This is a genomic window from Romboutsia sp. Marseille-P6047 (genome assembly GCF_900604535.1).
Taxonomy (GTDB): Bacteria; Bacillota; Clostridia; order Peptostreptococcales; family Peptostreptococcaceae; genus Romboutsia_E.
The window spans coordinates 1-115,343 of record NZ_UWOT01000009.1 but is presented as its reverse complement, the minus strand read 5'-3'; the positions used below and the strand labels follow the sequence as shown (position 1 = coordinate 115,343).

The 115,343-nt window shown below is 27.3% G+C and carries 111 protein-coding genes, 1 tRNA gene, 1 other RNA gene, 2 pseudogenes and 1 riboswitch (1 of these 116 running past the window's edge); of the genes and pseudogenes, 15 read left to right on the top strand and 100 right to left on the bottom strand.

All coding sequences use genetic code 11. From position 1 onward, the window contains the following. Window positions 1–59: the beginning of a pyridoxal-phosphate-dependent aminotransferase family protein gene (locus tag EIH23_RS10745; protein ID WP_122640291.1), read on the bottom strand. It extends 1,105 nt beyond the left edge of the window; 59 of the gene's 1,164 nt are visible here — the first part of the coding sequence; its start codon is at window positions 57–59; the stop codon falls past the left edge of the window. Between the two features lie 283 nt (window positions 60–342). After that, window positions 343–582, bottom strand: a complete 240-nt coding sequence (locus EIH23_RS10740; protein WP_122640290.1) for a DUF5658 family protein — start codon at window positions 580–582, stop codon at window positions 343–345. A gap of 251 nt (window positions 583–833) precedes the next feature. Between EIH23_RS10740 and EIH23_RS10735 the strand changes: the two genes are divergently transcribed. After that, window positions 834–1,757, top strand: a complete 924-nt coding sequence (locus tag EIH23_RS10735; protein WP_122640289.1) for a ribonuclease Z — start codon at window positions 834–836, stop codon at window positions 1,755–1,757. A gap of 46 nt (window positions 1,758–1,803) precedes the next feature. Here EIH23_RS10735 and EIH23_RS10730 read toward each other — a convergent pair whose 3' ends face one another. From EIH23_RS10730 to EIH23_RS10680, 11 genes are all read right to left on the bottom strand, one after another. Further along, a complete protein-coding gene (locus tag EIH23_RS10730) occupies window positions 1,804–2,070 on the bottom strand; it encodes a hypothetical protein (RefSeq protein ID WP_122640288.1) in 267 nt (88 codons plus the stop codon). 481 nt (window positions 2,071–2,551) lie between these two features. Further along, the gene (locus EIH23_RS10725) at window positions 2,552–3,838 is read right to left on the bottom strand and encodes an NCS2 family permease (RefSeq protein ID WP_122640287.1); all 1,287 of its coding nucleotides are present in this window, start codon (window positions 3,836–3,838) and stop codon (window positions 2,552–2,554) included. A gap of 221 nt (window positions 3,839–4,059) precedes the next feature. After that, complete coding sequence (locus EIH23_RS10720) at window positions 4,060–5,394, bottom strand: CoA-disulfide reductase (RefSeq protein WP_122640286.1); 1,335 nt, start codon at window positions 5,392–5,394, stop codon at window positions 4,060–4,062. Between the two features lie 239 nt (window positions 5,395–5,633). Beyond that, complete coding sequence (locus tag EIH23_RS10715; RefSeq protein WP_122640285.1) at window positions 5,634–6,005, bottom strand: YhbY family RNA-binding protein; 372 nt, start codon at window positions 6,003–6,005, stop codon at window positions 5,634–5,636. Between the two features lie 21 nt (window positions 6,006–6,026). Beyond that, window positions 6,027–7,307 carry a GTPase ObgE gene (gene obgE / locus EIH23_RS10710; protein ID WP_122640284.1) on the bottom strand — a complete coding sequence of 427 codons (1,281 nt, stop codon included), beginning with the start codon at window positions 7,305–7,307 and terminating at the stop codon, window positions 6,027–6,029. 129 nt (window positions 7,308–7,436) lie between these two features. Further along, a complete protein-coding gene (rpmA, locus tag EIH23_RS10705; protein ID WP_122640283.1) occupies window positions 7,437–7,727 on the bottom strand; it encodes a 50S ribosomal protein L27 in 291 nt (96 codons plus the stop codon). A 14-nt stretch (window positions 7,728–7,741) separates the two neighbouring features. Then, a complete protein-coding gene (locus tag EIH23_RS10700; protein WP_122640282.1) occupies window positions 7,742–8,059 on the bottom strand; it encodes a ribosomal-processing cysteine protease Prp in 318 nt (105 codons plus the stop codon). Window positions 8,060–8,074: 15 nt separating this feature from the next. Continuing rightward, on the bottom strand, window positions 8,075–8,386 hold the full coding sequence (gene rplU / locus EIH23_RS10695) for a 50S ribosomal protein L21 (RefSeq protein ID WP_122640281.1): 312 nt from the start codon (window positions 8,384–8,386) through the stop codon (window positions 8,075–8,077). A gap of 118 nt (window positions 8,387–8,504) precedes the next feature. Then, on the bottom strand, window positions 8,505–9,908 hold the full coding sequence (locus EIH23_RS10690; RefSeq protein WP_122640280.1) for an Rne/Rng family ribonuclease: 1,404 nt from the start codon (window positions 9,906–9,908) through the stop codon (window positions 8,505–8,507). Between the two features lie 170 nt (window positions 9,909–10,078). After that, window positions 10,079–10,777, bottom strand: coding sequence for a TIGR03936 family radical SAM-associated protein (locus tag EIH23_RS10685; protein WP_122640279.1), 699 nt, complete (start codon window positions 10,775–10,777; stop codon window positions 10,079–10,081). A 2-nt stretch (window positions 10,778–10,779) separates the two neighbouring features. Continuing rightward, complete coding sequence (locus EIH23_RS10680) at window positions 10,780–12,624, bottom strand: TIGR03960 family B12-binding radical SAM protein (protein ID WP_122640278.1); 1,845 nt, start codon at window positions 12,622–12,624, stop codon at window positions 10,780–10,782. A gap of 329 nt (window positions 12,625–12,953) precedes the next feature. Between EIH23_RS10680 and EIH23_RS10675 the strand changes: the two genes are divergently transcribed. Next, complete coding sequence (locus EIH23_RS10675; protein ID WP_122640277.1) at window positions 12,954–14,147, top strand: FprA family A-type flavoprotein; 1,194 nt, start codon at window positions 12,954–12,956, stop codon at window positions 14,145–14,147. A 53-nt stretch (window positions 14,148–14,200) separates the two neighbouring features. Here EIH23_RS10675 and mgsA read toward each other — a convergent pair whose 3' ends face one another. From mgsA to EIH23_RS10570, 21 genes are all read right to left on the bottom strand, one after another. Next, complete coding sequence (mgsA, locus tag EIH23_RS10670) at window positions 14,201–14,614, bottom strand: methylglyoxal synthase (RefSeq protein ID WP_122640276.1); 414 nt, start codon at window positions 14,612–14,614, stop codon at window positions 14,201–14,203. 22 nt (window positions 14,615–14,636) lie between these two features. Continuing rightward, window positions 14,637–15,755: a rod shape-determining protein RodA gene (rodA, locus tag EIH23_RS10665; protein WP_122640275.1), complete on the bottom strand. Its 1,119-nt coding sequence runs from the start codon at window positions 15,753–15,755 to the stop codon at window positions 14,637–14,639. 88 nt (window positions 15,756–15,843) lie between these two features. After that, complete coding sequence (gene minE / locus EIH23_RS10660; protein ID WP_122640274.1) at window positions 15,844–16,128, bottom strand: cell division topological specificity factor MinE; 285 nt, start codon at window positions 16,126–16,128, stop codon at window positions 15,844–15,846. 17 nt (window positions 16,129–16,145) lie between these two features. Then, window positions 16,146–16,943, bottom strand: coding sequence for a septum site-determining protein MinD (minD, locus tag EIH23_RS10655; protein ID WP_122640273.1), 798 nt, complete (start codon window positions 16,941–16,943; stop codon window positions 16,146–16,148). A 26-nt stretch (window positions 16,944–16,969) separates the two neighbouring features. Continuing rightward, complete coding sequence (locus EIH23_RS10650; RefSeq protein WP_122640272.1) at window positions 16,970–17,650, bottom strand: septum site-determining protein MinC; 681 nt, start codon at window positions 17,648–17,650, stop codon at window positions 16,970–16,972. A gap of 60 nt (window positions 17,651–17,710) precedes the next feature. Then, window positions 17,711–20,716 (bottom strand): penicillin-binding transpeptidase domain-containing protein, encoded by a 3,006-nt coding sequence (locus EIH23_RS10645; protein ID WP_122640271.1) that lies wholly within the window; start codon window positions 20,714–20,716, stop codon window positions 17,711–17,713. An 11-nt stretch (window positions 20,717–20,727) separates the two neighbouring features. Next, complete coding sequence (mreD, locus tag EIH23_RS10640; RefSeq protein WP_122640270.1) at window positions 20,728–21,216, bottom strand: rod shape-determining protein MreD; 489 nt, start codon at window positions 21,214–21,216, stop codon at window positions 20,728–20,730. A 15-nt stretch (window positions 21,217–21,231) separates the two neighbouring features. Further along, window positions 21,232–22,137 (bottom strand): rod shape-determining protein MreC, encoded by a 906-nt coding sequence (gene mreC / locus EIH23_RS10635; RefSeq protein WP_243113393.1) that lies wholly within the window; start codon window positions 22,135–22,137, stop codon window positions 21,232–21,234. Between the two features lie 8 nt (window positions 22,138–22,145). Next, the gene (locus tag EIH23_RS10630; protein ID WP_122640268.1) at window positions 22,146–23,222 is read right to left on the bottom strand and encodes a rod shape-determining protein; all 1,077 of its coding nucleotides are present in this window, start codon (window positions 23,220–23,222) and stop codon (window positions 22,146–22,148) included. Between the two features lie 27 nt (window positions 23,223–23,249). After that, window positions 23,250–23,957 carry a RadC family protein gene (radC, locus tag EIH23_RS10625; protein ID WP_122640267.1) on the bottom strand — a complete coding sequence of 236 codons (708 nt, stop codon included), beginning with the start codon at window positions 23,955–23,957 and terminating at the stop codon, window positions 23,250–23,252. Window positions 23,958–23,975: 18 nt separating this feature from the next. Continuing rightward, window positions 23,976–24,554 (bottom strand): Maf family protein, encoded by a 579-nt coding sequence (locus tag EIH23_RS10620; protein WP_122640266.1) that lies wholly within the window; start codon window positions 24,552–24,554, stop codon window positions 23,976–23,978. A 246-nt stretch (window positions 24,555–24,800) separates the two neighbouring features. Continuing rightward, window positions 24,801–25,772, bottom strand: a complete 972-nt coding sequence (locus EIH23_RS10615; protein ID WP_122640265.1) for an RnfABCDGE type electron transport complex subunit B — start codon at window positions 25,770–25,772, stop codon at window positions 24,801–24,803. 15 nt (window positions 25,773–25,787) lie between these two features. Continuing rightward, window positions 25,788–26,363, bottom strand: coding sequence for an electron transport complex subunit RsxA (gene rsxA / locus EIH23_RS10610; RefSeq protein ID WP_122640264.1), 576 nt, complete (start codon window positions 26,361–26,363; stop codon window positions 25,788–25,790). Between the two features lie 17 nt (window positions 26,364–26,380). Beyond that, window positions 26,381–26,974 carry an electron transport complex subunit RsxE gene (gene rsxE / locus EIH23_RS10605; protein WP_122640263.1) on the bottom strand — a complete coding sequence of 198 codons (594 nt, stop codon included), beginning with the start codon at window positions 26,972–26,974 and terminating at the stop codon, window positions 26,381–26,383. A gap of 17 nt (window positions 26,975–26,991) precedes the next feature. Beyond that, entirely contained in the window at window positions 26,992–27,558 is a 567-nt protein-coding gene (locus tag EIH23_RS10600; protein WP_122640262.1) for an RnfABCDGE type electron transport complex subunit G, read from the bottom strand. Continuing rightward, window positions 27,558–28,553, bottom strand: a complete 996-nt coding sequence (locus EIH23_RS10595) for an RnfABCDGE type electron transport complex subunit D (protein ID WP_122640261.1) — start codon at window positions 28,551–28,553, stop codon at window positions 27,558–27,560. Before EIH23_RS10595 ends, EIH23_RS10600 begins: the two co-directional genes overlap by 1 nt. Before the next feature lie 15 nt (window positions 28,554–28,568). Further along, a complete protein-coding gene (rsxC, locus tag EIH23_RS10590) occupies window positions 28,569–29,906 on the bottom strand; it encodes an electron transport complex subunit RsxC (protein ID WP_122640260.1) in 1,338 nt (445 codons plus the stop codon). A gap of 143 nt (window positions 29,907–30,049) precedes the next feature. Beyond that, on the bottom strand, window positions 30,050–31,003 hold the full coding sequence (locus tag EIH23_RS10585) for a hypothetical protein (protein ID WP_122640259.1): 954 nt from the start codon (window positions 31,001–31,003) through the stop codon (window positions 30,050–30,052). 169 nt (window positions 31,004–31,172) lie between these two features. Beyond that, the gene (locus EIH23_RS10580; protein WP_122640258.1) at window positions 31,173–31,544 is read right to left on the bottom strand and encodes a VOC family protein; all 372 of its coding nucleotides are present in this window, start codon (window positions 31,542–31,544) and stop codon (window positions 31,173–31,175) included. Between the two features lie 71 nt (window positions 31,545–31,615). Beyond that, a complete protein-coding gene (locus EIH23_RS10575) occupies window positions 31,616–32,371 on the bottom strand; it encodes an endonuclease/exonuclease/phosphatase family protein (protein WP_243113392.1) in 756 nt (251 codons plus the stop codon). A gap of 75 nt (window positions 32,372–32,446) precedes the next feature. After that, window positions 32,447–33,064, bottom strand: coding sequence for a hypothetical protein (locus EIH23_RS10570; protein ID WP_122640257.1), 618 nt, complete (start codon window positions 33,062–33,064; stop codon window positions 32,447–32,449). A 273-nt stretch (window positions 33,065–33,337) separates the two neighbouring features. Between EIH23_RS10570 and EIH23_RS16360 the strand changes: the two genes are divergently transcribed. After that, window positions 33,338–33,499, top strand: coding sequence for a hypothetical protein (locus tag EIH23_RS16360; protein WP_164489051.1), 162 nt, complete (start codon window positions 33,338–33,340; stop codon window positions 33,497–33,499). A 22-nt stretch (window positions 33,500–33,521) separates the two neighbouring features. Here the strand turns inward: EIH23_RS16360 and EIH23_RS10565 are convergent, their stop codons facing one another. The 5 genes from EIH23_RS10565 to polA form a co-directional block, all read right to left on the bottom strand. Further along, window positions 33,522–33,734 (bottom strand): heavy-metal-associated domain-containing protein, encoded by a 213-nt coding sequence (locus EIH23_RS10565; RefSeq protein WP_122640256.1) that lies wholly within the window; start codon window positions 33,732–33,734, stop codon window positions 33,522–33,524. Window positions 33,735–33,819: 85 nt separating this feature from the next. Then, a complete protein-coding gene (locus tag EIH23_RS10560) occupies window positions 33,820–35,472 on the bottom strand; it encodes an ABC transporter substrate-binding protein (RefSeq protein WP_122640255.1) in 1,653 nt (550 codons plus the stop codon). Next, window positions 35,472–35,999 carry a lytic transglycosylase domain-containing protein gene (locus tag EIH23_RS10555; RefSeq protein WP_122640312.1) on the bottom strand — a complete coding sequence of 176 codons (528 nt, stop codon included), beginning with the start codon at window positions 35,997–35,999 and terminating at the stop codon, window positions 35,472–35,474. The genes EIH23_RS10560 and EIH23_RS10555 overlap by 1 nt, the downstream gene beginning before the upstream one ends. Window positions 36,000–36,015: 16 nt before the next feature. Further along, complete coding sequence (coaE, locus tag EIH23_RS10550) at window positions 36,016–36,621, bottom strand: dephospho-CoA kinase (RefSeq protein WP_122640254.1); 606 nt, start codon at window positions 36,619–36,621, stop codon at window positions 36,016–36,018. Window positions 36,622–36,629: 8 nt separating this feature from the next. Then, the gene (polA, locus tag EIH23_RS10545; RefSeq protein WP_122640253.1) at window positions 36,630–39,281 is read right to left on the bottom strand and encodes a DNA polymerase I; all 2,652 of its coding nucleotides are present in this window, start codon (window positions 39,279–39,281) and stop codon (window positions 36,630–36,632) included. 174 nt (window positions 39,282–39,455) lie between these two features. Here polA and EIH23_RS10540 point away from each other — a divergent pair. After that, window positions 39,456–39,541: transfer RNA gene (locus tag EIH23_RS10540), tRNA-Leu, on the top strand. Window positions 39,542–39,602: 61 nt separating this feature from the next. Here the strand turns inward: EIH23_RS10540 and EIH23_RS10535 are convergent. The 6 genes from EIH23_RS10535 to EIH23_RS10510 all read right to left on the bottom strand — a co-directional run bounded on the left by EIH23_RS10535 (window position 39,603) and on the right by EIH23_RS10510 (window position 47,223). Continuing rightward, window positions 39,603–40,805, bottom strand: a complete 1,203-nt coding sequence (locus EIH23_RS10535) for a M20 family metallopeptidase (RefSeq protein ID WP_122640252.1) — start codon at window positions 40,803–40,805, stop codon at window positions 39,603–39,605. A gap of 264 nt (window positions 40,806–41,069) precedes the next feature. Further along, complete coding sequence (locus EIH23_RS10530) at window positions 41,070–42,509, bottom strand: FAD-dependent oxidoreductase (RefSeq protein WP_122640251.1); 1,440 nt, start codon at window positions 42,507–42,509, stop codon at window positions 41,070–41,072. A 156-nt stretch (window positions 42,510–42,665) separates the two neighbouring features. Next, window positions 42,666–43,184: a CarD family transcriptional regulator gene (locus EIH23_RS10525; RefSeq protein WP_122640250.1), complete on the bottom strand. Its 519-nt coding sequence runs from the start codon at window positions 43,182–43,184 to the stop codon at window positions 42,666–42,668. Between the two features lie 293 nt (window positions 43,185–43,477). After that, window positions 43,478–44,449: a class 1b ribonucleoside-diphosphate reductase subunit beta gene (gene nrdF, locus EIH23_RS10520; protein WP_122640249.1), complete on the bottom strand. Its 972-nt coding sequence runs from the start codon at window positions 44,447–44,449 to the stop codon at window positions 43,478–43,480. Window positions 44,450–44,460: 11 nt separating this feature from the next. Then, complete coding sequence (nrdE, locus tag EIH23_RS10515; RefSeq protein ID WP_122640248.1) at window positions 44,461–46,560, bottom strand: class 1b ribonucleoside-diphosphate reductase subunit alpha; 2,100 nt, start codon at window positions 46,558–46,560, stop codon at window positions 44,461–44,463. A 216-nt stretch (window positions 46,561–46,776) separates the two neighbouring features. Then, window positions 46,777–47,223, bottom strand: a complete 447-nt coding sequence (locus EIH23_RS10510) for a YARHG domain-containing protein (protein ID WP_122640247.1) — start codon at window positions 47,221–47,223, stop codon at window positions 46,777–46,779. Window positions 47,224–47,446: 223 nt separating this feature from the next. On the opposite strand from EIH23_RS10510, the gene cdd reads away from it, so the two are divergent. Then, window positions 47,447–47,869 (top strand): cytidine deaminase, encoded by a 423-nt coding sequence (gene cdd / locus EIH23_RS10505; RefSeq protein WP_122640246.1) that lies wholly within the window; start codon window positions 47,447–47,449, stop codon window positions 47,867–47,869. 207 nt (window positions 47,870–48,076) lie between these two features. Here the strand turns inward: cdd and EIH23_RS10500 are convergent, their stop codons facing one another. The 18 genes from EIH23_RS10500 to EIH23_RS10415 all read right to left on the bottom strand — a co-directional run bounded on the left by EIH23_RS10500 (window position 48,077) and on the right by EIH23_RS10415 (window position 65,946). Next, window positions 48,077–48,379, bottom strand: a complete 303-nt coding sequence (locus EIH23_RS10500) for a hypothetical protein (RefSeq protein ID WP_122640245.1) — start codon at window positions 48,377–48,379, stop codon at window positions 48,077–48,079. Window positions 48,380–48,516: 137 nt separating this feature from the next. Further along, complete coding sequence (locus EIH23_RS10495) at window positions 48,517–50,679, bottom strand: hypothetical protein (protein WP_122640244.1); 2,163 nt, start codon at window positions 50,677–50,679, stop codon at window positions 48,517–48,519. A 29-nt stretch (window positions 50,680–50,708) separates the two neighbouring features. Further along, entirely contained in the window at window positions 50,709–52,808 is a 2,100-nt protein-coding gene (locus EIH23_RS10490) for an efflux RND transporter permease subunit (protein ID WP_122640243.1), read from the bottom strand. A gap of 233 nt (window positions 52,809–53,041) precedes the next feature. Beyond that, window positions 53,042–53,914: a metallophosphoesterase gene (locus tag EIH23_RS10485; protein ID WP_122640242.1), complete on the bottom strand. Its 873-nt coding sequence runs from the start codon at window positions 53,912–53,914 to the stop codon at window positions 53,042–53,044. A 15-nt stretch (window positions 53,915–53,929) separates the two neighbouring features. Continuing rightward, on the bottom strand, window positions 53,930–54,619 hold the full coding sequence (locus EIH23_RS10480) for a TetR/AcrR family transcriptional regulator (RefSeq protein WP_122640241.1): 690 nt from the start codon (window positions 54,617–54,619) through the stop codon (window positions 53,930–53,932). A 120-nt stretch (window positions 54,620–54,739) separates the two neighbouring features. Next, window positions 54,740–54,922: a hypothetical protein gene (locus EIH23_RS10475; protein ID WP_122640240.1), complete on the bottom strand. Its 183-nt coding sequence runs from the start codon at window positions 54,920–54,922 to the stop codon at window positions 54,740–54,742. Between the two features lie 126 nt (window positions 54,923–55,048). Further along, window positions 55,049–55,783 carry an ABC transporter ATP-binding protein gene (locus EIH23_RS10470; protein ID WP_243113397.1) on the bottom strand — a complete coding sequence of 245 codons (735 nt, stop codon included), beginning with the start codon at window positions 55,781–55,783 and terminating at the stop codon, window positions 55,049–55,051. Continuing rightward, complete coding sequence (locus EIH23_RS10465; RefSeq protein ID WP_122640238.1) at window positions 55,752–56,756, bottom strand: ABC transporter substrate-binding protein; 1,005 nt, start codon at window positions 56,754–56,756, stop codon at window positions 55,752–55,754. Before EIH23_RS10465 ends, EIH23_RS10470 begins: the two co-directional genes overlap by 32 nt. A 15-nt stretch (window positions 56,757–56,771) precedes the next feature. Next, window positions 56,772–57,536, bottom strand: coding sequence for an ABC transporter permease (locus EIH23_RS10460; protein WP_122640237.1), 765 nt, complete (start codon window positions 57,534–57,536; stop codon window positions 56,772–56,774). Further along, window positions 57,502–57,798, bottom strand: a complete 297-nt coding sequence (locus EIH23_RS10455) for an MTH1187 family thiamine-binding protein (protein WP_122640236.1) — start codon at window positions 57,796–57,798, stop codon at window positions 57,502–57,504. Before EIH23_RS10455 ends, EIH23_RS10460 begins: the two co-directional genes overlap by 35 nt. A gap of 90 nt (window positions 57,799–57,888) precedes the next feature. Continuing rightward, window positions 57,889–57,988: riboswitch (TPP riboswitch) on the bottom strand. A 42-nt stretch (window positions 57,989–58,030) separates the two neighbouring features. Continuing rightward, window positions 58,031–58,783, bottom strand: coding sequence for a TatD family hydrolase (locus tag EIH23_RS10450; RefSeq protein ID WP_122640235.1), 753 nt, complete (start codon window positions 58,781–58,783; stop codon window positions 58,031–58,033). Window positions 58,784–58,935: 152 nt separating this feature from the next. Beyond that, window positions 58,936–60,633: an ABC transporter ATP-binding protein gene (locus tag EIH23_RS10445; RefSeq protein WP_122640234.1), complete on the bottom strand. Its 1,698-nt coding sequence runs from the start codon at window positions 60,631–60,633 to the stop codon at window positions 58,936–58,938. A 126-nt stretch (window positions 60,634–60,759) separates the two neighbouring features. Further along, a complete protein-coding gene (locus tag EIH23_RS10440; protein ID WP_122640233.1) occupies window positions 60,760–61,083 on the bottom strand; it encodes an antibiotic biosynthesis monooxygenase in 324 nt (107 codons plus the stop codon). Between the two features lie 73 nt (window positions 61,084–61,156). Beyond that, window positions 61,157–62,104 carry a siderophore ABC transporter substrate-binding protein gene (locus EIH23_RS10435; protein ID WP_122640232.1) on the bottom strand — a complete coding sequence of 316 codons (948 nt, stop codon included), beginning with the start codon at window positions 62,102–62,104 and terminating at the stop codon, window positions 61,157–61,159. A 122-nt stretch (window positions 62,105–62,226) separates the two neighbouring features. Then, entirely contained in the window at window positions 62,227–62,982 is a 756-nt protein-coding gene (locus EIH23_RS10430) for an iron ABC transporter ATP-binding protein (RefSeq protein WP_122640231.1), read from the bottom strand. Beyond that, entirely contained in the window at window positions 62,983–63,984 is a 1,002-nt protein-coding gene (locus tag EIH23_RS10425) for an iron chelate uptake ABC transporter family permease subunit (protein ID WP_330566221.1), read from the bottom strand. It lies immediately after the preceding gene. Beyond that, window positions 63,974–64,927, bottom strand: a complete 954-nt coding sequence (locus EIH23_RS10420; RefSeq protein WP_122640230.1) for an ABC transporter permease — start codon at window positions 64,925–64,927, stop codon at window positions 63,974–63,976. Before EIH23_RS10420 ends, EIH23_RS10425 begins: the two co-directional genes overlap by 11 nt. 290 nt (window positions 64,928–65,217) lie before the next feature. Next, the gene (locus EIH23_RS10415) at window positions 65,218–65,946 is read right to left on the bottom strand and encodes a hypothetical protein (protein ID WP_122640229.1); all 729 of its coding nucleotides are present in this window, start codon (window positions 65,944–65,946) and stop codon (window positions 65,218–65,220) included. A gap of 184 nt (window positions 65,947–66,130) precedes the next feature. Here EIH23_RS10415 and EIH23_RS10410 point away from each other — a divergent pair, with 184 nt between their 5' ends. Further along, entirely contained in the window at window positions 66,131–67,036 is a 906-nt protein-coding gene (locus EIH23_RS10410; RefSeq protein WP_122640228.1) for a selenium metabolism-associated LysR family transcriptional regulator, read from the top strand. A 43-nt stretch (window positions 67,037–67,079) separates the two neighbouring features. Here the strand turns inward: EIH23_RS10410 and EIH23_RS10405 are convergent, their stop codons facing one another. The 3 genes from EIH23_RS10405 to pdxR are packed head-to-tail and all read right to left on the bottom strand — an operon-like array spanning window position 67,080 to window position 70,168. Further along, the gene (locus tag EIH23_RS10405; protein WP_122640227.1) at window positions 67,080–68,471 is read right to left on the bottom strand and encodes an aminopeptidase; all 1,392 of its coding nucleotides are present in this window, start codon (window positions 68,469–68,471) and stop codon (window positions 67,080–67,082) included. 33 nt (window positions 68,472–68,504) lie between these two features. Further along, window positions 68,505–68,714, bottom strand: a complete 210-nt coding sequence (locus EIH23_RS10400; RefSeq protein ID WP_122640226.1) for a DUF896 domain-containing protein — start codon at window positions 68,712–68,714, stop codon at window positions 68,505–68,507. A 23-nt stretch (window positions 68,715–68,737) separates the two neighbouring features. Then, window positions 68,738–70,168, bottom strand: a complete 1,431-nt coding sequence (gene pdxR, locus EIH23_RS10395; protein ID WP_122640225.1) for a MocR-like pyridoxine biosynthesis transcription factor PdxR — start codon at window positions 70,166–70,168, stop codon at window positions 68,738–68,740. Between the two features lie 122 nt (window positions 70,169–70,290). Here pdxR and EIH23_RS10390 point away from each other — a divergent pair, with 122 nt between their 5' ends. Next, window positions 70,291–71,628 carry a polysaccharide biosynthesis protein gene (locus EIH23_RS10390; protein ID WP_122640224.1) on the top strand — a complete coding sequence of 446 codons (1,338 nt, stop codon included), beginning with the start codon at window positions 70,291–70,293 and terminating at the stop codon, window positions 71,626–71,628. Further along, complete coding sequence (locus EIH23_RS10385; RefSeq protein WP_122640223.1) at window positions 71,625–72,284, top strand: hypothetical protein; 660 nt, start codon at window positions 71,625–71,627, stop codon at window positions 72,282–72,284. The genes EIH23_RS10390 and EIH23_RS10385 overlap by 4 nt, the downstream gene beginning before the upstream one ends. Before the next feature lie 62 nt (window positions 72,285–72,346). Here the strand turns inward: EIH23_RS10385 and EIH23_RS10380 are convergent, their stop codons facing one another. Beyond that, window positions 72,347–73,543 carry a hypothetical protein gene (locus tag EIH23_RS10380; protein ID WP_243113391.1) on the bottom strand — a complete coding sequence of 399 codons (1,197 nt, stop codon included), beginning with the start codon at window positions 73,541–73,543 and terminating at the stop codon, window positions 72,347–72,349. Between the two features lie 188 nt (window positions 73,544–73,731). Between EIH23_RS10380 and EIH23_RS10375 the strand changes: the two genes are divergently transcribed. Continuing rightward, on the top strand, window positions 73,732–74,745 hold the full coding sequence (locus EIH23_RS10375) for a hypothetical protein (RefSeq protein ID WP_122640222.1): 1,014 nt from the start codon (window positions 73,732–73,734) through the stop codon (window positions 74,743–74,745). 32 nt (window positions 74,746–74,777) lie between these two features. Here the strand turns inward: EIH23_RS10375 and ssrS are convergent. Together ssrS and EIH23_RS10365 are read right to left on the bottom strand one after the other, a co-directional pair. Continuing rightward, window positions 74,778–74,961: non-coding RNA, 6S RNA (gene ssrS / locus EIH23_RS10370), on the bottom strand. Between the two features lie 139 nt (window positions 74,962–75,100). Continuing rightward, window positions 75,101–75,910 (bottom strand): hypothetical protein, encoded by an 810-nt coding sequence (locus EIH23_RS10365; protein WP_243113390.1) that lies wholly within the window; start codon window positions 75,908–75,910, stop codon window positions 75,101–75,103. 215 nt (window positions 75,911–76,125) lie between these two features. On the opposite strand from EIH23_RS10365, the gene EIH23_RS10360 reads away from it, so the two are divergent. After that, the gene (locus tag EIH23_RS10360) at window positions 76,126–76,530 is read left to right on the top strand and encodes a hypothetical protein (RefSeq protein WP_122640221.1); all 405 of its coding nucleotides are present in this window, start codon (window positions 76,126–76,128) and stop codon (window positions 76,528–76,530) included. Window positions 76,531–76,572: 42 nt separating this feature from the next. On the opposite strand, the gene EIH23_RS10355 is transcribed toward EIH23_RS10360, so the two are convergent. The 7 genes from EIH23_RS10355 to EIH23_RS10325 form a co-directional block, all read right to left on the bottom strand. Next, the gene (locus tag EIH23_RS10355) at window positions 76,573–77,586 is read right to left on the bottom strand and encodes a LacI family DNA-binding transcriptional regulator (RefSeq protein ID WP_122640220.1); all 1,014 of its coding nucleotides are present in this window, start codon (window positions 77,584–77,586) and stop codon (window positions 76,573–76,575) included. A gap of 237 nt (window positions 77,587–77,823) precedes the next feature. Further along, window positions 77,824–78,018: a hypothetical protein gene (locus EIH23_RS10350; RefSeq protein WP_122640219.1), complete on the bottom strand. Its 195-nt coding sequence runs from the start codon at window positions 78,016–78,018 to the stop codon at window positions 77,824–77,826. 123 nt (window positions 78,019–78,141) lie between these two features. Beyond that, window positions 78,142–78,321 carry a hypothetical protein gene (locus EIH23_RS10345; RefSeq protein ID WP_122640218.1) on the bottom strand — a complete coding sequence of 60 codons (180 nt, stop codon included), beginning with the start codon at window positions 78,319–78,321 and terminating at the stop codon, window positions 78,142–78,144. Window positions 78,322–78,517: 196 nt separating this feature from the next. After that, window positions 78,518–78,751 (bottom strand): hypothetical protein, encoded by a 234-nt coding sequence (locus EIH23_RS10340; protein WP_164489049.1) that lies wholly within the window; start codon window positions 78,749–78,751, stop codon window positions 78,518–78,520. 170 nt (window positions 78,752–78,921) lie between these two features. Beyond that, complete coding sequence (locus tag EIH23_RS10335) at window positions 78,922–79,143, bottom strand: hypothetical protein (protein ID WP_122640217.1); 222 nt, start codon at window positions 79,141–79,143, stop codon at window positions 78,922–78,924. Between the two features lie 161 nt (window positions 79,144–79,304). Then, window positions 79,305–79,508 (bottom strand): hypothetical protein, encoded by a 204-nt coding sequence (locus EIH23_RS10330; RefSeq protein ID WP_122640216.1) that lies wholly within the window; start codon window positions 79,506–79,508, stop codon window positions 79,305–79,307. Between the two features lie 44 nt (window positions 79,509–79,552). After that, the gene (locus EIH23_RS10325; RefSeq protein ID WP_122640215.1) at window positions 79,553–79,984 is read right to left on the bottom strand and encodes a hypothetical protein; all 432 of its coding nucleotides are present in this window, start codon (window positions 79,982–79,984) and stop codon (window positions 79,553–79,555) included. Between the two features lie 142 nt (window positions 79,985–80,126). Here EIH23_RS10325 and acpP point away from each other — a divergent pair, with 142 nt between their 5' ends. Next, window positions 80,127–80,354 (top strand): acyl carrier protein, encoded by a 228-nt coding sequence (gene acpP, locus EIH23_RS10320; RefSeq protein WP_122640214.1) that lies wholly within the window; start codon window positions 80,127–80,129, stop codon window positions 80,352–80,354. An 83-nt stretch (window positions 80,355–80,437) separates the two neighbouring features. Here the strand turns inward: acpP and EIH23_RS10315 are convergent, their stop codons facing one another. Further along, window positions 80,438–80,659 carry a hypothetical protein gene (locus EIH23_RS10315; protein ID WP_122640213.1) on the bottom strand — a complete coding sequence of 74 codons (222 nt, stop codon included), beginning with the start codon at window positions 80,657–80,659 and terminating at the stop codon, window positions 80,438–80,440. 212 nt (window positions 80,660–80,871) lie between these two features. Here EIH23_RS10315 and EIH23_RS10310 point away from each other — a divergent pair, with 212 nt between their 5' ends. Next, on the top strand, window positions 80,872–82,500 hold the full coding sequence (locus EIH23_RS10310) for a C40 family peptidase (RefSeq protein WP_122640212.1): 1,629 nt from the start codon (window positions 80,872–80,874) through the stop codon (window positions 82,498–82,500). A 46-nt stretch (window positions 82,501–82,546) separates the two neighbouring features. Here EIH23_RS10310 and EIH23_RS10305 read toward each other — a convergent pair whose 3' ends face one another. The 10 genes from EIH23_RS10305 to EIH23_RS10260 all read right to left on the bottom strand — a co-directional run bounded on the left by EIH23_RS10305 (window position 82,547) and on the right by EIH23_RS10260 (window position 90,130). After that, window positions 82,547–83,551: a nucleoid-associated protein gene (locus EIH23_RS10305; protein ID WP_122640211.1), complete on the bottom strand. Its 1,005-nt coding sequence runs from the start codon at window positions 83,549–83,551 to the stop codon at window positions 82,547–82,549. Between the two features lie 12 nt (window positions 83,552–83,563). Beyond that, a complete protein-coding gene (locus EIH23_RS10300) occupies window positions 83,564–84,466 on the bottom strand; it encodes an RluA family pseudouridine synthase (protein ID WP_122640210.1) in 903 nt (300 codons plus the stop codon). Between the two features lie 135 nt (window positions 84,467–84,601). Beyond that, window positions 84,602–85,762, bottom strand: a complete 1,161-nt coding sequence (locus tag EIH23_RS10295; protein ID WP_122640209.1) for an MFS transporter — start codon at window positions 85,760–85,762, stop codon at window positions 84,602–84,604. A gap of 130 nt (window positions 85,763–85,892) precedes the next feature. After that, window positions 85,893–86,327 carry a helix-turn-helix domain-containing protein gene (locus tag EIH23_RS10290; RefSeq protein WP_122640208.1) on the bottom strand — a complete coding sequence of 145 codons (435 nt, stop codon included), beginning with the start codon at window positions 86,325–86,327 and terminating at the stop codon, window positions 85,893–85,895. A gap of 111 nt (window positions 86,328–86,438) precedes the next feature. Further along, window positions 86,439–87,230, bottom strand: coding sequence for a hypothetical protein (locus tag EIH23_RS10285; protein WP_122640207.1), 792 nt, complete (start codon window positions 87,228–87,230; stop codon window positions 86,439–86,441). After that, window positions 87,184–87,654 (bottom strand): ABC-2 transporter permease, encoded by a 471-nt coding sequence (locus EIH23_RS17215; protein WP_442970294.1) that lies wholly within the window; start codon window positions 87,652–87,654, stop codon window positions 87,184–87,186. Before EIH23_RS17215 ends, EIH23_RS10285 begins: the two co-directional genes overlap by 47 nt. Window positions 87,655–87,682: 28 nt before the next feature. Further along, the gene (locus EIH23_RS10275; RefSeq protein ID WP_122640205.1) at window positions 87,683–88,252 is read right to left on the bottom strand and encodes a hypothetical protein; all 570 of its coding nucleotides are present in this window, start codon (window positions 88,250–88,252) and stop codon (window positions 87,683–87,685) included. Further along, entirely contained in the window at window positions 88,236–88,880 is a 645-nt protein-coding gene (locus tag EIH23_RS10270) for an ABC-2 transporter permease (RefSeq protein ID WP_122640204.1), read from the bottom strand. The genes EIH23_RS10275 and EIH23_RS10270 overlap by 17 nt, the downstream gene beginning before the upstream one ends. A gap of 19 nt (window positions 88,881–88,899) precedes the next feature. Further along, window positions 88,900–89,754, bottom strand: a complete 855-nt coding sequence (locus tag EIH23_RS10265) for an ABC transporter ATP-binding protein (RefSeq protein ID WP_122640203.1) — start codon at window positions 89,752–89,754, stop codon at window positions 88,900–88,902. Between the two features lie 4 nt (window positions 89,755–89,758). Beyond that, window positions 89,759–90,130 (bottom strand): GntR family transcriptional regulator, encoded by a 372-nt coding sequence (locus tag EIH23_RS10260; protein ID WP_122640202.1) that lies wholly within the window; start codon window positions 90,128–90,130, stop codon window positions 89,759–89,761. A 168-nt stretch (window positions 90,131–90,298) separates the two neighbouring features. On the opposite strand from EIH23_RS10260, the gene EIH23_RS10255 reads away from it, so the two are divergent. Together EIH23_RS10255 and yfcE are read left to right on the top strand one after the other, a co-directional pair. After that, window positions 90,299–91,099 carry an NAD(+)/NADH kinase gene (locus tag EIH23_RS10255; protein WP_122640201.1) on the top strand — a complete coding sequence of 267 codons (801 nt, stop codon included), beginning with the start codon at window positions 90,299–90,301 and terminating at the stop codon, window positions 91,097–91,099. A gap of 20 nt (window positions 91,100–91,119) precedes the next feature. Beyond that, window positions 91,120–91,680, top strand: a complete 561-nt coding sequence (gene yfcE, locus EIH23_RS10250) for a phosphodiesterase (protein ID WP_122640200.1) — start codon at window positions 91,120–91,122, stop codon at window positions 91,678–91,680. A 64-nt stretch (window positions 91,681–91,744) separates the two neighbouring features. Here the strand turns inward: yfcE and EIH23_RS10245 are convergent, their stop codons facing one another. From EIH23_RS10245 to EIH23_RS10225, 5 genes and pseudogenes are all read right to left on the bottom strand, one after another. Next, window positions 91,745–92,686: a S8 family peptidase gene (locus EIH23_RS10245; protein ID WP_122640199.1), complete on the bottom strand. Its 942-nt coding sequence runs from the start codon at window positions 92,684–92,686 to the stop codon at window positions 91,745–91,747. A 282-nt stretch (window positions 92,687–92,968) separates the two neighbouring features. Next, window positions 92,969–93,577, bottom strand: a pseudogene (locus tag EIH23_RS10240) (aldo/keto reductase). A gap of 287 nt (window positions 93,578–93,864) precedes the next feature. Then, entirely contained in the window at window positions 93,865–95,088 is a 1,224-nt protein-coding gene (gene pepT / locus EIH23_RS10235; protein WP_122640198.1) for a peptidase T, read from the bottom strand. Between the two features lie 41 nt (window positions 95,089–95,129). Beyond that, complete coding sequence (gene ytvI, locus EIH23_RS10230; RefSeq protein WP_122640197.1) at window positions 95,130–96,182, bottom strand: sporulation integral membrane protein YtvI; 1,053 nt, start codon at window positions 96,180–96,182, stop codon at window positions 95,130–95,132. Between the two features lie 85 nt (window positions 96,183–96,267). After that, the gene (locus tag EIH23_RS10225; RefSeq protein ID WP_279265883.1) at window positions 96,268–97,524 is read right to left on the bottom strand and encodes an HlyC/CorC family transporter; all 1,257 of its coding nucleotides are present in this window, start codon (window positions 97,522–97,524) and stop codon (window positions 96,268–96,270) included. 264 nt (window positions 97,525–97,788) lie between these two features. On the opposite strand from EIH23_RS10225, the gene EIH23_RS10220 reads away from it, so the two are divergent. Then, on the top strand, window positions 97,789–98,463 hold the full coding sequence (locus EIH23_RS10220) for an NAD(P)/FAD-dependent oxidoreductase (RefSeq protein WP_122640195.1): 675 nt from the start codon (window positions 97,789–97,791) through the stop codon (window positions 98,461–98,463). A 352-nt stretch (window positions 98,464–98,815) separates the two neighbouring features. On the opposite strand, the gene EIH23_RS10215 is transcribed toward EIH23_RS10220, so the two are convergent. From EIH23_RS10215 to EIH23_RS16355, 8 genes and pseudogenes are all read right to left on the bottom strand, one after another. After that, entirely contained in the window at window positions 98,816–102,346 is a 3,531-nt protein-coding gene (locus EIH23_RS10215) for an AAA family ATPase (protein WP_122640194.1), read from the bottom strand. Then, the gene (locus EIH23_RS10210; protein WP_122640193.1) at window positions 102,333–103,550 is read right to left on the bottom strand and encodes a metallophosphoesterase family protein; all 1,218 of its coding nucleotides are present in this window, start codon (window positions 103,548–103,550) and stop codon (window positions 102,333–102,335) included. Before EIH23_RS10210 ends, EIH23_RS10215 begins: the two co-directional genes overlap by 14 nt. A 19-nt stretch (window positions 103,551–103,569) precedes the next feature. Continuing rightward, the gene (gene addA, locus EIH23_RS10205; RefSeq protein ID WP_122640192.1) at window positions 103,570–107,544 is read right to left on the bottom strand and encodes a helicase-exonuclease AddAB subunit AddA; all 3,975 of its coding nucleotides are present in this window, start codon (window positions 107,542–107,544) and stop codon (window positions 103,570–103,572) included. Continuing rightward, window positions 107,544–110,999: a helicase-exonuclease AddAB subunit AddB gene (addB, locus tag EIH23_RS10200; RefSeq protein ID WP_122640191.1), complete on the bottom strand. Its 3,456-nt coding sequence runs from the start codon at window positions 110,997–110,999 to the stop codon at window positions 107,544–107,546. The genes addA and addB overlap by 1 nt, the downstream gene beginning before the upstream one ends. A 14-nt stretch (window positions 111,000–111,013) precedes the next feature. Continuing rightward, window positions 111,014–111,736: a PD-(D/E)XK nuclease family protein gene (locus EIH23_RS10195; protein WP_122640190.1), complete on the bottom strand. Its 723-nt coding sequence runs from the start codon at window positions 111,734–111,736 to the stop codon at window positions 111,014–111,016. Window positions 111,737–111,741: 5 nt separating this feature from the next. Beyond that, window positions 111,742–113,958: an ATP-dependent helicase gene (locus EIH23_RS10190; protein WP_243113389.1), complete on the bottom strand. Its 2,217-nt coding sequence runs from the start codon at window positions 113,956–113,958 to the stop codon at window positions 111,742–111,744. After that, window positions 113,951–114,511, bottom strand: a complete 561-nt coding sequence (locus tag EIH23_RS10185) for a hypothetical protein (protein WP_122640188.1) — start codon at window positions 114,509–114,511, stop codon at window positions 113,951–113,953. The genes EIH23_RS10190 and EIH23_RS10185 overlap by 8 nt, the downstream gene beginning before the upstream one ends. Window positions 114,512–114,564: 53 nt before the next feature. After that, window positions 114,565–115,343: pseudogene (locus EIH23_RS16355) on the bottom strand (hypothetical protein); the annotation flags it as partial.

Genomic DNA, 115,343 nt, shown 5'->3' with positions numbered 1-115,343 from the left:
AACCTCACATTTTCTCTAACTTCTGTAGGACCTGGAGTATATACTAATTTGTTATTCATTTAAATTGCCCCCTTTTTTATTTATATAAGTCATTATATATCAATTATAATTGTATTGTATTATTCTAAAAACATTTTATAATTGTATCAGTACATTTATAGTTTTATATTTTAATAAATAATTTACTTTTATATTCTCCAAAACAATAAAATAGAGCACTTCTAAGCTTACCTAGAAGTGCTCTATTTTAGTTTAATATAAATATTGAGTATAATGCTATGTGATATAAACATATACCTACATAAATTATATTAGAAAAAAATATAACTAATTTTAGTTATATTAGATAATCTTGCTATTTATTTTATTTAATAAAAGTATAACTAAAATTGTAGGTAAAATTACTTTAATTAATAAAAATAATAATGGATTAATTTCATACATTATTCTTAAAAAGCTATTTAACTCTTTATAAAACTCATATTTTAAACCGATAAATGTTGCTATTCCGTCAAATATATTTAACAACATAATAGATATTAATCCGTACTGTGTTTTACTTTTTCTTAATGTATCTTCCATAAATTACTCCTATAAAATTAATATAGTTATTATTAATTTTATAGCTTTTAAGTTATATACTACATTAATCTAATTAGTAATTTTTATTCATAAATTATATAAGTTAGCTCCTAATAACTGCTATTATTTAAAAACTTACTTCCTATAATATTATATCTTATTGAAAATTTTTACGATTTTATTTCCTAAATTTTTCGCATAATATATATTATAGATACTATTAAAATCATTATCTATAAAAGGAGAAATTTATGATAGATTTAATTTTACTTGGATGTGGAGGAAATATGCCTATGCCTAATAGGTCTTTATCTTCTCTTTTTATAAATTATCAAGGAAGAAAGATATTAATCGACTGCGGTGAAGGCACACAAGTTTCTATGAGAATGAAAAACTGCGGATTTAAAAATATAGATCTAATATGCATAACCCATTTACATGGAGACCATATTATTGGTATTATTGGTCTTTTATCTACTATAGGAAATAGCTCTAGAACAGAAGATTTAACAATTGTAGGTCCTGTAGGAATAGTAGAAACCATAAATGCTATTAGAATTTTAGTCGAATATTTACCTTATAATATTAATGTTATAGAATATCCTAATGGTAGTTTCTCTCTAATAAATGAGTATTTAAAAGATTTAGAAATATCAACTCTGGATCTAGATCATTCTACTGAGTGCTTAGGATATAGTTTTTATTTCAAAAGAAAAGCTAAGTTTGATGTGAAAAAAGCAACAAATAACAATGTACCTAAAATTTTATGGCAAAAACTTCAAGAAGGAAAAGATATAAAATTTAAAGATAAACTTTATACTCCAGATATGGTGTTGGGAGATGATAGAAAAGGAATCAAAATAAGTTTTATTACAGATACTAGACCACTATTATCTATACCTGAATTTATAAAAGATAGCGACTTATTTGTATGTGAAGCAATGTATGGTGATGATTTAGATATCTCTAAAGCTGTAAAAAATAAACATATGACATTTAGAGAATCTGCTAATTTAGCTCGCTTAGGCAAAGTAAGACAGCTTTTATTAACTCATTTTAGCCCATCTCTAGAAAACCCTCATATTTATAAAGAAAATGCAACTTCTATTTTTGAAAATACTATTATAGGTGAGGATAGACTTGAGCTACACCTTAACTTTTATGATGAAAAATAAAAAAATGCCGCATAACTTGTTTCTAAGTAATGCGGTATTTCCAATTCTATTTATTGTTTCTAATTTCTTTTTGAATTTTTTTCAGAGCGTTCTTAGAAACTCTAACTATGTCTTTTTCTAACTTTCTATCTTCATAACTAATAAACAAAGTATTTAAATCATATCCATCTGGATATAAATCCTTTGCCTTTATGTGTAACTTTATTTTTCTTATATTAACATATATAAAATATTCTTTATATAAAACTTTTACATTATTAAATTTATCAATTGTTTTATACACTATTACATAATCATTATAATCCAATAACATAACTTTATCTCCTACTTCTAAATTAGGAGTATAAATTGAATTAGGATTTATATTAAATCATCCTTCTAGTGGTATATGATTACTATTTTCTAATATTTTTCTTGCTTCTTTATTTTCATTTAATCGTCTTTTTACTATATTAAAATTATCACTTGTAATTAATTTATCTATAAGCTCTTTTCCTAATGAAATTACACAATATACCTTTATTAATTCTTTTACTATATCTAGTTGTAATTTTTCAAATGTATCTATATTTATTTATCTTCTTATTAATTTTTTAATATGACTTCTTGATAAATAAGGGTTCGTTAGCCTTCATACTCCTTATTTATTAAGAAGTCTTACTACGGCCTCATTATATTTAAATTTTTTTAAAAATTTTCTCCTTCCAGTTAAATATAATTTATTAAAAAATAGGTAGAGTCTATATTTAGAATACTATGAGCTCTACCTATTTATGTAAATTTTATTTATATATTTATATTATAAAGTATATAATTAATGGAACACAAAGTATATATATACCCCAGTTTAACTCTTTATGCTTTCCTGCTAATACTTTAGTAAGCATATATGATATAATTCCTATACTTATACCATTAGGTATACTTGATGTAAATGTTGTAAATATTATTGTAGCAAAAGCTGGGAATGATTCTGTAAAATCATCTAATTCTAAGTCTTTTATACTCGATATCATAAGAAGTCCTATCATTATTAAAGCTGGTGCTGTTGCTTGATTTGGAATCATCGTTGCTATAGGTGTTATAAATATTGTTAAAGCAAAACATATACCAGCAGTTAGTGCTGTTAAACCAGTTCTTCCACCTTCTTCAACTCCTGCTGCTGATTCAATAAATGTGGTAATAGTTGTTGAACCAAATAATGCACCTATTGTTGTTGCTAATGCATCTACAAAGAATGGTTTATTTATTTCAGGTAAGTCTCCATTTTCATCTAATAAATCTGCTTTTGCTGATACTCCTATTAAAGTTCCTAATGTTGAGAAGAAATCTCCAACAAAGAATGTAAACATTAATGGGAAGAAACTCCATTTAAAAGCTGATATTATATCTAACTTAAATGCTATAGGTTCTATTGAAGGTGGCATTGTTATTAAACTTTGTGGAATAGATGTTATTCCCATTGGTATACCTATTATAGTAGTTATTATTATACCTATTAGTACTGATCCTTTTACATTTCTTAAATTTAAAAATATTAATATTACTAACCCTATAATAGTTAAAATAACCGCTGGATTAGTCATATCTCCCATTGATATAGATGATCCATCTATAACCATTAATCCTCCATTAGAAAATCCTAATGATACTATATAAAATCCTACAGCTATTCCTATTGCATGTTTAACATTTTTAGGAATTAATGCTACTATAATTTCTCTTAATCCTAGTAATGTTAATAATAAGAACATTACTCCTGAAATAAATACCATACCAAGAGCAGTTTGCCATGATACAACTCCACCTGCTACCAAAGTATATGCAAAAAATGCATTACTTCCCATTGCTGGAGCTAATACAAATGGTAAATTTGTATATAATCCCATAAATATAGAAAATATTGCTGCTAATAAAGCTGTAACTACAGTCACTGCTCCTATATCCATACCGGCAGCTGACATAAATGTTGGCTGAACTATTAATATATATGCCATAGTCATAAACGTAGTAATACCTGCTGCTACCTCAGTTTTTACATCTGTTTTATGCTCTTTTAATTTAAATAATCTTTCTAACATAATTCCTCCGTATAACTTGTCTTATATTATTTATATCGTGTTATCGTTTTACGAACTAGATTTTAAATTTTATATTAAATGTTCACATTTGTCAACATTATTCGTCATTTTTCTACATTTTCTATTAGATTTTATGTATGTATATGAATTTTTAAGCCAAAAAATAGAATAGTAAACAATAATATAAATTATTCACTATTCTAATCTAATATTTTATTTAATTATTTGCTAACATTACCTGCAACATTTAATACATCCCAAGTTCTTGCAAATGGTGGTGCATAGCATAAATCTAACATACCTAATTGATTTGTAGTCATCTTACCAAATATCGCTGCCGCTAATACATTTGCTCTTTGAACTGAATCCTTAAATCCTGCAACTTGTCCACCTAAAATCACCTTAGTATCTGCATTATAAACAAGCTTTACATATATTTTATCTCTACCTGGATAGTAGTTAGTCTGATTAAAATCACTTATAAATTTAGCTTTATAATTTAATCCTAAACTTTTAGCTTTTTCTTCTGTTAATCCAGTTGATGCTGCTTCCATATTCATAACTTTTATACAACTTGATGCCAATGAACCTTGGAAAGCATTATTAGCTCCAGCTAAATTTTCTCCAACTATTCTACCTAACTTATTTGCTCCTGTTGCTAGAGGAACAAACATATCTTCATTTGTAACTATATTTTTTATAGTTGCACAGTCTCCTGCTGAGTAAACATCTTCTACAGAAGTTTTACCATACTCATCAACTATTATAGCTCCATTTCCTAACATTTCTATTTTAGTATCTTTTAAGAATGTAGTATTTGGTCTAACACCTGTAGCTATTATAACTAAATCAGCATCTATTCCACCTTTATTAGTTATAACCTTTTCTACTTTAGTTTCTCCTATAAATTCAGAAGCTAATTCTTCTAAGCGTAAATTAACTCCATGAGACTTAATTTCATCTTCTAACACATCTGTTATTTCTTTATCAAATACTGCATTTAAAACTCTATCAGCAGCTTGTATAACAGTTACATTTTTACCTAATTTCTTAGCAGCTTCAACGGCCTCCAATCCTATAAATCCTGCACCTATTATAACTACATTTTTAACATCTTCTTTATTTAGTATTTCTTTAACTTTTATACCATCTTCCATAGTTTTTAATGTTGAAACATTCTCAAGATTAACATTTTTTATAGGAGGTATTATACTACTCGCTCCTGTTGCTATCATTAATTTATCATAAGAATCTTCAAAAGTTTCACCAGTCTTAACATCTAAAACCTTTAATTTCTTATTATCAGTATCAACTGCTGTAACTTCTTTAAATATATTTAAATCTATTCCAGATTCTCTAAACTTTTCTGGGCTTCTAGCTATCATATTATTAGCATCATCAAAGAATCCTCCAACAAAATACGGTAATCCACAAGCTCCAAATGATACTACATCAGTTTTTTCATATACAACAACCTCATAATCAGGTTTCATTCTCTTTAATTTAGCTGCTGCAGACATACCAGCTGCAACCGCACCAATTATAACAACTCTCATATTATGTCCTCCTCAAATATTATATTTTGCCTTATACTGTAAATAAATTAACCTCTTAGATATTATATTAACATTTTAAAGTATAAAAATCTATTTTTATATTTATTTTTAATTCTATATATCAATATACCCAAATAGTAGTATCTTAATATAAAAAAATTCTAGTCATTTACAATAAAATTCATTGAATGACTAGAATTTTTTAATACTTATTATAATTAGTAAAAGTAACTTTATAACTATCTTCTTGCAGCTCTTTTAGTTATTTTTCCTTTTTTAGTTACTGTATTATCTTTAACTTTTGCCTTGGCTTGCTCTTGTCCTGGGAAAAGTATCTTTGGTTCTTCATTGTTTCTTCTATATATAGTAAATTTAAAACCTATAGCTTGTACGAACTCTGCTCTTAATGCATTACATATTGCATTAGCAGTTTCTTTAGCATCAAGACCTGCAGTTTCAAGTATAGTAACTTTTACTATTTCTCTACTATCTAACATAGCATCTAATTGATCTAAGAAACTTTCTGTTACACCTTCTTTACCTATTTGAGTTATAGGCTTTAAAGTATTAGCTATTGATCTTAAATAAGCTCTTTGCTTTCCTTTTAACATAATGTCACCTCTTTATTTATCCTAGTTGTAGAATTCAAATTCAATTTCATAAATCTTAACTGTATCTCCATCTTCAATACCCATCTCACTAAGCTTATCAAAGACACCTTCTGACTCCATAGCTTTTTGGAAATATTGAATTGATTCCATATCTTCAAAGTTAACAGAATACATTATTCTTCTTAAAGATTTACCTTTAACAACATATATTCCATCTTCTATTTCAACAGTTAATCCTTCATCTTCATTAGATTGATCTAATTCTGGTCTATACATTTCTTCTTCTGTTACTAACTCTACATCTTCAACTTCTTTTAATAATTGAGATACATAAGCTATAACATCATCTATTCCTTGACGAGTAGCTGCAGACATTTTAAATACTTTATATCCTCTACCCTCAAGTTCTTCTTTAAATTCTTCATATACACTTTCATCTTCTAAAATATCCATTTTATTAGCAACAACTACTTGTGGTCTATGAGAAAGTTTTTCATTATATAGTGATAATTCTTCATTTATCTTATCAAAATCTTCTAATGCATTTCTACCTTCGTGTCCAGTTATGTCAACGATATGTATCAATACCTTAGTTCTTTCTACGTGTCTTAAGAAATCATGTCCAAGACCAACACCTTCTGCAGCACCTTCTATAAGCCCTGGTATATCAGCCAATACAAAGCTATCACCAAATTTAGTTTGAACCACACCTAAGTTTGGAGTTAACGTTGTAAAATGATAGTTAGCTATCTTTGGTTTTGCTTTAGTCACAACTGATAAGAATGTAGATTTACCAACATTAGGGAATCCTAGTAATCCTACATCTGCTATCATTTTAAGCTCTAGAATTACCCATCTTTCTTCTCCATCTGTACCAGATTTTGCAAAAGCTGGAGCTTGTCTTACTGCATTGGCAAAGTGTTGATTTCCTTTTCCACCTCTACCACCTTTTGCAACTACAGCTCTATCGCCTTCTTCTTTTAAATCTGCTATTATAAGTCCTGTAGCTTCATCTCTTATTATTGTACCAGGTGGAACTTTAAGAATTAAATCTTCTCCATTTTTACCTGCTTTTTTCTTTTTACTTCCATCTCCACCAGATTCAGCAAGGTACTTTCTTTGATATTTGAAATCCATCAAAGTTCTAAGACCTAAATCTACCTCAAATACTATACTAGCACCTCTTCCTCCGTCTCCTCCATCTGGTCCACCAGCTGGAACATATTTTTCTTTTCTAAATGCAACCGATCCATTTCCACCGTTACCAGCTTTAACAAAAATTCTTGCTTTATCTATAAACAAATTAATCACCTACTTGATTAAGACTTTTTTTTATTTTCTCCAAACTATAAATATTATATATATATAATTTGAGGAAATCATCTATTTACAACAAAAAGGAGTGTAAGAACACTCCTTTTCTCATATATATTATTCAGCAATAGATACTGGATATACGCTTACTTTTTTTCTTTTCTTGTCTTTTCTTTCGAACTTAACAGTACCGTCTATTAATGCGAATAAAGTGTCATCTCCACCTTTACCTACATTAGTACCTGGATGTATCTTAGTTCCTCTTTGTCTTACTATTATACTACCAGCAGTAACTACTTGTCCGTCATATCTCTTAACACCTAATCTTTTCGATATAGAATCTCTACCGTTTTTAGAAGACCCTACCCCTTTCTTAGATGCAAGTAATTGTAAGTTCATGTTTAACATATTGGAGTCACCCCCTACTTTTTTAAGATTTTTATATTTTTTGGGTATTCCCTTTTAATTTCTTGAATAGCCAATTGAAAATGATTTAATAATAGCTGAGATTTCCCTAAAGAATTATCTTTAACAATACATTCTATATGTCCTTCTTTAGCTTCTATTTTTTCAAATTCAACTTTTTGTAATTTGTCTAAAGAGTTTATAACTGCAACTGCATTAGATGTAACTGCAGAACAAACTATATCATAACCTATTTCAGCATAATCAGCATGTCCCTTTAAACAAAAACCTTGAAGTAAGAAATCATCATTATAATAATAATTAACTTTTATCATTATTCAACCTAAATACTAAGCGTTTATTTTTTCTATAACTATCTTAGTGTATGGTTGACGATGTCCTTGTTTTCTTCTGTAGTCTTTCTTAGCTTTATACTTGAAAACTACAACCTTCTTAGCTTTACCTTGTTCAACAACTTTTGCTTGAACAGAAGCACCTTCAACAACTGGAGAACCAACAACTAACTCTCCGTTCTTAGTGCAAGCTAAAACTTCGTTTAAAGTTATAACATCACCAGCATTAGCTTCTAACTTTTCAACGAATAATACATCACCTTCAGCAACTTTATATTGCTTTCCACCTGTTTTTACTATAGCGTACATTAAATACACCTCCTCGGTCCAAAACTCGCCATAAAGGTAATTTCTAAAAGAAATTTTAAGACCTTTTTTGTGCGGCATTACATTTATTAATAATACTATGTTTTTTTACATTTGTCAACTAAGTATTAAAAATAATATTTATTTTTTCGTAACTTATACTGTCACGTCCTGTCGACTTAATAATAATATCATATTTTTTACTAATTGTGTTTAAAATATTTTTCCATTTTTGATTTATTTCTTTATATACTTCATTATTTAATTCTATGGATATACTTTTATATGATGTATGTTCAGATATTCTCATAACTTCTTTTTCTATATCATCAATTATTGAATTTATAGATTTTAAGTATGAATGCTCTTTACAAGTAGGGCAATCACCTAAAAAGTATGTATCTATAGAGCTCTTTTCTCTTCTTCTTGCAACCTCTACAAGACCTAGCCTAGTTAATCCCAACACTTCAGACTTTCTTTTATCTTTTTTAAGCTCATCACTTAATATTTTTAGCAATTCTTCTTTATATTCCTTTTTATGCATGTCAATAAAATCTATAATTATTATTCCACCTATGTCTCTAAGTTTAAGCTGTCTTGCAATCTCTTTTGCTGCTTCTAAGTTAGTTTTATATACAGTTTCTTCTAACTTTATACTTCCTGTATATTTTCCCGTGTTTACATCTATAACTGTCATTGCTTCAGTTTTATCTATTATTAAGTATCCACCACTTTTTAACCAAACTTTTTTATTTATAGATTTTTCAATTTGTCCTTGAACTTTATATAAGTCAAATACATCTTTATTCTTTTCTAATATTAACTTATTTACGTATTCTTTATTTATTTCTTTTAAAATATTTTTTAATTCACTATACTTTTCTTCATTGTTAACAACAATTTGATTTGTATACTCATTTACATTATCTTTTACATACTTTGATGCGAAATCTAAATCTTTATATAAAAGTTTAGGACCCATACCTAATTTAAATTCTTTACAAATTACTTCATACTTTGCCTTAAGATACTCTAAATCACACTTTAATTCCTCTAGTGTACATCCTTGAGCTTCAGTTCTAACTATTATTCCTAACCCCTCTTTATTTATTGCATTTATGATTTTTTTTAATCTAAATCGTTCTTTTTCATCTGTAATTTTATTAGACATAGTAGACCTATCATTAGATGGTATATAAACTAAGTATCTTCCTGCTATACTTATTTCTAAATTAAGTTTTGCCCCCTTACTTCCTATTCCTTCTTTATTAACTTGTACCATTATATCTTGACCTGATTTAATATCTTTATTTTTACCTAAAGGTAAATAAGCTAATTTATCAAGTCCTATATCCACAAATCCCGCCTCAATTCCTGGCTTTACATTTTTTACTACACCTCTATATATATTAGATACAATTTTTTCATTTGTATTATCTTCTATAAGCAATTCAACTAGCTTATCATCTTCAAGTATTGCAGTTTTTTGTGATAAAACTAACGATTCTATAACTATATTTTTCATTTAAAATTCCTTTCATGTTTTACTTCAGCATCAATCTTATTATAGTATAAACTAATTTATAGTTTTATAGATAAGTTAATAAGCATTTTTATTTTTACAAAAATTTTCATCATAAAATTTGTAAAAATAAAAATGAGCGCACTATAAAAGTACACTCATCTTATTATGAATTACATAGGAGAAACTAATTGTCCATCTTCTACTACATATAAATCTCTTCTTAATATATCTACATCTAATGGGTCCATCTCTATGTCTAACATTTCTAATACTTTTGGTATAAATATATTAGTATTTAGATTAGCTTTAGAACCTGTAGCTATAGTTCCTATTAAAGTTAAATTATTATCTTCTAAACTTAAAATATCAAAGAATTTTATCATAGGTCTTATATTTGACTCTACTATTTTACCTTTTTTATTTTTCTTACTTATCATTATTTCTTCTTTATTCATAAAATCAGTTATTCTAGATTTTACGAATTCCTTGCTTATAGAATTTTCTAATTCTATATTGAATAAGTACTCTCCATATTCAATTGTTGATGCTAATGAAGGAGTCTTAGGATCAATTTCTTCTGCTTTAACAAATTCTATACCTTGTGGTAATTCTTCATTTATTCTAGTTAAGAATTCTTCAACACCTATTTCCTCTTCTATTTCTATATCTACATATTCACCATAACTTTCAGTTCCTAAAGCTAATGCATTTCCATAACTCATCTTTGGATGAGGATTATATCCTTGAGAATAAGATAATTCTATATCCGCTCTTCTAAAAGCTCTTTGTAAAAGTTTTTGTAAATCAAGATGTGATATGTATATCATATCTCCTTCTTTTTTAAATTTTACTCTTATTATTTTGCTCATAATTAACATAACCCCCTTGTAATGTCATTTACATTTATTCCACATCCATGACATTGATGTCTACAGTCTGGAGATACTTTATCTTCTCTTGCTTTTTCATTTTCTCTTATTAAGAATTTCTTAGTAACACCTACATCTATATGATCCCATGGGAATACTTCTTCATATTGTCTTTCTCTATTAGCATAGAATGCTATATCAAGATTATTCTTTTCCATAGCTTCTTTCCATGTATCTAAATTAAAGTATTCTGACCATCCATCAAACTTAGCTCCAGCTCTAAATGCATCTAATATTACTTTACCTATTCTTCTATCTCCTCTAGCTACAACAGCTTCCATTAAACTTGTTTTAGAATCATGATAATTGTATTTTATATCTTTATTCTTTAATTTTTTAACTAAGTGTCTTTGTTTCTCTACAACTTCTTCAGTATAATCTTGTCCATGCCATTGGAATGGAGTAAATGGTTTTGGTACAAATGTTGATGTACTTACTGTTACTGAGAAACTTCTTCTTAATTTTCCTCCATTAACATCTCTGTAAGTATCTATAACATCGTATGCTAAATCTGCTATACCATCTAAGTCATCATAAGTTTCAGTTGGAAGACCTATCATGAAGTATAATTTAACACTGTTCCATCCCATTTCAAATGCTTTTCTAGTAGCATTCTTTAAATCTGCTTCACTTACACCTTTGTTTATAACATCTCTTAATCTTTGAGTTCCTGCTTCTGGTGCAAATGTAAGCCCCGATTTTCTTACTTGTTGTATTTTTTCTGCTATTTCCATAGAAAAATTATCTAGTCTTAATGATGGAAGTGATATACCTACATTTTGTGGAGTATACTCATCAACTAAGAAATCCGTTAACTCTCTTAACTGACTATAATCACTTGTACTTAATGAAGATAATGATATTTCATCATATCCTGTATTTTTCACTAAATTTGCAACTATTTCTTTTAATCTATCAACACTTTTCTCTCTTATAGGTCTGTATATCATACCCGCTTGACAGAATCTACATCCTCTTGTACATCCTCTGAATAATTCTAAAACTACTCTGTTATGAACGGTATCTATATAAGGAACTATAAGTTTATCTGGATAGTCTACAGTTTCTACATCTCTTATTATTCTTTTTTTAACTTTACTTGGAACACCATCTTTATTAGGTACTACTTCTTTAACTGTTCCATCTTCATTGTATGTAACATCATAGAGGCTTGGTATATATACACCTTCTATTTGAGCTATTTTTAATAAGAAGTCTTCTCTAGTTGTTTTATTTTTCTTCCATTCCTTATAAGCATTTATAACTTCTAAGTTAACTTCTTCACCTTCACCTAAAATTGCTATATCAACAAAATCAGCTAATGGTTCAACATTATATGCACAAGGTCCACCTACTAGTATAAATGGATCGTCTAATTTTCTTTCTTCTCTAAGTAACGGTATATTTGCTAAATCTAATATATTTAAAATATTTGTATATGAAAGCTCATATTGAAGCGTAAATGTTACAAAGTCAAAATTAGTTATAGGCTCTCTTGATTCTAGAGCAAACATTGGTATATTTTTTTCCCTCATTATATTTTCCATATCTACAGCTGGAGAGTATACTCTTTCACAAAATACATCTTCATCTTTATTTATTACATGGTAAAGAATATGACTTCCTAAGTGACTCATCCCAACTTCGTACAAATCAGGGAAACAATGAGCATATCTTATTAAGTTTGGATTAGTTGTATCTTTATGTATAGAATTAACTTCATTTCCAAGATATCTAGCAGGTTTTTCAACCTTTTTTAAAATTCTTCTTAAGTCTACTTTATTCATTTATTATTGAAACCTCCAATAAATTTATTACTTTCAAAAAGCATAATTTTTATTATACACCATAAAATATAGATAATGCATTAAAATTTGATATTTCCAAAATTAAACTATTGAAAATTAGGTGGTTTATTTTATTATATTAATATAAAAACTTAGTTTTTGTCGAATGATTTATGTATATTGATTATGATAAAAAATAATGCTATTTTAGTATATATAGTATTTTTTCCCAAAAACTTTAATTTATATATTTTGTTTAAACTAAATATTAGTGGGTATACAATATACATATATGTATATAATTAGTTAATTTACTAGGAGGTTGTGTAATGAGTAAAGTATTTGAAGTAAAAGAAGATATCTACTTTACAGGAGTTGTAGACAAAGATTTAGAGGTTTTCGATATAATAATGGAAACTGAATTTGGTACAACTTATAATTCTTATATAATAAAAGATGAAAAAACAGTTCTATTTGATACTGTAAAACCAAATTTTAAAGATGAATTTATAAGTAATATATCAGAAATAACTGATGTTAAAGATATAGACTATGTGGTAATTCACCATACTGAACCAGACCATGCTGGTAGTTTAAAATATATCTTAGATTTAAATCCAAACATAGAAGTATACTGTACAAAAGCAGCAAAATTATACTTAGATGAACAAATAAATAAACCATTTAAATGTCACGTTATAAAAGATGGCGAAACTTTAAATATAGGTAAAAGAACATTAAGATTCATAGTTGCTCCATTCTTACACTGGGCTGATACTATGTTTACTTACGTAGAAGAATCAAAAACATTATTCACTTGTGATGCATTTGGATGTCACTTTGCAAATGTAGATGCAGACTGTGTTGAAAGTGAAGATTATTTAAAATCAGCTAAACACTACTTTGACTGTATAGTTAAACCATTCTCTAAGCATGTTTTAAATGCAGTTAATAAAGTTGTTGATTTAGGAATAGAATTTGATACAATACTTACTTCTCATGGACCTATGTTAACTAAGGATCCAATGGCAGCTGTTAAAAGATATGTTGAATGGTCTACTGAAACTGTAGAGTTTACTAATCAAAATCAAGTTGCAGTGTTCTACTTATCTGCATATACAAATACTTTAACTATGGCTAAGAAAATAGAAGAAGGACTACTTTCAGAAGGAGCTCAAGTTAAGTTATACGACTTAGAACAATTAACTTTAAAAGAAATGCACGATGCAGTAGTAATGTCTAAAGTAATACTTTTAGGATCTCCAACTATAAACAAAACTATGGTTAAACCTATGTGGGATTTATTCTCTGTAATAGACCCTATGGCTAACCAAGGTAAAATTGCTGGAGTATTCGGTTCATACGGATGGAGTGGAGAAGGTATATCAATGGCAGAAAATACACTTAAAGCGATGTCATTTAAAGTACCTGTTCCAGCACTTAAAAAGAAATTCTTCCCAAGTGAAGATACTTTATGTGAATGTATAGAGTTTGGTAAAGAATTTGCGAAATTAGTAAAGTAATATAAAAAAATAAGATATCAACAGATATCTTATTTTTTTATTCTTTAATCTATTTACACTCTTTGGCTAGTAGTTTTTCTAACTTCTCTCCATGATAATTCGCCTCTATCAAGAGCTTTTATAAATATCTCTGCAGAAGCTAAATTTGTAGCCACAGGAACATTATAAACATCACATAATCTAACTAATGCTTGTATATCCGGTTCATGAGCTTGAGAAGTAAGAGGATCTCTTAAAAAGATTACTAAGTCTATATCTTGAGTAACAATTAAAGATCCAATTTGTTGATCTCCACCTAATGGACCCGAAGCAAGTCTTGTTATAGTTAATTCTGTTTCATCCATTATTTTTTTCCCAGTTGTTCCAGTTGCATATAGTCCATATTTTTTTAAGATATTTTCATATGCTATACAAAACCCTATCATAGTATTTTTCATTTCATCATGAGCTACTAATGCTATATTCATCATTTTCCCCTACTCCTTTATGCTAAAAGTTTATCTTCTTCTTTCTCATACATACATTTAATACTAAACCTAAGTTTGCAAGGGATGTAAGTAAAGAACTTCCCCCATAACTTATAAATGGTAATGTTACTCCCGTTACAGGAATTAACGCTACTGTCATGCCTATATTTTGTATTATCTGGTATGCAAACATGCTCATTACACCTATAACTATCAATGTACCATAGAAGTCTTTTGCCTGCCTAGCTATTACTAACATTCTTAGCAAGAAAATAGTGTACATAACTATAACTAAAGACATTCCCCATACACCCAATTCTTCTCCTATAACTGCAAATATAAAGTCACTATCTTGAACTGGTAGGAAATCATTTTGACTTTGACTACCTTGGTATAATCCTTTCCCAGTAAATCCACCTGACCCTATAGCTATTAATGATTGTATAACTTGATAATTACCCTTATAACTTGGATCATCTGGATGAAGAAATGCTTCTATTCTATCCTTTTGATGACTAGCCATCATCATATACATAATCGGTAATGATACTAAACCTATTATTATAGTTCTTTTTATTAATTTTATATTTAGCCCAGCCGTAAAAAGCATACCAGCAATTATACAACAAAATACGATTGCTGTACCTAAGTCTGGTTGAGCAAATAAAAGACCTATAAAAGGAAATGCATAGATAATTAATGGAATTATCTCTTTTAATGTGTTTAATTTACCCTTCTTAGATTCAACTATTTTCGCATAACTAAGTATGAATGTAAGCTTTACAAGTTCCGATGTTTGAAAATCTAGAGGACCCAACTTAAGCCACGATACAGCTCCACCTCTTTCTTGACCCAAACCTGGTACTAGTACCACTACTAATAGTAATAAGCTAATTAAATAAAGACCTTTATAGTATTTACCCAATAAATTATAATCAAATAGTAATATCCCAACTATCATTATGCATCCTAGTACAAAGGCTAGGCCTTGTTTATATAGTTGACTATAATTACCTGTTTCATTTACATGGGTTGCACTACTAAGTATAATTATACCAAAAGTAAATATAGCTAAAACAGTAAAAATTAACTTCCAGTCCAATTCTTTTATTAATTTAAGTGTATTTTTATATGTGCCCAATCTATCACCGTCTTTCTAAACTTTTACATATAAGTAAATAAGGGGTATGTATCAGTACAATACCCCCCTTATATTATATTATCTTAGATTACATCCTTCTATCTTTTATATTTTTTAATGGTATATTAGCCACTAATGCAGATACCGGTATATCATCATTTTCCCCTCTTGATTTAGACATTTTTATTTCTAGACCATTTTCTTCTATATCTGCATAGTTTGCTATAACTTTTAAAATATCATCTTTTATCATATCTAAAAGTTGAGGAGAACAATCCACTCTATCATGTACCAAAACTAATTTTAGTCTTTCTTTGGCAACCGATTTGCTCGATTTAGATTCATTCGAAAAAACTTTAAATATATCTAACACGGATTATCCCTACCTTTCTATTTAGCCATACCAAACATTCTCTTTATTTTATTGAAAAACTTATTATCATTCTCTATTTCTAGTAAGGGAACATCTTCTCCTAATATCCTTCTAGTTATATTCTTATATGCTTGACCAGCAAGAGATTTTTGATCAAGTATAGCTGGTTCACCCTTATTAGTTGAAACAATTATACTTTCGTCATCAGGAACTAATCCTAATAAATCTATAGCAAGTATTTCTAATATATCTTGCTTATCCATCATATCTCCACGTCTAACCATATCATGTCTTATTCTATTTATAATTAATCTTATATCTTTTATCTCATTAGACTCTAATAGACCTATGATTCTATCTGCATCTCTTACTGCTGACACTTCTGGATTTGTAACTACTATAGCTCTTGTAGCTCCCGCTACAGCATTTTTAAATCCTTGTTCAATACCTGCTGGACAATCTATTAAAATAAAGTCAAATGATTCTTTTAACTTTTCACATAACTCTGACATCTGTTCAACAGATACAGCATTTTTATCTCTAGTTTGAGCTGCTGGTAAAAGATAAAGATTATCAAATCTTTTATCTTTTATTAATGCTTGCTTTAATCTACAAGTCCCTTCAACAACATCAACTATATCATATACTATTCTATTTTCAAGACCCATAACTACATCTAAATTTCTAAGTCCAATATCTGCATCAACTACAACAGTCTTTTTATTTTCTAAACTTAGAGCAGTTCCTAAGTTTGCGGCAGTAGTAGTTTTTCCAACTCCACCTTTACCAGATGTTATAACTATAACTTCGCTCATAATATTACCCCCTATGGATTTCATCATTATTTTAATGTTTTGGATAAATAATCTTCAATTATTATCCTACCTTTACTTACAAAGGCAATTTCCGGGCTAATTTTTTTCTTTTTTTCATAAACTTCATCATCCGGCGCCTCTGCCATATTATTAGCAATTTGAAGTACTTTAGGATTCAAATGATTTGCCACCACATAAGCATTTTCATTTCCAAATGCTCCTGCATGTACAAATCCAGTAACACTTCCCATCACAATAACATTGCCGCCAGAAACAACCCTAGCTCCAGAACTTATGTCCCCCATGACAACCGTATTTCCTTTTGAATTAATTTGTGAGCCTGGCTTCATATCTCTCATTACAACTACATCGCCATCAAAATCAACATTTTCACCAGATCTTAAGTTATTTACATATTTAGTCTCGAAACTGTTGTTTTTAACTTCATCAGCTTCTTCTATAAATTCAATATCAAATCTAGAAACAATATCATGCTTGAGCTCTAGTATTTGAATATCACTTAAGTAATCACAATTAATGGCACAAATTTTTGCTCCATTAAAAAAACCTACTGAGGTTTCAAGCCTATCTATTATACCATTTCTTAATTCATCAAAAGAAACTACTTTCTTAATATTTAAAATTATCCCTCTTTTATTTCCTTTGAATTCAACTAATTCTTTCGGAGTAAATTTTCTCAAAGACATAACAACCTCCAGAGTGATATCATCTTTATCTATATTCTTCACAAACTCCATTAAATCCTTTTAATTTTTGATTTGTGATCCAAAATTTATATCTTCTTCGCCATTAACAACACTATTATCTTCAGTATTACTTGTTTTTTCACCAGCAGTTGTATTCTTTTTGTTATTTAATCCCATATAAGCACCTATTACCTCTCTTACAGGTAATAATGCATATGAACTTTCATTACCTTGAGGTATCATAGATACTACAGCTATTTCAGGATTATCAGCAGGAGCAAATGCTACAGTCCATGCAAAAGCACCATAATCTGATTTAAATTGATCTATAGTATCATCACTTATTTTAGGATTTAGTTCTTTTATAGCTTTTCTTAAGTAAGCCGATTTTACTTTATCTGAATCTTCTAACTTCTCATTTACACCTTCAGCTAGTTCATCTTCTAGTGATTTTCTTTCATCTTCATCTAACTCTTTATCTTTTAACTGCTCATTTATTTCTTCTATTCTCTCTGCTGTAAGCTCTGCTTCTCTTTCTTCCATTAGTTTATTAGCAAGAGCTACCGCTTCTGTTTCTGAAACACCATAAGATCCCATATGACTTAATAAATATTCATATTCATTAGCAGTTGGAATTTTACCACTTTTTTCAGCTGTACCAGTTTTAGCCGCTACTTCTACATCTAAACCTGCAAATGTAGTTCTTGCACTACTCAAAGTTGTCATTTGCTTCATACCTTGAACTAAATCTTTTAGATTATCACTGTTTTTGAAATTTATTTTTGTTGATTCATTTGTGTCTTCAACTACATCTTTATAATCACTAGATATTGTCTTTTTAACTACAGATAATTCTAATAAATTTCCTCCGTTTGCTATAGCTGCTACATATCTAGCCATTTGAGCTGGAGTATATGCATTCTCACCTTGACCTATCGCAAGGTTAAATGTGTCCGCTGTTGTCCATTTAGCTTGATTTAGATAATCAAAAACTATGTGGTCAGCTAAGTCCTCTGCTCTATCTTCTTTTACTTTTAATTCTAATAATCTATTTATAGCTTCAACTCTTCCAGGAGTCTTTTCTTCATCTGCCCAACTTACAATTTCATCAATTCTACTTTCAAATTCATCTGGATTTTTTTCCTTTGTTATATCAGTAAAATCATTAGCCATATTTTTATTTAAATAAGATTTTAATAATGTCTTAGTAGATTCAAGCTTTTGTTCAGTTGTAGGAACTGTACCGTTTCTTTCTTCTATTTCATCTATTAATCCTGTCTTTTCACTTAGTCCAAATAAGTTAGCATATTCTAATATTTTTTCTGGTCCCATATCTACATTTGGGTCAGACCCACCACTCCAGTTTTTACCACTACCTATTGTATAGAAGTAAATATTACATGATTCTTGTATCGCCTTATATAAATTTGTAGCCCCATGATTACTTTTAGATTTATGCCATACATAGTCAGCAAAATATCTATTTCCAAGCTTTATATACCCAGGGTCATTTATAGTATAATTAGGATTTAAACCATTTTCAAGTGCTGCCATACCAGTTATCATTTTAAATGTGGATCCAGGTTGGAATACCCCTTGTGTAACTAAGTTTAATAGTTTACTAGGAGCTAAAGAGTCATTGCTATTTTCAGGTAGTAACGTTTGATATTCATCATAAGATACACTACCCTTAGTAAACATATTTGGATCATATGATGGATAACTAACTGACGCTAATACATCTCCAGTCTTAACATCTATAGCAATAACAGCTCCAGATTGTGCATTAGGTGCTGTTCCACCACCCGATTTATTTCCATATATACTCTCAAATGTACCTCCCTTTCTAGCAAACTCTAATGTTCTAGTTAAGGAATCTTGAGCAACTTCTTGTAAATCTTTATCTATACTTAAATAAACAGTATCTCCTGATTCAGGTTCTGATACCTCTATTTCCTTAGTTATCTTACCTAAAGCATCAACTTGAACTTTTTTATATCCATCAGTTCCTCTTAATTGATCTTCATAACTTTTTTCTATGCCTGAAAGCCCTACTAAATCACTTTTTGAGTATCCATTTTCTAAATATGTAGACTCACTCGTAGACGGTATTTTCCCTATATAACCCAGTATATGAGATGCAAGGGTTCCACTTGGGTAGTATCTTACAGGCTGACTATTTACAGATACTCCAGGCATTTCCATAAGCTTCTCCTCAATTTGAGATATAGTCGATTCACTTACACCTTGTGCTATAGTAACTGGATTATATCTAGAATATCCTTGTGATTTTAATAAATTTCTAACAACAAGAACTTTTCTAGCATCTTCATCACTCATATTTTTATTTAAAGGTAGAGTTGTATCATCACTATAATAATCTTTAATTTTATTAAAAGCTTCTTTTGCACTTATATTTGAATCAGTTATCTTAAATGATGCTAACCAGTCATTTTTATTTTTCTCTGCTGTAAACATCCATTTACTTACTAAAATTGGTGGATACTCTCCATTTTTGTTTAATTTAGCTTGTAATTTTGACGCTTCTAGCCTTTTATCTTCATTAGATAAAACACCCTCATCTATTAATTTATCTACTAAATAATAAAAACTCTCTTTTGCATTTAAATCTTGAGGAATTCCTTTAGAATCTTTATATTCTCTTATTTCTTTATCATATGTATAATAATATTTACCATTTTCTATATATATAGGGAAATCGTCTGTATAACTTTCTCCATTTGATTCTAATAAGTTTATTAACTTTAAGGATATCTCATTAGATTTACTATTCTTTTTTGAATCTGTTTTACTTATTCCATCTGCAGAAACTTGAACTGTAAATTGATTTTTCGTTGTAGCTAAAACCCTACCATACCTATCTTTTATATCACCTCTAGCAGCTTTTATAGGAATTTCTTTATACGTCTTATTCTCAGCTTGCTCAATATAATAATCATATTTAAATACAGCCATATATACTAATTTTATCAGTATAACTGCAAAAACTACTAATATTAGATTTCTAATAATAACAAACCTATCATTTACTTTTTTATCGTCCATTCAATCACCAACTACTCTTCTTTAAGCTTTAATATACTTTTTTTAAAAATACTATAAATTATAAAGCTTAATATACTATTTATTAGTGGTATAATTACTATACCTTTCAGTACCATAGTTAATATTCCATAACTATTATGTACCAAGGTAGTAGCAGTAATGTTTACCATAGAGTCAAATATACTCGTGACAATTACTAAAGTCGCTATTGTAACAAAACTTTCTTTATAAATTTTATTTCTTAAAGTGCTAATTCCATAACATACTGTAAATAGAATTAAAGCATTAACACCAAAAATACTACCTATAGATATGTCTTTTATAAGACCTATTATAGTTCCTATTATACCAGCTTCAAGATCATTTAAATATAAAGAAATTATCGTACAATATATTAATACAAGGTTAATACCAACACCACATAGGTCTATATAATTTGTAACACTTCCCTCAATTATTACAAGGAGTATACCTATAAGACAAAGTAAAAATCTCTTCATAATTTATTATCCCCTTTATCCTATATCCGTTTTATCTCTTGGTTCTATAATTATAACATCATCAATATTTTTAAAATCTACGTATGGCTTTACAACTACATACTTTAAGGATTGATTCTTATCATCTATTACCTTATCTACCTTACCAATTATTATACCTTCTGGATACAGACCTAACCCTGACGTAACTAAAGTATCCCCAGGTAAAACATCATATGATGAGTCAAACATATACCCTTGAAGATATCCATTTTCTTTGTAACGTTCTCCATCACTAATATTTGCTCCCTGAGTTAAAATACCTTTAAAGTCAGAATTCTTTAATAATTTAAAACTTACTGATGATTTAGTATCTAAAAGTGAAATTGCCTTACTATAATTCTCTGAAACCTCATACACAACTCCAACTAATCCACTTCCATTGACAACTAAACTATCTTTTTTTACACCATCCTTACTTCCTGCCCCAATCACAAAACTAGTATACCAATTACCATCGTTTTTACTTACAACACTAGCCGATATCATATTTGCTTTATAATTTTCAGGAATAAAATTTAAAGCCTTTTTAAGACTTTCTAATGATTGACCTTTACTTAGCGTATTATTTAATTCTACTATTTCTTGTTTTAATTTTTCATTTTCAACTTCTATCTCTTCTAGCTTTTTAGCATTTTTCTTATAGTTAATAAGTTCACTAAAGTTATTTGTTATAAATGTAAAGCCCTTATTTAGGCTACTTTCTATAGATGATGTTGCATCCAAAACTGCACCAAATTTAAAAGGATTATTCCCAGAATACTTTCCAATAGATATTCCTACAATTCCAATTAAAGTGATAGCAACTGTAGTCGTTGCTATCACTTTTACATTAACCCTTTTTTTGTCCTTTTTATCATTATTAAATTTCAAGACAATCACCAACTTTATTATCTTCTAGTATTCATCATTAATACTTTCTCGAATATTTCTTGATCTTCTACTGATTTACCAGTTCCTAATGCAACACAGTCAAGTGGTTCCTCTGCTATTGTTACTGGCATTCCTGTTTCTTGCTTTATTAACTTATCTAATCCTCTAAGTAATGCTCCCCCTCCAGTTAACATTATTCCATTTTCCATTATGTCTGATGCTAATTCTGGTGGAGTTTTTTCTAAAGTTGATTTTATTGCATCAACTATAGCACTTATTGGCTCTTTTAATGCTTCTCTAACTTCTGTAGACGATATTTCTACAGTCTTTGGTAATCCAGATATTAAATCTCTACCTCTTATTTGCATATTGCTTTCTTGATCTTCTTTAAAAGTAGATCCTATACTGATTTTTATATCTTCTGCAGTTCTTTCACCGATCATTAAGTTGTATTCTTTCTTAACATATCCAACTATAGCATCATCAAATTTATTACCACCGATTCTAACTGATTCAGCTGAAACTATACCTCCTAAAGATATCACTGCTATCTCAGAAGTACCTCCTCCGATATCTACTACCATATTACCTTCTGGCTCTTCTACACTAAGACCCGCACCTATTGCAGCTGCCATTGGCTCTTCTATAAGATATGCATCTTTAGCTCCAGCTTGTCTTGCTGCTTCTTCTATCGCTCTTTTTTCAACATCTGTAACACCAAATGGTACGCATATTGCTATTCTAGGACTTACAACACCTTTTTTAGCTGCTGCTTTTTGAATGAAATAACTTAACATTGATTGAGTCACATCAAAATCAGCTATAACTCCATCCTTCATTGGTCTTATAGCTACTATATTTCCAGGTGTTCTACCTATCATTCTTTTAGCTTCTTCGCCTACAGCTAAAACTTCTTTGCTATCATCTCTTATTGCAACAACTGAAGGCTCTCTTACTACTATACCTTGACCTTTTATATAAACTAGCGTATTTGCAGTACCTAAGTCGATACCCATATCCTTTGTCATTTTTCCAAATCCGAATAAAGATCCAAATCCTTTTTTCTCTTTCTTTTCTTTCTTCTCTTTAGCCATATTAATGCTCCTTCCAACTATCTTAAATCAAATTATCATGTTTTCCTTAAAACTATAATATAAACCATCACCAATTATTATATGATCAATAATTTCTATACCTATTATATCTCCACATCTAATAAGTCTATCAGTAATACTTTTATCCTCTTTTGAAGGTTCAATATTTCCTGATGGATGATTATGGATTAAAATCATTTTGTTACTACTTCTCTTAATTGCTTCTTTAAAAACTTCCCTTGGATGAACCAATGATGAATTTAAAGTTCCAACAGACACATCTACGTCTGTTATAATTTCATTTTTTGTATTTAAAAGAACTACCTTAAAAATTTCTTTTTGTTCATACCTTAAGCTTTCCATATAATACTTATATATGTCCCAAGGATTTTTTACTTTATACTTACTGGGCCTAGCACTTGAAACCCTCAGTCCAAGTTCTAAAGCAGCTTTAATCTGTGTAGCTTTAGATAATCCGATCCCATCAATTTCACATAATTCTTCTATACTTATATCTTGTAAATGTCTTATTCCTTGTAAGTCTTTATTTATTATATAGTTAGCTAGTTCAATAGCATTCCTATTTTTTGTCCCTGTTCTAAGCAATATTGCTAATAATTCAGCATTAGATAAATATTTTACACCTTTTAAAATCATTTTTTCTCTCGGTCTCTCTTCTAATACCATATCTTTTAGTTTTCTAGAACAACCCAAAGATTCCTTCAGATAAATCATCCTCCATAAAAGTTTCATTTACTTGAAAAGATTTACGTCAAAATGCTCTTTTAGTAGATTGCTTATTTTAGAAATTGGTAAGCCTACTATATTAAAGTAATCTCCATTTATACTTTCAACTAATAAACTACCATATCCTTGTATTCCATAAGCTCCTGCTTTATCTAAAGATTCATTAGTGCTTATGTAATCTCTTATTAACTCATCAGATAAATCTTTAAAAGTAACTTCACTAACTACATAATCTATCACTTTTTTATCTGAACTTAAGTTTATTAAACTAATACCCGTTATTACTTGATGTTTTTTATTAGATAAAGATTTTATCATATTGTATGCATCCTCTTGATTTTTAGGTTTCTCTAAAATCTTATTCTGCAAAACTACAATAGTGTCTGCACCAATAACTAAATCATCTTTATTTTTAATTGCAACATCCATACATTTTTCAAAAGCCAATCTCATAACAAGATCTTTTGGAGGTTCATTTTCTAATATAACCTCTTCTATATCACTTGCAATTACTGTAAATTTTAAATTTACATTCTCTAAGATTTCTTTTCTTCTTGGAGATGCTGATGCTAAGATTATATTCATATTTTCACCTCGTTCTTGTACTTAGAATTTGTACTTATACAGTTTATCACTATATTGTAAAAAATTCAACGTTATTGTCGAACCTTTTAGTTACATAATTGTTATATTTTGTTGTCATTGCGTATAAATTTACATAGTACTAAAAAGCAAATTTTAACATAAATTTAGTAAATCTTTTTTTGTACTTTATATATCTATTCAATAAAAATAAAGGTATGATAACTTCACACCTTTATTCTATCCATATTATATAGTTTTAATAGCACCTTTAGGACATTTTTGCATACACAAGTGACATCCTACACATTTTGATTCATCAACTTTATGAGCTGATTTTTTTTCACCAGATATTGCATCAAATTTACACTGTTTTTTACAAATAGTACATCCTATACATTCCTTCTCATTAATTCTAACTTTAGATCTATTACTAATATCACCTTTTATTACTTTAGTAGGGCATTTTTCTACACACACCTTACATTGAATACACTTATCAAAATTAATCTTAGCTATCTTGTTTTCAAACACTATTGCATCTACTGGACAAACCTTAGCACAAATCCCGCACCCCATACAACCTACACTACATTTTTCTTTCACAGACTTTCCAAACTCTTGACTATTACATTCAACCACAACTTCTTGCTTAGCTGGCTTTTTTATTATTATAGATTTCGGACAAACCTCAATACATTTACCACACATTACACATTTATTCTCATCAATGATTGCAATTCCATCTTTTATTGTTATAGCACCAAACTTACAAACATCTTTACAGGTACCTAGACCTAAGCATCCAAATTTACATGACTTAGCTCCTGAATTTAACGACATTGCTGCCCTACAATCTGATATCCCCTCATAATCATATTTATCTTTTGCACTTTCACAACTACCTTTACAAATAATCTTTGCAACTTCTTTCTCTCCTTGTGAAGCTTTAATGCCCATTATTTCTCCAACTTTTGATCCTACAGCTGCTCCTCCTACTGGACACCCATTTACAGGAGCACTCCCCTTAACTATTGCATTTGCAAGACCTCCACATCCTGGAAATCCACATCCACCACAGTTAGCTCCAGGTAGAACTTCAAGTATCTTTTCTACTCTTTCATCAACTTCTACTGCAAATTTTTTAGAAGCATATGCAAGAATTACCCCAAACAGCAATCCCATAGCACCTAAAAGTATTATTGCCTTTAATATATCCATTATTTTCCCCCCATTTTATAACTTTATAAGACCTGTAAATCCTAAGAAAGCTATTGACATTAGCCCTGCTGCAATTAAAGTTATAGGAAACCCCTTAAATGACTTTGGTATGTCAGCAAGTTCTAGTCTTTCTCTTATTCCCGCAAATAAAATAATAGCCAAAGTGAATCCTATTCCTGCTCCAAACCCATTTACAATTGTTTCTATTAAATTATATCCATTTTGAACATTAACTATAGCTATACCAAGAACTGCGCAGTTTGTTGTTATAAGGGGCAAAAATACTCCTAAAGCTTGGTATAAGGATGGACTCATTTTTTGTATTACCATCTCTACGAATTGAACAATGGATGCGATTATTAATATAAACGCTATAGTTTGTAAATATTCAAGTCCTATTTTGACTAAAAGCATTTGTATAAAATATGTAATTATTGATGCTAAAGTCAAAACAAAAGTTACTGCTGCTCCCATACCTACAGCTGTATCAACTTTTTTAGAAACACCTAAAAATGGACATATACCAAGGAACTGAGATGTTATAACATTATTAACAAGTACTATACTTAAAAATAAAAGAATTAAATTCATATATTTCTCCCTCCTACCTATGCCTTTTTACTTCTAATCTTATTAAATCCAGCCATTAAAAAACCTAAAGTTAAAAATGCTCCAGGAGGTAATATGAACAATAATGCAGGTTGATATGAATCACCAAATAAGTTGAATCCAAACAAACTTCCTGCTCCAAATAATTCTCTTACAGCACCCAATATTGTAAGCGCTAGAGTAAACCCAAGTCCCATACCTATTCCATCAATAGCTGATAAAAGTGCACCATTCTTAGATGCAAAACTTTCTGCACGAGCTAATATTATACAGTTAACAACAATTAATGGTATATATAATCCAAGAGCTTGATCAAGCGTTGGAACATATGCTTTTAATAATAAACCAACAATTGTTACAAATGTTGCAATTACAACTATAAATGATGGTATTCTTATTTTATCTGGAATAAATTTTCTCATTAAAGAAATAACAATATTTGAACATATCAAAACTACTGCTGTTGATAATCCCATACCTAAACCATTTATTGCTGAACTCGTAACTGCAAGAGTTGGGCACATACCTATAACTTGTACAAAGGTCGGATTTTCGTCAATAAGTCCATTTTTTAAAACTTTTCCTGAATCCATAATCTTTATTCTCCCCCTTACTTACTTAAAGAATTGTTAAATAATTCTATAGCAACGTTTACACCATCCGTTACAGCTGTAGATGTAATAGTTGCACCTGATATTGCGGATACTTCATCATCTGAAGATACACTCCCTTTTACCAATGTTAAATCTGATGCAGGTTTACCTGTAAATTGCCCTTGAAAATCTGACTCTTTTGCCTTAGCTCCAAGGCCTGGTGTTTCTGACATATTTCCTATATTTATTCCTGTAATATTACCATCTGAAGATATACCCACTATAAGCTCAATTTCTCCTCCATATCCTTTAGGAAGAACCTTTACGGTATAACCAACAATATCAGATTCATTCTTACCTTCATAAACTTCTGATACCATTCCATCTATATTTTCATAATTACTACTATCAACTTCTGAAAACTCTTGTGCATCTGGTAATACCATCTGTCTAGATTGATTATTGGCTTCTATATTTCTTTGATTTATAACTGGAGATGTAATACTATTAGTCGCACCCAAAAGTAAAGCAGCAACAGCGCATATTGCAAATAAGTTAAGTCCTAGTTTAATAATATTGTTCATTATTTAGACACCTCCCCAAATACTCTATTAGATATATATTTATCTATAAGAGGTGTTGCTACGTTAGCTAATAATATTGAATATGATACGCCTTCTGGATATCCTCCAAATAATCTTATTACAGTTGTAATCGTTCCTGCAAGAATTGCATATATAATCTGACCTTTTCTTGTCATTGGTGATGTTGTATAATCAGTCAACATAAAAAATCCTCCAAGCATAAGACCACCAGCAAATAATTCATATATAGCAAAATTAAAGCTAAATCCACCTACAAAACAAGATAATAATAAAGTTAATATAAATACTGTAACTATATAAAATACAGGTATTATGTAATCTATTATTCCTTTATATATTAAGTAGACTCCTCCTAATAAGATTAAAATTGCACAAGTTTCACCAATACATCCACCTATATTACCAATCATCATATCTGTTAAGCTAATTTTATTTGATGCTAAATCTGCAATCCCCGATACTCCACTTTTTAAGAAATTCAAAGGTGTTGCAGTTGATACTGCATCTATATTTGATGAATTTATCCATTCTATAGCTCCTGGTTTGGTCCATGATGTCATAGCAACTGGGAAAGATGCCAGTAAAAATGCTCTTGCTGCTAATGCTGGATTTAAAAAGTTATTTCCTATACCACCAAATACCATTTTTACAACTACTATTGCAAATACTCCACCTGCTAAACACATCCACCATGGAAGTGAAGCAGGAATATTAAATGCTAATAGTAATCCTGTTACTACTGCGGAGAAATCTCCTATAGTACTTTCTTGTTTTGTAATTCTTTGATATATATATTCTGATCCAACTGATCCTAATATACAAAAAAACATAGCACTTAATGCATTTAATCTAAAAAAATATAATCCAGCTACCGCTGCTGGTATAAGTGCTATTAGGACTTGTTTCATTATATAAGAAGTGTCTTCATTACTTCTCACATGAGGAGAAGATGATACTATTAATTTCTTTTCCACAATATTTCCCCCTATCTATTTATTAACAGATTGTTTTTTCTTCATTGCTATAATTTCTTTTTTAGCATTTCTTATAGACTGAAGTAATGGTCTTCTTGCTGGACATATAAATGAACATGAACCACATTCTATACAATCTAAAGCTCTATTATTAGCAGCTTTTTCAAAATCATTATTTAATGAATACGCACTTATATATAGTGGTTGTAAAAATGCAGGACATACATTGGTACATCTTCCACATCTTAAACAATTTTGAGGTCTAGGTAATCTAGATTCTTCCTCACTTAAACAAAGTATTCCTGAAGATCCTTTATTTGTTGCAATATCATCAGTATATTGAGCTATTCCCATCATAGGTCCACCCATTATAAGTTTACCTAGCTTCTTGTCTTTTTTATATCCTCCACATTGCTTAATTATTTCAGATACTAAAGTTCCTGTTTTTATTATTAAGTTTTTAGGTTCTTCTATGCAACTACCTGTAACAGTGCATATTCTTTCAACTAAAGGCATTCCGGTTTTTATAGTTTTAGCTATTTGAGCTGCTGTTGCAACATTATCAACTACAGCCCCTGCTGCTGCTGGAAGACCTCCAGATGGCACTTCTCTTCCTGTACAGGCATATATAAGTTGTTTTTCCGCGCCTTGAGGATACTTAACCTCTAAACCTACAACTTCTATATCATTGTATTTTGTTGATGCATTTGTTATAGTTTCTATTGCATCAGGTTTATTTACTTCTATTCCAATATATCCTTTTTTAACATTTAAAGCTTTCATTAATACTCGTAGTCCGTAAACTACATCCTCTGGATTTTCAACCATCAATCTATGGTCTGCTGTAAGATAGGGTTCACACTCTGCTCCATTTAATATAACAGTGTCTATTGTCGCATCTGGTGGTGGTGATATTTTGACGTGATTTGGAAATGTTGCTCCCCCCATACCAACTATTCCTGCTTCTTTTATAAATTCTATTATTTGTTCTTTTGTTAAATCTTCTAAATTTCCCTTTGGTATAATACTTTCATGTAGTTCTTCTTTAAAATTATTTTCTATTATTATGCATAGTGCACTTCCTCCTGGGACATCATGTTCTTTTATTGCTAAAACTTTCCCTGAGACAGATGAGTGAACATTACAGGAAACGTATCCTTGTTGTTCTCCTATTTTTTGCCCAAGCTTAACTTCATCTCCTACTTCAACAATAGCCTTTGCTGGAGCCCCAATATGTTGTTGAAGAGGTATGTATACAACTTTAGGATCGTCTGCCTTTTGAAGTTCTTTAGATTTTGTATACTCTTTATTATATTCTGGATGTATTCCACCTTTAAATGTTAAGAGCTTCATATATTATCCCCCTTAAAATAAATTATTTCTCTTGATATTATAAGTATAATATATCCTAAAAAGAAACTTAACAATTGTTAAAATCTTATCTGAATTTTCAAAATCATTTTTCGACAAAATAATAAGGTTGTTTAAAACAACCTTTAACTAACTTTTATGGAATTTATAAATGAATAGTATTCTTGAATTGATGATAAAAGTAGACCCTGACTTAAATACCCATTATTTTCTTTAGCATCTTTAGATGCTTGAGTTGTGTTACTATTCACATTTTTAACATATTTTATAAGATTTTCTTTAAATGTATCCATTTGAGAATAATCTATTTTTTCTGCATTCTCTTGTATTTTTTCTAATACATCTAATCTTTTTGTTAAAATATTATTATAAGCCTCTAAATCTATACTCTCTGTTGATTTTTCCCAAAATTCAGCTTCATCTTTGAAGCTTACAATTAAATTATTTAATTCTGTAGATATATCTTCTATATAAGAATATTTATCTGTATATTCTAATGATAGTACAGGCACTTCTAGCTCTGATATAAATGCATCACTATATACTTTCCTAGCACTTTCTAAGTTAGATCTAGTTACACTTTCATCAAATGATGAATAAGTTTGTACTTTTTCTACACCATCAATTTCTACTACAGAATATGGTATTTTATTATTTTTAAGTTTGTCTTCTACAGATTCTAAATCTTGATTTTCACCTATAGATGCCACTTGTACTGTATAAATCTTAACTGCATCTATAGTTGCAACTTGTACTTTTGAATTTTCATTTTCTGAAGAAGTTTCTTCCACTTTATCATCATTATTAATGCTATTTAGTTCATCAGAGACATCATCGTATACATATTTTTCATTTTCTTTGCTTTTACCTATCTTAAAAATATTTGATATGGATATATTTTTTATTTTTTCACTTATAGATTTAGATAAATTAAAATCATCATTGAATAACTTGCTGTCTTTTAATTCTATATATCCATAACCACCAACTAATGACAAACATAAAATCAAAGTAAATACTCTTATACTTGCAGTCTTGCCTCTTTTATTGAAGCCTTTGTAACGTCTTCTCTTATTCATTTGTTTTTCCCCCTTAATAATATTATTAATAATATATATTGAAGGTCGTCCTAATTTATACCTAAAATTACCTAAAGAAAAAACTAGCATATTTACACTTAAAAAATTTCATTTTTAAATGATATAAAATAATAATGCTAGTTTATTCTTATGTTATTTTAATTTTTAATTAATGATTTGATGGTAATATTTCTATCCAATAATTGTCTGGATCTGCTATAAAATATATCCCCATTGCTTTATTCTCAAAACAAATACATCCCATTTCTTTGTGTAACTTGTATGCTGAATCAAAATCATCTACCCTTAAAGCTAAGTGGAATTCATTATCACCTAAGTTATATGCTCTATCCCAATCTCTTAACCATGTTAATTCCAATGTATGACTAGTTGATCCATCACCTAGGTAAACTAATATAAAACTGCCATCTTCAGCTTCTTTTCTTCTAACTTCTTTTAATCCTAATGCTTTTTCATAAAACTCTAAACTTTTTTCTAGGTTAAGTACATTAAAATTATTGTGACAAAAAGTAAATTTCATATATATCCTCCTCTAATTTTTCTATTATTTCCCTTAATTTTATATGTATTAAGTATTTTTTGCAATATTATTTATATTTTCAGTTTGGATATTATTGGATAATGATCTGACATATTCTTTATTAATACATTATAATCTAATACTTTTATATTTTCGGACACTAGAATATAATCAATTCTATATAATCCTGATGCAAATGTTAAAATATTAGAATTTCCTGTCTCCTCTGCTGCATCCTTTAAATTAGTTCCATCTAAATTAAGGTCTCCCTCATTAAAATCACCTACTATTATATATGGTTCTGGATTTAGTGATTCTACAAAGGATAGCACCTCCTTAATTTGAATTTCTCTTTCTTCTTTTTTTACTCCTAAGTGAACATTTATTATATTTAATTTTTTACCTTCTACATTAACCACTGTATGTAATAAACCTCTTTGCTCTCTATCACTACTTAAGTATATATGCTTTTCCGATTCTATAGGATATTTAGAGTAGGTTACTAATCCGTAGTTAGATCCTAAATTAACTACATTAGCTCCAAAATGAGAGTACATCTTAAGTTCTTCTTTTAAACTACTAACTTGAAATCCTACTTTTGCCGACTCATTAACTTCTTGAAGGCATATAATATCTGCATCAGACATTCTAAGGAAATCTATTATATCAAATAATGTTGGGAACATGTCCTTATTAAGTCCACTATGTATATTATAGCTTATTATTGTTATTTCCTTTGATTTTTGTAAATATTTCATTTCTGATATAGATGTTATAGCTATGAAACCAAGTATAATAAATGTTATGATTAGCTTCTTAAATTTCAATTTCTATCATCTCCTCATTTATTATCTTTTATAGTATATGCGAATATAAAAATTAAAGACGCATACTTTGCGCCTTTAACTCTTCTTATCCCCTTTTTTACCTAACTTTTCTTTAATAATATAGTTTATAACTTTTTTTCTTATATCTTCTGCTCCCTCATCATCCTTAACATTTAAATCTAATAATCTAGCTATTGACTTCATATCATCTCTAGTCTTAGATCTATAACTTTCAAATAGTTCATTTTTTATTTTTTCAGGTTCTAATATATATTCCTGATTTCCCCTTCTATATAAAACATACTTCTTAGAATATAGATTTCTATTTGAATATATATGTCTAGAAACTTTCTTTAATATCTGTCCATAAGATTGTTTCATATTTAAGTTTAGTCCTAAGTATCTTGCGAATTTTAGTAGTTCATTTTTAGATTTAAATATTTCCTCTTTTTTTATAACCTTTGCTACTGATACAACATTCTCTTGATATGTTCCCTGCTTTATAACTTTAGTATAAATTGAATTAGAACTTCTTTCCTTCCCAATTTTCTGTATATTATTATTTATAACTTTATCAACATTTCCCTCAAAGTATTTTTGAGCTCCTTTTGTAGATGCATGTTCCTCAAGTTCTTTTTGGGCCATATCAAGTATCAATTTTCTTAAATTATCTTTGCAATCTCTAGATTCCATGATACTCCCCCCTTAATTACTTTTATTATATTCATTATTTTTTCAAAATGTGAGTTCCCTTAGTACGAATTTTTCATAATATATTTATATACATTAAAATTTTAGTGTATATAAATATTGAGTATGGACATAATATAAATGTAAAATCAAACATACTCAATCTCCCCCATTTTAGACTTCTATTATTTTCCCCCAATAGAAGTCTTTTTTATTGTTTTTAATAACTTTTTGATATAATATAATTTTTATATTCTATATTAGGAGGTTATTATAATGGAAGAACGAACTATATCTATGAATGAAATGATTGAATTTATTTACAAGGGATGTGGAGAGTCTATTTCTAAATATACTATAGAATTAATATTAGAACTTCAAGAAGAGTTTTTAACTTCTAAGGGAATAATACAAATAGAGGAAGATGAGATTTACTAGATCTCATCTTCCTCTATTTGTATTACTCTATTCCTTTTAGTTCAAAGTCTAAGTCTTCTATTACTGATTTCAAATCAGAATCAGTTACACTTTCATTAACATCAACTAGTGCATATTTGCCATCTAAGTTAACTTCTAAGACTTCTACACCTTGAATATCCTCAGTAAGAGCTGTTTTAACATGATTTACACAATGTCCACAGCTCATACCTTCTATTAATAGCTTTTTTTTCATTTATTTCACCTCCATATATACCCTACAGGGGTATATTATCATATTTCACTTTATAATAAAATATATTTTTGTAAAACAATTGAAATTATTTACCTTTTATAGTCAAGTTCGCTATACCTTCATAAGCATCAAAGTCATTTGGTTGGGTCTTACCTTCTAGCCTTTCATTAGTAACTAAATACTCATTTCGTATTACTAAACTTATAAAGGCAACCTTATCCCTAATATGTTTTTGAATTGCTGAGTAAATTTCTGATATTTTAGAATCTGATGTTGCAATTGCTAAAGATTCCATATACGCTGTTAGCTTTTCATCTGAATATCCACTAGCTTCAATAATTGATCTTGCATCAGGAATGCTAGATAATTCCCATCCTATAAAAGCTAAATCATAATCTTTATTATTTAAAGCTGTAGTCATTTCTTCACTTGTCAGTGCTTCAATAGTTGTTTTTATTCCTATATCAGATAAGTTATCACTAACTATACTTGCAGCTTTTGTTCTTTCTTCATTATCTTTATTTACTATTATTTTTAAATTAATATCAGATAATAAAGATTTTAATTCTTGTGATGTTAAATTTGTTTTTTCTATTTTGTTCTCAGATGTATTATTTTCTGTTGTAGCTTGTTCTACATTATTTGAATCTTTTTCAGTTGTTTTTTCACTAATATTAGGATTTATTTTCTTTAAATACTCTTCAGCTTTAGTTTTATTATATGCTAAAGCTTTTAACTCACTATCATAGTATTTAGACATAGTGTTTAGTGGGAAGTTTACTAATTTTGCATTATCTATATATCCTTCCTCTAAAATTAAATTTCTATCTATAGCATATGCTATTGCTTTTCTGAAATTATTATCATTTAGATATTTATTGTCATAATTAAATATAATAGATTCATAGTCTCTACCTTCATAGTTAGTTATATTAAATTCATCTTCATAAAACTGACTTAAATCTCCTAATGATATATTTGCCATATCACTTTCTAATGCCATAACCATTGATACTTGTTCTTCTTCTGTAGGTACAATACTAACGTGTATATCCTTCATTGTATCTGAAAGTTCATCATAGTAGTCTTGATTTACCACTAATGTCATGCCTTCTCTATCTTCCATCTTTTCTATTTTATATGGACCATTACCAATTAAGTTATTATCATTTTCAAGTATCTCACTATCTGATTTGTTACTTAATGAATCCTTATATACTATTGGAAATATTAATGTATCCTTAGAAAATGCATATGATTCTTTAAAGTTTATAGTAAATTCTTTGCTATTAGTTATATTCACAGAATCTATATTTTCAGTAAATGCATTATATGGACTTGTAGTATTTTTTTGAATTAATCCTATAGTATACATTACATCACTAGATGTAACATCATTTCCACTATGCCATTTGGCATCTTTTAATTTTATATTCATGCTTTTACCATCTGCTGATAATGAGTACTCTTTTGCTAATTGAGGCACTACATTGTAATCTTGATCGATTGTAAATAAGCCATCATAAATTAAATTCATTACATACCCTACAGATTTATCCGTATTTAAAACCGGATTTATAGTAGTAGGTTTTACCATTGTAAGATTTATGTACTTTGAGTTAAATCCACTTGTATTTTCTTTACTGTCACTAGAAGTGGTCTCTTCATTGTTGGAGCTACATCCAACTAATATCATAGACGCAGCTAAAAATATAGCTAGCAGTTTCTTCACATTCATTAGTCTTTCCCTTCCTCATCATATAACATATTGTACTTTTCATAGTTTTTTTCAACTTTAAGTACATAATTTGAAGTTTCTTGAAATGGTATATTATATAGCTTTCCATCTTTACTATATTCATCATTTCCAAGCCACTCTCTTACATTACCTGAACCACCATTATAAGCTGCTATAACTAAGTCAAGTGTCCCAAACTGTTTATAAAGTTTACTTAAATACCAACATCCAATTCTTATATTAGTTTCCGGATCAAAAATATCTATATCACCTAGTTGCAACTCTTCAATTGCCCAATCTCTTGTAATGTCACTAATTTGCATTAATCCCTTTGCTCCCTTTCGAGATACTGCATCTTTATCAAATTTACTTTCTACTTTTATAACACTATATACTAAGTTTTCATCTATATTATATTCTTTAGAGTATTTTTCTACATAGTTAGAGTATTTTTTTGGATATATTAATTTTTTAAATCCATCACTTTCTATCATTATAGATGCAACTATGGTTATGATGATAGCCATAAAAATTAATATTTTTTTACTCACACCATTTCTCCTTTACATAATTTATAAACTTATGTGCTTTTACTCTCAAATCTTCATATGTTCCAGAATTATCAATTTTATAATCTGAGTAACGTATTTTCTCTTCTTGACTAAGTTGAGATCGTATTCTATTAAGAGCATCTTGTTTACTACATGAGTCTCTATTTATAATTCTTTGTATTTGAATATCTTCTCTACAGTATACCACTAGAAGTTTATCTAGTAATTCTAGGTATCCACATTCTACTAGTAATGCTGCATCAATAATAACTATTTTTTTACCTTGTTCTCTTATTGATTTTATATTATCTAATATCTTTTCTCTTATTCTAGGATGGGTAATTTCATTTAACCTTATCAGCTTTTCATCATCATTAAAAACTATACTTCCTAAAACTTTTCTATTTAATGTATTATCTTTATTTTTTATCGATTCTCCAAATGCTTCGAAAACTTTATTAAGCAATAATTTATCTTCAAATATATTTCTAGATATAACATCTGCGTCTATTATATCTATATTAAAATCTTCTCTAAAAATATTAGATAGGCTGCTTTTACCACAGCCTATATTACCAGTTAACCCTAATACTAACATACATTCACCTACTTAGTTTCATACCATGAGCAACCTACATTAAGGTCTACATCTAAATTAACATCCATACTAAATGCGTTTTCCATTTCATCTTTTACTATTTGCTTAACTATTTCTAATTCATCATTTGCAGTTTCTACTATAAGTTCATCGTGCACTTGAAGTATAAGTTTAGATTTAAGATTTTTTTCTTCTAATTTTTTATACACATTTACCATTGCTATTTTTATAATATCTGCGGCACTCCCTTGAATAGGTGCATTCATTGCAGCTCTTTTTCCAGCATTTCTTAACATAAAGTTACTTGATTTTAGCTCTGGTATATATCTTCTTCTATTCAATAGCGTCGTTATGTATCCATCACGAGTTGCATCTTCTATTGTTTTATCCATAAATTCTTTTATTTTGCTGTATTTTTCAAAGTAACTATTTATATACTCTTTAGCTTGCTTTACTGGTATATTTAAATCTTCTGATAAACCAAAATCACTTTTTCCATAAACTATACCAAAGTTTATAGCTTTAGCTTCACTTCTTTGTCTAGATGTTACTTCATTTATATCTACATCAAATATTTGTGATGCAGTTTTTGAATGTATGTCTTCCCCATGTTTGAAAGCATCTATCATATTTTCGTCTCCACTCATGTTGGCTAAAACTCTTAATTCTACTTGAGAATAATCTGCATCTACTAACTCATAATTTTCTCCAGCTATAAATACTTTTCTTATATTTCTTCCCATCTCCATTTTAACTGGTATATTTTGAAGATTTGGTTCTGTAGAAGAAATTCTTCCTGTTGTAGTAATAGTTTGATTAAATGATGAATGTATTCTATTACTTATTGGATTTATTATTCCAAGTAAACCTTCAACATAAGTAGAATTCAATTTAACTATTTGTCTATACTCTGTGATTTTATTTATTATTTCATGTTTGTCTCTTAATTTATCTAAAACTTCTGCATTAGTTGAATACCCAGTTTTAGTTTTTTTAATTACTGGTAATCCTAGCTTTTCAAATAATATAACGCCTAATTGTTTTGGTGAGTTTATATTAAATGACTCTCCTGCCATTTCATATATCTCAGATTCTAACTTACTTATAATTTCTTTAAATTGAGTACCAAGCTCATTAAGTATATCTCTATCTACATTTATTCCTATAAATTCCATTTCTCCTAAAACTTCAACTAGAGGCATCTCAACTTCATGGAATAGGCTGTCCATATCACTTTCATTTAAATACTTTTCCATTTTTTCTGAAGAAAGTTTTACTACATTTATAATTTGACCTATATAGTCTTTTATTTCTTCTATATCTAAATCTTCAAATTTCTTAGCTTTAGCACCTTTACCTAGTAAGTCTTCTTTAGATTTTACTTTTCTAGTTAGATACTTCATTGCTATTGCACTACATTCATAAGATGTAGATGAAGCTGAATCTATTAAGTATTCTGCTATTGTTATATCAAAATACATATTTTCAAGCTTTATATCATAAGGTCTTAATGCTATATAATCATCTTTTAGATTATAACCAAACTTCTTAATTTCATTACTAGATAGAATTTCTTTAAAATCAGATATTTGTCCTTCATTTAGATAATATATGTTATTACCATCTATACTTATGAATATATACATTATATTTTTTTCAAGTATATTCCCAACTTTCGTTACAGTTTTAATCATAACTTCTTTCTTATCGTTTATATCTTTTATTAATGATGATATATCATCAACAGGACCTATTTTTAATTCTAAAGGTGACTCTTTCGCTACTTCACTACCACCATCTAAATCTAAAAGCCTTGATACAAGACTTGTAAATCCAAGCTTTTTAAATTCTTCTATTACAGATTCTGTATCATAATCTCCGTACTCTAATTCTTCTAATTTTACGTTTATTGGAACATCTCTTATTATTGTAGCCAGTCTTTTACTCATTATAGCTAATTCTTTATTCTCTTCAATTTTTTTCTTCACACTACCTTTTAAATCGTCTATATGTTCAACTAAGTTTTCTATACTAGAAAACTCTTTTATTAACTTTATTCCAGTCTTTTCACCTATACCTGGAACTCCTGGTATATTATCTGATTTGTCACCCATAAGGCCCTTTAGATCTATAAACTGAGTTGGAGTCATTTCATACTTCTCCATAACAGAGTTAAAGTCATACTCCTCAACCTCACCAACACCTTTTTTAGTAATTAAAGTTGTTGTTTTATTTGATGCAAGCTGTATTGCATCTTTATCCCCTGTAACTATATACACCTTATAATCGTGTTCTTCTCCTAATTTAGAAACTGTACCTATTATATCATCTGCTTCGTATCCATCTAATTCTAATCTATGTATATTAAACTTATCTAAAAGTTCTTTTAATGGTTCAAACTGCTCTCTAAGTTCGTCTGGCATTTTCTTTCTTCCAGCTTTATATTCATTATATTCTAAATGTCTAAATGTAGGTGCTTTTCTATCAAATGCTACACTTATATGAGTAGGTTTATATGTATCTATTATTTTAAATAACATTGTAGTAAAACCATAAATTGCATTAGTTTTCAATCCTTCCTTATTCGACATTTCTGGCAATGCATAAAAAGCTCTGTTTATTATTGAGTTTCCATCTATAATAATTAATCTTTTGTCCAAAATCCTCACTCCTAAATTTCTATGTATTTTAGCGCTTTTACTATTGTTATTATATACAATTATGCTATTATTTAATAATAACATAATATTAAATGTATATTAAGATAAAATATGTTGCAAACGTTATAATTTATTGCTATAATCTTTAATATAATATTTAAATTTTCAGAAAATGCCGGATTGGTGGAATGGCAGACGCGACGGACTCAAAATCCGTTGGTAGTAATACCGTATGGGTTCAAGTCCCATATCCGGCACCAATATTAATATTATTAAATATAAAAACCGTATCATATATGTGATGCGGTTTTTATATTTAATCTATAAACTTATATTTTTTATATGCTCTTTTTTTATTTCTTTAAGCAATTTCTTATCTAAGTATATTTCTAGAGCTGAAGTAACCATTGCTTTAACTGACTTATGAAGCTTATCATACGCCTCTAATGAGTTAGCATAATTTAAAAACTCCTTCTCATGTACTCTTACTATTGGACATATATCTAAAGCTAGTTCTGTATACATAGTTGGACAAACTTGGCTTACATTTCCTATATCAGTTGAACCAGTTGGTCCATCTTGTGATTCTAATAATTCACTTATACCTACATTAGCTAGATTTTTTCTCATTATATCTTGTAATATACTATTATTTATAATATTATCAAAAGAATTTTCAAAATATCTATATGTTAATTGTGAACCAGTCATTAGTTCTGCTCCCTTAGCGCAGTTTATTACTTTTTCTTTTACAACTTCTAAATTTTTTCTATCTTCTGCCCTAACATAAAATTTACAGCTAGCTCTATCTGGAACTATATTAGGAGCTTCTCCACCATTACTTACTATTCCATGTATTCTTACATCTGATGTAACATGTTGCCTTAATGCATTTATTCCTGCAAATGTAAGTTGCACTGCATCTAAAGCATTAACTCCCATGTGTGGGTGACTTGCTGCATGAGCTGCAACTCCCTTGAAAGAAAACTCTATAGAATCCATAGCTAATGCCTTACAGTTTATATTATTAAAAGCTTCTATATGCATTTGAAAAACTATATCTATGTCATTAAAAACTCCTGCTTTAACTAAGTTACACTTATATCCTATAGTTTCTTCTGCTGGTGTTCCTATTAACACAATTTTCCCCTTAAAATATTTTTTTAATTTACTTAAAACTAAGCACGCTCCTAAGGTTCCTGCAGCTATCCAATTATGACCACAAGCATGTCCTAATCCATTCGGTCCATCATAACCTGGTAAAGCATCATATTCAGCTAAAAAAGCTATACTAGTCTCCTCATTATCTCCAATCTCAGCTCTAAAAGCAGTGTCTATATTACAATAAGGATATTCAACATTAAATCCATATTGAGATATTTTATCTACTAAATATTTAGATGATATATATTCTTGCCCTCCTAGTTCTGGATTATTAAATATAAAGTCACTTACCTCTTCTATTTCTTTTCTTAATTCATCTTCTATCTTATATGATAAATTTTTCAATTCTCTTAATTCCATATTTACTCAACCTTTCTACTTAACCCCTACTAGTCTTTATATTATATATTAAATAAAAACCCCAGTAATAGATAAAAGTATCTACACTGAGGTTATAAATTCAATTACATCAATACATATATTAATATAGTACTCTATCAAAATTTAACTCTATTCTTATATGATATAACTCCTTTTTTACATATTTTATCATATATTTTTATAAAATCAATATGTACCCCCCGAAATTTTCTTAATATTCTTGAAAATATCTCGTATATTTGTTTAATCCTCTACAATCCCTTTGGTTGCAGGACTTCCCATTAATTTACCTTTATAATCAAATCTTGATCCATGACACGGACAATCCCATGTTAATTCATCTGCATTCCAACTAAGCTGACAGCCTAAATGAGGGCATTTTGTTGATACAATAAATTCTTTCCCTTCCTTATTTTTATAAACTCCAACTTTTTCTCCATTATATTCAACAATTCCAGCATGTCCATTTTTAATGTGCTCTATATCACTACTTGGAATATATATTTTTTGTGCAATATAATTTTTAGCTGTTTTTACCATATCTCTACCTATATTACTTATAGATAAAGATAAATCAAATCTTCTTGGAGAAAATATTTCTGAAAAATCATTTTCTTTTTCTAGTATCATATCGGATATTATCATAGCTGACACCATAGAACTTGTCATTCCCCATTTATTAAATCCTGTCGCAACATATATATTAGGAGTTTCCTTAGAATATTTACCTATATACGGTATTTTATCTATAGTCATACAATCTTGAGCAGACCATGTATACTTTTCCTTAGACTCAGGGTATAACTCCTTTGCAATTTTCCTTAACTTATCATAGTTACCGCCATTTTCATTTTCTCCCGTTCTGTGACTTATAGCTCCTAATAATAATAAGTTATTATAATTTCTAAATGAATATCCATCGCTATTAACATCTACATACATTCCATCAACATAAGTTGCATTTTCTAATGCTATAACATAACTTCTTTCTTGATGCATTTTCATAAAGTAATATCCTGGTATATTCATTATTGGATAATGTGTAGCTACCACAATATTGTTTGCTGTTATATTTCCTCTATTTGTAATTACTAAATTTTCTTTAATTTCTAATGCTCTTGTGTTTTCATATATAATTAAATCTTGTGAAATATTTTTTAAAAACTTAAGTGGATTAAACTGTGCTTGATCATTAAATTTAATAGCTCCTTTAATTTCAAAAGGTAAGTTAACTTTTTCTACAAATTCAGCATTTATACCAAGCCTATTAGCAGCTTTTACCTCATTTTTAATTATCTCTATATCATTTAATGAATATGTATATGCTGATTTACTTTCAAAATCACAATCTATTTTTCTTTCATCGATAATTTCTTTATATCTTTTTATAGCAAGTTCATTTGCTTTAGCATATTGTCCAGCTTTTTCTTCTCCAAACTCAGATATTAATTTATTATAAATTAAATTATGTTGAGATGTTATCTTTGCAGTAGTATTTTTAGTATTTCCACTTGCAATTTCATCTGCATCAATTAAAATTACATCTTCACCATTTTTCTTTAACATATACCCTATTAATACTCCTGCCATCCCTGCTCCAATAATTAAATTATCAACATTTATATCTTTATCTAAAGTATATCTTTTAGTTAAATTACAACTTTTAGTCCATACTGACTTCATCTAATCACCTCATTTCTAGTATTCCATTTTTTAAGACATATACACAGATTATTCCTAACTTTTTATATAGTAACTATCTTAACCAAATATTAATAAAAAGCTAAAATAAAAAAACTCTATTCTTTTTTAAGATTGGAGTTCTTTTATATAAAATTTCTATTCATTATTAACTTGTATATTGTCTAATTTGCTGCCAATATAATTAGGAACCTCATCCTTCTCAATACCTAAAACTACAGAAAATTCTTCATTAATTAAATTCTCAGCTATACTCATAAACTTTTCATCTATTTGACTCGGTTTCTTCTTATTATTTATAGTATCAGCTTTTTTTTCATATAACATTTTAATCAATATTAATAATTCTGAACAATCATGAGTTTCTAAAAATTCTTTATAATAATCTTCCACTACTCTTGCATTTTTGTCATATATTAAATCTTTTTGCATTGTTGGTATAATATCTATTAATTCTTGTACTTCTTTATATGACATAATAGGCCTCATAAAAATATTTGTATCTACCGGTGTAAATATCTTTCCATCCTGGTATACAGGTTTTAATGTGTAATAATCTTTATTATTGTTTATTCCAGTTATATTAGGTACTCCTATATCTTCTACTTTACATACTCCACTACTACCATAAATAATTAAATCCCCTACTTTATACATATAAAAATACCACCTTTCATTTAAAGTATAACAACCCTACAATATAAGATTATCATATTTTTTTCTTTAAATGTAAGCAGTAATTTTATAAAATTTATTTTATATATTAACCGTAATACGAACTATTATTCCAAAGTATACTCCCATTAGATAAAAAAATCTCTTAGTATTAAATACTAAGAGATTTTTTATTTACCTTATTTTATTCTTCATTAATTTTTATTTGTTTAGCTTTACTATATTGATATAATGTTAATTAAAATAATATAGTTTTTATCTATATAAAAACATTTTTAAATTATAAAATCTTCATCTTCTAATTCTTCATATATACCCTTTTGATATCCATTACCTTTTGTAGAGAAGAAGTCATGTGTTTTAGTTTCTGTACTTAATCCATTTAAAACTATCGGATTTATATCACTAACTTCGTATAAATCTTCAAACCCTAAATTTTCTAATGCTCTATTAGCATTGTATTGTAAGAAATTTATAACTTCTTTTTCAAGTTTACTTTCCTTATATATTTTGTTAGTATACTCAATTTCATTTTTCATAAGATTATTAAGTATAACATACATTCTTTCTTTAAGTGCTAATTTTTCACTATCATCAAACGTATCGTATATTTCCTGGGCAAGTAATCCTATATATTTACCATGTAAAGACTCATCTCTTAGTATTAAAGAAATTATCTCTCCACTTGCAACCATCTTACCTTGTCCAGCTAAGTATAGTGGATAGAAGAATCCCGAATAAAATAAGAAACTCTCTAAGAATACACTTGTAACCATAGATAAGTATAAACTTTTTTGATCATTAGTATTTTCATATTGCTCTAATATTAACTCAGCTTTTTTTTGTAAGGTTTCTTCTGTTTCTATCCAGTCAAATAATTCATCTATTTCATTACTAGAAAGAAGTGTTGTAAAAATAGATGAATAACTTTTTGCATGTATTTCTTCCATAGTTCCCATAAATGATAATACTGCTTTTCTTTGAAGATTCTCAGTTAAACTCATCATTGATGGTATTCCATTATTACCTTGCTTTGTATCTAATAAAGTTAGTCCTCCTAGAACTTTTTTATATAATTCTCTTTCTTTATCATTTAAATCATTCCATACCTTCAGGTCTTTAGATACAGATATTTCTTCTGGTAACCAAAATTGTTTTACATTTTGTTCCCAAAAAGCTTGTGTAAATCCATCATCTTCTTTATTCCAGTTTACAGCTTTGTGTATTTTTCCTAATCTAAAAGTCATAATCTATCTCCTTATACTGAACACATTAAACATTCATTATCATCTCTAGTCATTTTCGTTCTTGTGTAATACAGACTCTTTAATCCTTTTTTATATGCATATATATATAATTTGGCTATATCTCTTGTAGTCTTATCGTCTGTTACAAATAATGTAGTTGATATGCCTTGGTCTACATGTTGTTGGACAGTAGATACAATATCTATAACTTTTCTCATATCCATTCTATATGCTGATTGGTAGTAAAGCATATTCTCATTAGTTAAAAATGGCATAGGATAAATGGTAGTAGAATCTCCATAAGTTCTTACTTCAACAGGCTCTGTTATAGGCATTATACTTGATGTTGCGTTTTGTACATAACTAATACTTTGTGTAGGTGCTATTGCAGTTAAATATGCATTATAGATTCCATTTATTTTTACATCATCTAATAACTTTGCCCAATCTTCCTTTGTTGGTATATATATACCTTCAAATAACTTAATAACCTTTTTAGCTTTCGGTAAGTATGAGTTTATATAATATTTTGAAAGAACACTACTTTCTCTACCTTTTGCATACTCAGATTTTTCAAAGCCTTCAAAAGTTTGTCCTTTTTCAATTGCAATTTCCATAGATGCTTTTATAGCATAATATCTAACCATTGCAAAAAATACGTCTGAAAATTCTCTAGCTTCATCAGAAGTATATAGCATATTTTCTCTAACTAAATATCCATGTAAATTCATGGCCCCTAAACCAATTGAATGAGACTTATCATTTCCATTTTTAACGGTAGGAACAGCTTTTATATTTGTATTATCCGATACAAAAGATAATGCTCTAATGGCTGTATTAACAGTTCCTTCTATATCTTTATTATCCATTACATTGGCAATATTTAATGATCCTAAGTTACAACTTATATCTTGTCCCCAATTATTCATTTCTCCATAACCCTTTATATCAGAAGATGTTTGATATTGGAAAATTTCACAACATAAGTTTGACATTTTTATTATTCCAACATCTTTTAAAATATGTTCTTTATTAGCTGTATCTATGAATACTACATATGGATATCCACTTTCTTGTTGCATTTGAGCTATTTTTGTTAGCATCTGTCTTGGGTTTATTTCTTTCTTTCTTATATCATCATCATTAGCTAATTTATCATACCATTCATCCATTTTCATCTCATCAATATGAACTCCATATTTTTTATAAACTGAATGAGGATAAAATGCATAAGCTTTCTCATTTTTTTCTGCTAATTCCATAAATTTATTGTGTATAACGGCTCCTAAAGATAACGTTGCTAATCTTATCTTTTCATCTGCATTTATTTTTTTAGTGTCCATAAGCATCTCAAAATCTGGATGGAATACACTTAGATAAACAGCTCCTGCTCCCTGTCTAGCTCCCATTTGATTAAAATAACTAAAAGATTGTTCTAACATCTTAGCTACTCCAACTGCGCCACCAGCAGCACCTTGTATTCCTTTTATATCTTCTCCACTAGCTCTAAGTCTTGATAAGTTTAAAGCTACTCCTCCACCTATTTTTGATAGATGATTTGATGAAGATATGGCATAAGATATTCCTTCTGTACTATCTTCTACTGATAGTAAAAAGCATGATACCATTTCTCCTGCTCTTTTTCTTCCTGCATTTAAAAATGTTGGGGTTGCTGGTTGGAATTCTTGTTTTGATAACTTTTCAGCTAATTTTAAAGCTAACTTTTCATCTCCATCGCCTAATGCTAATGAAGTTATTAACACTTTATCATTGTAAGTTTCTAGAATTTCCTTACCATCATCGCTCTTTAGAGCATAATTTCCATAAAATTTATTTCCACTCATATATGATTGGAATTTAAAATCATATTTTTTTATTTTTTCTTCTAATTTTTTTATAAACTCCAGACTATATTTATTTATAATTTCTTCTGAGTAATAATTATTTTTTATTAAATATTCTAATCTTTCCTCTATACCATTAAATGCTCTTAATCTTGGAGTTACATATTCTTTTATGTAACTGTCTAAGGCTTCTTTATCTTTTTCAAGTTGATATTTGCCATCTTCATCTTTTATTATTACTTGGTTGTTAAGCTTTATCCAGTTCATTTCTCCCATCCTTCTAACTTTTTGTTTTGTATTTTACATTTACAATTTATATTTTATATATCACTATATATAGTTGTATATAATAATACCAAACGCAATATATAGTATATACACTTATTTATGTCTTTTTAAACTTTTTTATTATATTTATTTTTAATTTTAAATGTATAAAAGTTAAACACTACTTTTCAATCTAAAGTAATGCCTCATTTCTACTTATTCATATGATTTTATAAAATTTATATTATATTTTTCTATATCACTAAATGTATTCATATCAACTTTTCCAATTGGAGTGTACCATTGTTGACTACTAAAGTAGTTTTTATATTTCGCTTTATCAAAAGTATATCCATGACGTGCAAATATTTCATTTCTAGCTAGTGCTAGTTCTTCTTTACTTAAATAACGTATATCATCATAAGTGAGATACTGGCTACTACTGTAGGAAATTATATAATAATTATTTGGCGCATTATTTTCACTATTTTCTTTTATTACTTGATTATTTTGAACTGTATTATCATTCCTTATCTTTTCATTGTTTGTAGTGGTTTCATCCTTAATAACTATATTATTATTAACTACAGGCTCAGATGAGCATCCTATTTGAACTAAACATATTGAAGATATTAATAAACTTATACCCAAATTATGCTTCATAGTTTCACCAACTTTACAATTTTATTACTAAAATATGCATTTAATAGTCTATATGTTAAACTTATTATTTTTACATATTAATAATAATGTATAGTGAAATAATATTTTTTCTATTTACATTTTTAATTATTGATGATACAATAATAATCCCTCAATAAGGGTAATATAAATAATTATATAGAAAGTTTTATAGTATTAAATATAAAGGATTAGGTGAGAATTTATGATCGATGTAAAAGAACTAATTGACAAAGCATTTGAAGCTCAGAAATTATCTTATTCTCCATATTCAGGATTTAGCGTAGGAGCTGCACTACTTTGCGATAACGGAAAAATATATAAAGGGTGTAATATTGAAAATGCTGCATTCACACCTACTAACTGTGCTGAAAGAACAGCTATATTTAAAGCTATTTCAGAAGGAGATAATAACTTCACTGCAATAGCTATTGTAGGAAATAAACATGGCATAAGTCAAGGTGAAGGAGATTTCTGTGCTCCTTGTGCTGTATGTAGACAGGTTATGGCAGAATTTTGTAATCTTGAAACTTTTAAAATTTATATCGCTAAAAGTAGAGATGAATATCTGGAATATACTTTAGGTGAACTTTTACCTTTAGCATTTACAGGTAAGAATTTAGACTAAATTGTAGATTTACATTACATAAGATCTTATGTATTTAGATTTGATTTTATAAGTATATAAATAAAGTCATTGAGTTTATCCAATGACTTTTTACTTTTTATTTAATTAAATTTATATAATCTCATATAGCTTTATATTGAATTTATATAACATTATAAATAAAAATACCGGTATATTCTTATGTTACCGGTACTTTTATTTTGTATTTTAATAATAAAAACAAAAATCTGCTTCTACACAAAATTCATTTCTACTTAGAAGACCACCATATGAAATAGTTATATAATTCATTTGTGAGTCTAATGCTTTATTTATAATTATTTTATATCCATCTACATCATATAAATTGTCATTTTCATTAGGGGTATCTAATTCTAAATCTATTTTTGCATTAGATGTCATTGTTATACATCTAGTTAGTATTCTTATACATTTTTTATCGCTATTCTCTAACAGCTTATCTAACTCCCTTTTGGCTTCTGATGTTATAAGTATATTCATATCTTCCATAGTTGTCTCTCCTTAAATTATAAATTTATACTCTATATTTTACCCTATAAATATTATCAGTAACAATATTAAATACTAATTATATTTCTTTATAAGACTCACATATATTTATTCAATATTCTATCAGAATTTAATCTTTATTTAAATAATCCTTTCATCCATTTTAAAATACCGCCTTTTTCATTTTGGTGACTAGTATTATCTTCTTTTTTAGTCTTATCATCGCTATTCTCATCAGCGCTACTTTCTACTTTCATTACAAACTTCACATTACTTTGCATATCTTCAGATTTTCCACCATAATTATCGTACTCTTTAGATATATTTATTATTTCATCCTTAGCTTGCAATACTCCATCTATTTTACTTAATTTTTCATCACCTAACTCATATAATTTATCTAATCCATCTGTTTTAAGCTTATTAGTTCCATTATATAAGTTACTTGCACCACTACTTAATTGTTCAGTTGCACTTAATATTTTACTTGAATTTTCACTAAGTTCTGCTGTTCCATTTTTTAAAGTCTTTGAGCCTAGGTTTAATTGATTTACACCTAGGTTCAATTTAATAGTTCCATCATATAAGTCACCGCTACCACTATATATAGTTCCTGTCGCTGTATTTAACTTAGAAGCATTCAAAGCTAGTTCTGATGTTCCTAATTTTAGTGCACTACTTCCCTCCTTCAATTGCTCTCCTCCTAAAGCTAATTGATTTATCCCTGATAGTAACTGACTACTTCCGTTTGTTAATTCATTTCCTTTAGATGAAATGTATTTTAAATTTGTGTTAAATGTATCTGATCCAGACTTAAGATTTTTAAGTCCAGATTGTAATTCTTTTGCTCCATCATAGGCTTCATTTAATCCAGTTTTTAAAGCATTAAATTGGTCTATTACACCGTTATTTACCAACATTTGTGCCACTTTTTGTACATTTGGATCACTACTATTTTGTAGTATTGATATAGCCCAACTTATATCACTACTACTCAGCTGATTTAACTTACCTACTCCATTACCTAATCCATTTACTAATGATGAAGCTCCTTCATACGCACTACTTATTCCATCATCTATACCTTTATATGATCCTGCTAATTTACTTACTCCACCTACATATTCATTAACCCCTGAATTTAAACTATTTGCTCCATTTGTTAATTGTGGTGATGCTGATACCAAGCTAGATATTCCACTATCTAATTGAGCTGCTCCACTATCAAGTACATTAACACCTTGTGTGAATAGTCCTTGTGCTGTCTTTAATTCATATAAACCACTATGTAATGTTCCTGCCCCTTGACTTAATGCAGGTGTAGAGCTACTTAGCTCACCTACACCTTTATTTAAGTCACTTATCCCACTATCTAATGTTTTAACTCCATTATTAAATAGTGCATACTTTTCATTTAGTTCATTTGCACCTTTAGATAATTGTTTAGCCCCATCTAATAAAGACTCTCCTCCTTTTTGTAAATCACCTAATGATGATCTTAAATCACTTATAGTACTATTTTCATCTAAATTTTCTAACTCATTCATATCTAAAGCATTAGGAGAAACTACAGCCATTATGCTAGGCATTGTAAAATTTGTAGCATTCGCTTCTATAACTAGTTCATCTTCTAATCCTATTACTGTACTTAGATCTTGATCTAAATCTAATGATTCTTTTAAACCTGGTACAGATATGAAAGTTATAGAACAATTTTTTCCTTCATCTAAAACGGTACCACTGCTTACATCTATGTCTTTAAAATTATCTCTAGGCATAATTACTTCAACAGCTGATAAAAATGGTATATATACTGTTCTATTTTCACCATTAATATCTATACTTCTAGGCTCTCTATTTTTTAATGATATAGTAATTTTTACTTTACCTGATTTATTAATAATTTCACTTGGTTCTACTTTTTTACCATTCAATTCATACTTTATCCCTATATTAATCGGTATTGATTTTGTACTATTACCACTATAATATAAATCATCTCCATCTATATTCCATGTAACATCATTACCATTTATAGTTGGCTCTTCATCACCTTTTAAATTTTTTATATTTGTAAGATCACTTATATCTTTTATTTCCCCTAACTTAGAATTACTTTTTATCCATGTTGATACTATATTTTCTTTTATATTTCCATTTTCATCTAATATGGAATATACTGTTTCATCTTTTTTTATATCACTATTATTGGCAAATACTAAAGTTCCATTACTTGCAACTATTGCTGCAGTTATTAAAGTTGCTGACTTTACTTTCATAGTTTTATTTTTTCTATTCATATCTTATCCCCCCGAAAATTTATAAAAGTTTAATCTTGAACTGTAGATAATTCTTGTTTCTTCTTATCTTCTAAGAATCCTTTGCTAGTCTTTAGTATAATTTTTTCAAATATTATAAGTATTGCTGGTAAAAAGAATATAATTACAAACATACTTATAATAGCACCTCTTGCCATTAATGCACATAATGAGCCTATAAGCTCTAATTTAGATATAACGCCAACACCAATTGTAGCTCCAAAGAAAGATAATGCACTTGTAACTATTGATCTTCCACAGCTTTGTATTGAGTTTTTCATAGCTGTGAATTTATCATATCCGTTAATTAGCTCTTCTTGGAATCTAGATGTAAGCAATATTGCATAGTCAACAGTAGCCCCAAGCTGTATTGTCCCAAGAACTATTGATGCTATAAAGGGTTCTACTGTACCTGTATAATACGGTATTCCTAAGTTTGCAAAAATAGCTGTCTCTATTGCTAATACTAGTATTACTGGTAATGATATTGACTTAAATATAATAGCTATAATTAAAAATATTGCTATTATAGATACTGCACTTACTTTTTTAAAGTCTGTATCTGCTATTTGTATTAAATCTTCAGTCAGTGGAGCTTCTCCACCAATTAAAGCATTTTTATCATATTTATGAACAATCTTATTCATTTCTTTTAACTGTTCTGAGCATTCTGGAGATGCAGCTTTGTATTCTGAGTTAACTATAATCTCCTCGTATCCATTAGAAATTAATTGATCTAAAATCTCACTTGGTAGTATATCTTCATATACCCCCGGTCCTAAGTATTTTTCTAATGCTAATACTAAATTTACTCCATCTAAATCTTCAATTTCTTTTACCATATTTGACTTTTCATAAGAACTCATCGACTTATCTATTAGGATTATATCTGTACTATTCATATTGTAATCTGTTCTCAATTTATTAGTTGCTACTATTGAGTCTAAGTTATCTGGTAAACTTTCATCTAAATTATAATAAACTTCTGCTTTTTGATTCCCTATAAAGGCAGGTATAAATACAATTACTAATAAAATAGCAAGTTTTTTATAATTTTTAACTATAAAATTTGATGTTTTTTCAAATGTAGGTAATAAACTTTTATGTTTATATTTATGAATTAATTTATCGAATGTAAGTATAAATGCAGGTAATATGGTTATTGTACATATAACGCCTATAATAACACCTTTTGCCATTACTAATCCTATATCCTTACCTAGAGTTAAATCCATTGCACATAGAGCTAAAAAACCTGCTACGGTAGTTATTGAACTACCAAATACTGATTTAGCTGTATTTACAATTGCTTTTGACATTGCATCGATTCTATCGTCTGTTAATTCTAATTCCTCATCGTATCTATGTAAAAGAAATATAGAATAATCCATAGTTACTCCAAGCTGTAGTATTGCAGTTAATGCTTTTGTTATGTATGAAATTTCTCCAAATATTATATTTGTACCAAAATTATATATTATTGCTAAAGCAATACTTCCAATGAATATAAATGGTGTTATATAAGACTCTAATGCAAAACATAATATTATTGTAGTTACTATTCCTGCTAATATAACATACATCGGCATCTCTTGTTCTGATATATCTTTAGTATCCTTAACTATTCCTGCCATACCGCTTAAAAATGTCTGTTTACCTGCTATACGTCTTATATCATCTATAGCATTCATAGTTTTTGTACTGGCTGAACCATCTTCAAAATTAATAACCATCATAGTAGACTTATCACCATTGTATAAAAAATTAACCATATCTTTGGGTATAATTTCCTTAGGTACTGATAAGTCCATAAAATCATCTATCCATAATACACTATTTACACCATCAACTTTTGAAACTTTTTCTTTTAATTTTGCAACGTCTTTATCTTCCATACCTTCTACAATAAGCATAGATAGTGACCCTGATCCAAAATCTTCTTTTAATATTTTTTCAGCTTTTATAGTTGAACTACTATCTGGCAAGTAACTTAATATATCATAGTTTATATTTGTTTTTATATATCCAAATAATGATGGAATTAATAAAATTAAAGCTATGAATATTATAAGTTTTCTATGACTAGCTATCTGTTTTGCTAACCTGTACATATTTCTCCCTCCTATTTTAGGCATGCCTAAGTAATTTATAAATACATTGTATTTCACCCCTAACTTAATGTCATTATACAAATTTAATAAAATGTATTCTATAATAAAGTAAAGCGATGAATTCTATCTTAATTCATCGCTTTACTATTCTATATATACTCACCATTATATCCTTTTATTATCAATTTCTATTTTCAAATTTTATTATTTAATTTTATTATTTAATAAACTTTTTATTCTTTACTCTTAAGTATTATTTTGACTAACTCTGGTCTACAGTTTACTCTAACTAACACTTTTGAACCTCCTAGTCCTTTAGTTAATACCATTTCTGAATTATTATACTCATATTTCCCTAAGTCATACTTAGGAAAAAATTCTCTATTTGGAGATAGCAATCCACCTAAAAAAGGCAACCTTATTATTCCTCCATGGACATGCCCAGCTAGAATTAAATCTGCACCCCATTTTGCGTATTCATTAAAATAAAAAGGAGTATGAGCTAATAATATATTATACTTACCTTTATTTATAGGTCCTAGTAATTTTTCAACATATTTTTTATCTATATTAATATTATCTTTTTTCTCAAATAAGTATCTATAACAACTTAGTGGAACTACTAATCCATATAAATTTATGCTACTATTTCCACGATTTATCTCAATATGTTCATTATTTAAATTTATAATATTTTTCTTACCTAATTCACTAAAATACTCTTTATACTTATCTCTATACCTCTTTATTAAAGCCTTTTGTTCATGATTTCCTATTATATGATATACTTTATACTTCTTAGATAGATCATCTATTAAATTAAGAGCAACATTAAAATTTGATTTTTCTCCATCTACTAAATCTCCTGTTATTACTATGATATCTGGACACAATTCGTCTACATATTGTAACAGCTTACAATTATTCTCTCCAAATTTCATATTATGTAAATCACTAATTTGAACTATATTAAAGTTATCAAACTCCCTTGGAATTTTTTCATTTTCTATAAAATATTCCACTTTCTCTAATGATTTATTCTCAAATCTAAAAAAAGTGTATCCTCCTAATAGAAGGGAGCTTCCTATTAGTAATTCTTTAATCATACTTTTACCTCTCTTTTACTGTATATATTTAGACCAAAATGTTTTTATTTCACTTATACTTTTGATATTATCTAGGTCTAAATTATTGATTATTTTTATAGCTTCTTCTATTATATTATTAATTTTATTATAATCAATGTTAAGTAGTAATAATCTAGTCATTATTGTACTATTTACTATATCATCTAAAGTTAAACTACAATCTTTCTCATAATACCTATTTAGAAGTTCACTTTCTCCTGCACATCCAATAGTCATACTTAAGTATATATCTTCTTCATCAAATTCAAATTCTTTATTTAATCCTTTTTTATTAAATAAGTCTATCAATATACTCACATATTCTTTTCTTATTACGTCTACCTTAGATGCTTCTATATATATTCTAAATAATGAATGTGAACTTACTATTATATATGTATATAAATACTGACTAACTGCATATCTAACCATAGTATTACTGCCAATATCATTATTATTATTTATATACTCATATATTTTTTCTAAAAAATCTCTGTATATAAAAAGTAGTATATCTTCTTTCTTTTTAAAATAATAGTATAGATGTCCTCTTCCTATTCCACAATCATCTGCTATCTTTCTAACTGTAGTCTTATTATACCCTTGAGTTAAAAATAATTCAGATGATTTTTCTATTATTTTCTTTCTTAAATCTATTGTATTTTCTATATTATTTATATTCATTTAAATTTCTCCTTATTTAAAGTACTTGTTTAATTCCATTATAGTACTTCAATTATATAATAAAAATACTTTTATAAAAAAATAAGAAGTAGCTATATTGCCACTTCTTATTTAGGTTGATTAATCATCTTTTTTCACTTTGTGATATAGTTTTTCACTCTTAGTTTTATTAGTGCCGCAATTTCTTGCCCCTATTTTTTCGCCATCTTTTACTCCGATTTCAGAGCCATGCTCGAAATACATTTTTCTTAATTCTGCATTAGATTTTGGTCTGTCTTTCATTCTATTTTTATTATTGTCCATAAATGCCTCCTGAAACTTTGAATGATATTGACAAGTATAATTTATCCATTTTTACACTTTAATATTCTCACATTACTCTTTTAATAAAAATAGCTTAGATATACAACTATATATCTAAGCTATTTTCTAAAGTAAATTCAATATATCTTTTTTTAATTTTATATAATCATCACTGCCAAACTTATATTTATTTTTATTATTTAATATAAATTCAGCTTTAATACTTGCTGGCTTTTCAGAAATAACGTATATCCTATCAGATAAAGTGATTGCTTCTTCTATATCATGAGTTATAAGCATAATTGTTGAGTTAAACTTTTTTCTAACATTAAGTAGCCACTTTTGCATATTCGACTTAGTTATAGAATCAAGTGCTCCAAACGGTTCATCTAACAACATTAAATCTTTACTATTTATAAAAGTTCTTAAAAAGTTAGCCCTTTGCTTCATTCCACCAGATAATTCACTGGGAAACTTAAACTCATACCCTTCTAAACCAAATTCTTTAAAATAAGGTTTCACTATATTTCTGGCCTGACCTTTTTTATTCTTATTAATAATTAAGGGAATAGATACATTGTCAATAATGTTCTTATATGGCAATAATAAATCCTTTTGTTGCATATAACTTATTTTACCATCTATGTGCATATCTCCACTATCCATTTTAGTAATACCTGTTATTATATTAAATATTGTACTTTTACCACTTCCACTTGGACCTAATAAAGTAATCAATTCCCCTTCTTTTATATCTATGCTTATATTTTTTAATATTAATAAATTATCATAACTCTTACTTACATTTTTTAATATTAGCTTTGCTTTGTTATTCTGGTAAGAATTCATTGGTATATGCATCACTTGCTTTCAAATCCTTTTCTATTAAATTGTACTCTCTTAAAAATTCTGTGTAATTATTCCATACACTATCCTTCATTTCTCCCCATCTACTTGCATCACTTATATATTCATTTGCTAAGAATTTTTGACTTTCTATAGCTAAGGTTTCATCTATTTCAGATGCATGCTTTACTAAGATTTTTGCTGATTCTTCTGGATTTTCTACAGCATAATTATATCCTTTTGATGTAGCATTTAAAAACTTTTTAGCTAGTTCTGGATTTTCACTTAATATAGTTTCATTAGATATTATAACTGGAGTATAATAATCTAATCTTTCATCTAAATCTCTTAATGATATATAATTTAAATCTATACCTTTTTGCTTAGCTTCTATTGCTGTCCAACCTTCAAATATCCACATCATATCTACACTGTTATTTACTGCTGTAAAGAAATCATCTTCTCCAACATCTAAAACTTTTAGTTTAGAAAAGTCTACATTTTCTTTTTTCATAACAGCATCAAGTATTGCATCTTCTGATGGAGATCCCCATCCTCCATAAGTTTTTCCTTCAAAGTCTTTTGGTGAAGTTATATTTTTACTCTTTAAAGATGCAAACCCTGATGTATTATGTTGTATAACTGTTGCTATTGCTTTTATTGGTAATGGATCTTTACTTGTCTTAGCATAAGTAACTTCTTCTTGATAACTAATCCCAAAATCCGCTTTTCCAGTTGCAACTAAAGTAGCTGATCCACCATCAGATGGTTGAACTATTTTTACATTTAATCCTTCGTCTTTAAAGTAACCTTTTTCCAACGCTACATATAATCCAGTATGATTAGTATTAGGTGTCCAGTCTAAGACCATCGTAACATCTTGTAATTCATTTTCACTTTTTGCTTCTTTATTTTTTGTACAACCTGAAAGTACTCCTAAACTTAATGTACTAATTAAAGCTAGTGACATCATTCTTTTTAATTTCATCTTATCTCCTCCTGATTATTTATGTCTTATTATTACTTTTCTTAATATATCTACTATTCCCACGAATATTAAACTAAGTATTACAACTATAATTGTTGATGCGAATACCTTATCAAGTGCATATGCACTTTTTGACCTTACCATGTATACTCCTAAACCTTCTGTTCCTCCAAGCCACTCTGCAACAGTTGCTGATACAACCATGTATGTTGCTGATATTTTCACTCCTGAAAATAATTTATCTAAAGACATTGGAAGTTTTAAATGAATAAAAGTTTTTAATTTTGTACTTTTCATAGTTTCAAATAGATTTAGATAATCTTTATCTATATTTTCTAATCCATCTACAAAGTTTATAAGTATTGGAAAGAAACAAGTTAAATTGACCATTAATATTTTAGGTAAAGTATCAAATCCAAACCAGATTATTAAAAGTGGTGCAATGGTTATAGTTGGAATAGTTTGGGAAACTAATAATATAGGGTATAAGCATTTTCTTATTATACTTACAAAGTCCATAATTACTCCTAAAAACATTGCACTAACTAAAGCCAAAATGAAACCACATATAGATTCATATAAAGTAACTTTTATATTAGCAAATAAAACTTGATAGTCATTAATAAATACGTTAATAATATCTATTGGCGTTGGCAGTATGTATTGAGGTATCTCTTTGTATTCAACAACTAATTGCCAAATAATTAATATTGTTATAAATGTTAATATTGGGTAGATATAATTTTTACTTTTGTCTATGATTTTTAAGCTTGTCTTCAATTGTTATTCCTCCTGCTTTCTCGTCTATCCTAACAGTAGTTATAACTCTTTCGCACCCAAGTTCAAAAGGTAACTTATGTACCTTTTGAATTATTTTAAAGATGTCTTCAAAATCTCCCTCTATAGTTGTACTATTTGCACCAACTTCATATTTTAATCCACTTTCTTCTATGCATTCTATACATGCATCTACAACCTTATACATTTCTTCTTCTCCTCTATAAGGTCTTAAAGGTACTACTGCTATATCTGCTATTACCATTTTATTTCCTCCTTTTAATTTTTAATAAAAAAAGTCCTATCATTAAGATAAGACTTTTTATAATAAAATATAATAATTTATATTATTAATCACTATAATTAACATCCTACCTACGTTGGCATTACCCAAATCAGGTTAAGGGTCGAGATTTTAATCTCCTCTCAGCAAATTAGCTCCCCTGTATGTATTTTTTATTTTCTATATTAATTGTATCATTCTTTAATAACTTGCGCTACTTTTTGTTAAAATTTGTTATTTCTTTTAGTATTTTGCTACAGTGCTCTTTAAATTCTTCAACTTCAACATTTTTAATATCACTTATTTTTTTATATACTTTCTTTATTTCATCTGGCATTCCATAAATATTATTTACCCACTGTAATGCAGTTGGTCCATCAGTTTCTGCTAATAATTGGTTTATTGGAATTTTCTTTATTATCTCATTAGTTTTATCGCTGTACCCTAAATCAACACTTCCAGTAAACAAACACTTTATATCTATTAACTTTTCTAAAGTTTTTTCTTCTCCTGAGTACCAATGTATTATAGTTTGTTCTGACACATCATACTTTTTTATATAATCTAATACTAATTCCTCTGCCCCCTTAGTGTGTACATTTATATATTTATTATATTTTTTAGCAGTTTGTAAAAAATACTCAAATACCTCAATTTGATTTAAATAAGTTTCTTTTTCTTCTACCCAATAAAAATCAAGGCCTATTTCTCCGATCAAAGGGGCATATTTTATATAATTTTCTATTTTATCAAAATTAAATTTATTATTTTTAACTTTACTAGGATGTATACCAAATATAGGTATTATATAATCACTTTTATTTGAGTATCCAATATTTTCTATATAACTTTTTTCATCCATTGCACAAGCTATAGTTATTATTTTTTCTTTATTTATAATATTTATTACTTCATTGACTTTATCCTTACTATAAAAATCTATATGATTATGGAAATCTATATACATCTAGCACCTCCTTTATTTTTATGATATATCTTTAGTCTAAATCAATATTCCTAAACTTTATATTATTTTTTAACAAAAGTCTATCCTAATTTAAATATATTTTTAAGTCTTTCAAATAATAAAGCTAGCAAATTTTGCTAGCTTTATTATAATTATCTATGAAGTTTACTATAAACTCCACCTTTATTTATTAATTCTTCATGAGTTCCTCTTTCTGCAATTCCATTATTAGTTAAAACAACAATTTCATCAGCATTTCTTACAGTAGATAATCTATGAGCTACTACTAAATTAGTTCTATCTTTACTTAACTCTTCTAAAGATGCTTGAATTTCTCTTTCAGTAACATTATCAAGAGCTGAAGTTGCTTCATCAAGTATAATTATTGGTGGATTCTTTAAGAATATCCTTGATATAGAAATTCTTTGCTTTTGCCCTCCAGATAATTTAACACCTCTTTCTCCTATATAAGTATCGTATCCTTCTGGTAGACTTTCAATAAACTCATGTATTCTAGCTTTTTTTGCAGCTTCTATAATCTCATCCTCATTGGCCTCTGGCTTAGCACAAATAATATTATCTTTTATAGTTCCCGTAAATAAAAATACATCTTGCTGAACTACTCCAATATTTTTTCTTAATGATTTTAAACTTACATCTTTAACACTTATTCCATCTATTTTTATATCACCTTGTTCAAATTCATAAAATCTTGGTATTAAACTACATAAAGTAGTTTTTCCTCCACCTGATGGTCCAACTAGTGCTACGGTTTTTCCCGCTTCTATATTTAAATTTAATCCTTTTAATACTTCTTTTTTATCTTCATAAGTAAAAGATATATTTTCAATGTTTATATCTCCTTTTACATCTTTTAACTCTATAGGATTTTCAGCTTCTTTTTCTGTTTCTTCATTAACAATTTCCATAAATCTTTCAAATCCTGTCATACCACTTTGATATTGTTCTGTAAAGTTAATAAGCTTTTTTATCGGTTCAATAAACATCTTTACATATAATAAATATGCTGTAAAATCTCCAAGAGTTATCTTTCCTATATAAGCGAAATATCCTCCTGCTATTAATGCTATAAGTTCAAGTATATCCATAAATAAGTTCATTCCTGAGAAATAATCTGCCATAACTTTATAAGCAGACTCTCTAGCAATCTTAAATATACTATTACTATTGTTGAATTTCTTTAATTCTTCTTTCTCATTACAAAAAGACTTAGTAACTTTCATCCCTGCTATACTATTTTCTAAAGTAGCATTAACATCCCCAGTCTTTACTCTTGTTTCCATAAATGCTTTATTCATTCTTTTTCTCTGTGCAATTGCGAACCACACTAATAGTGGTAGTATTGCAAATATAATAATAGTTAACCCTACATTTATATTTAAAAGTATAAAGAAAGAACCAATAAGCATAACTCCTGATATAAATAAATCTTCTGGTCCATGATGGGCTAGCTCTGATACTTCCATTAAGTCATTAATTATTCTAGACATAGTAACACCTGTCTTATTATTATCAAAATAAGAATTAGGTAACTTTTGTAAGTGAGTAAATACATAATTTCTCATATCCCCTTGCATTCTAACTCCAACCACATGCCCCCAGTATTGCATAAAATGATTTAATATTGCCTTGAAAATAAATATAACTGCAAGTATTATACCAAATATAATTAACATTCTTAAATCTTTATTGGGTACAACATCATTCATAATATCTCTAGTTATCATTGGATAAACTAAATTACATGCTGAAAATAAAAATGCAGCTAAAAGATCTAAGAAAAAAAGCTTCTTGTATGGTTCATAATATTTTATAAAATCTTTTATCATACTAACTCCTCCTATCTATGATTATATATTTTTGTTATAAAATTAGTATATCATATACTTATTACCCAACTAAAATAAATCTACACAATATAAAAGAGATGACTCCTAATAATCATCTCTTTTTAATTACATATTTATATGCTTAACATCATACATATCTACACTTACATTTATTATAAAGTCTGGCTTTTCACCTTTGTTTTTATGACCCTCTTTATGAGCATCGCTAAGTTTAAAGTTTTTATGATCTTCTTGACTTTCCCATCTAAACATAACTATTACTTCTTCATGTTCTTCTTTTCTTAACTTTTGCATTATTGTAACATCAATAAGTCCTTGAGGTTTTTTTCTTTCATTTGTATCATCTTCATTTCTGGGTCTTGAAAATTTATTAATTATGTTTTCTGCATAACCCTTTTTTACTGTAAATTTTTTAGTTTCTATAAACATACTATATCTCCCATTTTTATAAATAAAGTCAGTTTTAAGTTTAAACTTAAAACTGACTTTTTAAGTAATTTTATTATTTTATATTATTTGCTATATCATCTATCATTATATTTATAGAGTTAAGACCACCATCATTTATATACCAAGTATATGCATCTAAATATATTATTTTTCCGTTTTTATATGCATCAGTAGACTTAACTATGTCATTATCTAATACTGTTTCAGCTGTTGACTCTCCTCCTGTAGCAGCTCCTCTATCTAAAACTACTAAGTATTCTGGATTTTGTTCAGCTAAGTATTCAAATGTAACTGTTTGACCATGAGTTGAATCTTCTATCGTTTCATCTGCTGTTTTGAATCCAAGACCTTGATATAATAAAGCATATCTTGAGTTTTCACTATAAACACTTAAGTTTCCTTCATTCACCATAACAGTTAATGCTTCTTTACCATTAACTAATTCTTTAACTTCATTTAATCTTTCTTTTACTTTTGCTAATTCTTCTGAAGCTTTATCTTCCACCTCAAATAATTCAGCTATAGTATTTATATTTTCAGTCACACTTCCTACATAATCAGTATTTTCTTTTGATACTGATATTGTTGGTGCTATCTCACTTAATTGATCATAATAATCTGCTTGTCTTCCACCTATTATTATTAAATCTGGATCTGCTGATTTTATAGCTTCTAAATCTACTTCTTTAACTGTACCAACTTTTGCATATTCATCTGAGTCATATTTTGATAAGTTTTCTGGATACGTTGATGTTGGAACTCCAACAACATTGTCTATTCCTAAAACTTCCATTGTATCTAAAGTAGGTATATCGAATACTACTACTCTTTCAGGATTTTTTTCTACTGTTGTTTCTCCTAAGTCATGAGTTATTGTCATTGTACTTTCTGCTGCTACATTTGTATCTGGAGTAACATTATTTTTATTTTTAGTTAATGCAAATGCTCCTACTAGTCCTATTATTGCAACTCCTGCTATTATTGCTGCTTTTTTATTCATAATATCTCCCTCTCTTTATATAAATTTATTGTATATTGAGTTTACTTCTAATTCAGTATTTAAAATCATTCTCAATTATTTTTCTTTTTATAGGACAATCTTACTAAGATTGCCCTATATTATTAAAAGTAAACACATATTTTATTTCCATTTATCTCTTTTATATCAAAATTCATTTCATATATGTCTTCAAGTACTTCTTTTTGAACTATCTCTTCTGTTTTTCCAACTTTTTCAATCCTACCATTTTTAAGTGCAACTATATTATCAGAATAGCATGATGCAAAGTTTATGTCATGCATGACTAATACGATAGTTTTACCCAAATCATCACAAAGATTTCTAAGAACTTTCATCATTTGAACTGAATGAGACATATCTAAATTATTTAAAGGCTCATCAAGTAATATATACTCTGTGTTCTGAGCTATAACCATAGCTATATATGCCCTTTGTCTTTGTCCTCCACTTAATTCGTCTAAGTACTTATCTTGTATATCAGTTAATTTCATATATTCTATAGCTTCATCAATATATTTTTCATCTTCAGCATTTAAGTTTCCTTGACTATGTGGAAATCTTCCAAATCCAACTAATTCTCTTATTGTAAGTTTTAAGCTTATATTATTTGATTGTTTAAGTATAGCTATTTTTTTTGCTAATTCTTTAGTGTGATAATCACTTAAGTTTTTACCCTCAATAACTACCTCTCCACCATCGCCACTTATAAGTCTAGTAACTATTCCTAAAACTGTACTTTTACCAGCTCCATTTGGACCTATAAATGAAGTTATTTTACCTTTTTCTATATTGAAAGAAACATTATCTACAACATTTCTATCTTTATATTTTTTTAAAATATTTTTTATTTCTATCATCTATTTACTCTCCTTCAATAAAAGCTGTATAAAGTAAATACCACCTATAAAGTTTATTATTACACTTAAAGTTGTGTTAAAACTAAATATATGTTGTACAAAGAATTGACCTCCCACAAGAGTTATCATACTTATTAAAGTTGAACCTATAATTAAGTATTTGTGCTTGTAAGTCTTAAGACCTTCTCTTGCAACGTTAGCAACTATTAATCCTAAGAATGTCATTGGCCCTATAAGAGCTGTTGATATAGATACTAGTACTGAAATCACTATTATCATCTTTTTTACTAATGAATCATAATCAACGCCTAGATTTATTGCTTGTTCTCTTCCCAAAGATAATACATCTAAATACTTTATATCATCATATATAAATGGTACTATAGCAATAATCATTATCATCGATATCATAAGTACGTCTGTGTTAATATTATTTAAACTAGCTATCATACTACTTTGTAAAGCTAAAAATTCATTTGGATCTATTACCATTTGCATAAATGAAGAACCACTTTTAAATAAAGTTCCAAATATCATACCTACAAGCAATAAGAAAAATATATCATTTTTTCCTTTTTCAAATAATATTTTATATAAAAGTATTGATGCTCCCACCATTATAACCACATTTATCACAAAGTTATAACTTTTATTAACTATAAATATACTCGTTGATCCAAATGCAAATACAATTATTGTTTGTACTAATACATACAATGAGTCCAATCCTAGTACACTAGGTGTTAGTATTTGATTATTGGTTATAGTTTGAAAAACTACTGTTGTAAATGCAATACATCCACCACCTAAAACTATTGCTATAATTTTAGGTATTCTTTTTGATATTGCATAATCAAAATGATTCATGTCTATACCGTAGAATAAAAATAATGTTGCAAATACTATTACTAAAGCTCCCATTATATATAGAGTTTTATTTAAACTCGAATTTACTTTGTTAGTTTTTTTATTTATCTTCTTATTTACACTATTAAGCTGCACTTACATTCCTCCTTAATAAAAGGTAAAGGAATATTATACTTCCCATAACACCTACTGTTAATCCTATTGTTATTTCATACGGATATATAACTAATCTTCCAAATATATCACATGCTAGAACAAAAACTGCTCCAAATAATCCCGTATGCCATATATTTTCTTTTATATTGTCTCCTCTGTATAATGAAACTATATTCGGTACGATTAGACCAATATATGGTATACTTCCTGCTGTAACAACTACACATACTGTTACTAATGCAACTATTACTAACCCTAAATTTACTACCTTCTTATAATTAAGACCTAAATTAGTAGCAAAATCTTCACCCATACCTGCGATAGTAAATCTATTTGCATATGCATAGGCTATTATTATCATAGGTATCGTTATGTATAGTATTTCATAGTTCCCTTTTAATATCATGGAGAAGTCACCTTGCATCCATGCACCTACATTTTGTGTAAGATCATATTTATATGCTATAAAATCTGTTATAGATCCTATTATATTCCCAAACATTATACCTACTAATGGAACAAATATTACATTTTTAAATTGAATTTTTCCAAGTATTCTCATAAACATAAATGTTCCTATTAGTGAAAATATAAATGCTACTATTGTCTTAGAAAACATTGATGCCTTTGGCATAAATAACATACATATAACTATTCCAAGTTGTGCTGCATCTATTGTAGCTCCTGTTGTTGGAGATACAAACTTATTTTTACTTATCTGCTGCATTATAAGTCCTGCTATACTCATTCCCATTCCGGCAACTAGAATACTTATTAATCTTGGAATTCTACTTATCATAAATACCATAAGTTTATCCTGATCTTTTGTAAATATATCTATTAATGTTATGTCTTTCGCTCCTAAAAATAAGGATATATAAGATAAAACAATTAATGCTAAAATTAAATATCTCTTCTTCATTACTCCTCCTAATTTAAAGTGATTATCCAATCTACTTGAACACTATCTCCATGTTTTACTGATAATCATTTTCACTCTTTTTACATAGTATCAGTGTTAGATTTTATTGTCAATAATTTTTATCAACTTTTTTATTTTTTTATAATATTTAGTTTTTTTTAACTTTATTTTTATTTATTTGCATTTTTTTCGATTTATTTTATATCTACCCTGTATTTTTCATATTAAACATTATTAATTATATATTTCAATTGACAATAAAAAAAGATTATACATTTGCTATAATCTTTTTACTGGTTAAAATAATCTCTAGCTTGTTTTATTACGAAGCTATCTCCTACTATGTTTATCTTTTCAATTTTTCCATCATCTAAAAATACCATTAATGTTTTATTAGTATTTACGCTATTGTGTATTAACTTATATACTTCTATAGATTTACTCTTACTTACCATATCATAGGCATCAATATTTGGAGTTATATAGTTTAAATATTTATGTAGTTCATCTACAGGATTACCTTCAAACGTATTTAAATTTATACTTTCCATATCACTTAATTCTAATATTCCTTCATTGCTATATTTATCCATTACAATCAAACTACTATCTTCTAGTACTTCATCTTCTTCATATGTTCCGAAATCATATGTTTGAACTTCAACTACTTTATTATTATTTAACTCTATATATAAAGCACTTCCTTCTAATTCATTATCTGCTGTATATTTAGGATATACCAAACCAACTATTCCAGTTTCATTAAGTTCTTCAATAGTTTGAGTATTATTTATTTTATATTTATCTATCCAATAAGTTGTACTATAAGGAGCTCCCATATTATTTAAAACGTAATTATAGTCCTTATTCATTATCTCATTTACATCATTTTGAACTTTTGTCATTGTTTGCTGTTGTTTAGCTCTATTAGTTACTGTTTTTGTTGCACTATCATTTGTACACCCCGTCAAAAATAGACTTGAGATAATGAAACTTGCTACTAATCTCTTTAAATTCATCTTATAGACCTCCTTTTCTATTATTTATGTATAAATTATATAACATTTTTCTAAATTTAATAATATGTATTGTTAATCTGTAATATTTTTGTAATAAGATGCAGTTTTATATGTATTTTAAAAGGTTAATTGCTTTTTGCTTATGATATAATATATTTAATATTAAATCTCAGGAGGTATTTATATGGACTTTAAACAACTTGAGGTCTTTGTATCAGTTGTTAAACATGAAAGCTTTTCAAAAGCAGCCAGAGAATTGTTTCTTACTCAACCTACAGTAAGTTCTCATATTCAAAACTTAGAAAAAGAATTAAATACAGTATTATTAAATAGAAATAATAAAACAATTAAACTTACAGAGTCTGGAGAGATACTTTATAAACACGCTATATATATTCTTAATAATTGTAAGCAAGCTATTTGTGACATAAAAGAATACTCTGGTAAAATAGAAGGTTTAATTGATATAGCTTGTAGTTCTATTCCTGAAACTTATATACTGCCTGGATTTATGAAATCATTTATAAATGATTTTCCACATGTACAATTTAGTATAAATCATTATGATTCACAATATGCTATATCAGAAATTTTAAATGAAAGAATTAGCTTTGGATTTGTTGGAGTTAAACCGAGTAATACCCAAATTGAGTCAATAAAAATATTAAATGATGAACTAGTTTTAATAACTTCTAAAAATTTAAATGTAAAAAATGAAAATGGATACATTGGTATTAATGAGTTGTCTAACTTTAAATTTATTATGAGAAAAGATGGTTCTGCTACTAGAGGATTAATTTTAGATACATTAAAAGAAAATAACTTTTCATATAATAACTTAAATGTTATTGCTCATGTAGAATCAAATGAGTCAATTAAGGAGATGGTTAAACTTGGATTAGGTGTATCTTTTGTGTCGTATATGTCTGCTATAGACTATATAAATGATAATAAGCTTAATTTCTATAGATTAAAAAACATAAAATTTAATAGGAATTTCTATTTTATATATTCTAAACAAAAAGTTCTTACACCACTTGAAAATAGATTTATAAATGAACTATATAATTATTTTAATATAGATAAATAAAGAACTTTAAAATGAATATCAATTCATTTTAAAGTTCTTTATTTTATAATTTTATTTTTTCAAAAAATGCTTTGTATCCTTTGTAAGTTTCATATAAGTCGACTTTTGATATAACCTCATATGGTGCATGCATACTTAGAACTCCTACTCCACAATCTACTACTTCAGCTCCGTAGTTTGCTAACATATAAGCAATTGTTCCACCGCCACCTTGGTCAACTTTTCCAAGTTCACCCGTTTGCCAAATTACATTTGCATTATCAAATACAGTTCTGACATCTGCTAAAAACTCTGCATTTGCATCATTACATCCGCTTTTACCTCTAGCACCAGTATATTTTATTAAAACTACTCCATTACCTGCATAAGCAGAATTTCTTTTATCATATGCATTTGGAAAATTAGGATCATACGCAGCAGAAACATCTGCCGATAATACCTTAGACTTGGCTAAAGCTCTTTTTAATTTTAAGTCCGAATAGTTTTCTTCTAACTCTATAAGCTCTGCTATAATATTTTCAAAAAATCTAGATTGCATACCAGTATTACCGTTTGATCCTACTTCTTCCTTATCTGCACATAATGTTACTACAGTATAATCTACTTCTTCTATATCAAATATAGATGTTATAGCAGCGTATGTACATACTCTGTCATCATGACCATATGAAATGATCATAGATTTATCTAATCCTAAATCTCTAGCTTTTCCAGCAGGTACAATTTCAAATTCTGCTGTTAAAAAATCTTCTTCTATCATCCCATATTTTTCATTTAATATGTTTAATATATTATTAACTATACCTTCTTGTTCTTCAGTTGGTATACTTCCTATTAATAAATTTAAATCTTCACCCTTTATAGCTTCAGATATTTTCTTTTGATTTTGATCTGATGATAAATGTGGAAGAATATCTGTTATACAAAATACAGGATCATCTTCATCTTCGCCTATGCATATATCAACCTTCTTACCATCTTTAAGTATTACTACACCATGTAAAGATAATGGTAATGCTAACCATTGGTATTTTTTTATTCCTCCATAATAATGAGTTTTCAATAAACCTAAATTAGCTTCTTGATATAATGGATTTGCTTTTAAGTCAATTCTAGGTGCATCAATATGGCTTCCTATTATCCTCATTCCTCTTTCAAGAGGATTTTTTCCTATTATAAATAAACAAACACCTTTGTCTTTATTATTTGCATATATTTTATCTCCTGATTTTATACTACCTCTAGTAATAGCATCCTCTAACGATATATAACCATTTTCTTTAGCTTGCTTTATAATTTCTTTAGCACAACTTCTTTCAGTCTTAGACTTATTTAAAAAATCTATATATCCTTTACTATAATTCATAACCTCTTCTAAAGTGTTATTTTTTGTATGAATTTTCCATGCATTTTTAGCTTCATATTTTATCTCCATTTTACCCCTCCTATTTTTACCCTTTTAGCTATATTAATTTTTTTTAGCTTTCATATGCTCTTCATATTCTTCTGGTGATACTACCTTTACACTATCTAATCTTGATCTAAAATGTGCTCTGAAGTTAGCTAAGTACTCTTGTCTTAATATTTCTCTTTCTTTCTTTTCTTCTTCAGTTAAACCTTCATTTTTATTTTTTTTAGCTAATTCATTTATCCTATCTATTTTCTTTTGATCAAACATTTTTGCCTCCTAAATTTTATCTGTTAGTAAAATATTTTATTACTTCTTAACTCTATTTTGTTTTTAAATCTATCAAAAAATTCTTCTAAATTTTCACTTATTATAGATATTCCCTTTTCTAAATCTGCTATACTTGCATTTGCTATATTTATCCTAAAAAATCTATCATCTATTATATTGTCAAAAAAATAAGTCCCCGGAGTTACAGATACACCTTTTTCAAGCATAAATTCATAAAAATCTTGGGATAAATATCCCCTCGGTAACTCTATAAAAAAGTTTATACCTCCATTAGATTTTCTTAATTTTAATTTATCACTTAAATTATCTTCAATTAACTTTTTAGCAGCTTTATATTTTTCACTATATATTTTATCTATTGATTTTAAATAATTATCCCAATCAAAATATTCCATATAATAGTACATTGATTTTTGTATAAGTCCTGGTGTTGATATATCTGAAGAATATTTCGCCCAAAGTATTTCTCTTTGAATCTCATTAGGTATTTCAACTATACCAATTCTAAGACCTGGCATAAGTATTTTTGAAAAACTTTTTATATAAATAACTCTATTTTTATCATCATAACTTCTAATAGTCTTATTATCTTCTGATTCAAAATTAAAGTCACTTATAAAATCATCTTCTAATATATAAAAATCATGTTCTTCTGCTAATTCTATTAATTTTTTCTTTTTATAAGAAGAGTAAGATACCCCAGTTGGATTTTGAAAATTAGGCATTGCATAAATTAGTTTTGGTTTTATCTTTTCTAACTTTAGCTTAAGTATTCCAATATCAATTCCGTCATCAAGCATAGGAATAGATATTATCTTTGCACCTCTACTTTTAAAAACTTCTATAGCCCCATTATATGTTGGTTCTTCCACAAAAACTACATCTGAATAGTTTATAAGCCCCTTACAGACTATATCAATTCCCTGTTGTGCTCCAGATATTATCTGTATACTATCTTTATTTGTTTGTATTGACCTTTTATTTAAATATTCAGCTATTTTTTCTCTTAAGTCTTCACTTCCTAAACCCTCATCATACTCAAAAATTGATGAACCTTCATTGATTAATGCCATGTTTATAGCTTCTTTAAAGTCATCTATTGGAAATATATCTGTTGATGGATTTCCACTATCAAAATGTATTATATCCTTCTCTGTAGTTTTTTTCTTAAATTTCCTATTAGATGCGAAAGTTCCACTTCCAACTACTTTATATATGTATCCTTCATGTTCTAATAATTCATATACTTTTACAATAGTTGAATTATTCACGCCTATACTATTTGCTAATTTTCTTATTGGTGGTAACTTTTCATAATCCTTTATTTTTTTTTCTATTATTAGATTCTTTATATGATTATAAATTTGTAAGTATTTACTAGAGGTATTATTTATATCTAAAATATATTTTCCATTATCATCACCATCTATCATACATTATATAGTATGTATATATAATACCAAAGTTTAGATGAAATGGAAAAATTAAATTTTACAAAGATTAATTATTTTTTAATTATCTTATGAATATATTTAAACATAAGGGGGGTGATTAATTGAGAATACCTAACCTCTTGTTATCAACGATTATATTATTCATATCAAATTTTATTGTAAGGATTCTCGGTTTTTTATATAAAATATTCTTATCCAACACTATGGGCGAAACCGGTTTAGGTATATATCACATGATATTTAATTTTTTAATGATTTGTTTAGCTCTTACTACAACAGGTATACCTACATCTCTTAGTTGTTTAGTCGCTAAAAGAAAGGCACTAAAAAACAATCATGAATTAAATACATTATTTATATCTACATTATACGTGGCATTTATAATTTCATTTGCAATTTCATTATTTATATCTTTCAGTAGTAAATTTATCTCTCTCAAATTGCTTAATGATAAAGATTTAAATTTATTTGTACTCTCAATCTGCCCTGCAGTTGTAATAATAACTATTTCAAATATAATAAGAGGATACTATTATGGAATAAAAAAAGTTACTATACCTGCATTAGGCCAAATTCTAGAACAAGTAAGTAAAATTTTATTCGTATGTTTATTATGTATGTATATAAAGGATAAAGCATTTAATTGTTACATTGCTTTATTAGGTATATCTATAGGTGAAGGTACTAATGTATTATTTATGACCATATGCTTATATAAAAATAATGATTTATCAAAAAATTATACAATAAATATAAATGATTTCATTAATTCTTCAATAGAAACTCTAAAGTTTTCTTTACCAATTACATGTAATCGTATGTCAAATGTATTGTTGCAATCTATAAGCTCAATGATGGTTCCATCTAGATTAGTATTAGCAGGTATTTCTTATTCAAGTGCTTTAAGCATGTATGGAATCATTAGTGGTATGGTTATACCATTTGTTTATCTTCCATTTACTGTTGGCTCTGCATTAGTTGTAAATTTAATCCCCAGTATCTCACAAGAAATAGCACTAAACAAATATAAAAATGTTTTTAAAAAAATAAAGTATTCATTACTACTTACAATTGCTGTTGGAATTTCATCTTCATTACTTTTTTATTTCTTTGGTGAAGAAATATGCTTAATTGTATTTAAAAATAAAATAGCTGGAGACTACTTAAAATCAATGTGCTTAGCTCCTTTATTTTTATCATTAAACCAAACTCTTTCAGGTATTTTACATTCTATAAGAAAAGAATTTGAATCTAGCGTAAATACGATTTTAGGAATGGTTATTCAATTAATAGCTCTCTACTTCTTGCTTCCAATACCTAATTTAAATATATACGCTTACATATATATAATGACTGCTGTTTCTATATTTACCTGTATATTACATAGTGTAGTTTTAATTAATGCTATAAAAAACCTTAAAATTAGGAGGATAAGATGAGTAAAACTAATTCTGACATAAAACCTTTTTATATTTATACTAGTAATGATAAACTTTATATAAAAAATATAAATGAACATACTGAAAAATTATCAAATAACATTTATACTTATTGTGCAAATATTGATTCTCAAAAAAGAATTCATATTTGTTCTATAGATACAACAGGAAGATTAATTCACTTTTTTAATAATAATAGAGGATATTGGAAGAAAACTGCTATCTGTAAAGCATTTAATAATACAAAAAATATTAAAGATATGAGACTTTATATAATAAATAATTACTTAAACTTATTTGTTGTTGAAGAAAGCTCTCTTGATGAAAATATTTATAAAGTATCACATTTTAATTTTTGCCCAGGAAATACTAAGATATCAAAGCATGATATCAACAATATTGTAAAAGATAAAGGACATATTTATAAATTAAACATAGATGATTTATCAAATATTGTCTTTGAGTATAAGGCTTTAAATACTTCTACTAGAGGTGAGTCTAATAATAATACTATTATATTTAATAGTCAATCTAGATTATGGCTAACCCCTAATACATTACTTAGAGATATTAACTATACTTCTAATAATCAAAGTAAATCAAATATTCGTGATGATATATTTGAGTATTGTTATAGTATAAAATATAAAAAATAATATTATATCAAAGATGGTGAACCTAAAATTAGGTTCACCATTTGATTTATACACTATCAAATTTATTTATAAGTTTTTTTACATGTGTTGCATCCATTTGTTGATGTTGTAGATTCACCTGATTGTGTAGATGTAACTGAATCTACACATTGTGTAAAGTCACATAATTTAGAGTAATTATCTACAACTCTCGGAGAAACTTGAGTTGGTGATGCTAATACAACAATTCTCTCGTTTACTAATATACTTACAACCTCTTGCAAGCAAAGTACCACATCTATACCATTAGGTATATCTAAATTATAATAACATTCACAATCAGAAACTTCTACTAAACATAAATATGCTTTTCCAACACAATCAACTGTTAAACTAACTTGATAATCTTGTCTTAATGTAACTGGTCTTCCACTAGCTGGTAAACAACATGATGCTGCAAACGTATTATATGGGAATTGAACTTCTGAAACTCTTTGTAAGCATCCACTTGGAGTTCTAACTGCTGGATATGCCAATGCTATTATTTCTGTACATCCACATTTACCTCTTAGTTCTAATACCAAATCTTTTACAGTTGCAACTAATCCTTTTTGTTTATATGCAACAGATTGACCTTTTTTCTTTTCACAGCAAGTTGTATTTGTATCTCCACATACCTTATATTCAAAAGTTGTATCACAAAGCCCTCTATCATCTGAACATGTTTTAACTACGTTAAAATCTTCTAATCTAGGATCTTCTGATTCTATATCTATTGAGCAGTAGTTCATACATACTTTTTCAATAGTTACACTTACTGGACCTGTTCTTGGAACTGGACCTCTAACTTCAGCAACTTCAATATCATACACCAATGGACCTTGTAAGCTCATTCCATCTGTAAGTGTTTGGAAAACTATACTATCAAATACTCTGTTAGTTTCAATAGCAACTGGTATACTATTACTAGTTGAAAATGTTGATGGAACTATTGGAGTACAACATTCCTCAGAACAAGGATTATTTACACAATTGTCAGATTCAACTTCACATGGTTCACAATCTTCATGATGATGGTGATGATGATGACATTCGCATTCACAGTCACATTCGTGTTCATGTTCATGTTCGCATTCTTTTGGACATGGATTACAATTATCGCTGTGTTTTGGTCTATAAACCCTCTCTAAATCGTCGCTCATTTCTTCTATTTCAGGGTTGTTGACTGCATTCATATGTTTATTAATCATTTTTCTTTTATTCTTTCTAAGATCTTGCATTTCTCATTGTCCTCCCCTTAAATGATTTCTCAATGCCTCGGCTTTACTAGCCTAATTAATATTATGCAGTTTAACTATCTTTTGTGACTTGCCTTAACCTAAAGATAACAATAAAGTAGAATAAAACTTTTTTTTGTAAATATATATATAGTGTGAATATTTTCTTATAAATTAAGTAGGAGGTATATATGAGTTTTATTAATAAATGCTCAACAATAATTAGACGTTCTTCTAAGGATATGTTTTTTATTACCTTTGATAAAGATATATCTTATAATTACTATGATAAAAATAACGAGTTTCTTTTTTCAAAGAAATTGATACGTAATAATTCTATTGATTCTGCAAATTGCTTTTTTAATTTAGATAAATTTGATAATGTATATGGTATTTATAATGATGGAGCTCTAAAAATTTTAACTTCACAAAGTGGATCTTCTAATTTTACGCAAAAAGAGCTCTTAAAATACAATTCTAAAAAGTTTGGTATTTGTTTCCCATATATAAATATTACCAGAAATGATACACATATTTTATACTATGTTTATAATCATAATTCTGCCAATACTTGTGCTCTATTTCATCATTTCAAACATAATGATGTATGGACTGAAAATAAGATAGATTTTATAAATCATATTATTTTAGATAATTTTATTGTTATTTGGAGCTATGATTCCCCTAGCGTATTTTATTTTAATTTAGTAAATGGAATTGAAGAAGTTTTTTTATCTAGATTTAATAAAAGCACACTGACATGGTCCTCACCTGTTCAAATAACTAACTCTAGAAAAAATAAAATTTACTTAAATGTATTGAAAGATAGCATGAATTTTTATCACTTAACATTCTGTGAGAATTTAGATAACGGATACTCTGTAAAATATTTAAACGGTTATTTAAATGATACTTCATTTGATACAGATATATCAACTTATATAACAGGTCCTTCTACATGTATGTATCCTTCTTTTTTAAAAAAAGATTCAACTTTATATTTAATGTGGGTCAATTTTGGAAAATTACATACAAGTTATTCTAAAGATTTAGGAAAAAGCTGGAGTGAACATGAAATTGATGAATATAGTGTTGAAAATGATTTTATGAGAGCTAACTTTTTTTCAAATTATAAAGATGATTTACCTTACAACGTTAATACAGTATTTACAAGTATAGATGATGTAGGAATTTTAGGATTTTAAATAAAAAAGTGTTGCTATAGAGCAACACTTTTTTTAATCCCAAAACACCGGTGGCCCCATAAATTCAGACCCGAGATACTCCCAGGTGGGTGACCTGCTAAATACTTTTAATTTCCCTATGTATGTTAGGGCATATTAGCTGGATTTAGACTCGATCTCCCGTTTAAACTTTGTCGGTTGAATTTAAGAAAGCCTTATCGAATGCTTCAGGATTTATATTATTATTATATAATAAATATAAAAATTTTAAAAGAGGTTTTATATAGTAATTTAAATAATATTGTGAATTAATTCCTACTTTTTCTTTCTTATCCATATTATGTAATTCATACGATTAGATTTAATTTTTTATAAATTAATCGTCTTCATCAGTATCTATATATTCATATTGTTCTTCATCTTCATATTCATCAAATTCTTCGTAACTATCTTCTTCGAAATCATAATCATCTTCTTCATCTTCATAAGATAATCCATCATCATCACCACGTAATAAATTACCTAATAATTTCAGATTACTTATACTTCCTAAGTTATTTATATCAGCCAATGAACTTAAGCTAAATCCACCCTCTCCAAAATCATCAGGTAAAAATAGTTCTGCAAATAAGTCAATCTTTTTCTTTATATCAATAGCTTTTTCTACAGACTCTTTTCTTTTTTCTGGGAAAACCTCTATAATTTCTCTTATCATCATATTTTTTTTATCTTCTTCATCCATTGTTCTAAAAAAATTACTTTCTTCTAAATCATCAGATATATCTATAGCACTTAATTTTTTAATTCCTTTTACTAAATCTAGTAAGCTTTCTATTTTTATAAGAATTTTTTTTTCATCTCGTGACATGTATTTTTTTGTTCTAGTTATGATTTCCATGCCTCTATCTAAATCCTCGTCACTTAATTCCATTAATTTTAACCCCTTACTTATATCATTCATATTAAACTTAAATATATCGTCATTATCACTTGTCGAATTATTATTTTGTTTTCTTCTTCTTTTTATTTTAGTATTAGAATTATGATTATTCTTATTTTTAACTTTAGGCGTCCTACTAGTGGAATTACTTTCTGATGATTTTTTAGATTTATTTTTATTATCAAATAATGATATGTTACCATTACTTAATGCTAGCATTCCAAGTATTAATAGTAGATTATTCAATACAAGTCACCCCTTAAACTATACTACTCCCTCATATATAAACTATGTTTTATTTGATCTTATTGTTACTTTTTTTTATTTAAATTGCATATATATTATCTATAATAAATTTTATTTATTATAGATTTTAAATTTATACTCACCACTTTAACAATATTTCTATATATAAATAATATGAATTATAGACTATAGATATTATAGAAAGGAGCATATTTATGAAAAAAGTAGATCCTAAAACTCTAGAGCAAATGGCTAAAGAAAAAAATATTGATAAAGATAAAATCGAAAAAATTGCAAATGACTATAAAGGAAAATCTGAAAATGAACTTATTGATGAATTGGTTAAAATAGGAAAAACATTAGAAGGGAAAGAGGAGGTTATTTCTAAATTTAAAACATTCCTAGATGAAAACCAAAGAAAAAAATTAGACACTATTATGAACAAAATTTCTGAAGCAGAAGTTCAAGATAAACTTGATCATAAAAAAACAAAACATAAAAAATCCAATAATTCACACTCTAAAGAATTGCAATCTGATGGAAGTGTTGCCCCTAAGACTAAAAAAACTAAGAAAGTAAAAAAAGTTGTTAAAAAAACTAAAAAATCACCTTCTAATTAAATAAAAAAGGCTAGGTTAAATTATTTTAACCTAGCTTTTTTATTATCTTCTTTCGATAACACTTTCTCTTTCTTCTATTCTATATGGTAATTCTATTTTCTTTTCATTTAATTCTTCTTTATTTATCATCTTTATAACCATTCTTATAGCAACTGCCCCCATATCATATAATGGCTGATGTACTGTTGTTAATTTAGGTCTATACATCTTAGCTATCTTTACATCATTAAATCCAGCTACAGATATATCTTCTGGAACTCTATATCCAGCATCACAAATAGCATTTATAGCTCCTATAGCAGCCTCATCCCCTGTTACAAATGCCGCATGAGGTATAATTCCCTCTTCTAGCATTTCTTTCATACTTTTATAACCACCTTCATAAGTAGTAGTTCCATGTTTTATTAATTTTTCATTTAAATTAATATTTCTTTCACTTAGTGCTTTTTCGTACCCAGTCAGTCTTTCTCTTTCTAGTATAGTATCATCTTGACTAGTCATAATAAATGCTATTTTTTCATGACCTTTATCTAAAAGGTATTTTGTCATATCATACGTAGCATCTATATTACTTGTACTTACAGTATATATATCATAATCTCTTGCAGTCTTACTTATGTAGCATGCTGGTATTCCACATCTTTGCATATAATCAACATGCTCTTCTTCTACTTTCCATGATATCATTACAATACCTTCAACTTGCTTGGCTCTTAATAGATTTATACTCTTTAGCTCCTGCTCTTTATCTGAATATGTATTAGCTAAAAGTATCTCATAATCATACATTTTTGCAATTTCTTCTACTCCATTTAGTATTTCATTTGCAAAGGAATCTGACACCTCTGGGATTATTACTCCTATTAATTGACTTTTTTTAGTTACTAAACTTCTAGCTAATGGATTTGGAATATATCCAGTTTCTTTTATTACATCTAGAACTTTTTGTTTTACCTCATCTGTTACCGGCTTTGAATCATTTATAACTCTTGATACAGTGGATATTGATACGCCCGCTTTTTTTGCTACATCTTTTATTGTTATATTACTTTTCATATAAAGCCTCCTATCTTAAATTTATTTAAATTAAATGCGAATATTCAAAATTAAATATTTACTAGTTAACTATTAATTCTACCACAAAGTTTTTTTTTTATAAATATGTTTTCATTCATATTTTCCCATATTATAAATTTATTTATGTAATATTCCCTCAGTATTATAAATAATATCTTATAAAAACAAAAGTGCTGGTATATTATACCAACACTCCTAGATTAATTAATTTCTATTTTAGCAGCCACATCCTCCATCATCGAAGAATCCACCGCAAGAGCAAGTTATTAATAATAAGATTAAGAATGGAATCCAAGCAATTATATCTATATCTTCCCAACAATCACCAAATGCTAAGAATAAGAAGAATAGAACTATAATCCACCATGCTCCTGAAAAACATCCACCATCTCCAAATAATCTACTGAACATAACAAAGTCCTCCCATTTAAAAAATTTTAATTAAACTATAAGCTTAATTAATGGCTAGGGTCATATGACTTTTATCTAACCACCTAATACTTTATTGTATGAAATTCTATCTAAAATGTTACTCTAGTCAAACATTCCACCACAGCTGCAAAGTATTAATAGAACTATTAAGAATGGTATCCAAGCCATTATATCTATATCTACCCAGCTATCACCAAATGCTAAGAATAAGAAGAATAATACTATTATCCACCATGCTCCTGCTCCAAAAAATCCACCGTCTCCAAAAAGTCTTTCTAACATCTTTATGTTACCTCCTGTTGATATATTGAGCTTTCGCTCTTAACATATAATATGCAGGTTGTATTATTTGTGATAATATTTAATGGTATTTTTTATTAAATACTTTTTTAGTAATTTAATATAAATTTTCTTATTCAAAATAAATTGTATATAAAAATTATGGAGCTATTTTCATAGCTCCATAATTTTTATATATTTAGCAGTTACAATCATAATTACTATTATCTAAACATCCAAAATCATCGCCACAACCTATCCCATTACATGAACAAACAATTAGTAATAGGATTAGGAATGGAATCCAGTCTGTTATACATATTTCAGCCCAACATTCTTGGAACGCTAAGAATAAGAAGAATAATATAATTATCCACCATCCTCCTCCACCGCATCCCATAGTTTCAAATAATCTACTTAATTTACTACTCATACAACCTCCCCCTTACTTATCGGTTATAATTATGTAAGTACTAAGTTGTCAAAGTAATAGCACTTCTTTTATATACTATGCAATAATCAAAAAAGTGTTATCATTTTTTAATATATAGTTTATTTATATACAATAAAAAGAGGTCATCACTTGACCCCTCCTTTTTTTAATTAGCAGCATCCACATCCGCCATCAAAATCAAGATTGCTTATGACTAATATTATTAATATTATCCATATTAAAGCATTATCTTCACAGAATATAAAATCTAATAAGTCATCTCCTAATAAAAGTATCACTAATAATATTATTAATATTATTCCTCCACCTCCAAATAATCCGTCTCCAAAGCAACCTCCAAATAAACGAGTTAATTTATCTTGACTAGACATCTTTATACCCCCTGTGTTAATTTTTATAGGTTTTTATTTACCTATTTAATGAATAATATGATTTATAATACTAAATTGTTACATTTTGTCTAATATTTTTATATTTATTTAAAGGCAATAAAAAAAGAAATCTAATCGATTTCTTTAAATAAATTATTAAATTAGCAACAATTATCATCAAAATTAAATAACAATAGAATTATTAAAATTATCCAAATCCATACACTATCATCATCAAAAAAGTCATCTAATAAATCTGTTCCAATCAATAAAAATACTATAACAATTATTAATAATACCCCTCCACTAAAAAGGCCATCATTGCCTCCCAAAAAGCGAGATAAAGTATCTTCTAGTTTCGCCATGACCTTTCCCTCCTTAATAAGTAAAAGGTTAAATTTTGCTTTAACTAAATATATGTTTTAGCTGACAAATAAGTTACTTCTATAAAAGTTTTATTTATTAGTTTATTTAACTCTTCCTCACTAAGTTTATTGTATTTGTCTACATCACTTAAATATTTTTCCTTTTCTTTAGAGTTTGAGATACTATATATTAAACTGTCTATTGATTTTATTCTATAGCTTTTATAGTCGCTAATTAAAAACGATGTCTTAGAGTTCTCTATTCCTTTCTTTAAGCTAATTAATCTTGATATGTATTCATCTTTATTATCTTGTACTACATCCTCTTTTTCAATTACATCTGATAATACCCTATTACTTTCAACTATGTAATTTTTCATCTTTTGCATATCTAATGTTATAGAGTTATAGTATAAATTTGCTAATACGATAATAAAAACACATATAGATGATAATACTAGTCCTATATACTTCATAACAATTCCTCCTATGTTATATTTGTATAATTTATATTCATATTTTAAAACTTTATTACTTTTTATTAATTGCATATTGAAAAAATTTTCATATTATATTAAACTACAATTAAAATTAAGAAACCGTTTAGGAGGTCTAATCATGTTTGAAAAAATAAGAGATATAATTGCCGATCAATTAGGTATAGATAATGTAGATGAACTAACATTAGAAACTTCTCTAAAAGAAGACTTAGATGCAGACTCTTTAGATGCCGTTGAAGTTATAATGGCCATTGAAGACGAGTTTGGTATAGATATACCTGATGAAGAAGCTGAAAACATGAAAACTATAGGTGATATATGCCACTATATAGAAGAAAACAAGTAATTTACATAAAAAAACCTTTTAATTAATAATTTAATTAAAAGGTTTTTTTATATTTCAATAAAAATATAAGATTAAATATCTTTTTAATAACAGCAATCACAATCATCATCAGAATTATTATTTAATAAAAATAAAACAAACACTATTAATACAATCCATATCAAAACATTGTTTTGTTCGAAAAAATCACCACAATTATTACCTGAAAGTGCAAAAAATATTACTACACCAAATATTAAAAATAATATCATTGGGTTGTCATCAATAAAATCAAAACCTCTTACAAGGTCACTTATTTGGCTCATATTTTACCTCCTTAAGTATGTATATATAATTTCTCTAATATATATATGCTATCTACTGTATCTAAGTGCTTGTATTTCAACACGATAATTTCAATATTTTTCCATGTTGTTTTTTCATTATATTTACATAAATGTTTAATTAATGTTATATTTATATTGTAAATTACATTTTTAACCATTTATTTAGGTAATTTTATATGGGAGGATATTAAATGATAAAAAAGAATTTAATAATGTCTATGGCAGTTACGTCTGCAGTTTTAGCTATAAATTCAACTGAGGCTAATGCTTCTGACATGGGCATTATAAATACATCTGTTTTAAATGTTAGAAGTGGCGCTGGTACTAACTACTCTATAATAGGAAAATTATATAAGGGAAATAGTGTTGAAATTATAAGTAGTTCTAATGGGTGGTATAAAGTTAAGCTTTCTAATGGTTCTACTGGTTGGGTTAGTTCTCAATACGTTGATAAAAATAATAATTCTGTTGCGGGTAAAATAGGTACTGTTAATACTTCTTCTTTAAATGTTAGAAGTGGTGCTGGTACTAACTATTCTATTATTGGTAGTTTATCTAAAGGTAGTACAGTTGAAATTATAAGTAGTTCTAATGGGTGGTATAAAGTTAAGCTTTCTAATGGTTCTAATGGTTGGGTTAGCTCTCAATACATTGATCTTAATTCGTCATCTTCAAATAATTCAACTAACACTCCATCAGAAGATACTTCTGTTGCGGGTAAAATAGGTACTGTTAATACTTCTTCTTTAAATGTTAGAAGTGATGCTGGTACTAACTATTCTATTATTGGTAGTTTATCTAAAGGTAGTACAGTTGAAATTATAAGTAGTTCTAATGGGTGGTATAAAGTTAAGCTTTCTAATGGTTCTAATGGTTGGGTTAGCTCTCAATACATTGATCTTAATTCGTCATCTTCAAATAATTCAACTAACACTCCATCAGAAGATACTTCTGTTGCGGGTAAAATAGGTACTGTTAATACTTCTTCTTTAAATGTTAGAAGTGGTGCTGGTACTAACTATTCTATTATTGGTAGTTTATCTAAAGGTAGTACAGTTGAAATTATAAGTAGTTCTAATGGGTGGTATAAAGTTAAGCTTTCTAATGGTTCTAATGGTTGGGTTAGCTCTCAATACATTGATCTTAATTCGTCATCTTCAAATAATTCAACTAACACTCCATCAGAAGATACTTCTGTTGCGGGTAAAATAGGTACTGTTAATACTTCTTCTTTAAATGTTAGAAGTGGTGCTGGTACTAACTATTCTATTATTGGTAGTTTATCTAAAGGTAGTACAGTTGAAATTATAAGTAGTTCTAATGGGTGGTATAAAGTTAAGCTTTCTAATGGTTCTAATGGTTGGGTTAGCTCTCAATACATTGATCTTAATTCGTCATCTTCAAATAATTCAACTAACACTCCATCAGAAGATACTTCTACATCAAATAAAATTGATGCAGTTATTAATTTAGCTAAACAACAAATAGGTAAACCTTATGTTTGGGGAGCTACTGGACCTAACTCATTTGATTGTTCTGGATTAACTAGCTATGTTTACAAAAATGCAGCAAATATATCTTTACCAAGAACATCTAGTGATCAATCTAAAGTTGGAACTACTATTAGCAAATCAAATTTACAACCTGGAGATTTAATATTTTCAAGTACTAATGGTACAGGTAATGTTAGCCATGTTGGAATTTATATAGGAAATAACGAAATGATACATGCTCCTAAACCAGGAGAAAATGTTCAAATAACTAAAATAAATAATACATATTGGAATAATGTTTACTTACATGCAAAAAGGGTCTTATAAAAAAATAATGGCATACATCAATATTTTGATATATGCCATTATTTTTTTATTTTTCTTCATAGAAGTTTACATTTTTTATTACTATATCTATAGTACCATTCTCATTTTGTCTTACACTATATTTCATAGGATCTTCAAAATCAGATAAATTTCCTTTTATATCAAATCCATTATCGGTTCTTATACTTCTCTTTTTAAGCTTCTTCTCTACCCATTTCTTATCTATATTAAAGCTTTCTTCTAAGCCTTTTTCATCCATGTGCTCTTTAAAACTTTCTTTTAATTCTTCATCTTTTATATTATTCTCAATAAAATCTTTAACATTAACTTCTTGATTTTCTTTTAAAGTATAATTAAGTACGCTTCTTACATCTTCAGCTTTCTTTATATCATTGCTTAACGCATTTGTTATCCAATTTTCAGCTGTATTTTTAAATACTTTAGTTTTATACTTATCATCATCTATCTTCGAAGCACCTAAGAATTCAGATACAAACTTAGACTCACTACCTTCTTTTTCTGCATCCTTATCTAATACTCTTAATTGATATTCATCATTTATACCACTAGTTCCAACTATTGCAGCCTGCTTTTGTCTACCAGTTTCCGGTATTCCAATTTCATTACTTACCATTTGAATATTAAATTTATCATCTAGTAATTCTATTGAGTGAGTATAAAGTCTCTTATAATCTAATTTAACTATACCTACATATTTTTCATCTTTTACAGTATATAAACATATTGCTAAATCACAAGAATCTATCTCTGCATTAATTTTCATAACATCAAAAAGGTATGCTGCTATTTCTTTTGAATTTTGTAAAAATGTATTTTCATCATATATAATTTGCTCACAACAGTTTTTTATTAAATTATCATTATAGTTTTTGAATACAGCTTTTCTTAAATCATCATCTTTAGCAACTCTATTCATAACTTTTTGGAAAAATTTATCTACTTCTGGACTAACTCTTCCCTCATAGTCATTTAATATTGGAGCTTCATTATCTTTATCTAATACGTGTATTATAAACTTATGTATTATCATACTCTCTCACCTCTATTTTAATTTTTCTATTAATTTTTTCATATCATCTGGAATATCTGCTTTAAAGTTTAATATTTCCTTAGTTCTTGGTTGCATAAATTTTAAGCTATATGCATGTAGTGCTTGTCTATTTATTAAAGCTTCATCTACATATCCATATAACTCATCCCCTATTATTCCATGACCAATAAAATTCATATGAACTCTTATTTGATGGGTTCTACCAGTTTCTAATTTTACCTCTAAAACAGTAGCATCATTCAATCTTTCTAGTACTTTATAATGAGTTACAGAATCTTGTCCTCTTTCATCCACAACTCTTTTTATACTATCTTCAGTAGGTCTATATATAGGTTGGTTTATTGTTCCTTCATCAGATTCGACAATTCCCTTAACCACTGTTATGTACGTTTTTTCAACCTTATCATCACTCATATCTTTGGATAAAACATGATGTGCATATGCATTTTTAGCAACTATAACAAGTCCTGATGTATTCATATCCAATCTATTTACAAATCTTACCTTTGCCTTTTCTTTCTTTTTTATTATATAGTCAGTTACTCCGTTTGCAATAGTTTTATCAAAATGGCTTTTTGTGGGATGAACTACCATAAATGGTGGTTTATTTACCATTATTATATCAAAATCATCATATATGATGCTTAAATTTAAATCTTGTGGTTCAAAATTAGCCATATCCTCATCTATTTGAACTTCTATTAAATCACCTTTTAATACTTTTTCACTAGGCTTTTTAAATGTCCCATTTACTAAAACAGTTTTTTCTCTTTTCATCTTTGATAAAGACCTCACTGAAAAGTTTAGTTTATCTAATAATATTTCCTTTAAAGTTAAATCTTCATCACTAGTGTATGATATAAGATTATATTTTTGTGCTTCTTTTCTAAACAAATTTACACCTACTCTCAAGTTTTATAACATTATATATTTTACACTATTTTATGATATTAGATAATATGTTTTAAAATTTATTTACATAATAAATAAAGTATACTTAAAAATTTCTAAGTATACTTTATTTTAATATTAATCCTCTATGTTAAATTTGACTCTTAAACATATCATAAATGCAATTAGACAAGATAATCCACCCATTACAAATGGTAATTTATTACCATAATCAAATATAAACCCCGATATCAATGAACCTGTAACCATACCTAAAGCTTTAAATGAACCTTGAATTCCCATAACCTCTCCATGGTTATCCTTAGCCATCTTAGAAACCATGCTTTGCTGTATAGGTGTAACAAGTGCACTTGATGCTATAAATATAGATAAAAATACTAATACTATATACCCATTCATCAAGGTAAATAAAATTATAGATACTCCAGCTACAAATAAAGATGTTATAAGAATTTTTACATCTTTAAAATATTTACTTAAAAGTGGATTTATAAATATATTCATAATTAGTGCAATTATACCTGCGATTGCCATAACAATTCCATTAACTGTTGTCGGAACACTTGCAACATCTTCTAAAAAATAATTTATACTAGAACTATAAGATGTTGTTGTTATGGTGATTAAAGCCATAACTACCATCATAACTCCTATTGGTGATTTTAAGTCTATTAAGTTTTTATTTAATTTTAGATGACCTAGGTAAACCTTATAATTATAATTTTTTTCACATATAGTCTCTTTAATCCATAACCATATCAATAGTGATAATATTATAGATAGTAAAAATTGCACAAAAAATGCATTTTTATATCCATAAATGCCTATAAACCCTCCAACTAAAGCACCTAAAGAACCTCCTATAGAGCTTGCTGCTGCATTATATGAAAGATACTTTATTCTATCTTCTTTACTAGATACATCTGTTATATATGCTGTAGAAACTGTTATGTACCCTACTGATAATCCTCCTGCTAAAATTCTAAATACGAGTATTATCCATTCATTTGTAGAAAAACCAAATCCTAATTGGCTTATACCATATCCAATTAGTCCCATTATAAGTATTTTCTTTCTTCCTTTATTATCTGATATAGATCCCCAAATAGGTGCCATAACAAACTGAGCTATAGCCATAGTTGAATAAAATATGCCAAAGGTGTATGTTGGAAGACCTAATACATTTATAAGTGTAGGTGTAACCGGATGAGCAATATTAAATATACCCATAGCTAAAAAATTAAAAGTTAATATTTTTATAATTCCTTTGTTGTCCATGTCTTCTCCTTTACTTTTAATTAATTTATTTTTAATATACCCTAAAGGCTTATTATATACATTCCTTAAATATAAAAATAGTGTAGTCTATTAAAATTAAATATAATTTCATAAACTACACTATTTCTCTCTAGTTTTTAATTCCACTATTAAAGTTTTTTCTTAGCGCCTCTATTATAAATCCTATTCCTAATCCTACAAAACCTAACATTGACCACATATAGTTACCCGTTATAGTCCCTAATATTGTTCCTATTATACTACCTCCAATAACTAAATCAACAGATAAATCATCTTGTTCTATATCATCTTTATTGTGTTTTTTTAATTGTTCTGATTTAACATCATGTATTTTATCTTCACTTAGACTATCGCCTATTATTAATTCATCTAATGTTGTTTTAAATATATTTCTAAGTAATATAAGATTTTCTATATCCGGATATGTCTTACCTGACTCCCATTTAGATATAGCCTGGCGAGATATATTTAGTTTCTCAGCTAGTTGTTCTTGAGATAAATTATTTTCTTTTCTAAGTTTTTTTAAATTTTCTCCTAAATTCAATATACTCACCTCTTTTCAATAAAAATTATATATCGTATAAAGGTTTTTATCTATAATTTAATAGTTGCTTTTTTGTAAACCCATAGTTGCATATGTTGCTATTGCCTCATTTTACTCTGTATAAGAATTTATATACTCAATATTATAACTTCCTCCAGTAGAACTAATAGTCATAAGTATATTTATTATTGGTATATTTACAATAAATTTAGCCTTATAATCTATATTAACATTGTTAAAATCAAAAGAACTCTCCTCGAATTTAAGTCCTTTAGGTTTTAAGAAACTTATATATTCATCTTTAAAAGGGTCAATTCCATCTTTCATTAAGTTGTTACTTTTTAAGTCTTGTTCATAGTAATCTAAACTAATAATTGGAGCAAAGGAAAGACTTCCATCTTCATATTCTATATCTTTTCCAAAGTTTAAAGTAATGTCATCTAGTATACATATATACCTGCTGTTGTTTGAAATTTTTATTTTAATAAGAGTTCCTTCTGCTGTGTCTTTATATCCATCAAGCTCCATTTCAATGTCTACAAAATTTTCAATATCATAATCATCAATGTGCACTATATTCTCATATATATTATTATTTATAAATATATAACCTTCAAATATAACAACTAATATTAAAGCTGTAATAAAGAACTTTTTAAAATCTATAATTCTTTTTCCTTTAACAATTCTTATTGATATATACATTGATAACACGAAAAGCAAGCTAGCTATAAATGCTAAGGTATATAAATTTATATATTTTATATTAAGTTCATATGTAATATATTCAAATATACTTTTAAATGGTCCTGAAAATTCATAATATACAATACTTCCATTAATATCATTATGAATTTTATCTGAAATTAAAGTTAACAATATAAATAATATAAATCCTAGCATTAAAGAAATAATCCATATATAATTTTTTAGTTTTTATACTCAAATTTAAAATTATAGGAAGTATTATTGATATAATAAATAGATAAATAATGTTGGAGATTAAAATATCATTTAATACAGGTCCCCTATAAAATATTCCTCCCAATACCCATGTTATTACAGAATTTAATATACTCGTCACAATAATCAAAATAAAACTAAGCAAATATTTAGAGTAAACTATATTTTCTTTACTAACTCCCATACTTAAAATAAAATTACCCGCTTCATTTTCATTGTCATTTTTAAAAGAATTTATTAATATCAAATAACTTATAATTATATTTACCGAAAAATATGATAAGGGGTTTAAAATAGTATACATAAATATTAGTATAAACAAATATTCTAAATATGCTTTTTTATTTGATATGATAGTAGTCATTATATCTTTTTTTATTAAATTAAACATCTTATTCCCCCTTTAGATTTTTGTAAAAATCTTTATCCAATCTTTGAATGGAATCATATTGTTCTTCTAAACCAACTGTTGTATATGCATCATCAAGTAATGGAAGCTCTTTTATAAAACTACCTTTATATTCAAATGCTGTAGATTCTAAATCAATAAATCTTTCATCAATACTCATACCTTTAGGAAATAAGAATTCTATATAACTTTCACCTTTTGGTTCTATACCTTTCCATCTAATATCATCATTTATTCCATATTCAATTCTGTTTATTCTAAAAGCTTCTCTAGAATTTATAGCATTTCCATTTTCTGATCTATTGCATGACCAAATTACAAGACTTGCATCCTCTAGCCTATATGTATAATTACTACTATTTTTTACTTTTAATCTTAAAACTGTTCCATTGTCTGTTTTTTTATACTTATCTAATTGCAAATATGTATACATAGGATTAGTTATTTTATAATCTTCAATACCAACCCTTTTATTAAATATTAACTTATTAATTCCTATAAAAAGTAAAATTGATACTATTATACATATACTTACTTTAGTAAACTTCTTCATAACTTTTACCTCCTTTATTATTTTTAACAATAATTAAAGATAAAGTCATTGATACTATAAAAATACCTATCGATATAAAACTTAAATTATATAAATCGAAAAAATTATTTACATTATTTGATGCCGTATCTACAATCAAATTTAAAAATTTACCGACTTTTAACAATATTATTAAAAATAAAAAGATACATATTACATTAACTATCCTTTTATTTTTAAATTTAAAATGTAGCGGCAATATAAGTGATACAGTAAGTAAATATAAAATTAAGCATATAAGTACATCATTGAAAACTGGTCCTCTATATATCTTACCTAAAAGTATTTCAAATAGAGTATTATTTATAACTGTACTTATAAAAATAAATATCAAGCTTAATATATATCTTGAATAAACTATATTCTCCTTATTTATAGGCATGCTCATAATAAATCTACTAGAATCATTTTCTTGATCATAGGAAAATGTACTTATTAAAGTTACATAGCTTAAAAAAATACTAGATAAATAATATGAAATCGGATTTAATATTGTATATATTAAAAGTACGGTTAATACATATCTAATTAAAAATAACTTATCTGATTTTATTAAAACTAAAATATCTTTTCTTATTAAATCAAACATTTTATCTCCTCTTTCTAAGTTACACTTTTTTAGTATAGTAATACATAAAATCTTCTATGTTTGGGACTTTTATATTATCTACATCTACATATTTAAGTATTTCTTTATAATCTTCATCATTATCTACTCTTACTAAAGCTTCACTATAGTATTTTTGATGATTTATATTTACAACTTTTTCTATTTTACATAAATCTTCTCTACTTGCTCTTAACACTCTATATTCATCTTGTAAACATTCCTTATCTTTACTAAGCACAATTTCTCCATTATCTATAAAAGTAATATAGTCTGCTACTTTATCTAATTCTTCAGTATTATGAGTACAAATAAGAACACTAGTATCTTCTGCCTCTATAAATTCTTGAATATATGTAAGTACTTCTTTTCTAACAACTGGATCTAGACCAGAAGTTGGTTCATCTAAAATTAATAATTTTGCATTATGACTTAATGCATTAGCTAACATTAATTTTGCACTTTGCCCTTTTGATAAATTTTTTATCTTTACTTTAGGATTAATATTAAATTTTTTTAAATAATTATCAAACTTAACCTGATTAAATTCTTTATATAAATATTTCGATATATTTCTAAAATCTTTTACACTAAGCTCTGGGTAAAAATTTAACCTATCATATACAAAACCAACTTTATTTTTTATATCTTCTGGATATTCATCCATTCTCTTATCAAATATACTTACTTCTCCACTATCATATTCTATAAGCCCCATTATAATTTTAATTAAAGTTGTTTTCCCTGATCCATTAGGACCAACCAAGCCCATTATATATCCCTTAGGTAATTCTAAGTTTATATTACTTAATTTAAATCCACCTAAATTTTTATTTAAATTTTTAATTTTAATCATAAATTCACCCCTCATATATGCAATTAAATATTTCTATTATATCTTCTCTTGAAACATCTATAATCTTTGAAATTTCAATAATTTCTTCTATTTTAAGTTCTATTTCTTTCATTTTTTCTTCATATATAATATCTTTACTAAAACATGCTACAAAAGTTCCTTTACCAGGAACTATATCTATAAACCCTTGCTTTTGTAATTCTTCATAAGCTCTTTTTGTTGTAATTACACTTATATTTAAATCTTTTGCTAAAGCCCTTATAGATGGAAGTAAATATCCTGATTTTAATTCATTAGATATTATAGCTTCTTTTATTTGATTTACAATTTGTCCATAAATTGTAGTATCTGATGAATTACTAATTATAATTTTCATAACCTATCCTTTCTCAATAACTTCTTAAAGAGCACCTACTGTATATATACAATATATACTGTATATACGTAAGTGTCAATAATTTACTTTACAATTTATGTTAATTTATTATCTTTCCTATTAAATCTACAAGTTATGTTATAATACAAAGTATAAAGAGGTGGAAAGATGAAAAGAATTATAACTATAAACTCAAATCAAGTACATAAATCTATTGAGACTAGAGATTTATTAAAAGAAAAACTTATTAAGGCTGGATTTAATGTATACTATGATTTTCATCCTGACACAGAACTTATTATATCAATAGGCGGTGATGGTTCTTTCTTAAAAACAGTTCACGACTTTGATTTTCCTGAAGTTCCTATTGTCGGAATAAATACTGGTCATCTTGGCTTCTTCCCTGAAATATCGCCAGAAAATATAGATAAATTCATCAAGGATTATCTACATATGGATTATATTATTGAGGAAGTACCCGTTATTCAGGCTAGTGTATGTACTAATAAAAGTTGCTGTGATGTTTTCGCTATTAACGAAGTAGTTGTAAAAGGTGATAAATCAAGAACTATACATCTTAATCTAAAAGTTAATGATAGACATATACAAAATTTTAGTGGTGATGGAATGATAGTATCTACACCTACAGGTTCTACTGCTTATAACTATGCAGCTGGTGGAAGCATAGTTGATACTAGCATAGAGTTAATGCAATTAACTCCACTTTATCCAATCAACACTAATGCATATAGATGTTTTACATCAAGTATTATATTTTCAATTGACTCTATAATAAAAATTGCACCTGAATATAGATTTGAAGATTCTATATTAATTGTAGTTGATGGAGTAGAACATAGATTTAATCAAATTTCAGATATACAAGTTTTTGCATCTGATATAAAAATCAGATTACTTAGAATGTCTAATTATGAATTTTGGAGTAGAGTATCTGAAAAATTCTTATAATATACATAGGAGGGTTTATAATGAAAATTGGTATAATGAGTGATACTCATGGAAGTTTATATTATTTTGAAAAAGCTGTAAAAGCATTATCTGATTGTGATATTCTTTTACATGGTGGTGATATACTTTATCATGGACCTAGAAATGATTTACCTAAAGACTACAATCCTAAGGGAGTTATTGAAAAATTAAATAATTTAGATAACATCCTTCTAACTAAGGGTAACTGTGAAGCTGATGTAGATCAAATGGTTATTAATCATCCTATCCAAAGTCCTTATGTGATGAGTCAATTTGGAGAAATAAGAATTCTATTAACTCATGGTTATTTAGATTCTAAAGAAGAAACTATAAAAAAAGCTAAAAACATGGGGGCTGATATACTAATTCTAGGACATACTCATGTTAAAGAGTTATTCTTTGATGAATCTTTAATGGTGTTAAACCCTGGAAGCACATCTATCCCTAAAGACGGAACTCATTCAGTTGCTACAATTGAAATAATTAACTCTAATGAAGATGAATTAGAGTTAGATTTCAATTTTATAGATTTAAACACAGGAAATATTATAGAGCTATAAATTTATATTTATATGAAAAATGGCAATAGTGTAGCTACACCATTGCCACTTATTTTATTTAAGCCTATATTTTTCTAGTAACTATATATGGATTTAAATACACATATCCATTTCCTTGCATACTTCTCGGGTAATTGATACTTACTGTCATCTTTATTAGTTGAGCATATAGCTCTGGTTCACTAAGTTTTCTTCCAAATTCATTTGTTGACCATTCAATTATTAATGCCAAACTTCCAGAAACATATGGTGCAGCCATGCTAGTTCCACTTAGAGTTGCATATGATTGGTTTTTGTATGTTGATAATATACTTACACCTGGTGCTATTACATCTAATTCCTTGTTAGAATCACTGAAATATGCAGGGACTTTATTCATATCTATAGCTCCTACTTCTATTACTTCTTCATATGCACCAGGATAATCCAATTCATCGGTTAGTGCAGAATTATCACCACTATTACCTGCTGCACACACTACCAATATATTATTATTAATCGCATTAATAATTGCTTGATGTAATTGAGGTACATCATTGGGTCCACCTAATGACATAGATATGATATCTACTTTTTTAGATACTGCATAATCTATAGCATCTATTATCCATGAGTACTGACCTACACCGCCTTTTGCTAAAGCCTTTAAAATCATTAACTTCGCACTTGGTGCTACACCAACTACTCCATTTTTTGAGTTATTAGCTGCTATTATCCCTGAAACATGAGTTCCATGACCATCATAATCGGTATATATATCTGGATTTCCACCATCATCAGTAGTAAAATTTCTTCCTTCAACTATTCTATCTTTTAAATCTGGATGATCTTTATCACATCCAGTATCTATTACCGCTATGATTACATTTTTTCCTGTATATCCTTTACTCCACATATTAGTAGCATTAACTAAATTTATACCATATGATATAGAGTACCCTAAACTTTTAACTTCATTTTCTTTATTAAAGTTAATAAGATTTATAAGTTTACCTATTTCTGTCATACAATCATTCCTTTTTAACCTTTATATATTAGTAAGCACTAATATACTATATAAATATGACAAAATATTACATATTGATACATTTCTATATTCAATAAGCAACCTATTATTAACATTTAATAATAGTATGTGTAAGCTATGATACCAATTATATCTCTTTAAAATATTCTATACTATATCTAGATAAACTTTCCTATTATGAGCTGGAAATTCTTTATCCATAATATCTAACTCTTCTTTAGTTAATATAATATTTTTAACTTTAGAATTTTTAAGTGCATGCTACGGATTACTAGTTCTTGGAATTGCAATTATTTGATTCTTTTGTAATACAAAACAAAGAAGTAATTCAATAATGCTTAATCCATGACTATTTGCAATCTCTTTAAGCATAGGATTACTATTTATGTTCTTTCTAAGCCTTCCTGCTTGAGCCATTGGACAATATGCCATTATTGGTATATTTCGTTCCATCATCCAAGGGTATAAACTATACTATATACCTCTAGACCCTAAATGATATAATACTTGATTTATCGCACAATTATTTCCATTTAGTATGTTCATAAGTTCTATCATATCATCTAAATCAAAATTTGATACTCCCCAACGTTTTATCTTTCCTTTCGATACTAACTCTTCCATACACTCCACAGTTTCACTTAAAGGTACATTTCCTCTCCAATGTAGTAAATATAAATCTAAATAATCTACATTCATTCTTTTTAAAGTTTCTTCACAACTTTTAAAAATTCTATTTTTTCCTGAATTATGAGGATATACTTTAGATACTAAAAATAATTTTTCTCTATCATATCCTTTTATTGCTTTACCAACCAATTCTTCTGCTAATCCTTCTCCATACATCTCTGCAGTATCTATTAAAGTCATTCCATTTTCAATGCCTATTCTTATACTCTCTATTTCATCTTTTTCTTTTATTTTCTCCTAAGTACCAAGTACCTTGTCCTAACTTTGGAATTAATAATCCATCTGATAAGTTAACAAACTGATTCATATGTACCTCCCTTTTATTCTCTATTCCTAAATACAATTATAAATCAATGTGTATGTATATTAATTGTGCATTTATACAATAATTTTCATTATATTTTGTTTATTATATAAATTTACATAAAAAAGCAAGTATAAATATTACTATTTATACTTGCTTTTTTTTATCTCTTTGTATAGCTTTCAGCTATTTTTGTAATTAACCTTGTACATTTTTCCATTGCATCTATAGATACACATTCATTTTTACTGTGAAAATTTATACCTCCTGTAAATATGTTTGGACAAGGAAGTCCTTCATAAGATAATCTTGCTCCATCAGTACCTCCTCTTATAGGTACTATATTAGGTATTATTCCTAGATCTTCCATTGACTGTTTAACTATATCTACTATAAAAATTACTGGCTCAACTTTTTCCTTCATATTATAGTATTGATCTTTTAAATCTAAATTTATTCTATTATCATACTTAATATTTAATTTTTCAATAACATCAATCATATATTGTTTTCTAGCTTCAAATTTTACTTTATCATGATCCCTTATTATATATATCATAGTAGCTTCTTCAACACTACCATTTATATCGTTTAAATGATAAAAGCCTTCATAGTGTTCTGTAGTCTCAGGTCTTTCTTCTTTTGGAAAAGAATCTGCTATTTCACAAGCTATATGAAGAGCATTTATCATTTTATCTTTAGCTGATCCTGGATGAACGTTTCTTCCTTGTATCTTTATTGTAGCTCCTGCTGCGTTGAAGTTCTCATATTCAAGTTCTCCTTCAGCACCTCCATCTATTGTATAGGCATACTTTGCTCCAAATTTTTCTACATTAAATAAGTCTGCACCTCTACCAACTTCTTCATCTGGTGTAAATCCTATTTTTATATCCCCATGCTTAATTTCTGGATGATTGACTAAGTATTCTACAGCACTCATAATAGCTGTTACTCCAGCTTTATCATCAGCTCCTAGTAATGTTGTACCATCTGTCACTATAATATCTTGACCTTTTAAACTTTCAAGTTCTGGATAATCTTTTATATATGTAACAATATTAAGTTCTTCATTTAAAACAATATCTTTACCATCATAATTTTTTATCACCCTTGGATTAACATTTTTACCTGTAATATCTGGTGCTGTATCTAAATGAGATATAAATCCTATTGTATCAACATCATCTACATTCCCTTTTAATGTTGCCATTACATAACTATTTTCATCTAAATTAGCATCTTCTAATCCTAAATTTTTTAATTCTTCAACTAAACTTTGTGCAAATACTCTTTGACCCTCTGATGAAGGACAAGCTGAATTTTTAGGATTAGCTGTAGTATCAAACTTTACATACTTTAAAAATCTTTCTGTTATTTTTTCTCTCATATAAACGCCTTCTTTCTTATGTTATTTTATACTTTACTTTATTATAAAATTTCAACCTTCTTTAAAATATCATGCATAGCTACTAACCCTAAACAAAATATTATTCCAATTACTCCTTTTACTTGCACTCCTATAAATATAGCAATTACTGTAGATAATGGATTTAATCCTATGTGAGTAGAAACTAACTTAGGCTCAAGAATTTGTCTTACTATAGATAACGCTAAAAATACGATGCTTATGGATATTGCTACAAAATAATTTTCTATCACTAAGTTGTATATTATAACTGGTACAAAAATAACTACAATACCTAAAAAGGGAATTAAATCAAGTAATCCACCTATTACACCTAATATAAATCCATATTTTACTCCAAAGAAGCTAAAGCTTCCCCATATAACTAAAAAAGTTATTCCTATAAGTATTACATATGCCCTTATATAACCTAATATGGATAATCTAATTTCTTTTTTTATATTTTTTACTTTAACTTTTGCATTATCTGTAAACATGCTATAAAAGCCATCTTCTATTTTATCTATATCTTTTGCAATAAAGTAGGTAGATATAAATAAAGTTATAATTAATATAACTATGTATGGTATTGACCCAGCAAAATTTATTATGTTACTTAAACAACTTTTTATTACCCCAACTAACTCAGAACTGTACTTACTCATCATATCCTCAATATTGATGTTTGATATTTCTTTAAAATTCTCTAGATAATCACTTGCCTTATTCATTAACATAATTATCATATTATTAATATCATTATAGTTTGTATCTATATGATTTAAAAAAATTATTAATTGTTTAGTCCCTGAAATGGCCATTGCTGTAGTAATTCCAATGGCTATAGCTACACCGAAAAAACTTAATATAAGAGTAGATATCCCTTTATTTATATTTAATCTCTCTTTAAGCTTTTGGGATATTGGATTAATTATAAGCGCTATTATTAATCCAATAAAAAATGGAGCTATGTAAGGAAATGTTTTGTATATAAATATAAAACATAAACTATATATAATAAAAAAAATTGAATTATTCTTTAACTTTATTAAAAAATCTCTATTTAAAACATTCATTTAATAACCCCCTTTTACTTAATTATACACTTAAAATTATCATCATATACAAATAAAACACTGCTTAATTGCAGTGTTTTATTATTTATGTGAATATTCTTATTTTCATTATTCTGTTTTTATCAAGGCTTTCTATACATAGTTTTATATTATCTACTTCAACAACTTCACTCTCATCTGGAATACGACCTAAATGACCTATTATAAAACCACCAATAGAATCAAATTCTTCTGACTCTAACTTAGTTCCTATCATTTCATTTACATCTGTTATTTTAGTACTTCCTTCAACTATATATTCATCCTCTTTTATTACTTGTATCTCATCATCTTCTTCATCATACTCATCATCTATATCACCGACTATTACTTCAACTAAATCTTCTACTGTTATTAAACCTGCTGTTGCGCCATATTCATCTACTACTATAGCCATTTGAGTTTTTTCTTTCTTCATTTCTTCTAAAAGTTGAGTTATTTTCTTAAATTCATATGTGAAAAATGCTTCTCTTACATAATCTTTTATATTAAATTTTTCGATTTCATTGTCTTCTAAGAAAACAACATCCTTTATATTAAGAATTCCTATTATATTATCTATAGACTCTTCATATACAGGCAATCTACTTAATTTTTCATTCTTAAATAAATCCATGATTTCATCGTAGGTATCCTCTGCATTTATAGCTATAATATCTAATCTTTGAACCATAGCTTCTTTAGCTTGCATGTCACCAAATTGGAATACATTATTTATAATTTCTCTTTCTTCCATTTGAAGTACTCCTTCTTCGTGACTTACATTTACCATAGTTTTTAATTCTTCTTCTGTTATGTATGGCTGAATACCCTTATCTTGGACACCAAGAACTTTAAATATTACCTTTGTTATAAGATTAAATATCCATACTATAGGCTTTAAAATTACTATTGTAGTTTTTATTGGTTTTGAAACTACAAGTGCAACTTTCTCTGTATTGTTAGCTGCTATAGTTTTTGGAGTAATTTCTCCAAATATTAGTACTAATATAGTCATAACTGCAGTTGCTATAGGTACACCACCATCTCCATATAAAGACATAAATAATGATGTTGATATAGATGTTGCTGCTATATTTACAACATTATTTCCTACTAGTATAGATGTTAAAAGATTATTAGGATTATCTATTAGGGAACCTACTAATTTAGCACCCTTAACCCCTTCCTCTTTCATATACCTAATTCTTATTTTACTTAAAGACATTAAAGCAGTTTCTGATGCTGAGAAAAATCCTGAACTTACTAATAATATCCCTAATAATACTATTTGAATCAAATTACTACTACTGGTCGAATCCAACCTTAACCACACTCCTAATTTCTGTTTTTTATATTTAGTATAATGTTAGTATTAATTATAACACAAATATATATTTTTTGGAAACAGTACAATTCATATAAGATTATTCCATAATATTATGCCCTCTTAGCAATTTAAAATGTTTTTCATTTTATATAATTACTTATATGTACGCTAAGTAAAAATTATTATTTCATTTATAAAAAATTAATAATTACTAATAATAAGTTATATCATATAAAAATAACATCTGGAGGTAATAAAATGAATGACTTACTAGATAAAGGTGCTGTTTTACAAAGAGATAAATCTACTTATGCTATAGCACCTCACGTTCCTGCTGGTTTAATAAGTTCTGATCAATTAAGAAAATTAGCTGATGTTGCAGATAAGTATAATGTTGATGCTATAAAGGTTACTGCTGCACAACGTATAGCATTAGTTGGTTTAAAAGAAGAAGATATAGATAGTGCATGGGCTGATTTAGGAATGAAACCTGGTGCTGCAATTGGACTATGCGTTAGAAGTATAAAAACTTGTCCTGGTACAACTTTTTGTAAAAGAGGATTTAGAGATTCCGTAAAATTAGGATTAGATTTAGATAATAGATATCATGGCATGAATTTGCCAAATAAGTTAAAGATTGGTGTTAGTGGATGTCCTAATAGCTGTGCTGATAACCATACTCGTGATATAGGTTTAATGGGAATGCCTAAAGGATGGACTGTTTTTGTAGGAGGTAAAGGTGGAACTATACCTAGATTAGGAAATAGATTAATAATGAATGTACCTGATGAAAATGTCTTAGACATTGTAGATAAAATTGTAAAAACATACGCTAAAAATGCAAAAGGTAAAGAAAGATTAGGTGCTTATATAGATAGAATTGGATTTGATGAATTTAAATCTATTATCAATCCCGACAGTTTTCTACACTAAATATATTTTTTTTAATTTTTATTACATTTTATGTCACTTTTTTCAGTATGCGCATATAATATATCAAGAGGAACTTAAAAGAGTTTCTCTTAAGAAAAGTAAATAGCATGAATATCAAAACTCCTGTTAATATTCTAAAATGAGCGGTTAAAAATAATAATTTCTTTCCCTTAAACTTAAGCCACCTATTCTTTCCCCCCCCTTGTTTAGGTGGCTTTTTTTATAAACATGTATATAAATTTTAAAATTGTAAATAATTATATGTGAGAGCGGAAATTATATATCTCTCCCCCTAATAAGTATATATAATATAGGCATCTACAATTCCCCCTTGTAGATGCCACTTTTTTTATTAACTATATTCTATTTTTACTTTTGATCCTGAGCCTGCTTCACTTGGTGAAACTACCAGCTTTACAGGTACCCTATTTTTCAAATCTTCAACATGACTTATAATTCCTACACTTAGCTTATCACTATGTAGTCTTTCTAATGATTGCATAACTATATCTAATAATTCATTATCTAATGAACCAAAACCTTCATCTAAGAAGAAAAATTCTAATGGTGATCTACCTTTTAATTGTATTTGTGATGATAATGCAAGTGCCAGTGATAATGAAGTTAAAAATGTTTCTCCTCCTGAAAGAGTATCTACACTTCTTCTTTCTCCTCCATTAAAATTATCTCTCATAACAAAATTTAATTTTTGATCTATTTCTAGTGCATATCGACCCTTAGTTATAGATTCTAGTCTTTTTGATGCTTCAAGAGCTATATACTTTAATTGATTTGTCGCCACATATTCAACAAATCTATTACCCTGTACAATCTTGTCTAAATCATCTAATAGATCAACTTTATGTTGTGTTTTTCTTAAGTCTTTTGTAATTTCTTTTACTTTATCTAATGAATCTTTTAATCTACTTAATATATTTTGTTTTGCTCCTATTTCTTTTGATAATTCTCCACTTTCTACTCTTAGTAGATAGATTTTATTTTTTAAATCTTCAAATTCTTCTTTTTTAATACGTCTTCCAGATAACTTATGTTTTAAATCTTCTATCTTAGAACTTAATAGTTTTTGTTCTTCTTCGTACTCTCCTATTTCCTCTGATAATCTTTTTTTATGTTCATATTCAAGCAAACATCTTCTGACAGCATAAATACTTTCAAATTTATTTTCACTTAATAACTGATTTAATGTTTCTTCTTGTATTTTATATTGATCTTTTGCAGTTTTCAAACTACCTTCTATATTCTTTTTATCGCCTAAACATTTTTCATATTCAATTCTTTGTGTTTCTAACTTGCTTTTTAAATCTTCTTCTAATTTACTGATTTTTTTTGCATATACTTCAATTTTTTCTAATGACTCTTTAGGTGATTCTCCCTTAGTTATAGAAATAAAGTCCGCTTGTTTTCCATCTCTAAATCTACATTTTTCAGAATATAGTTCTCTAGCTGTTATAAGTTCTAATTCAGTTTTATGTATTTTATCATCTAAGACTTTTATCTCTAATTCTATTCTTTCTTTTTCACTTACTAATTGTGTATACTCAGCATTTACTTCTTCCATTATTTTCTCATTAGAATTTATTTCTTCTACTTTTGTACTTAAATTAGATACTTTTACAATAGCTTTTAAGTTTAAATATTCAGCTTTAATCTTTTTATACTTAAGCTCAATATCTTCTAAATTTAGTTTTATTTCTTTTATAGATTTTTTATAACTATTTATTTCTTCTTGTATCTTAATTTCGTCCTTTTCTATCTTACTTTTTTCTTCCTTTAATTTATTAATTCTAACTTCCATATTTTCTTTATCTTCATTCCATTTTTGAACATTACTTTTTAGTAATTCTAATATTCTATTTTCTGATTCTAGTCTAGACGATACCTCTATAGAAGTTAACTCTCCTACTTTGCCTTTTACCTCAGCTAATTCTTTTAGTTTTATTTTTTCAATAGAAATATATTCTCCATTTTTTAAATTCATTTCCTCTAAATTAGCTTTTGTCAGATTATCAATTTCAATATGTTTTTCTAACTTACTCTTTAAAAATTCTATTTCGTCATCTTTACTTGAAGATTCTATATGCTCATGGTGTGTTGATCCACATACTGGACATGGCATATCTGACTTTAATTCTTTTCTAAGTTCTAATGCTAAGTTTAAGTATTTAAGTCTATCTATTTCTTTTTCTAAATCTTGTATTTCTTTTTTGTTAACTTCTAATCTATCAGTTACAACTGCAATTTCTCTGCTATTATTATATTTCTTTTCTAAAATAGCATTTATCTCGTCTTGTAAGATTTTCATTTTAGATTCATTTTCTTTTAATATAGTTAGCTTATTTCTTAAATCACTTACATGTTCACTCTTTGATAAAATACCATCATTAGTTCCTGGACATTTTTTTAATAGCAATTCTTGAGAATTAAGTAATTCATCTAACTTAGTACTTATGGTTAATCTATCTCTTTCTATATACTTACTTTTTAAATTTAAATCATCTAAATCTTTAGTTAAATAGTTTAATTTATCTTCTTTTTGTGATTTTTCATATTCAACCTTTGAATATTCTTTTTCATATTCATATGCTAAAAATATTTTTTGTTTTAGCTCTGCACTTATTTTTAATTTATTTAATTTTTCTTCTTTATCTTTAATATTTTTAATTATTACATCTTTATTAGCTTCTATATCCTTTTTATTTATTTCAGATAATTTCTTTTCCTTACTTAATGCAATACCTTTTTCTTTCATATCCTTAATTTCTTTGTTTATTATATTTAATTCTTCTTCTATTTTTATTGCATTATTAAATTTTTCTCTGTATTCAGCAAGCCTAGGCATTTCTTCATTTTTAGATTTGTATGCTTCTTCATATCTATTTTTTGTGATAGCAAGCTCTTGATTATAAATACATAATTTTTTTTCTATTTCTTCTATCTTTATCGAGTCATCATTTATTTTTTTATCTAATTCTTGTACTTCATATATTTTAGGATTTACTCTTTCTGCATTCTCTGCATTCTCTAATTGAATTTTTTTATCTTGTATATCTTTTTTCTTTAAATCTAAATCTTTCTTTCTAGATTCATAACTTTCTAATTTAATTTGTTCTTCATAAACCTCTTTACTTTCTTCATATTGTTTTTGAGCTAAATCTAGTTTTTTATCATTATCTTTTGCACTTAATTTTAGTTCTTCTAACTCTTTTAATGTATTATCATATAACTCTATGCTAACACCTTCAAATTGACTCATTTTTGTATTTAAATCTCTTAATTCAAGGTTCTTCTCATTCTTTCTTTTTCTAACTTTATCTATAAGCCCTCTACCATATTTTTCAAGATTAAATATTCTTTCTAACATATCTCTTCTATCTGAGCCTGTTAGTTTTAAAAACTCATTAAATTTACCTTGAGGTAAAACAACAGATCTTGTAAAATCATTAGCCGTAAGTCCCACAACTTTAGCAATCATATCATTTACATCCTTAGCTTTATCAGCAAGTATAACTTCTGTTTTATCTTTTTGTTTCTCTATTAATCTAGCATAAGTAGTTTTTGTTCCGCCAGCCTTGCTTCTCCCTATAACTCTACTTACCTCATATCTTCTCTTATTATTTTTACTTCCTATTTCAAATTCATAAGTTACTACGGCTTCTTTACATGCACTATTTATAAACTCTTTAGTATTTCTTGATATATTTCCATACATAGCTATAGTTATAGCATCTAAAATTGTAGATTTTCCACTTCCTGTATTCCCAAATATACCAAATAGACCTCTATCTATAAGTTCTTCAAAATCTATAATTTGCTCCTCAACATAACTATTAAGCCCACTTAACTTTAACTTAATTGGTCTCATTTTCTAAATCACCTTCTTCACTTATTATGCCTAAAAATAAATCCATAAGTTCCCCTCTAGGCTCAAAACCTGTACTAAATTGATAAAATTCTTTAAATAATTCTCCCATAGATTTTTCTTTTACATCAATTTCTTCTTCCTCATAATCAGATATTATTATAGGTCTAATCTCTATAATATCATCTAGAAGTTCCTTCATTTTTTTTATATCTGATTGATTTATTACATGTTCTGTCTTTATCTCAAAATATGACCAAATATCTCTATCCTTATTATCCTCACATATCTTAATTGCCTCTTCTATTCCATCACATTTAAATACTTCTATTGGCTTATAATCTTTAAAATATATACTTTGTATAACTGGACTTTCCCCAGCTTTTAATTCCACTATATTAGCTCCCTTAGCATAACTTCTTTCATCTTTGCTGTATTGCAATGGAGAACCAGAATAATAAGCATTTAATCTATGTGATGCTTTTTGAGGTTTATGCAAATGACCTAATGCTATATACTGTGCCTTAGTTGGTAAATCTTTCTTTTCTACTAGCAAACTTCCACCTAGTTGTATTGGTCTTTCTGAATCTGTACATTCTCCACCCACTACAAATATATGGGATACAGCTAAATTTATAGTATCATCTTCAAAATTTTCTTCTAAATCTCTAAATATTTGACCGACCCTCTCTGAGTAAGTTTTTTGAGCTTCTTCATCACTACTTGGAGTTCCAATTGCCTCATTTAACCTTTTTTCACTTGGATAAGGTAATGTAATTATAGTTGCTTTTTCTTCGCCATTTACTTCTATTTTTAAGCAACCTTCTTTTGCTTCTAAAATCTCAAATCCCTTATATTTTGACTTTTCTGTTGAACTTAATGGATATCCTAAAACTATTATACCTTGTTCATGAGCTAATGGAGTTATTGCAGCTAATCGCTCTGGATTATCATGGTTTCCTGCTATTATCAAAACACATCTTTCCCCATTATTAGCTAATCTTGATACTGTTTTATAAAATAATTTTTCTGCCTGTGCTGGAGGATTTGACGTATCATATATGTCTCCTGCTATTATAACTAAATCTATATCATTGGCATTTACTATATTCACAAAATCATCACAAAATTTTTCTTGCTCTTCTATTCTAGAGTGACCTTCTAAACTTTTACCTAAATGCCAGTCTGATGTATGTATAAATTTCATTTATATTCTCCTTTAAGTTTTAATAAGATACTGCTTTATCTATTCCAAATAGATAAATACATTTTTCTTTAACTTTTTTTCCTGTAAGCTTTTCTAGAGCTTCTGAATATAAGTCTAATTGCTTTTTATATCTATTTACTACGATTTCTTTGTTTTCATCATTTACAAAATCAGTCTTATAATCTATCAATACTATCTCTCCATTTTCTTCAAAGTAAGCATCTATTATACCTCTTAGCATTAAAGTTTCACTATCATATATGCTATCATCTTTTTGTAATTCTGCTTCAAAAATATATACATCTTTCATTTTTATTTGAGTATATATAGCCTGTTCTCTTTTTATAAACTCTGATTTTAGCATTCGTTGTCCTATATCAGATTTAAAAAATTTATATATTTTAAATGGATTTAATACCATAGATTGTTTCTGTGTTATTATACCTTTTTTTATAAATCCTTCTATTTGTTTCTTTATATCATCTATGTTACTTATCTTATTTAAATCTAATACTTGCATTATTAAATGAACAATTGTACCTCTTTCCGCTCCAGTTATTTTATCCTTTTCTTGACTTTCTTGAATAAATAATGGCTTTTTAAGTACTGTTCTTTGTGAAAATAAACTTTGTGAAAAATCTTCTTCATAAGTATTTTGAACTTTTTTAATTTCTGTAACTGATATACTTGCTGGCTTAGTTATACTGAATTTATATGGATACTGATAATTTAATTTTTCTTTTATTTGCTCATAATATTCTGTACTAAATTCATCTAAGTTTAAGTTTTCAAGTATACATTCTATACTATTTTCGTTCTCCTCATCTTTTTTATCAATTAAAATATCTTCCTTATACCATAACTTTGTTCTCCACTTTGACGGATGATCTTCTATATGTTCAATATTTACATTTATAGCATCTCTTATATTTTCTAAATCTCTATGTTTTAGTATAGAAGGCATTATCCAGTCTAAAAAGTTCTTTCCTTTTAAAATAGAGTACTGAGAAATTGTTTTAGAACTGTCTAATTCTGATGACCATTTTTTTATGCTATCTTCTATTTTTTTAGTAGAACCTGTAATTATAAGTTTTTCCTTTGGTCTAGTAAAAGCAACATATAGTACTCTCATTTCTTCTGATAAATTTTCTATATTGATCTTATTTTTCAATGCTTCCTTTGCTATACTTGGAAAAGATATTCTTCTTTCAAAATCTACAAGTTGTGGTCCATATCCTAATGAATGATGATACAGTATATTTTTCTTAAAATCTTGAGTGTTAAAATTCTTTCCCATACCACTACATATGACAACAGGGAATTCTAATCCTTTACTTTTATGTATGCTCATTATTCTAATAACATCTGCATTTTCTCCAAGGGTTTTAGCACTTCCCATATCTGTATTAGATTTTTTTAATTTACTTATAAAGTTTATAAAATTAAATATACCTTTAAAGCTTGTTTCTTCAAATTGCTTAGCTCTTTCAAATAATATCTTTAAGTTTGCTTGTCTTTGGCTTCCACTTGGCAGTGCTCCTACATATGCATAATATCCTGTTTTTGTATATAAATACCATAAAAATTCATCAGTACTCATATATAATGATTTTTCCTTAAAATCTTTTAACTTAATTAAAAACTCTTGAGCTTTTCTTATTTGAGGATTTTCTGATAAATTAAACACCTTATTATCATAACTTATTTCATTTATTTCACCAGATTGTATATCTAAGTCTATTTGACCAAGTTCATTAAAATCTCCAAAATTACTAAATGTATTAAAGTCTTTAATTGTATGTATATCTTCTAGTTCTTCATATACTTTTCCTAAATTTATAACTTGATCTTCATCATTGTTTACTTCTAATACCCTTTCATATGAAAAGTCTTCTAAAGCTTCATAAAATGATTTTTCTTTATTTTCTAATCTTATATCTATTAACTCTTCTGGTGTAAAACCAAACATAGGTGATTTTAATACTGCCAACAATGGAATATCTTGAAGAGGATTATCTATAACTTGTAGAAGAGATATCATTGTTTTTATTTCTATTGTATCAAAATATCCAACGCCTATATCAGCATAAGTTGGTATATCCATATTCATAAGTTCATCTGCAAATACAGGAGCCCACGCAGATGTTGCTCTAAGAAGTATTACTATATCCTTAAATTCTACTCTTCTATAAGAATCTATTTTTTTATCATAAATCATTTGAATTTTTCCATCTTTATTAGGTGTCATCAAATCTTTTATGATTTTTCCTACCATTCTAGCTTCTAATTGTATATTATCTATTTCTTCTTCATCTTGTTTTTCTTCTGTATTATCATCTAAATCTTCAACCTTGCTTTTTTGAATTATATGTACTTCAGTTGGACCACCTACTATTATATTTTCATCATTATTTTCCTTAAAATTAGCACCTAAGTTTAACCTTTCTTTTTCTGTATACTCAATTTCACCTATATTTTTACTCATTATATTTTCAAAAATATAGTTAGCAGAATCTAAAACTTCAGCTCTACTTCTAAAGTTTTTGTATAACATTATTTTTCTATATAAGCTTCCTTCATTTACTCCATAAGTTTCATATTTTTCTTGAAATATTTCAGGTTTTGCTTGTCTAAATCTATATATACTTTGTTTAACATCACCAACCATAAATCTGTTTGGAGTTTGTATTTTTGCTATTGTACTAAGTAATACTTCTTGTACTAGGTTACTATCTTGATATTCATCTATAAATATCTCATAAAATTTATCTCTATATGCTAATGCTATCTCTGATGGAATAGAATTACCAAACTCATCTGTTAGTATTTTTCCATTTTCATCTCTTTGAGTTAATATTTTTAAAGCAAAATGCTCAATATCATTAAAATCGATTATTCCCTTTTCTCTTTTTCTCTTAGAATACTCTTCTTCAAATTTAATTATTGTACTAGAAATAGATTTTACTATCGGATACAAATATTTTATCTCTTCAATTATGCTTTCTGTATCCTTATAAAAACTGCTCTGTATTATATCTTCTAATGACTTCTTTGCCTTGTCTCTTATTGATTTAGCTTTATCTTTAGCTTCTTTTATATATATTGGAGCATCTTTTGGAATCCTCTTTACTCCCTTTACATAGTTTTCAAAAGTCATAGAAGACATTCTTGTATAAGTTTCATTCCATGATGTATTACAAGCTTTAAGTAAATCTTTTACTTTTAGATATTCTATTCTTAATTTATCTGTAAATGTTTCTAATTCTAAAATATCTTCAACTTCTTCTAAAGCTTTTTTCATACTAACTTCTATTCCACTAACTTCTATTCTAACTGTATCTAGTATAGATTTAGCCCATGCTGATTTTTCAAATTCAAAATTATCATCTATATTAAAATCTTCTGCTGATTTAATTAACCATTCACTTGGATAAGGAGATGCCATAGCAAATGAATATATGCTAAGAATAATGTTTTGAAGTTCATTATCTCCTCTTTTCTCAGCATAGCTTTCTACTAAATTTAAAAATCCTAAATCCTTTTCCTTATACAATTCTTCAAATACATCTTCTAAGGCTTCAGTTTTTAATATTGTACACTCAGTAGTATCTCCTATTCTAAAGTTAGGATCTAAGTTTATCCTATGAAAATTAGATTTTATAACTTCTAAACAAAATGAGTGTATAGTCGTTATACTTGCCTTATTTAAAAGTACAAGTTGATTTTGTAAATTAGTATTCTCTGGATGTTCATCAAGGGCTTTACCTATTGCATCTCCCACCCTTTCTCTCATTTCAGATGCAGCTGCATTGGTAAATGTAACTACTAGTAATTTATCTATATCAATCGGATTATCTTTATCAGTTATCATTTGTATTATACGCTCAACTAATACTGCTGTTTTTCCTGAACCTGCAGCGGCCGCAACTAAAAGATTACAATTTCTACTATCTATAACTGATTGTTGTTCTATTGTCCATTTAGGAGAACTCATTAATCACACTCTCCCTTCATTAATTTAATAATTTCATCGTTATCTTTATTATTTAGTATTCTATACTTATTATCTCTAACTGTAGTATCAAATTGGCAAATCGCCGAATAGCTACAGAAATCACAAGATGTTCCATTTTTATTTTTATAAGGTCCAATATGTATATTTCCACTCATCATTTCTGTACATATATTTTTAACTGTGCTTTTTACATATTTTCTTAGAATATCAAATTCTTCATAAGTAACACCATTTGTATTTTTTCCAATATTTCCATCCTTAGTTAAATTAGCCGGTATAACAAGAGATGATTTTCGTTCTCCATCTGCTAATGATTTATCCATTTCTTTTATAATATGAGCATCTTTTATTATTAGGCCCTTCATCCTCATATCTTTAAGAATTGCTTCTCTTACTTCTTCATCATCTTTATCCTCATTGAACTTAGCTATTGGATTATCTATCCTACAATACAAAATAGCAGCTGGACTTAGATTTCCATGACCTTTACTTGCACTTTCAAGTATTGCATCTAAGTAAACTAATAATTGCAACTGTAAACCATAATATATATCACTTAAGCTAATTGACTTATTACCTGATTTATAATCAACTATTCTTATATACTTATCTTCATTTTCTTCAAATTCATCTACTCTATCTATTTTACCTATTAAGTTAATACATTCACCATTATCTAATACTAACTTTATCGGCGGATATTTTCCATTTATACCAAATTCAACTTCATAATCACTAGGTTCAAATGATCCTTGCTTTATTTGTTCTGCTATTACATTTAAGGCTGCTATTAACATATTTTTTAATCTAAATGCTAAATATTTATATCTTTCTGAACTATTTAATATATATCCAGGTATTTTATCTATAATCTCATCAACTAATATAGATACTTTATTTTTTATATAATTAATATCTACATCTTCCCAATGTAGATTATCTTTTGCTAATGATTTTGAAAAACTCTCTAATATATTATGTATAAAGTTTCCTAAGTCTGGAGCAGTAAATGAATACTCTTTTCTTTCCTTTGCTTTAAGACCATACTGTATAAAATATGCAAATGGACATTGAGAGTACTTTTCAACTCTTGATACACTTAATAAATTATTTTGATATAATCTTTTAATTTTTTCTTCTTCTACCTTTTCTACCTGATTTGTGTAACTTAATCCTGATATAACTTTCCTTGAAATACCCTTATATTCATCGTCTTGTATAAAATATCTATATACATCTAGCCAAATATCTTTTATTTCTTTAGATTCTTCAAATTCTTTTATTTCATTTATTAGTTTATTAAATGTAGGAGCTTTCACAGTTATACTATTTAATATCTCTTGATTACTATTTATATCTTCTTCTAATAAATAACTTTTATTATTTATTTTAGGAAATATTTTCTTTAATCTAGAAACTATAACTGATGGCCTTAAAGTTTTACCTTCATGGTCAGATATTGGATAAGTTACAATTAAGTTTTCCATAGTAGAAGTAAGTGATTTATAAACTAAAAACTGTTCTTCAAAAGTCCTAGTTTTACTATCTATATCAACTTGAACTCCTTTTTGTCCTAAGTCTTCTCTATCATTATCACTTAATAATCCACTATCCTTTGATATAAGAGGAAATATTCCATCTGTAGTACCTATTAAATATAAGTATTTTGTATTAGGGTTTTTCATCCTATCTACACTACTTACAAGAACTTGATCTATACTTGGAGGAACTAGTCCTAGCTCATATTCATCAAATCCTAAACTTATAAGTCTTATAAATTCATCCAATGATTTTTTTTCATTCCCCATTATTTCAACCATTTGATCAAGTATATCCACCACAATATCCCAAACTTGAGAATATTGATTAGCTATATCTAATTCACCTTTATCTTTGAAATTTAATATCATTTTTTCTATAGTAATTGGGATATTTATATCTAATAAAAATTCATATATATATTGGCATAACTCTATTACAGTTTTTCTTCCTAATAGCTTATCTTGAAGCTTCATTATAGGGTAAATAACTTTATCTTTAATTTGATTTATTCTCTCTTTTAAAGCTATTTCATAATCAGTTTCTTCTGTGTTATAGTTTCCATTTATTCTATAATTCCACTTTTCTTCAAACCACTTTTTACCTCTAATTCCGTTAGCAAGAACATAATTTTCTAGTAAACTTATATCATTATTATCTATACCTAAAAGACCGCTCTTTAGATATCTAAACATAGTTTCATAGCTATATCTTCTATTTTTCATTTCAAGAGCCGATATTATAAGAACAATTATTGGATTACTTTTAGCTTCCCTTTTTTTATCTATAAAATTAGGTATATCATATTCATTAAATATAGAATGTACTAAAAAATCATATCTATTTAAATCTCTAGTTGCTATAGTTATATCTTTATATCTAACCTTTTTATCTCTTACCAAGTGAATTATTTCTTTTGCTATTTCTTCAACTTCTGAATATAAGTTATTAAACTCTTTTATTTGTATATTATTTGTTTCATCCTCATATATCTTATATGGATAAGCATTATAGTATCTTTCTAAGTGATGTAATTCTTTATTTCCATTAAACCTAGGAATAATACTATTATTTATATTTATAGGTGTATGTATTTTTACACTTTCTTCTAATGCAAGTTTATTTAATCTTTCATAGGTAAATTTTGTTCTAGAAAATGCATCAGTTTTATTGTATGAAAAATTTGGTACACTATCTAATGTAAGAGACATATTTACTTCTTTAGCTTTATGCAGTAAACTTTTTAATACTCTGTATTGATTAGGTGTAAAACCTGTGAATTCATCTATATAAATATAACATCCATCAAAGTATGTACATGACTCTATCTTATCAGCTAATAAATTAATCATATCCTGAGAGTCTACATATTTTTCATGTAATTTACTTTCAAATGCCTCATATATTTTACTTATATCTTTTAGCTTTAAACTTAAAGTTTCATTTTCAACGTCAGCACTTACATGCTCAAGTATTTCTGGACTTATATTATATTGTTTAAGTTCAGATATCATATCTACTATTGAGCTTATAAAACCTGATTGAGTAGCTGATTTTGAAAATATATTTAATTCTTTTGCTACACTTTCTATAGCATTGCTAGTAATAATAGCCTTTCCACTTGAATTTATATTAACATTTGTTAATCCTCCAACATGAGAAAAGACTATATTACTCATGGTCTTAAAACTCAATACTCTTGCTCTTAAATACTTATCTTTTTCATCTCCTGAAAATAAGTTACTCATTCTTCTTTCCATTTCAAAGGTATATTGTTCTGGAACTAGCATTATTATCGGAGTTACCTCATTTTCTTGAGCTTTCTTCTTTATTTCTTCTAGCATATAGGTAGACTTTCCGCTGCCTCCTCTACCTAATATAAACTTAAGTCCCATTTTTACCTCCTGCGTTACTTATTACAAAGCTTGTCAAATTCGCAATAGTTACAATGCCTTTTATTTTTTTCTATAGTTATATCACCATCATTACCATCATAGTTAGTTCGCTTTATAATCTCTATATATTCACTTATCTTTTTAATATACTTTTTATGATTTTCTTCATTATATTTAATAATTATTGGTTCATAATCAAACTCAGGTTGGTAATAATACATTTTTATATTTTCTAGTTCTATATTTAAATCAAATAACTTTGGTATAACTTCCTTTGCTAAACTTAAATATACCATTGTCTGCATTCTTTGTTCTACATTCTTATAATCAATTTGTTTTGATTCCGTCTTCCAATCCCATATATCTATACTATTTTTTCCTATTATAATTAAATCATACTTTGCCTGTATTTCATTTCCATTTAGCTTATATCTTATTTCATATTCTGGTAAATATATATAATCTTTTGATATTGGAATTAGATCTTTTATTTTTTTAATCCATTTATTAAACTTCTCACTTTCAATTTCCCCTAACGGAATATTACTAAAATATCTTTCGCATAATAAATGAAATTCTCGTCCTGATTTTAAGCTTTTATAATATTCCTCTGATGTAAAATCATCAAATTTCCAATTAATATTATCAATATACTTATACTTAAATTTTAGAGGACATGATTTATATGTATTTATAGAGTTTTGACTATATATTAAATACTGTAAATTTTTATTCATTTAAATCACTTCCCTCTTTTTAACTTTATATAATTATTTAGCTTCCATAAATATATGCATGGATTTTGCCTTTTTCTTTCATTACCTACATCAACTTCATCCTTAAATGAACATGTAGACATTATAAGCATTTCCTTAGCTCTTGTTATTCCAACATATAATAATCTTATCTTTTCATTTATTATGTTTATTTTAGTTTGATATTCATAATCTATACCATTGTACCCTTCTATAATAGCATCTATTTCTTTCTTTATTATAGCTTCAGGATTTTTATATTTATCCTTCAAGTACCATTTTTCACATTGGAACTTTTGATTAACGTTATCAGGAAAATTAAACTCGCTTAATCCTAATAAAAATACACAATCCCATTCTAGTCCTTTTGATTTATGATAGTTACATACAGTTATACTACCCGGAGATGGTTCATATCCATTTATCTCATATACGACTTCTATTATATGAGAAAAAACTTTATTTCTTGTATCTACTATTATGTTATATACGTCTTGAAGATTTGTATTAATATTTTCCGATATTAAAAATTTAACATAAAATGATATATAATCAACTATTGCCCTATCTTCTTGTTCAAGGTTTAATTTTTCACCTATAAACAATATAAATAAGTCTAATCTTACTATGGGGTATGCTAAAATTTCTTTTAATGAATCTACACCATATTTAAAACCTTTAAATATTTCTCCATGTGTATCTAAAATTAAATTAGATTGAATTTCTTCATTATATATAAGCTCTTCTGTATTATATTTTTTTAGTATTTCTATAAAATCTTTCTTACACAGTTCATTATCACTGTGTATAAACGCTTTATCTAATACTGTTATAAGCTTATTTATATTATCACAATTTAAAACAAAATCAATTATATATCCTATATTATTCAAAGTTTTTCTTTTATTACTTGAGTTTGGTCCTAATTCCTCAAACTCTAAACCTACATTTTCTAGCTCTCTTCCAACTTGACTTACATGGTCATTAAAAGGAACCAATATACCAATGCTTTTGTCCGGATATTTATGCTTTATATTTTTAGTAAATCTTACTGTTTTAATTATTTCTTCTTTCCAAGTTTCATACTTTATAGCATTTATAGTATAATTCTCTGGTTTAGGATTTTCTTTGTATCCTTTATTTTCAGGAACAGTCTTTATTTTCATATCCTCTAATGCTTCTCTACATTCAACTTGATTAAATTCTTTAGTTACATAACTTACTAATTCATTTGCCAAATCAAGTATGTCCTTAGAGCTTCGATTAGACATATCCATTCTATAGCAATAATCTGCATTGTCTATAAAGTTTTTAAAATACTTTGGGTCTGCTGATGAAAAAGTACCAGTTATACTTTGATTTATATCTCCAACTCTAACTAAGTTATTATTCTTTTCACATATTAGTTTAATAATTTTTCCTTGTATCTCATTTGAATCTTGACATTCATCTTCAAATACATATGTATATTTATTTTGAAATTTAGATCTTAAATCATCATCTATGCTTAAAGCTTTATATCCTAAAACTAAAATATCATCATAATCTAATAATCCTTGTTGTTTTAATTTTCTATCATATTCCTTATATATTGGAAGTACTATCCTAAGCATTCCTTTATAATCACTAGATATATTTTCTTCTAATTTATCTGGTGTTATATCTTTATATTTTAATTCACTTATTGCGTTTCCAATTAAATCATAAAAACCTCTATCCCAATTTTCTAAACTTATGTCTCTCCAGCGTTCACTTTTTTGTTCTTTTAAAAAAAAGTTAAATATCTTTTCCCCACCACTTAATCTATATCGGTTTATACATTCAGTAAGTATTATATTTTTTTGTAAGTCATCTGCTATATTAAATTCATCACTTAACATTATTATCTCAGGTTTTTCTTTTATAATCTTTACTGCTAAACTATGTATAGTCATAACTTCATATAAATTATGTTTTTGAATATCTTTTTCTTCTAATATTTTTTTAATTCTTCCTTTAAAGTTATTTACCGCACTATTCATATATGTAAGTATTAATATTTTACCTTTTTCATTTAAGTTTTCTTCTAACAATTTCGCAACTAAATTTGTGACAATAAAAGTTTTACCTGCTCCAGGTACTGCAGGTACTGCCATAGTCCCTGATTTATAATTTATTATAGGGATTTGATCTTCTCTATAATTTATTTTATTCAAACTACTCACCTCCTTTATCTACAAGTTTTAATAAGAGACTATATAGTATACTTTCTTGCATATATCCATTTACAGTATAATCACTTTTATACGCATATACCTTTTTAGCACTATCTAATAAATTATAGATCATATTATATAGATAGTACTTTTTATATCCTTCTTCCATATCATCAGTATAAATTTTATTTTCATTATAAGATTTTCTTAGTACGATTACATTACTTATATCTTTTTCAATTTTCATATTCCAAGCATTACTTCCTATATCTACCCATAATTGAACTTTTCTATCTAAATTAGATGTTATATAAGAATATGGAGTAGATATTATGATTTTATTACTTTCTTTAATATCTTGAATTTCCTTAGATAAATAGTAATCTTTTATTGTAGTTTTTAATACATCTATAAATATTTTTTCTTTTGATTTATTTTTATCTAAATTTAGTAGATTTATATTATCTGTAAATATCTCACTTTCTTGTATAATATGTCTACATATTCTTACATTTAATTTACCTTCTTTTAAACTCAACATTTTATCTATATAAAATCTCATTAAAAATTCATATATCTTTATGTTTTCTGACTTATATCTTTTTATATATTCTATTAATTCTTGATAATTTTCATTATTTTCTTTATCCCTAAATATTTTAAAGCTTGTATTCTATTTGTTTCAAAAACTGTCTCTATAAAACTTATATATTCTTCTTCCTTTATAAGTTGTTCATAATCATAAAATATACATGCAGCTACGATTAGTGCATTTGCATATGGATAATCGACAATTTTCTTATCTTTCTTTGTATTTATTACACCAATATTATATTTATCTAATATATATTTTACTTGGTAGTCTAAAATATTGTTATTTATAGGTGATAGTATAACTATATCTTTAGGTTTAATATTGCTGTTTACCAGATCTATAATTTTATTTGTAACTTCTTGAATCATTTGACTGTACAATTGACTTCCTTGATTTAATTCAATATCAACATTTTTCAAATATAAATCTTCAAGATTTATGTTACCGACTAATTCATTTGTATTTTCTACTTTTGCATTTATAAAAGTTTTTATTATTTTCTCTCTTATATATTCCATATCTATATTATTAAATGAGGAATAATCTCTACTACTATTGAAGTAAACATAACTATCTTTAGCAAAAGATGATACTATATCTATAAAATCAACCTCTGCACTACTACAACTTTCTAGACTATCTACAATTATATAATTAATATTTTTTTCTAAATTCTTTATATAGTCATTATCACTTAATAAATATTTATTATATAAATATATTGAAATAGAATTATCTACAATACCAGCACTTAGCAGTGTTTCTGTATAATAATTTATAATTTCATTCATTTGTGAAT

Excerpts from the sequence above, each read along its gene's own strand:
- addA (WP_122640192.1), bottom strand. The coding sequence starts at position 107,544 with ATGAGTTCTCCTAAATGGACAATAGAACAACAATCAGTTATAGATAGT.
- EIH23_RS10295 (WP_122640209.1), bottom strand. The coding sequence starts at position 85,762 with ATGGACAACAAAGGAATTATAAAAATATTAACTTTTAATTTTTTAGCT.
- EIH23_RS10260 (WP_122640202.1), bottom strand. The coding sequence starts at position 90,130 with ATGAAAATTATAATTAGTAATTCATCAGATACTACAATTTATGGACAA.
- mgsA (WP_122640276.1), bottom strand. The coding sequence starts at position 14,614 with ATGAATATAGCATTAGTAGCTCATGATGAAATGAAAAATACTATGATA.
- EIH23_RS10615 (WP_122640265.1), bottom strand. The coding sequence starts at position 25,772 with ATGGATATATTAAAGGCAATAATACTTTTAGGTGCTATGGGATTGCTG.
- EIH23_RS10650 (WP_122640272.1), bottom strand. The coding sequence starts at position 17,650 with ATGTCTTTGAGAAAATTTACTCCGAAAGAATTAGTTGAATTCAAAGGA.
- EIH23_RS10735 (WP_122640289.1), top strand. The coding sequence starts at position 834 with ATGATAGATTTAATTTTACTTGGATGTGGAGGAAATATGCCTATGCCT.
- EIH23_RS10725 (WP_122640287.1), bottom strand. The coding sequence starts at position 3,838 with ATGTTAGAAAGATTATTTAAATTAAAAGAGCATAAAACAGATGTAAAA.
- EIH23_RS10715 (WP_122640285.1), bottom strand. The coding sequence starts at position 6,005 with ATGTTAAAAGGAAAGCAAAGAGCTTATTTAAGATCAATAGCTAATACT.
- EIH23_RS10580 (WP_122640258.1), bottom strand. The coding sequence starts at position 31,544 with ATGAAATTTACTTTTTGTCACAATAATTTTAATGTACTTAACCTAGAA.
- EIH23_RS10510 (WP_122640247.1), bottom strand. The coding sequence starts at position 47,223 with ATGAAGCATAATTTGGGTATAAGTTTATTAATATCTTCAATATGTTTA.
- radC (WP_122640267.1), bottom strand. The coding sequence starts at position 23,957 with ATGATTTATCTGAAGGAATCTTTGGGTTGTTCTAGAAAACTAAAAGAT.
- EIH23_RS10185 (WP_122640188.1), bottom strand. The coding sequence starts at position 114,511 with ATGAGATTTTATATAGATAAAATGTTGAGTTTAAAAGAAGGTAAATTA.
- EIH23_RS10485 (WP_122640242.1), bottom strand. The coding sequence starts at position 53,914 with ATGATTAAAGAATTACTAATAGGAAGCTCCCTTCTATTAGGAGGATAC.
- EIH23_RS10405 (WP_122640227.1), bottom strand. The coding sequence starts at position 68,471 with ATGGAGATAAAATATGAAGCTAAAAATGCATGGAAAATTCATACAAAA.
- rplU (WP_122640281.1), bottom strand. The coding sequence starts at position 8,386 with ATGTACGCTATAGTAAAAACAGGTGGAAAGCAATATAAAGTTGCTGAA.
- minD (WP_122640273.1), bottom strand. The coding sequence starts at position 16,943 with ATGAGCGAAGTTATAGTTATAACATCTGGTAAAGGTGGAGTTGGAAAA.
- EIH23_RS10495 (WP_122640244.1), bottom strand. The coding sequence starts at position 50,679 with ATGAATAGAAAAAATAAAACTATGAAAGTAAAGTCAGCAACTTTAATA.
- yfcE (WP_122640200.1), top strand. The coding sequence starts at position 91,120 with ATGAAAATTGGTATAATGAGTGATACTCATGGAAGTTTATATTATTTT.
- EIH23_RS10480 (WP_122640241.1), bottom strand. The coding sequence starts at position 54,619 with ATGAATATAAATAATATAGAAAATACAATAGATTTAAGAAAGAAAATA.
- nrdF (WP_122640249.1), bottom strand. The coding sequence starts at position 44,449 with ATGACTTTTAGATTAGGAAAAATACACAAAGCTGTAAACTGGAATAAA.
- EIH23_RS10440 (WP_122640233.1), bottom strand. The coding sequence starts at position 61,083 with ATGTTTATAGAAACTAAAAAATTTACAGTAAAAAAGGGTTATGCAGAA.
- EIH23_RS10435 (WP_122640232.1), bottom strand. The coding sequence starts at position 62,104 with ATGAATAAAAAAGCAGCAATAATAGCAGGAGTTGCAATAATAGGACTA.
- nrdE (WP_122640248.1), bottom strand. The coding sequence starts at position 46,560 with ATGAACTGGATAAAGCTTAACAACCAAGTAATAATAAAAGATGAAGAT.
- EIH23_RS10470 (WP_243113397.1), bottom strand. The coding sequence starts at position 55,783 with ATGCATATACCAATGAATTCTTACCAGAATAACAAAGCAAAGCTAATA.
- EIH23_RS10525 (WP_122640250.1), bottom strand. The coding sequence starts at position 43,184 with ATGTATAAAGTAGGGGATTTAATTATTTATGGTAGTAGTGGAGTATGT.
- EIH23_RS10305 (WP_122640211.1), bottom strand. The coding sequence starts at position 83,551 with ATGATAATACATAAGTTTATAATACACGTATTAGATAAAGATAATGAA.
- EIH23_RS17215 (WP_442970294.1), bottom strand. The coding sequence starts at position 87,654 with ATGACTACTATCATATCAAATAAAAAAGCATATTTAGAATATTTGTTT.
- EIH23_RS10210 (WP_122640193.1), bottom strand. The coding sequence starts at position 103,550 with ATGAAATTTATACATACATCAGACTGGCATTTAGGTAAAAGTTTAGAA.
- EIH23_RS10195 (WP_122640190.1), bottom strand. The coding sequence starts at position 111,736 with ATGAATAAAAATTTACAGTATTTAATATATAGTCAAAACTCTATAAAT.
- coaE (WP_122640254.1), bottom strand. The coding sequence starts at position 36,621 with ATGTTAGTATTAGGGTTAACTGGTAATATAGGCTGTGGTAAAAGCAGC.
- EIH23_RS10275 (WP_122640205.1), bottom strand. The coding sequence starts at position 88,252 with ATGAAGAAGTTTACTAAAGTAAGTATATGTATAATAGTATCAATTTTA.
- EIH23_RS10585 (WP_122640259.1), bottom strand. The coding sequence starts at position 31,003 with ATGAATAAGAGAAGACGTTACAAAGGCTTCAATAAAAGAGGCAAGACT.
- EIH23_RS10375 (WP_122640222.1), top strand. The coding sequence starts at position 73,732 with ATGAGTTTTATTAATAAATGCTCAACAATAATTAGACGTTCTTCTAAG.
- mreD (WP_122640270.1), bottom strand. The coding sequence starts at position 21,216 with ATGAAGAGATTTTTACTTTGTCTTATAGGTATACTCCTTGTAATAATT.
- EIH23_RS10690 (WP_122640280.1), bottom strand. The coding sequence starts at position 9,908 with ATGAAAAATATAGTTATAGAATCGTTAGTTTTATCACAAAAAACTGCA.
- EIH23_RS10740 (WP_122640290.1), bottom strand. The coding sequence starts at position 582 with ATGGAAGATACATTAAGAAAAAGTAAAACACAGTACGGATTAATATCT.
- rsxC (WP_122640260.1), bottom strand. The coding sequence starts at position 29,906 with ATGAAGCTCTTAACATTTAAAGGTGGAATACATCCAGAATATAATAAA.
- EIH23_RS10675 (WP_122640277.1), top strand. The coding sequence starts at position 12,954 with ATGAGTAAAGTATTTGAAGTAAAAGAAGATATCTACTTTACAGGAGTT.
- EIH23_RS10490 (WP_122640243.1), bottom strand. The coding sequence starts at position 52,808 with ATGTACAGGTTAGCAAAACAGATAGCTAGTCATAGAAAACTTATAATA.
- rsxE (WP_122640263.1), bottom strand. The coding sequence starts at position 26,974 with ATGGATTCAGGAAAAGTTTTAAAAAATGGACTTATTGACGAAAATCCG.
- EIH23_RS10360 (WP_122640221.1), top strand. The coding sequence starts at position 76,126 with ATGAAAAAAGTAGATCCTAAAACTCTAGAGCAAATGGCTAAAGAAAAA.
- EIH23_RS16360 (WP_164489051.1), top strand. The coding sequence starts at position 33,338 with ATGGAAGAACGAACTATATCTATGAATGAAATGATTGAATTTATTTAC.
- EIH23_RS10680 (WP_122640278.1), bottom strand. The coding sequence starts at position 12,624 with ATGAATAAAGTAGACTTAAGAAGAATTTTAAAAAAGGTTGAAAAACCT.
- pepT (WP_122640198.1), bottom strand. The coding sequence starts at position 95,088 with ATGAGAGAAAAAATAACAGAAAGATTTTTAAAGTATGTAAAGTTTGAT.
- EIH23_RS10355 (WP_122640220.1), bottom strand. The coding sequence starts at position 77,586 with ATGAAAAGTAATATAACAATAAAAGATGTAGCAAAAAAAGCGGGCGTA.
- EIH23_RS10450 (WP_122640235.1), bottom strand. The coding sequence starts at position 58,783 with ATGTATATAGATTTCCATAATCATATAGATTTTTATAGTAAGGATAAA.
- EIH23_RS10630 (WP_122640268.1), bottom strand. The coding sequence starts at position 23,222 with ATGGCTAAAGAGAAGAAAGAAAAGAAAGAGAAAAAAGGATTTGGATCT.
- EIH23_RS10350 (WP_122640219.1), bottom strand. The coding sequence starts at position 78,018 with ATGTTCAGTAGATTATTTGGAGATGGTGGATGTTTTTCAGGAGCATGG.
- EIH23_RS10415 (WP_122640229.1), bottom strand. The coding sequence starts at position 65,946 with ATGAATTTAAAGAGATTAGTAGCAAGTTTCATTATCTCAAGTCTATTT.
- cdd (WP_122640246.1), top strand. The coding sequence starts at position 47,447 with ATGATCGATGTAAAAGAACTAATTGACAAAGCATTTGAAGCTCAGAAA.
- EIH23_RS10340 (WP_164489049.1), bottom strand. The coding sequence starts at position 78,751 with ATGAGTAGTAAATTAAGTAGATTATTTGAAACTATGGGATGCGGTGGA.
- EIH23_RS10255 (WP_122640201.1), top strand. The coding sequence starts at position 90,299 with ATGAAAAGAATTATAACTATAAACTCAAATCAAGTACATAAATCTATT.
- EIH23_RS10215 (WP_122640194.1), bottom strand. The coding sequence starts at position 102,346 with ATGAGACCAATTAAGTTAAAGTTAAGTGGGCTTAATAGTTATGTTGAG.
- EIH23_RS10315 (WP_122640213.1), bottom strand. The coding sequence starts at position 80,659 with ATGAGCCAAATAAGTGACCTTGTAAGAGGTTTTGATTTTATTGATGAC.
- EIH23_RS10530 (WP_122640251.1), bottom strand. The coding sequence starts at position 42,509 with ATGAAGTCAGTATGGACTAAAAGTTGTAATTTAACTAAAAGATATACT.
- EIH23_RS10335 (WP_122640217.1), bottom strand. The coding sequence starts at position 79,143 with ATGTCTAGTCAAGATAAATTAACTCGTTTATTTGGAGGTTGCTTTGGA.
- EIH23_RS10380 (WP_243113391.1), bottom strand. The coding sequence starts at position 73,543 with ATGCAAGATCTTAGAAAGAATAAAAGAAAAATGATTAATAAACATATG.
- EIH23_RS10570 (WP_122640257.1), bottom strand. The coding sequence starts at position 33,064 with ATGGAATCTAGAGATTGCAAAGATAATTTAAGAAAATTGATACTTGAT.
- EIH23_RS10455 (WP_122640236.1), bottom strand. The coding sequence starts at position 57,798 with ATGGTAATAGCAGATATAGCAGTAGTACCTTTAAGACCTTATAGAGGA.
- EIH23_RS10560 (WP_122640255.1), bottom strand. The coding sequence starts at position 35,472 with ATGAATGTGAAGAAACTGCTAGCTATATTTTTAGCTGCGTCTATGATA.
- acpP (WP_122640214.1), top strand. The coding sequence starts at position 80,127 with ATGTTTGAAAAAATAAGAGATATAATTGCCGATCAATTAGGTATAGAT.
- EIH23_RS10270 (WP_122640204.1), bottom strand. The coding sequence starts at position 88,880 with ATGTTTGATTTAATAAGAAAAGATATTTTAGTTTTAATAAAATCAGAT.
- EIH23_RS10700 (WP_122640282.1), bottom strand. The coding sequence starts at position 8,059 with ATGATAAAAGTTAATTATTATTATAATGATGATTTCTTACTTCAAGGT.
- EIH23_RS10220 (WP_122640195.1), top strand. The coding sequence starts at position 97,789 with ATGAATGACTTACTAGATAAAGGTGCTGTTTTACAAAGAGATAAATCT.
- EIH23_RS10445 (WP_122640234.1), bottom strand. The coding sequence starts at position 60,633 with ATGATAAAAGATTTTATAAAATATTATGAACCATACAAGAAGCTTTTT.
- pdxR (WP_122640225.1), bottom strand. The coding sequence starts at position 70,168 with ATGATAGATGGTGATGATAATGGAAAATATATTTTAGATATAAATAAT.
- EIH23_RS10310 (WP_122640212.1), top strand. The coding sequence starts at position 80,872 with ATGATAAAAAAGAATTTAATAATGTCTATGGCAGTTACGTCTGCAGTT.
- addB (WP_122640191.1), bottom strand. The coding sequence starts at position 110,999 with ATGGGACTTAAGTTTATATTAGGTAGAGGAGGCAGCGGAAAGTCTACC.
- EIH23_RS10385 (WP_122640223.1), top strand. The coding sequence starts at position 71,625 with ATGAGTAAAACTAATTCTGACATAAAACCTTTTTATATTTATACTAGT.
- EIH23_RS10325 (WP_122640215.1), bottom strand. The coding sequence starts at position 79,984 with ATGAAGTATATAGGACTAGTATTATCATCTATATGTGTTTTTATTATC.
- EIH23_RS10555 (WP_122640312.1), bottom strand. The coding sequence starts at position 35,999 with ATGGCTATCATCATAACCATAGTTGCATCTATAATGATAGAAAGTGAT.
- EIH23_RS10465 (WP_122640238.1), bottom strand. The coding sequence starts at position 56,756 with ATGAAATTAAAAAGAATGATGTCACTAGCTTTAATTAGTACATTAAGT.
- EIH23_RS10410 (WP_122640228.1), top strand. The coding sequence starts at position 66,131 with ATGGACTTTAAACAACTTGAGGTCTTTGTATCAGTTGTTAAACATGAA.
- EIH23_RS10620 (WP_122640266.1), bottom strand. The coding sequence starts at position 24,554 with ATGAATATAATCTTAGCATCAGCATCTCCAAGAAGAAAAGAAATCTTA.
- EIH23_RS10720 (WP_122640286.1), bottom strand. The coding sequence starts at position 5,394 with ATGAGAGTTGTTATAATTGGTGCGGTTGCAGCTGGTATGTCTGCAGCA.
- EIH23_RS10245 (WP_122640199.1), bottom strand. The coding sequence starts at position 92,686 with ATGACAGAAATAGGTAAACTTATAAATCTTATTAACTTTAATAAAGAA.
- EIH23_RS10535 (WP_122640252.1), bottom strand. The coding sequence starts at position 40,805 with ATGGAATTAAGAGAATTGAAAAATTTATCATATAAGATAGAAGATGAA.
- EIH23_RS10500 (WP_122640245.1), bottom strand. The coding sequence starts at position 48,379 with ATGGAAGATATGAATATACTTATAACATCAGAAGCCAAAAGGGAGTTA.
- EIH23_RS10400 (WP_122640226.1), bottom strand. The coding sequence starts at position 68,714 with ATGTTTGATCAAAAGAAAATAGATAGGATAAATGAATTAGCTAAAAAA.
- EIH23_RS10645 (WP_122640271.1), bottom strand. The coding sequence starts at position 20,716 with ATGGACGATAAAAAAGTAAATGATAGGTTTGTTATTATTAGAAATCTA.
- rsxA (WP_122640264.1), bottom strand. The coding sequence starts at position 26,363 with ATGAATTTAATTCTTTTATTTTTAAGTATAGTACTTGTTAATAATGTT.
- EIH23_RS10420 (WP_122640230.1), bottom strand. The coding sequence starts at position 64,927 with ATGAAGAAGAGATATTTAATTTTAGCATTAATTGTTTTATCTTATATA.
- EIH23_RS10345 (WP_122640218.1), bottom strand. The coding sequence starts at position 78,321 with ATGTTAGAAAGACTTTTTGGAGACGGTGGATTTTTTGGAGCAGGAGCA.
- EIH23_RS10430 (WP_122640231.1), bottom strand. The coding sequence starts at position 62,982 with ATGATAGAAATAAAAAATATTTTAAAAAAATATAAAGATAGAAATGTT.
- EIH23_RS10685 (WP_122640279.1), bottom strand. The coding sequence starts at position 10,777 with ATGAGCAAAATAATAAGAGTAAAATTTAAAAAAGAAGGAGATATGATA.
- EIH23_RS10565 (WP_122640256.1), bottom strand. The coding sequence starts at position 33,734 with ATGAAAAAAAAGCTATTAATAGAAGGTATGAGCTGTGGACATTGTGTA.
- EIH23_RS10330 (WP_122640216.1), bottom strand. The coding sequence starts at position 79,508 with ATGGCGAAACTAGAAGATACTTTATCTCGCTTTTTGGGAGGCAATGAT.
- EIH23_RS10285 (WP_122640207.1), bottom strand. The coding sequence starts at position 87,230 with ATGCTAGGATTTATATTATTTATATTGTTAACTTTAATTTCAGATAAA.
- rpmA (WP_122640283.1), bottom strand. The coding sequence starts at position 7,727 with ATGTTAAACATGAACTTACAATTACTTGCATCTAAGAAAGGGGTAGGG.
- EIH23_RS10475 (WP_122640240.1), bottom strand. The coding sequence starts at position 54,922 with ATGGACAATAATAAAAATAGAATGAAAGACAGACCAAAATCTAATGCA.
- EIH23_RS10730 (WP_122640288.1), bottom strand. The coding sequence starts at position 2,070 with ATGTTATTGGATTATAATGATTATGTAATAGTGTATAAAACAATTGAT.
- EIH23_RS10265 (WP_122640203.1), bottom strand. The coding sequence starts at position 89,754 with ATGATTAAAATTAAAAATTTAAATAAAAATTTAGGTGGATTTAAATTA.
- EIH23_RS10600 (WP_122640262.1), bottom strand. The coding sequence starts at position 27,558 with ATGAACAATATTATTAAACTAGGACTTAACTTATTTGCAATATGCGCT.
- ytvI (WP_122640197.1), bottom strand. The coding sequence starts at position 96,182 with ATGAATGTTTTAAATAGAGATTTTTTAATAAAGTTAAAGAATAATTCA.